General features: G+C 31.7%; 111 protein-coding genes, 26 tRNA genes and 3 pseudogenes (1 of these 140 running past the window's edge). 19 read left to right on the plus strand and 121 right to left on the minus strand.

Annotation, left to right across the window (positions count from 1 at the left end; genetic code table 11):
* Positions 1–292: 292 nt before the first annotated feature.
* The 5 genes from CRO04_RS15635 to CRO04_RS15660 form a co-directional block, all read right to left on the minus strand.
* A complete protein-coding gene (locus tag CRO04_RS15635) occupies positions 293–1,078 on the minus strand; it encodes a hypothetical protein (protein ID WP_097005204.1) in 786 nt (261 codons plus the stop codon).
* Positions 1,079–1,739: 661 nt separating this feature from the next.
* Positions 1,740–2,525: a DUF6710 family protein gene (locus CRO04_RS15640; RefSeq protein ID WP_097005205.1), complete on the minus strand. Its 786-nt coding sequence runs from the start codon at positions 2,523–2,525 to the stop codon at positions 1,740–1,742.
* 96 nt (positions 2,526–2,621) lie between these two features.
* Positions 2,622–3,638 (minus strand): hypothetical protein, encoded by a 1,017-nt coding sequence (locus tag CRO04_RS15645; protein ID WP_097005206.1) that lies wholly within the window; start codon positions 3,636–3,638, stop codon positions 2,622–2,624.
* Positions 3,639–3,802: 164 nt separating this feature from the next.
* On the minus strand, positions 3,803–4,672 hold the full coding sequence (locus CRO04_RS15655; RefSeq protein ID WP_097005208.1) for a hypothetical protein: 870 nt from the start codon (positions 4,670–4,672) through the stop codon (positions 3,803–3,805).
* A 334-nt stretch (positions 4,673–5,006) separates the two neighbouring features.
* Entirely contained in the window at positions 5,007–5,558 is a 552-nt protein-coding gene (locus CRO04_RS15660; RefSeq protein ID WP_097005209.1) for a hypothetical protein, read from the minus strand.
* Between the two features lie 192 nt (positions 5,559–5,750).
* On the opposite strand from CRO04_RS15660, the gene CRO04_RS15665 reads away from it, so the two are divergent.
* Entirely contained in the window at positions 5,751–6,944 is a 1,194-nt protein-coding gene (locus CRO04_RS15665; protein ID WP_097005210.1) for an AbiH family protein, read from the plus strand.
* A gap of 62 nt (positions 6,945–7,006) precedes the next feature.
* Here the strand turns inward: CRO04_RS15665 and CRO04_RS15670 are convergent, their stop codons facing one another.
* The 4 genes from CRO04_RS15670 to CRO04_RS15690 form a co-directional block, all read right to left on the minus strand.
* Entirely contained in the window at positions 7,007–7,795 is a 789-nt protein-coding gene (locus CRO04_RS15670) for a hypothetical protein (protein ID WP_097005211.1), read from the minus strand.
* Between the two features lie 593 nt (positions 7,796–8,388).
* On the minus strand, positions 8,389–9,279 hold the full coding sequence (locus CRO04_RS15680) for a hypothetical protein (protein ID WP_097005213.1): 891 nt from the start codon (positions 9,277–9,279) through the stop codon (positions 8,389–8,391).
* Between the two features lie 235 nt (positions 9,280–9,514).
* A complete protein-coding gene (locus tag CRO04_RS15685; protein WP_097005214.1) occupies positions 9,515–9,991 on the minus strand; it encodes a hypothetical protein in 477 nt (158 codons plus the stop codon).
* An 89-nt stretch (positions 9,992–10,080) separates the two neighbouring features.
* On the minus strand, positions 10,081–10,740 hold the full coding sequence (locus CRO04_RS15690; protein WP_097005215.1) for a single-stranded DNA-binding protein: 660 nt from the start codon (positions 10,738–10,740) through the stop codon (positions 10,081–10,083).
* Positions 10,741–10,952: 212 nt separating this feature from the next.
* Here CRO04_RS15690 and CRO04_RS15695 point away from each other — a divergent pair, with 212 nt between their 5' ends.
* Positions 10,953–11,219, plus strand: coding sequence for a hypothetical protein (locus CRO04_RS15695; protein ID WP_097005216.1), 267 nt, complete (start codon positions 10,953–10,955; stop codon positions 11,217–11,219).
* A gap of 356 nt (positions 11,220–11,575) precedes the next feature.
* On the opposite strand, the gene CRO04_RS15700 is transcribed toward CRO04_RS15695, so the two are convergent.
* The 4 genes from CRO04_RS15700 to CRO04_RS15715 form a co-directional block, all read right to left on the minus strand.
* The gene (locus CRO04_RS15700) at positions 11,576–12,688 is read right to left on the minus strand and encodes a sigma-70 family RNA polymerase sigma factor (RefSeq protein ID WP_097005217.1); all 1,113 of its coding nucleotides are present in this window, start codon (positions 12,686–12,688) and stop codon (positions 11,576–11,578) included.
* Positions 12,689–12,856: 168 nt separating this feature from the next.
* Positions 12,857–13,969: an IS200/IS605 family element RNA-guided endonuclease TnpB gene (gene tnpB / locus CRO04_RS15705; protein WP_330400865.1), complete on the minus strand. Its 1,113-nt coding sequence runs from the start codon at positions 13,967–13,969 to the stop codon at positions 12,857–12,859.
* Between the two features lie 150 nt (positions 13,970–14,119).
* Complete coding sequence (locus CRO04_RS15710; RefSeq protein ID WP_097005219.1) at positions 14,120–14,326, minus strand: hypothetical protein; 207 nt, start codon at positions 14,324–14,326, stop codon at positions 14,120–14,122.
* 163 nt (positions 14,327–14,489) lie between these two features.
* The gene (locus CRO04_RS15715; RefSeq protein WP_141400994.1) at positions 14,490–16,118 is read right to left on the minus strand and encodes a hypothetical protein; all 1,629 of its coding nucleotides are present in this window, start codon (positions 16,116–16,118) and stop codon (positions 14,490–14,492) included.
* 157 nt (positions 16,119–16,275) lie between these two features.
* Between CRO04_RS15715 and CRO04_RS15720 the strand changes: the two genes are divergently transcribed.
* On the plus strand, positions 16,276–16,656 hold the full coding sequence (locus CRO04_RS15720; protein ID WP_097005221.1) for an Hsp20/alpha crystallin family protein: 381 nt from the start codon (positions 16,276–16,278) through the stop codon (positions 16,654–16,656).
* A gap of 63 nt (positions 16,657–16,719) precedes the next feature.
* On the opposite strand, the gene CRO04_RS15725 is transcribed toward CRO04_RS15720, so the two are convergent.
* From CRO04_RS15725 to CRO04_RS15740, 3 genes are all read right to left on the minus strand, one after another.
* Positions 16,720–19,140, minus strand: coding sequence for a TerD family protein (locus tag CRO04_RS15725; protein ID WP_097005222.1), 2,421 nt, complete (start codon positions 19,138–19,140; stop codon positions 16,720–16,722).
* Positions 19,141–19,537: 397 nt separating this feature from the next.
* On the minus strand, positions 19,538–19,807 hold the full coding sequence (locus CRO04_RS15730; RefSeq protein WP_097005223.1) for a hypothetical protein: 270 nt from the start codon (positions 19,805–19,807) through the stop codon (positions 19,538–19,540).
* Positions 19,808–20,210: 403 nt separating this feature from the next.
* Positions 20,211–20,284, minus strand: a tRNA-Ile gene (locus tag CRO04_RS15740).
* Between the two features lie 197 nt (positions 20,285–20,481).
* Between CRO04_RS15740 and CRO04_RS15745 the strand changes: the two genes are divergently transcribed.
* A complete protein-coding gene (locus CRO04_RS15745; protein ID WP_097005225.1) occupies positions 20,482–20,802 on the plus strand; it encodes a hypothetical protein in 321 nt (106 codons plus the stop codon).
* A 139-nt stretch (positions 20,803–20,941) separates the two neighbouring features.
* Here CRO04_RS15745 and CRO04_RS15750 read toward each other — a convergent pair whose 3' ends face one another.
* Entirely contained in the window at positions 20,942–21,475 is a 534-nt protein-coding gene (locus tag CRO04_RS15750) for a hypothetical protein (protein ID WP_097005226.1), read from the minus strand.
* Between the two features lie 197 nt (positions 21,476–21,672).
* Positions 21,673–22,497 (minus strand): hypothetical protein, encoded by an 825-nt coding sequence (locus CRO04_RS15755; protein WP_097005227.1) that lies wholly within the window; start codon positions 22,495–22,497, stop codon positions 21,673–21,675.
* 261 nt (positions 22,498–22,758) lie between these two features.
* Between CRO04_RS15755 and mobV the strand changes: the two genes are divergently transcribed.
* A complete protein-coding gene (mobV, locus tag CRO04_RS15760; protein WP_097005228.1) occupies positions 22,759–23,802 on the plus strand; it encodes a MobV family relaxase in 1,044 nt (347 codons plus the stop codon).
* 487 nt (positions 23,803–24,289) lie between these two features.
* Here mobV and CRO04_RS15770 read toward each other — a convergent pair whose 3' ends face one another.
* Entirely contained in the window at positions 24,290–24,862 is a 573-nt protein-coding gene (locus CRO04_RS15770; protein WP_097005230.1) for a GNAT family N-acetyltransferase, read from the minus strand.
* Between the two features lie 374 nt (positions 24,863–25,236).
* On the opposite strand from CRO04_RS15770, the gene CRO04_RS15775 reads away from it, so the two are divergent.
* Positions 25,237–25,449, plus strand: a complete 213-nt coding sequence (locus CRO04_RS15775; protein WP_097005231.1) for a hypothetical protein — start codon at positions 25,237–25,239, stop codon at positions 25,447–25,449.
* Positions 25,450–25,558: 109 nt separating this feature from the next.
* Here CRO04_RS15775 and CRO04_RS15780 read toward each other — a convergent pair whose 3' ends face one another.
* Together CRO04_RS15780 and CRO04_RS15785 are read right to left on the minus strand one after the other, a co-directional pair.
* Entirely contained in the window at positions 25,559–26,458 is a 900-nt protein-coding gene (locus CRO04_RS15780) for a hypothetical protein (protein WP_097005232.1), read from the minus strand.
* A 148-nt stretch (positions 26,459–26,606) separates the two neighbouring features.
* Positions 26,607–30,860, minus strand: coding sequence for a phage tail tip lysozyme (locus CRO04_RS15785; RefSeq protein WP_097005233.1), 4,254 nt, complete (start codon positions 30,858–30,860; stop codon positions 26,607–26,609).
* A gap of 275 nt (positions 30,861–31,135) precedes the next feature.
* On the opposite strand from CRO04_RS15785, the gene CRO04_RS15790 reads away from it, so the two are divergent.
* A complete protein-coding gene (locus CRO04_RS15790; protein WP_097005234.1) occupies positions 31,136–31,969 on the plus strand; it encodes a J domain-containing protein in 834 nt (277 codons plus the stop codon).
* Positions 31,970–32,006: 37 nt separating this feature from the next.
* On the opposite strand, the gene CRO04_RS15795 is transcribed toward CRO04_RS15790, so the two are convergent.
* The 5 genes from CRO04_RS15795 to CRO04_RS15815 all read right to left on the minus strand — a co-directional run bounded on the left by CRO04_RS15795 (position 32,007) and on the right by CRO04_RS15815 (position 35,910).
* A complete protein-coding gene (locus CRO04_RS15795) occupies positions 32,007–32,981 on the minus strand; it encodes a hypothetical protein (protein WP_097005235.1) in 975 nt (324 codons plus the stop codon).
* Between the two features lie 391 nt (positions 32,982–33,372).
* On the minus strand, positions 33,373–33,918 hold the full coding sequence (locus CRO04_RS15800; RefSeq protein WP_097005236.1) for a hypothetical protein: 546 nt from the start codon (positions 33,916–33,918) through the stop codon (positions 33,373–33,375).
* Positions 33,919–34,367: 449 nt separating this feature from the next.
* Positions 34,368–34,547 (minus strand): hypothetical protein, encoded by a 180-nt coding sequence (locus CRO04_RS15805; RefSeq protein WP_097005237.1) that lies wholly within the window; start codon positions 34,545–34,547, stop codon positions 34,368–34,370.
* Between the two features lie 58 nt (positions 34,548–34,605).
* Complete coding sequence (locus tag CRO04_RS15810; RefSeq protein ID WP_097005238.1) at positions 34,606–34,959, minus strand: hypothetical protein; 354 nt, start codon at positions 34,957–34,959, stop codon at positions 34,606–34,608.
* Positions 34,960–35,076: 117 nt separating this feature from the next.
* Complete coding sequence (locus CRO04_RS15815; protein ID WP_097005239.1) at positions 35,077–35,910, minus strand: hypothetical protein; 834 nt, start codon at positions 35,908–35,910, stop codon at positions 35,077–35,079.
* 116 nt (positions 35,911–36,026) lie between these two features.
* Between CRO04_RS15815 and CRO04_RS15820 the strand changes: the two genes are divergently transcribed.
* A complete protein-coding gene (locus CRO04_RS15820; protein ID WP_097005240.1) occupies positions 36,027–37,235 on the plus strand; it encodes a hypothetical protein in 1,209 nt (402 codons plus the stop codon).
* Between the two features lie 15 nt (positions 37,236–37,250).
* Positions 37,251–38,390, plus strand: a complete 1,140-nt coding sequence (locus CRO04_RS15825) for a DNA-processing protein DprA (RefSeq protein WP_166432585.1) — start codon at positions 37,251–37,253, stop codon at positions 38,388–38,390.
* 89 nt (positions 38,391–38,479) lie between these two features.
* Here CRO04_RS15825 and CRO04_RS15830 read toward each other — a convergent pair whose 3' ends face one another.
* The 14 genes and pseudogenes from CRO04_RS15830 to CRO04_RS15885 form a co-directional block, all read right to left on the minus strand.
* Positions 38,480–41,017 (minus strand): VirB4-like conjugal transfer ATPase, CD1110 family, encoded by a 2,538-nt coding sequence (locus tag CRO04_RS15830; protein WP_097005242.1) that lies wholly within the window; start codon positions 41,015–41,017, stop codon positions 38,480–38,482.
* Between the two features lie 105 nt (positions 41,018–41,122).
* Positions 41,123–41,539 carry a PrgI family protein gene (locus CRO04_RS15835; protein WP_097005243.1) on the minus strand — a complete coding sequence of 139 codons (417 nt, stop codon included), beginning with the start codon at positions 41,537–41,539 and terminating at the stop codon, positions 41,123–41,125.
* Positions 41,540–41,551: 12 nt separating this feature from the next.
* A complete protein-coding gene (locus tag CRO04_RS15840) occupies positions 41,552–42,352 on the minus strand; it encodes a hypothetical protein (protein WP_097005244.1) in 801 nt (266 codons plus the stop codon).
* 18 nt (positions 42,353–42,370) lie between these two features.
* Entirely contained in the window at positions 42,371–42,757 is a 387-nt protein-coding gene (locus CRO04_RS15845) for a hypothetical protein (protein WP_097005245.1), read from the minus strand.
* A gap of 78 nt (positions 42,758–42,835) precedes the next feature.
* Entirely contained in the window at positions 42,836–43,252 is a 417-nt protein-coding gene (locus tag CRO04_RS15850) for a hypothetical protein (RefSeq protein WP_097005246.1), read from the minus strand.
* A gap of 26 nt (positions 43,253–43,278) precedes the next feature.
* Entirely contained in the window at positions 43,279–43,560 is a 282-nt protein-coding gene (locus CRO04_RS15855; protein ID WP_097005247.1) for a hypothetical protein, read from the minus strand.
* 117 nt (positions 43,561–43,677) lie between these two features.
* Positions 43,678–44,424: pseudogene (locus CRO04_RS27480) on the minus strand (type IV secretory system conjugative DNA transfer family protein); the annotation flags it as partial.
* A 269-nt stretch (positions 44,425–44,693) separates the two neighbouring features.
* A pseudogene (locus CRO04_RS27485) lies at positions 44,694–45,861 on the minus strand (VirD4-like conjugal transfer protein, CD1115 family); the annotation flags it as partial.
* A 152-nt stretch (positions 45,862–46,013) separates the two neighbouring features.
* The gene (locus tag CRO04_RS15865; RefSeq protein WP_097005249.1) at positions 46,014–47,762 is read right to left on the minus strand and encodes a hypothetical protein; all 1,749 of its coding nucleotides are present in this window, start codon (positions 47,760–47,762) and stop codon (positions 46,014–46,016) included.
* A gap of 14 nt (positions 47,763–47,776) precedes the next feature.
* A complete protein-coding gene (locus CRO04_RS15870; RefSeq protein WP_097005250.1) occupies positions 47,777–49,183 on the minus strand; it encodes a hypothetical protein in 1,407 nt (468 codons plus the stop codon).
* A 161-nt stretch (positions 49,184–49,344) separates the two neighbouring features.
* Positions 49,345–49,551, minus strand: a complete 207-nt coding sequence (locus CRO04_RS15875) for a hypothetical protein (RefSeq protein ID WP_097005251.1) — start codon at positions 49,549–49,551, stop codon at positions 49,345–49,347.
* Positions 49,552–49,575: 24 nt separating this feature from the next.
* Positions 49,576–49,749 (minus strand): hypothetical protein, encoded by a 174-nt coding sequence (locus CRO04_RS26310; protein WP_166432586.1) that lies wholly within the window; start codon positions 49,747–49,749, stop codon positions 49,576–49,578.
* A gap of 117 nt (positions 49,750–49,866) precedes the next feature.
* Positions 49,867–50,982 carry a 5' nucleotidase, NT5C type gene (locus CRO04_RS15880; protein ID WP_097005252.1) on the minus strand — a complete coding sequence of 372 codons (1,116 nt, stop codon included), beginning with the start codon at positions 50,980–50,982 and terminating at the stop codon, positions 49,867–49,869.
* A gap of 32 nt (positions 50,983–51,014) precedes the next feature.
* The gene (locus CRO04_RS15885; RefSeq protein ID WP_097005253.1) at positions 51,015–51,593 is read right to left on the minus strand and encodes a hypothetical protein; all 579 of its coding nucleotides are present in this window, start codon (positions 51,591–51,593) and stop codon (positions 51,015–51,017) included.
* A gap of 231 nt (positions 51,594–51,824) precedes the next feature.
* Between CRO04_RS15885 and CRO04_RS15890 the strand changes: the two genes are divergently transcribed.
* Positions 51,825–52,517 (plus strand): hypothetical protein, encoded by a 693-nt coding sequence (locus CRO04_RS15890; protein ID WP_097005254.1) that lies wholly within the window; start codon positions 51,825–51,827, stop codon positions 52,515–52,517.
* An 8-nt stretch (positions 52,518–52,525) separates the two neighbouring features.
* Here CRO04_RS15890 and CRO04_RS15895 read toward each other — a convergent pair whose 3' ends face one another.
* The 15 genes from CRO04_RS15895 to CRO04_RS15965 all read right to left on the minus strand — a co-directional run bounded on the left by CRO04_RS15895 (position 52,526) and on the right by CRO04_RS15965 (position 64,288).
* On the minus strand, positions 52,526–53,134 hold the full coding sequence (locus tag CRO04_RS15895; protein ID WP_097005255.1) for a hypothetical protein: 609 nt from the start codon (positions 53,132–53,134) through the stop codon (positions 52,526–52,528).
* Between the two features lie 10 nt (positions 53,135–53,144).
* Positions 53,145–55,163, minus strand: a complete 2,019-nt coding sequence (locus CRO04_RS15900) for a cobaltochelatase CobT-related protein (protein ID WP_097005256.1) — start codon at positions 55,161–55,163, stop codon at positions 53,145–53,147.
* An 88-nt stretch (positions 55,164–55,251) separates the two neighbouring features.
* The gene (locus tag CRO04_RS15905) at positions 55,252–56,841 is read right to left on the minus strand and encodes an AAA family ATPase (RefSeq protein WP_097005257.1); all 1,590 of its coding nucleotides are present in this window, start codon (positions 56,839–56,841) and stop codon (positions 55,252–55,254) included.
* 142 nt (positions 56,842–56,983) lie between these two features.
* A complete protein-coding gene (locus CRO04_RS15910) occupies positions 56,984–59,284 on the minus strand; it encodes an AAA family ATPase (RefSeq protein ID WP_097005258.1) in 2,301 nt (766 codons plus the stop codon).
* A 128-nt stretch (positions 59,285–59,412) separates the two neighbouring features.
* On the minus strand, positions 59,413–59,925 hold the full coding sequence (locus CRO04_RS15915) for a hypothetical protein (RefSeq protein ID WP_097005259.1): 513 nt from the start codon (positions 59,923–59,925) through the stop codon (positions 59,413–59,415).
* Between the two features lie 23 nt (positions 59,926–59,948).
* Positions 59,949–60,161 carry a hypothetical protein gene (locus CRO04_RS15920; protein WP_097005260.1) on the minus strand — a complete coding sequence of 71 codons (213 nt, stop codon included), beginning with the start codon at positions 60,159–60,161 and terminating at the stop codon, positions 59,949–59,951.
* 58 nt (positions 60,162–60,219) lie between these two features.
* Positions 60,220–60,498: a hypothetical protein gene (locus tag CRO04_RS15925; protein WP_097005261.1), complete on the minus strand. Its 279-nt coding sequence runs from the start codon at positions 60,496–60,498 to the stop codon at positions 60,220–60,222.
* Between the two features lie 45 nt (positions 60,499–60,543).
* A complete protein-coding gene (locus CRO04_RS15930; protein WP_097005262.1) occupies positions 60,544–61,302 on the minus strand; it encodes a hypothetical protein in 759 nt (252 codons plus the stop codon).
* A 214-nt stretch (positions 61,303–61,516) separates the two neighbouring features.
* Positions 61,517–61,738, minus strand: coding sequence for a hypothetical protein (locus CRO04_RS15935; protein WP_097005263.1), 222 nt, complete (start codon positions 61,736–61,738; stop codon positions 61,517–61,519).
* 41 nt (positions 61,739–61,779) lie between these two features.
* Positions 61,780–62,142, minus strand: coding sequence for a hypothetical protein (locus tag CRO04_RS15940; RefSeq protein WP_097005264.1), 363 nt, complete (start codon positions 62,140–62,142; stop codon positions 61,780–61,782).
* Positions 62,143–62,173: 31 nt separating this feature from the next.
* A complete protein-coding gene (locus CRO04_RS15945) occupies positions 62,174–62,599 on the minus strand; it encodes a YopX family protein (protein ID WP_097005355.1) in 426 nt (141 codons plus the stop codon).
* Positions 62,600–62,663: 64 nt separating this feature from the next.
* Positions 62,664–63,251, minus strand: a complete 588-nt coding sequence (locus tag CRO04_RS15950) for a hypothetical protein (protein ID WP_097005265.1) — start codon at positions 63,249–63,251, stop codon at positions 62,664–62,666.
* Between the two features lie 66 nt (positions 63,252–63,317).
* Entirely contained in the window at positions 63,318–63,596 is a 279-nt protein-coding gene (locus CRO04_RS15955) for a hypothetical protein (protein WP_097005266.1), read from the minus strand.
* A 23-nt stretch (positions 63,597–63,619) separates the two neighbouring features.
* On the minus strand, positions 63,620–63,937 hold the full coding sequence (locus tag CRO04_RS15960; RefSeq protein ID WP_097005267.1) for a hypothetical protein: 318 nt from the start codon (positions 63,935–63,937) through the stop codon (positions 63,620–63,622).
* 15 nt (positions 63,938–63,952) lie between these two features.
* Positions 63,953–64,288, minus strand: a complete 336-nt coding sequence (locus CRO04_RS15965) for a hypothetical protein (protein ID WP_097005268.1) — start codon at positions 64,286–64,288, stop codon at positions 63,953–63,955.
* Between the two features lie 301 nt (positions 64,289–64,589).
* On the opposite strand from CRO04_RS15965, the gene CRO04_RS15970 reads away from it, so the two are divergent.
* A complete protein-coding gene (locus tag CRO04_RS15970; RefSeq protein ID WP_242974520.1) occupies positions 64,590–65,387 on the plus strand; it encodes a DNA-methyltransferase in 798 nt (265 codons plus the stop codon).
* A 41-nt stretch (positions 65,388–65,428) separates the two neighbouring features.
* On the opposite strand, the gene CRO04_RS26010 is transcribed toward CRO04_RS15970, so the two are convergent.
* From CRO04_RS26010 to CRO04_RS15980, 3 genes are read right to left on the minus strand one after another with little or no spacing between them, the layout of a single operon-like run.
* Positions 65,429–66,286 (minus strand): SLOG family protein, encoded by an 858-nt coding sequence (locus CRO04_RS26010; protein ID WP_141400996.1) that lies wholly within the window; start codon positions 66,284–66,286, stop codon positions 65,429–65,431.
* Positions 66,287–66,340: 54 nt separating this feature from the next.
* Positions 66,341–66,478 (minus strand): hypothetical protein, encoded by a 138-nt coding sequence (locus CRO04_RS27490; protein ID WP_207654461.1) that lies wholly within the window; start codon positions 66,476–66,478, stop codon positions 66,341–66,343.
* A complete protein-coding gene (locus CRO04_RS15980) occupies positions 66,475–66,843 on the minus strand; it encodes a hypothetical protein (RefSeq protein WP_207654462.1) in 369 nt (122 codons plus the stop codon). The genes CRO04_RS27490 and CRO04_RS15980 overlap by 4 nt, the downstream gene beginning before the upstream one ends.
* 176 nt (positions 66,844–67,019) lie before the next feature.
* Between CRO04_RS15980 and CRO04_RS15985 the strand changes: the two genes are divergently transcribed.
* Positions 67,020–67,394, plus strand: coding sequence for a hypothetical protein (locus tag CRO04_RS15985; RefSeq protein WP_097005269.1), 375 nt, complete (start codon positions 67,020–67,022; stop codon positions 67,392–67,394).
* A 203-nt stretch (positions 67,395–67,597) separates the two neighbouring features.
* On the opposite strand, the gene CRO04_RS15990 is transcribed toward CRO04_RS15985, so the two are convergent.
* From CRO04_RS15990 to CRO04_RS16015, 6 genes are all read right to left on the minus strand, one after another.
* Positions 67,598–67,840, minus strand: coding sequence for a hypothetical protein (locus CRO04_RS15990; RefSeq protein ID WP_097005270.1), 243 nt, complete (start codon positions 67,838–67,840; stop codon positions 67,598–67,600).
* A 78-nt stretch (positions 67,841–67,918) separates the two neighbouring features.
* Positions 67,919–68,227, minus strand: a complete 309-nt coding sequence (locus CRO04_RS15995) for a hypothetical protein (RefSeq protein ID WP_097005271.1) — start codon at positions 68,225–68,227, stop codon at positions 67,919–67,921.
* 165 nt (positions 68,228–68,392) lie between these two features.
* Entirely contained in the window at positions 68,393–68,617 is a 225-nt protein-coding gene (locus CRO04_RS16000; RefSeq protein ID WP_097005272.1) for a hypothetical protein, read from the minus strand.
* A 16-nt stretch (positions 68,618–68,633) separates the two neighbouring features.
* Positions 68,634–68,795, minus strand: coding sequence for a hypothetical protein (locus CRO04_RS26315; protein ID WP_166432587.1), 162 nt, complete (start codon positions 68,793–68,795; stop codon positions 68,634–68,636).
* 781 nt (positions 68,796–69,576) lie between these two features.
* Positions 69,577–70,107 carry an O-acetyl-ADP-ribose deacetylase gene (locus CRO04_RS16005; RefSeq protein ID WP_097005273.1) on the minus strand — a complete coding sequence of 177 codons (531 nt, stop codon included), beginning with the start codon at positions 70,105–70,107 and terminating at the stop codon, positions 69,577–69,579.
* Between the two features lie 688 nt (positions 70,108–70,795).
* Positions 70,796–71,473, minus strand: a complete 678-nt coding sequence (locus tag CRO04_RS16015; RefSeq protein ID WP_097005275.1) for a hypothetical protein — start codon at positions 71,471–71,473, stop codon at positions 70,796–70,798.
* A 76-nt stretch (positions 71,474–71,549) separates the two neighbouring features.
* On the opposite strand from CRO04_RS16015, the gene CRO04_RS16020 reads away from it, so the two are divergent.
* Positions 71,550–72,323, plus strand: a complete 774-nt coding sequence (locus CRO04_RS16020) for a mechanosensitive ion channel family protein (RefSeq protein ID WP_097005276.1) — start codon at positions 71,550–71,552, stop codon at positions 72,321–72,323.
* A gap of 148 nt (positions 72,324–72,471) precedes the next feature.
* Here CRO04_RS16020 and CRO04_RS16025 read toward each other — a convergent pair whose 3' ends face one another.
* The 12 genes from CRO04_RS16025 to CRO04_RS16080 form a co-directional block, all read right to left on the minus strand.
* Entirely contained in the window at positions 72,472–73,758 is a 1,287-nt protein-coding gene (locus tag CRO04_RS16025; RefSeq protein WP_097005277.1) for an NAD-dependent protein deacylase, read from the minus strand.
* Positions 73,759–73,930: 172 nt separating this feature from the next.
* Positions 73,931–77,431 (minus strand): N-acetylmuramoyl-L-alanine amidase family protein, encoded by a 3,501-nt coding sequence (locus CRO04_RS16030; RefSeq protein WP_097005278.1) that lies wholly within the window; start codon positions 77,429–77,431, stop codon positions 73,931–73,933.
* 380 nt (positions 77,432–77,811) lie between these two features.
* On the minus strand, positions 77,812–78,402 hold the full coding sequence (locus CRO04_RS16035; RefSeq protein WP_097005279.1) for a hypothetical protein: 591 nt from the start codon (positions 78,400–78,402) through the stop codon (positions 77,812–77,814).
* 169 nt (positions 78,403–78,571) lie between these two features.
* Positions 78,572–80,944: a type IA DNA topoisomerase gene (locus CRO04_RS16040; RefSeq protein ID WP_097005280.1), complete on the minus strand. Its 2,373-nt coding sequence runs from the start codon at positions 80,942–80,944 to the stop codon at positions 78,572–78,574.
* A complete protein-coding gene (locus tag CRO04_RS16045; RefSeq protein ID WP_141400997.1) occupies positions 80,941–81,219 on the minus strand; it encodes a hypothetical protein in 279 nt (92 codons plus the stop codon). Before CRO04_RS16045 ends, CRO04_RS16040 begins: the two co-directional genes overlap by 4 nt.
* Before the next feature lie 3 nt (positions 81,220–81,222).
* On the minus strand, positions 81,223–81,957 hold the full coding sequence (locus CRO04_RS16050; protein WP_097005282.1) for a hypothetical protein: 735 nt from the start codon (positions 81,955–81,957) through the stop codon (positions 81,223–81,225).
* A 17-nt stretch (positions 81,958–81,974) separates the two neighbouring features.
* Positions 81,975–82,217 carry a hypothetical protein gene (locus CRO04_RS16055; protein WP_097005283.1) on the minus strand — a complete coding sequence of 81 codons (243 nt, stop codon included), beginning with the start codon at positions 82,215–82,217 and terminating at the stop codon, positions 81,975–81,977.
* Between the two features lie 37 nt (positions 82,218–82,254).
* Positions 82,255–82,641 carry a hypothetical protein gene (locus CRO04_RS16060; protein WP_097005284.1) on the minus strand — a complete coding sequence of 129 codons (387 nt, stop codon included), beginning with the start codon at positions 82,639–82,641 and terminating at the stop codon, positions 82,255–82,257.
* 25 nt (positions 82,642–82,666) lie between these two features.
* Positions 82,667–83,071 (minus strand): hypothetical protein, encoded by a 405-nt coding sequence (locus CRO04_RS16065; protein ID WP_097005285.1) that lies wholly within the window; start codon positions 83,069–83,071, stop codon positions 82,667–82,669.
* A 255-nt stretch (positions 83,072–83,326) separates the two neighbouring features.
* Positions 83,327–84,514, minus strand: coding sequence for a metallophosphoesterase (locus tag CRO04_RS16070; RefSeq protein ID WP_097005286.1), 1,188 nt, complete (start codon positions 84,512–84,514; stop codon positions 83,327–83,329).
* Between the two features lie 187 nt (positions 84,515–84,701).
* Positions 84,702–85,277, minus strand: coding sequence for a signal peptidase I (gene lepB / locus CRO04_RS16075; RefSeq protein WP_097005287.1), 576 nt, complete (start codon positions 85,275–85,277; stop codon positions 84,702–84,704).
* Positions 85,277–87,496 carry an AAA family ATPase gene (locus CRO04_RS16080; RefSeq protein WP_097005288.1) on the minus strand — a complete coding sequence of 740 codons (2,220 nt, stop codon included), beginning with the start codon at positions 87,494–87,496 and terminating at the stop codon, positions 85,277–85,279. The genes lepB and CRO04_RS16080 overlap by 1 nt, the downstream gene beginning before the upstream one ends.
* A 145-nt stretch (positions 87,497–87,641) precedes the next feature.
* Between CRO04_RS16080 and CRO04_RS16085 the strand changes: the two genes are divergently transcribed.
* Both CRO04_RS16085 and CRO04_RS16090 read left to right on the plus strand, forming a co-directional pair.
* Positions 87,642–88,457 (plus strand): sigma-70 family RNA polymerase sigma factor, encoded by an 816-nt coding sequence (locus CRO04_RS16085; protein WP_097005289.1) that lies wholly within the window; start codon positions 87,642–87,644, stop codon positions 88,455–88,457.
* 135 nt (positions 88,458–88,592) lie between these two features.
* Positions 88,593–89,474: a hypothetical protein gene (locus tag CRO04_RS16090; protein WP_097005290.1), complete on the plus strand. Its 882-nt coding sequence runs from the start codon at positions 88,593–88,595 to the stop codon at positions 89,472–89,474.
* Between the two features lie 32 nt (positions 89,475–89,506).
* Here the strand turns inward: CRO04_RS16090 and CRO04_RS16095 are convergent, their stop codons facing one another.
* From CRO04_RS16095 to CRO04_RS16125, 5 genes are all read right to left on the minus strand, one after another.
* Positions 89,507–90,385 (minus strand): hypothetical protein, encoded by an 879-nt coding sequence (locus CRO04_RS16095; RefSeq protein ID WP_097005291.1) that lies wholly within the window; start codon positions 90,383–90,385, stop codon positions 89,507–89,509.
* 508 nt (positions 90,386–90,893) lie between these two features.
* Positions 90,894–92,837, minus strand: coding sequence for a hypothetical protein (locus CRO04_RS16105; protein ID WP_097005293.1), 1,944 nt, complete (start codon positions 92,835–92,837; stop codon positions 90,894–90,896).
* Positions 92,827–94,314, minus strand: coding sequence for an AAA family ATPase (locus tag CRO04_RS16110; protein WP_097005294.1), 1,488 nt, complete (start codon positions 94,312–94,314; stop codon positions 92,827–92,829). The genes CRO04_RS16105 and CRO04_RS16110 overlap by 11 nt, the downstream gene beginning before the upstream one ends.
* Positions 94,315–94,775: 461 nt before the next feature.
* Positions 94,776–95,648: a transglycosylase SLT domain-containing protein gene (locus CRO04_RS16120; protein ID WP_097005296.1), complete on the minus strand. Its 873-nt coding sequence runs from the start codon at positions 95,646–95,648 to the stop codon at positions 94,776–94,778.
* Between the two features lie 322 nt (positions 95,649–95,970).
* A complete protein-coding gene (locus CRO04_RS16125) occupies positions 95,971–96,171 on the minus strand; it encodes a hypothetical protein (RefSeq protein WP_097005297.1) in 201 nt (66 codons plus the stop codon).
* Positions 96,172–96,332: 161 nt separating this feature from the next.
* Between CRO04_RS16125 and CRO04_RS16130 the strand changes: the two genes are divergently transcribed.
* Complete coding sequence (locus CRO04_RS16130) at positions 96,333–96,539, plus strand: hypothetical protein (protein WP_097005298.1); 207 nt, start codon at positions 96,333–96,335, stop codon at positions 96,537–96,539.
* Between the two features lie 93 nt (positions 96,540–96,632).
* Here CRO04_RS16130 and CRO04_RS16135 read toward each other — a convergent pair whose 3' ends face one another.
* The 4 genes and pseudogenes from CRO04_RS16135 to CRO04_RS16150 form a co-directional block, all read right to left on the minus strand.
* Positions 96,633–97,829, minus strand: a complete 1,197-nt coding sequence (locus tag CRO04_RS16135) for an MYG1 family protein (RefSeq protein WP_097005299.1) — start codon at positions 97,827–97,829, stop codon at positions 96,633–96,635.
* 448 nt (positions 97,830–98,277) lie between these two features.
* Positions 98,278–99,830 (minus strand): annotated as a pseudogene (locus CRO04_RS16140) (flotillin family protein).
* 952 nt (positions 99,831–100,782) lie between these two features.
* Positions 100,783–101,289, minus strand: coding sequence for a hypothetical protein (locus tag CRO04_RS16145; RefSeq protein WP_097005300.1), 507 nt, complete (start codon positions 101,287–101,289; stop codon positions 100,783–100,785).
* 49 nt (positions 101,290–101,338) lie between these two features.
* A complete protein-coding gene (locus CRO04_RS16150; RefSeq protein WP_097005301.1) occupies positions 101,339–101,761 on the minus strand; it encodes a hypothetical protein in 423 nt (140 codons plus the stop codon).
* Between the two features lie 144 nt (positions 101,762–101,905).
* Between CRO04_RS16150 and CRO04_RS16155 the strand changes: the two genes are divergently transcribed.
* Together CRO04_RS16155 and CRO04_RS16160 are read left to right on the plus strand one after the other, a co-directional pair.
* Positions 101,906–102,385: a hypothetical protein gene (locus tag CRO04_RS16155; RefSeq protein WP_097005302.1), complete on the plus strand. Its 480-nt coding sequence runs from the start codon at positions 101,906–101,908 to the stop codon at positions 102,383–102,385.
* Between the two features lie 255 nt (positions 102,386–102,640).
* Positions 102,641–103,690 carry a hypothetical protein gene (locus CRO04_RS16160; RefSeq protein WP_097005303.1) on the plus strand — a complete coding sequence of 350 codons (1,050 nt, stop codon included), beginning with the start codon at positions 102,641–102,643 and terminating at the stop codon, positions 103,688–103,690.
* 120 nt (positions 103,691–103,810) lie between these two features.
* On the opposite strand, the gene CRO04_RS16165 is transcribed toward CRO04_RS16160, so the two are convergent.
* From CRO04_RS16165 to hpf, 18 genes are all read right to left on the minus strand, one after another.
* Positions 103,811–104,752: a DNA-methyltransferase gene (locus tag CRO04_RS16165; RefSeq protein WP_097005304.1), complete on the minus strand. Its 942-nt coding sequence runs from the start codon at positions 104,750–104,752 to the stop codon at positions 103,811–103,813.
* A gap of 237 nt (positions 104,753–104,989) precedes the next feature.
* Positions 104,990–105,059: transfer RNA gene (locus tag CRO04_RS16170), tRNA-Leu, on the minus strand.
* A gap of 19 nt (positions 105,060–105,078) precedes the next feature.
* A tRNA-Arg gene (locus CRO04_RS16175) sits at positions 105,079–105,150 on the minus strand.
* A gap of 60 nt (positions 105,151–105,210) precedes the next feature.
* Positions 105,211–105,290, minus strand: a tRNA-Leu gene (locus CRO04_RS26320).
* A gap of 3 nt (positions 105,291–105,293) precedes the next feature.
* Positions 105,294–105,364, minus strand: a tRNA-Cys gene (locus CRO04_RS16180).
* Positions 105,365–105,373: 9 nt separating this feature from the next.
* Complete coding sequence (locus CRO04_RS16185; protein WP_097005305.1) at positions 105,374–105,940, minus strand: opioid growth factor receptor-related protein; 567 nt, start codon at positions 105,938–105,940, stop codon at positions 105,374–105,376.
* A 45-nt stretch (positions 105,941–105,985) separates the two neighbouring features.
* A tRNA-Thr gene (locus tag CRO04_RS16190) sits at positions 105,986–106,056 on the minus strand.
* Between the two features lie 5 nt (positions 106,057–106,061).
* Positions 106,062–106,134 (minus strand) — tRNA-Glu (locus CRO04_RS16195).
* A gap of 4 nt (positions 106,135–106,138) precedes the next feature.
* A tRNA-Lys gene (locus CRO04_RS16200) sits at positions 106,139–106,210 on the minus strand.
* 14 nt (positions 106,211–106,224) lie between these two features.
* Positions 106,225–106,303: transfer RNA gene (locus CRO04_RS16205), tRNA-Leu, on the minus strand.
* A 40-nt stretch (positions 106,304–106,343) separates the two neighbouring features.
* Positions 106,344–106,416, minus strand: a tRNA-Glu gene (locus CRO04_RS16210).
* A 28-nt stretch (positions 106,417–106,444) separates the two neighbouring features.
* A tRNA-Gln gene (locus CRO04_RS16215) sits at positions 106,445–106,517 on the minus strand.
* 6 nt (positions 106,518–106,523) lie between these two features.
* Positions 106,524–106,594 (minus strand) — tRNA-Trp (locus CRO04_RS16220).
* A gap of 6 nt (positions 106,595–106,600) precedes the next feature.
* Positions 106,601–106,684, minus strand: a tRNA-Gln gene (locus tag CRO04_RS16225).
* Positions 106,685–106,688: 4 nt separating this feature from the next.
* Positions 106,689–106,770 (minus strand) — tRNA-Leu (locus CRO04_RS16230).
* A 99-nt stretch (positions 106,771–106,869) separates the two neighbouring features.
* Positions 106,870–107,019 (minus strand): hypothetical protein, encoded by a 150-nt coding sequence (locus tag CRO04_RS26325; RefSeq protein ID WP_166432588.1) that lies wholly within the window; start codon positions 107,017–107,019, stop codon positions 106,870–106,872.
* Positions 107,020–107,319: 300 nt separating this feature from the next.
* Positions 107,320–107,802, minus strand: coding sequence for a hypothetical protein (locus CRO04_RS16235; RefSeq protein WP_097005306.1), 483 nt, complete (start codon positions 107,800–107,802; stop codon positions 107,320–107,322).
* 109 nt (positions 107,803–107,911) lie between these two features.
* Positions 107,912–108,433, minus strand: a complete 522-nt coding sequence (gene hpf / locus CRO04_RS16240; protein ID WP_097005307.1) for a ribosome hibernation-promoting factor, HPF/YfiA family — start codon at positions 108,431–108,433, stop codon at positions 107,912–107,914.
* A 238-nt stretch (positions 108,434–108,671) separates the two neighbouring features.
* Between hpf and clpP the strand changes: the two genes are divergently transcribed.
* The gene (clpP, locus tag CRO04_RS16245) at positions 108,672–109,253 is read left to right on the plus strand and encodes an ATP-dependent Clp endopeptidase proteolytic subunit ClpP (RefSeq protein WP_097005358.1); all 582 of its coding nucleotides are present in this window, start codon (positions 108,672–108,674) and stop codon (positions 109,251–109,253) included.
* A gap of 38 nt (positions 109,254–109,291) precedes the next feature.
* Here clpP and CRO04_RS16250 read toward each other — a convergent pair whose 3' ends face one another.
* The 18 genes from CRO04_RS16250 to CRO04_RS16330 all read right to left on the minus strand — a co-directional run.
* Positions 109,292–110,494 carry a hypothetical protein gene (locus CRO04_RS16250; RefSeq protein ID WP_097005308.1) on the minus strand — a complete coding sequence of 401 codons (1,203 nt, stop codon included), beginning with the start codon at positions 110,492–110,494 and terminating at the stop codon, positions 109,292–109,294.
* An 81-nt stretch (positions 110,495–110,575) separates the two neighbouring features.
* The gene (locus tag CRO04_RS16255; protein WP_097005309.1) at positions 110,576–111,223 is read right to left on the minus strand and encodes an EAL domain-containing protein; all 648 of its coding nucleotides are present in this window, start codon (positions 111,221–111,223) and stop codon (positions 110,576–110,578) included.
* Positions 111,216–112,517 carry an LCP family protein gene (locus CRO04_RS16260; RefSeq protein WP_097005310.1) on the minus strand — a complete coding sequence of 434 codons (1,302 nt, stop codon included), beginning with the start codon at positions 112,515–112,517 and terminating at the stop codon, positions 111,216–111,218. The genes CRO04_RS16255 and CRO04_RS16260 overlap by 8 nt, the downstream gene beginning before the upstream one ends.
* Before the next feature lie 124 nt (positions 112,518–112,641).
* Positions 112,642–112,714 (minus strand) — tRNA-His (locus tag CRO04_RS16265).
* Positions 112,715–112,716: 2 nt separating this feature from the next.
* Positions 112,717–112,788 (minus strand) — tRNA-Arg (locus CRO04_RS16270).
* 2 nt (positions 112,789–112,790) lie between these two features.
* Positions 112,791–112,864 (minus strand) — tRNA-Met (locus CRO04_RS16275).
* A gap of 83 nt (positions 112,865–112,947) precedes the next feature.
* A tRNA-Ile gene (locus CRO04_RS16280) sits at positions 112,948–113,020 on the minus strand.
* Between the two features lie 137 nt (positions 113,021–113,157).
* A tRNA-Val gene (locus CRO04_RS16285) sits at positions 113,158–113,229 on the minus strand.
* A 4-nt stretch (positions 113,230–113,233) separates the two neighbouring features.
* A tRNA-OTHER gene (locus CRO04_RS26330) sits at positions 113,234–113,348 on the minus strand.
* Positions 113,349–113,390: 42 nt separating this feature from the next.
* A tRNA-Pro gene (locus tag CRO04_RS16290) sits at positions 113,391–113,464 on the minus strand.
* 5 nt (positions 113,465–113,469) lie between these two features.
* Positions 113,470–113,541: transfer RNA gene (locus CRO04_RS16295), tRNA-Arg, on the minus strand.
* 4 nt (positions 113,542–113,545) lie between these two features.
* Positions 113,546–113,617 (minus strand) — tRNA-Ile (locus tag CRO04_RS16300).
* Between the two features lie 5 nt (positions 113,618–113,622).
* Positions 113,623–113,696, minus strand: a tRNA-Phe gene (locus tag CRO04_RS16305).
* A 75-nt stretch (positions 113,697–113,771) separates the two neighbouring features.
* A tRNA-Asn gene (locus CRO04_RS16310) sits at positions 113,772–113,845 on the minus strand.
* Positions 113,846–113,869: 24 nt separating this feature from the next.
* Positions 113,870–113,942: transfer RNA gene (locus CRO04_RS16315), tRNA-Asp, on the minus strand.
* 516 nt (positions 113,943–114,458) lie between these two features.
* On the minus strand, positions 114,459–114,797 hold the full coding sequence (locus tag CRO04_RS16320; protein ID WP_097005311.1) for a hypothetical protein: 339 nt from the start codon (positions 114,795–114,797) through the stop codon (positions 114,459–114,461).
* A gap of 28 nt (positions 114,798–114,825) precedes the next feature.
* Complete coding sequence (locus CRO04_RS16325; RefSeq protein ID WP_097005312.1) at positions 114,826–115,056, minus strand: hypothetical protein; 231 nt, start codon at positions 115,054–115,056, stop codon at positions 114,826–114,828.
* Between the two features lie 40 nt (positions 115,057–115,096).
* Positions 115,097–115,343, minus strand: the 3' portion of a protein-coding gene (locus CRO04_RS16330) for a hypothetical protein (protein ID WP_097005313.1). Its footprint extends 197 nt past the window's final position; the window shows 247 of its 444 coding nt (coding positions 198–444); its start codon lies beyond the right edge, outside the window — the gene reads right to left on this strand; it ends in the stop codon at positions 115,097–115,099.

Raw genomic sequence — 115,343 nt, forward strand, 5'->3', positions numbered from 1 at the left:
TACCACCAGCCAGTACTGTTCTGCTGCCACTGACCTGCATATGCAACTGTTGCTGCTCCTAAGGCAAGCGCAGCTGTAATTAACATTAATAATATTTTCTTTTTCATACTATCCACCTCGATAATTAAATTAGTCTGTATTAATCAATTATAACGAATAAATTAGGAAATAAGTATTTACACCATTCTACACGCTCATTTACCATATAGCCCTCTGGAATTATTGTATTTAGTATTTCTAATACATTTCCTCTCCTTTAAATCAAGAAATTAATTCACTCTTCAAAAAATTATTATTCTTTTTCATTAATCATTTTTGTATCTTTATTTAAAATACCGTTTAAATTTAATGGGAAACTATATTGGGACTCAAAAGAAATCGGCCACGCTTTTATATCTAAAATATTTTTCATTGTAAAATCCAACTTATATGCCACATCTTCAAATCCTGTTTTATCTAAGATAACTATTTCTTCAGAATCAACATATTCAAATTCAGCAGTTCTTCTCCTGAAGTCATGTAATTTAGATGCTTCATAAAATCTTTCATAGCAATCATAAGCCGATTCTCTGTCTCCTGCTCCCTCATAATATTTTCCCTCAAGATATGAATAGATCGGTGCTGCAGCACTCAATAATTCAGCCAAGAAACGTAATATTCCTAAAAATATGATTCCAAAAAGTTTCAAGAAGAACATTAGAAAACTGATAATAAATGGTGGATTTCTTTTGAATCTACGCTTGTTATCTTTCTTTAGTTCATCTTTCGTCATTACTGTACGTAATTTTTCATTCCATTCTTCATATTCTTTTCTACATCTTTTTTCGAATTCAGGATACCATATTTGTATTTCCTTCTTCGCTTCTTTCATCTTCTTTTTATATAATTTCTTGTATGCACGTTCCTCCTTTTTATCATATTGTTCAATCTTGTTTTCTGGAAAAGAAGGCATTTCTTCCGGCCCTGGATACCTACCTTCTTCAAATTCAAGTTCAGGAATAATAAAGAATTTACCAAGATCATCTATAGCCCAATAATCTGTTATCATTACAACTTCAACTTCTTTAACTTCGCTCATATTTCCTCCAATTTTGTTTTTATGCTTTGCTTTCAAATGAGCTTCAAATAATGCAATAATAGATTATCCAATATATTTATCTCATGAACACTTGTAATTTTACTGGATAAACTATCCTAGAGAAGTCTGAATCTATAGCTACCATTAATTCAGTTCCACCCGGCAGCAATAACATCCGTCATCATTCTTATACTACCAATCTACAGAATCTTGTTTCCATATTCCAGCGAATACTGGCAATGTCACACCCGTTGACAACAACAGAGCCAGTCCAATAGACTTTTTCTATACTTTTTCATACTCATATTCTCCTTATAGATTCTACCATTTTTTGGTAAATACAAGTTAAGTTTAATGTCTTATACAGGGATTGTCAATTCTTTTGATATTCCGGTCTATAACTAATGTTTAACTCCGGCTAACTCTACTCCCAAAATTTAATAAGTCTTAGACAGCATAAAGCTTCAAATTGGTTGTACGTTATGTGCCTGATACACAGTCTTTTAACTAGTTCCTATCACACTGATAACAGTCAATTTTAAAGAGAGAATTTATGAAAATAGTGCTTTAAATATGGCATAAAAAAAGACTCTCATAGGAGTCTTCTTTATATGCTATATTTAATATTTCTATGGCATTCATAAATTAAATTTGGTTTCTATTAATCCACTAAACTTATCTTATGACTGATATCTGTCAATATATGGTTTACATTTTGACCATGGAAGTTTATATTTCCTTCTCCACTAAATCTTTTTTTGTGAATCAATCCTCCTATAGCAAACACAACTGCAAGATTAAAGTTAGTTACCTCTGCACATATACTATCGTCTGACTTCCTAAAATAATAAATTCCATCAGTATATATATAGTCGTGAATATCACCTACATTATATATGTCATCCGTTGTTACTGACCCTGTATTTCGCAAGTGTCCTACTGTTATGGAATGATTTCCTGATGAAACAAATGTGACACCATATGGGAGCCATAACGTTACTTGATGATTATTATCTTGTATCCATTTATCTTGAATATTATCCATAGCTCTTGTTAATCTCCATATATTCCATGGCCTTGCTATGATTGGGTCTTTTCCTAGAAGAATCGACTCTTTTGTAGATACCCTGTTTTGATCAACTAATTTTCCAAATGTTATTTGTTCTCCATAAAAGTTTTCATATAAATAATTCCCGTACTTCTTTTCCTCATAAGGAAGTAGATTATTACTTGAAAACTGAGGAACTTTATGATCATCATGGGTAGATATTGTCTTATAAATAACTTTATTATATTCTAAATCAACCAATTCCTTGATCAGTAGATATATTGGATGTGTCTCTGCCTCTGTATTTATTTCTAGTAATTCCTCTGCCACAAGGCATATTTTTTTTAATTCCTGCCTCTTTTTATTTTCTTCGAATATTCTTTTTATCTTATTGTACATATACCATTCCTCTTACTTAAATACAGGAATACGCCATTTACCAGTCTTACCTAATTAACATCGCTATTAAAGTTATTTACTTTAGGCATAAGCTGATCACACAATATTACGCTTAGCAGCACCTGTTTGAAATATATCAAAATGCTGATTCTTTAAATCATATGTTATTTTTATAATTCCTATTCCATAAGAACCATTAAAGACATCTGCAGTACAAGCCAATTCATCAATATAATTTTTATAATTCTTCAAAACATCTTCATTAGGATTTGACATTACGCCACTTCGAATAGTTTTTTTAAAAACCGTTGAAACACCAAATTTAGATCTCATTTTTGGATCTAATAATTTTACTAAGTTTTCTCCACTATGTCCGCCATGATGCGGAAGTTTTATGTAATGATATACCGACGGGATATCTTCATTTATTCTTTCGTTTATAATTTCTCTTATCGTTTGATTTTCCAAATCTCCAGTAAATAATAAATTAATCTCTCCCTTTTTGTTTTTAATTTCAACAAGTATTCCAATGCTTAATTTATTAATCTCTTCATCATTTATTTCTTTGCATATTATGTCTGTACATGGAGCAATACATTTAATTTTCATCTGAGAGATTAAATCACCTGCATTTTCAAAAGAAATTTCATCAAGTATATTACCCATAGCTTCTGATTGGCTAATATTCCATCTTATCTTCCGTCTATAATTTATTTTACCGATTTGATTTTTGATATTATTACAACTTGGAGAATAAATATCTGGTGTATTTAAAATTTGGGAGGTGATTATTTTTGTGTTATTATTGCAATATCTTTCTAATATCTTATCAATTCCCAATGTATGATCATCATGAGGGTGCGTCCAGATTAACATATCTAATCTAAATTTGGGTGATATTTTTTTTAAATCTTCTAAAATTTGTAACGTATAATTATATTCTTCCTCTTCATAACAATCAATGACTATAGAATATAATATTCTTTTATCTGGTATATTACTATGCAAAACCAAAACACAGCTTTCACCTTCAGATGTATAACCTATTGTATAAATAGATATATATAAATCATCAATTTCTGTTAGAATAGTTCTTTTTCTATCTCTTACCATGATTAGAATTCCTGTCCGTAAATTCTATGATATGATTAACATCCAATCTATTTTTTTGACTCTTTTGAATTCTTTCAAATGTATTAATTTTCTCACTTTGAATAAAGTTATTTTTTGATTTTATTTCATGACTTTTTTTAGACTTTATCGAGAAATCCTTAAACTCATTCATTTTTATTAAAACCTCCCAACACTTTATCTGTTGTACCCACAACTAAATCCGCAGCAAATGAAAGAGTAATATGTTCAATGAAAATTTTATAACATATATCATTTAAATCAACAAAACTCTTTTTTATTCTTTGTATAGTTTCTTGTGTATCATCCTCTATTTCAAATCCTTCTAATCTTACATTCATCTTCAAACTTCCCTGAAAAGCCTGAGTATCCTCGTATTCTCCTCGTTTCACTTCTCTTGAAACATGAACGTCATATTCATCAAAATTAAATAAAGAATCACTTCTTAAATAAAATCCGTTTGTATTCTTATTTTTTCTAGATAATGCATAAGCAATATCACCGAAAATATTTTTATTAAAACATTGATATAACCGAAACAATGTTGCACATATTATTCTATCACGTTTATTTATTGTAATTCTATTTATTTCCGTATAAGCATTTTGAATTAAGCAATTCATAATTTCAGAAATCAGATTAATCTTTTCATTTAATTTATGAGTACATTTATAGTCAAGTTTTATAATCACGAACATAGTGCTGATTATGATTTGTTCCATTCCATCTTTGGCTGAATACCTAAGAACGGTTTCCGTTTCTAAAAGCCGCTTTTTTGAGGTAATACTCATTACATAAGAACTTCTATCTTCATAATCATCGATTTCGGACTCATATAATTCAGTCTTTGCTCTTTTATATATACCTGGTGGAAATAGTTGTGTGAATTCATTGTCAATGTATCTGTTTATTATATCTTCAGTCATCCCGCCTATATCGATTATTAGTTCTGTATAATCGTAAATATTGGCTTTTATCTGTTGCTGAGATATTTGATCCTTTCTTGTGTTATACATATTTACTACCTCATTTCTTAACAGTAATATTTCAGTTTTACGGTATGTCTCTCCGAATATCTATAATTATTAGTAGTAGAGATTTCGAACAATTACTATTTATTATATGTAAATGTTAACTTTTTTATTAAAATATCTGTACTCTTGTATTCTAGAAAGATTTTTAGTCTATGATATTATGTTTAAACTGGTCAATATACAACAGAATGTCTGCTATAACTAGATACATGTATTATAACAGATAAAGTAAGAACCATCAATTAAGAATATAATAGTTGTGCCTCTCGACAGGTTATGCAGCGTTTGCTTAATAGCATTATCCGATAACTCAGTCTTATTTTTTCTTTTCCATTTGTATTTTGGCATAATCCTGGACAGTTTTTATATCTACCTTTTCTCTCTCATTATCATACATTATAAAAATCTGGTGATAATCAGCTTTTGTTTCCTCCTGCTTTTTGCTGATTATTGTAAATGAGTTCTTTATCATATCCATATATGCTGAGAACTGTTTGTCACTAAGCCCGGCCGGTATAGGTGCGTAAATATCTGCATTGTCTATATTAAGCCTAAATGCTACACCACTTTCTTTTTCTTCAGTTATATTTTTCCTAACTGATATCTTTGCAACCATATAAAGCAGACATTTCTTTAATGCATCATAGACTGCCGGCATCATTAACCCGCTAATTAACAAGTTTGTTATATCTGGATTTAAAAAAATGGGTATGGAGTCAAGGACTGAGTTTATAATAGACCGATGTTCAAGAAATGCTATGCCTATATCATGTCTACTCAGCATCAATCTTATTTCCTGTTGCTCACTTGGCCTTAATGGCGCATTTTCTGTTGCAATTGATAATTTATATTTATCATCATATACCATATAAAAACCTCCACTTTTATATTATCCCTTCATTTTACCATATTTTATATAACAATTGATACTAGGAATCCAAGAAAAAGTTTGAAACTTAATAGAAAATTGACTATAATAATACAGTAAATATTTGACTTATATAGAAATCTTATTATTTTAAATTTAATAATGCTTATCATATAATGGAGGTAAAAATACTTGGGAAAGAATATTCTTATTATCGGGAACGGATTTGATTTATACCACAATCTTCCCACTCGTTATACAGACTTTTTAACATTTACTAATGAATGGGAAACTTTCAAATATAAATATGAATCCTATCTCAATCCTAAAACTGGCAAAATAGAACAGTCCGGATATGATCCAACTGCGCAGTTTCTTGTGCCTCTTGGTTCATATGGCGTACTTACAAATGAATCCATTATAGCGTTTGCTGAACATGCACTTTGCTTTGAAGAATCCCATATTCAATATTTAAATGAACATTTAAATTCTAATGTATTGTTACAATACTTCAAAACCACTAATTATCAAAAAGATGGCTGGATTGATTTTGAAAAAGAAATTGAATACGTCTTAGCGTTTATTGAAAAATATTATAACAGGATATTGCCAAATTCTGTGGGAAAAATATTATCCACAGTCCTACAACCTACTGAATGCACCATCTTGAATACTATTACTGCTTATGCACCAGCTCCCTACAAAAATTTAAACACCGGACTTATCACTCTTTTTGATATATATCCAGAAGATTTAAAAAAGCAAAAAACAGCTTTACTTGAATCACTAAAGCAAGAACTAGATATATTAAATAAATGTCTGGGCATTTATCTGGATGAATTTGTTGGGCGGCTAAAATGTTCAACATATTCAGAGCAAATAAAAGAGTTATCTGAAGTGTATCTACTCAATTTTAATTACACATATACTTACAAAACCGTTTATGGAGGAAGGAAACTGTCAGAAATACACTACATACATGGATGCCTTGGAGAGAAAAATTTAGTTTTGGGAATCTCTGATAACTTTACCGATAATTTGGACTATGTCTATTTTCAAAAGTACTTCCAGCGAATACAAAAAAGAACCGGAAATGCATACCGGCATTGGTTAAATGAGACAACTAACAGTATTGACGATACCTCTAGTACAGTCTATATTATGGGCCATTCTTTAGATATAACGGACAAAGGTATATTACAATTCTTCTTTTTAAGCCACTATGTAGAAAAAATAGTTATTTTCTACCACAATCAATCATCTTATGAAAACGAAATAATTAATCTTGTAAAAATGTTTGGTCAAGATTATATTATTGAGCAAACAGCATTTGAGAGAATAAAATTTAAGAAATTAGGACCTGCGGTTGAAGGATGTGTAAGATAGAAACAGTATATAAATAAGGCCCATGGATTAAGCTATTCCATGGGTCTTTATTCGTCATATAATTAGTATCCCTGTATCGACTCTAATGTATATCCAAAGAAACTATCCTTATTTGGGATAAACGTTGCAATGACGGATCCTCCTGTATTTAATTCTTCCACATTAAATTCTGTTTTGTAACTTCCACTGACAATTAATTTACCATCTTTCATTTTAAAATTTGTTAGAGATGGAGTTGAAACGCCTTCACCATCAGCTCCAGTAATAATGATTTTGTCTCCTTTGAAAGTAATAAAAGAATCCTGCACTAGTGCTGTTTCGCTAAGCTTCTTCCCATACATATCTGCAAGATGATCTAATGCCTCAGCTTTATCAAATGAACGTCCAAACTCATTTGCCTCTACATTTTGTATAATCGCATTTTTTTCATAGGTATTATTTAAATGCCAATCAAGTAAGTTTGATAAATCAGCATCTAAAAATGAGGAGGTATGTACCAAAAATTCTTTTTTGTCAAATGTGTCTAAATAAATAATTGGAGACAACAGAGTTTCCATCACTTGTTTTTGTTCGGTTGTAATCTTCAGACCCTGAACTACTCCATTTACTACCCACTGGCCCTCACTGTTTAAAGTATATCCTTCAACATTCGTGTTTGCAGCCATGTAACCATTATCAGAAAAATAATAACACTTACCATCAATCCAGGTCCAACCAGTAGCATAACTCCCATTATCATTTTGATACCACCAACCAGTACTATCCTGCTGCCACTGTGAACCGTATGCCGCCGTCGCTGCTCCAAAAGTCATCACTGCTGACACAGCTAACATCAATAATTTCTTTTTCATACTGACCTCCTCACTTATTAATTAATCCAATATATATTATAACTGTTTTCGATGAAACAGCAAGTATTTGTTAGTTAAATGGGTTAGAGGCCCTATATTTGCTTCTTTGGTTGTTCCTTCACTTAATATGGCTTCTTAAAAAGTCAGGGATCATAGCTTATCAATAAATATTTTAAATTTATTTATCCAAAGTCAAAATTCCTATCATACTGTTTACAAATCAAACATAGCAAAGGAGAATAATATGTTAAAAATTATGATTGGAATACTAATAATCTGCGCCACTGCCTTCTTCGTTAGTCTGTTCACACTTATCAAAGCATTTCAGAATGAGGATGCTGACAAAAAGCAAAAAGCTGTCTCTGGCTTTATAATCACTCTACCAGTAGCATTTTTAGATTTAATTTGTATAGTAATTAACATCATTTTTTATTAAATCAATTGTTCCAAAGTCAAAGTTTTTTATACTAATATGTTTATGTAATAAGTGCCAACCCTTATTGAAGTAACAATACAGAAGCTGCAGTAACCCAAATGGTTACTGTGGCTTTAACATTTTTAACCTACATTTCCTTTGCCATTTACTTTTCTAACTAAACCTTTTTCTCACTTCTCTTTAATTGTATTAAAAATCTGATAAAACTTCCGGTTAGATAAACTAAAAAGTCAATCTCTTGTTCATCAGCTGTATTATTATGTTTGGCTTCATTATTATTGTACGTTGTGTAGTGGGTAAAAAGAGTAGTATACATATTTGAAAAATGTTTTGAAACATTATGTGATGTTAAATAATCTCCTATTAAACTCTTCTGATTTTCTAATGATTTTTCATTACAAAAGAATTCTTTTATAAATAATTCAAGTGACAATCTTAAGTTATCAACCAAATCTCTCGGATCTGCTTGATGTAAAATCATTTTTAATGTTTTATTGTACTGTTCTTTTGTTCGAGGGTATTCACTTAGCCAATTTAGAACATCGTAAACCAATGCTTCATCAAATAAAGTTTCTGTTGCCGGATAAAATTCATAGCCTTCTGGCGACTTATATAATGCTGCATTAATGTTAGAAGTGAGAAGGTCCTCAGCTATTGCATTAGTTAACCAGACTAACTCTTCATTTTCTTCTTTAACAAGATAACTAATAACTATTTCACAAATCATTAATACAGGAACCAATTGTTGCTCCTCACTTAATTTTAGCATTAAATTATGTAAATCAGATCTACTATATATTGAATTGTCTCTATCAATATAATATTGCTTTCCTAAGATTTGGAAAATCTGGCATGTGACATATTTCTTAGCGTAATCATAATCATCATAATTTTTAAATAAGTAATCAAAACGATTATTGACTTTAGTTATAAAATCTTTAATATTATTTCTATCCTTTTTTAAATATCCAAATCGATTAGCATACTTTTGCAACATTTCAACGTTTATGTTCTGCGATGCATCAACCTTCTCATAATTATTGACCATTTGATTATCTCCTAATATTTTTATTTTTCACTTTAAACTATAATTATTATATCATAAAAAAAATTATATTACAGCAGGTTTAATAATTCAGAAGATCGAAATTATTGTTTCTAACGAGTTTAGAAATACATCCTAGTTTTAATTAGGCACAAAAATAGACACAGGCAATCTGTGTCTATAAAAACATATAATAACAATAAAAATGCATACTGTATTAAATGAATTTGTCATTACTTTATTTATTATCTTTAATAACTTTCATTTCTATAATTTTATTAACAAAAAAATCAAAATCGTAAGTCTTATTCCATTCTAATATGGAAAGAATCTGTTCTAGCTGCTCTGGACTTAACTTAAATTTTTCATAACTATTAAGCCTTGAAACAATTTCCTGATATTTGTTTTCTGATAATACATTTTCTTTCATTTCTTCCGTAATACTTTTAATCCAGCACACGGTACAATCATTGCTATATTTGGGCTTTCTAAGTTTCCCTTTATTTAATAGACAATACTTATCTGAAGCTTTAATCCATTCGTAAGGACAACCGCATTTATATAACATATTTGCTTCTATCTCATCTTTTTTAAGTATTTCAATTAATCGTTGTGCCTGCAATATCTTTTCTGGAAGAACCGTTAAGGGATCTAAATCTTCACATGCCTGAATAAAAGCATCTTTCTTTTTTTCTGACATTATGGTTCCAGCCATATGTTTCACCTATCCTATTCTTTACAAATTCGATCAATTCGAATTAAAACCTCGCTATTGACGAGTTTATAAATCCACATTTAGTGAATTCATGCTTCGATAAGGTTAAATTTGCAAATAGAATTAATAACAATATTACGGTAATATCTATCACCATCAGCAGATTCTTTTTTTAATGTCTGAATATTGCCAACAGCACAGACTTTGTCACCAACTCTAAACTCTTCCATATAATTGCCAACATTTCTTTCATACAAGAATGTCTGGATATTATTCACTCTTCCGTTATAGAAGGTTCTGATATTGATTGTTAATACACCTCTGGCCGGAGAGGCAATCTTAGAAACGGTCCCTTTCAAATACACTTTATTTTCTGCTTCAACATAAGCTCCACCCGTATACCCAAATACAGCTAGTTCCTTTTTGGATTCCTCAATTGATAGTCCAATGATTTTTTGATCATAAAATTCTCTGCCTGTATCTTTAGCTGTTTTTTTCTGTGTTTGAATCATTCCTTCAATTCTTACAACATCACCTTCTTTATAGTTACTGTTGATTACATCTTTTTCTGATCCATAAAAAGAAATTTCAGGATAATTGTAACAAACGTCACCCTCTTTTGCTACATTTGGCATACTTAACCTTGGTGTTTTAATTGTAAAATTAGTAGCAATACCATTTGCGAACTTTCTTACAATTGGTCCCTGAACAATAATTTTATTTAAATCTTGATTTTCTAATCTTTCCATATTTGATTCTCCTTAAAAATAATTTGTGTTACAATAAAAATATGTTAGAAGGTATTCCCAAAAATGGAAAATTTAGGTTACTTTTATTTTTTTAATTTTTTAATTATAATTGTTGTCAAAAGTAATACTTTGAATTATTATATATATATGTAATTATTCATAAAAACATGGAAATAATATTAACAAATATATTGTTATAAGGAGATCATAATATGAATGACATATTGTCAGTAGAAGAAACTGAAATCATATTACATGGTTTTGAAACTATCCATGATACAGCCTATTTCATATTAAGGAAAAATGGCGTTTTCATAGTTTCAGATGCTGAGGAAATTACAGCGAAAACCATCAAATGTCAAGTGATCAACAGAAAAGTGTTCGATGAAAATTTAATAAGTGAATTAAGAAAAAGAGGTTTTGATTCCAATCTTTTCGGAAAGATACATGAAGAATATTATTGCGAAAATCCAAATTAAGAGTTACGGGATATTTACATTAATAAAACTTTATTTCATCATTTCGAAAAGACAAAATCAGACACTCTATCCATCAAACTTAATCCCAAATTACAAACTCAGATTGTTTTCATTTTATTATCTTATATCTTCTCTTTATTCAGAGTATATCTATGCCACTAAAACATTAAATCAAATTGAGGGTAGTTGAAACAATCAGCTACCAAACGCTCAGTCAAATATCAAAGAGGAAATTAACGTTACAATAATTATCTTAAACCTTTCCACTCCAAGAGAACATTGCTCAATCTTCATTAAAACAGTCAAACTTAGTAACAGCAAAGGACCCACACCATTCACTTGGTGTGAGTCCTCTTTTATATATTAGCCTGCAAAAGACGTTCCATGATCTTATCTCCGATTTCAATTGGAACAACACCCAACGAATTGGCATTGATCGCACGGTCCTCCTTAACCAGATTAAAGTTTCCATGTATTGTTTTGCTCTTTTTTAATTTCCTTAATCCAGCATTGTTATATTTCTTTACTTTATCGATCTGAATTCCAAGTCTTTCTGCGATGTTCTTAAAAGACATATTTTCCTCTCCGCCTAGTCCAAATCTCAATGTAATGACTGCTGCTTCATTTTCAGGCAAACTGTTCACTGCTTCACGAATTATTAGTGCTGTTTCGTTTTTTATGTACTCTTCTTCCGGAGAATCACACCTTTTACTCATTTTTGAATCTAAATAATCAACGGTATCATAATGAACTTCATTTGAACTTTCCATAATTCTTATTGACTGCGAAATTGTTTCAGCTGAAATTCCTGTTTCCTGGGCGATATCTTTAATCGTCCACTCCCTTCCCTCATGTTCAAATTTGTTTATAATTTTCTTAACTCTTACAATATTAGCAGAATAATGAGATGTCGTTTTATTAATATTAGAATTAATATATTCGGTCATCTCATGTAAAATATATATATAGAAATAAGTAGTTGGTTTACTTTTTCTTGCATCATAAGAGTCAATTCCTTTAAGAATTCCCAAGATTCCTTCCTGATATAAATCTTTTGTGTACTTTTTAAATGTCGAAAAACGGCCCTCAATAACATAATATATAAACATATCAAGCTTTATGATCATCTCTTCCTTTGCCTGAAGAGTCAATTGCATTCCCTCATTATATTCTTTTACTGCTTGATCATATGCCTCAGCAAGATAATCTTCTACCTTCTCAGGCTTTAAAATTAAATTCGGAATCTTTTTTGACTCATCCAAATTTAAAATACTTCTTATAATAGCTTCTGCTCTTGTTGCCATGGACTTTCCTTTGTTGTATTTGTCCATAATCTCTTCCGGACTTTTGGTAGATGATTCTTCATTTGTTTCAGCTAAGTTAATTTTTTCGATTTCTCCATCGAATTCTTCGGCTTCTTCAATTACTTCATCTGTTCCAAAAAAACTTACATTTTCGTTTTTTTTCATACTCTCACCTCACTAATTGAACTACCACTACTTAAGAAGCAGTGGATTCTCGTTTCTATTGCAGCCGCAAATTCGTCTCCGACGAAGTTTGAACTCTATATAATTGAGCTTACTTTTCGTCTTATGCCGCATCCACGAGCTCTTCAGGCCGTTCCGGCCTTGTTATTATTAAGTAACTATTCTTAGTCCTTCATTTAAGATATTAATTGCACTATTCTTGTCTCGATCATGCATAGAACCACATTTCGGACAAATCCATGTGCGGATACTTAAATCTTTAACCTCCGAATTCTTATAACCGCATATGTTGCAGATCTGGCTGGATGGGAAGAAACGGTCTACTTTTGCTACCTCTTTTCCATACCAGCCTGCCTTATAGATAAGCTGTCTTATAAACTCAGACCATGATACATCAGCGATGTTTCTGGCCAGCCTATGGTTCTTAATCATCCCGGATACGTTTAAATCCTCAATGCAGACGACATCGTACTCTTTTATAATTCTGGTACTGAGCTTGTGAAGAAAATCATTCCGCTTGTTTTTGATTTTTTCCTGCAGTTTAGCAACCTTTATACGTGCTTTGTTCCACCTGCAACTACCGATTGTTTTTCTCGACAGTGACTTTTGGAACCTTACCAGTTGTTTCAAATCATTCTGTAGATATTTGGGATTTTCGATACTCGCAGAGGGATCTGAAAATATCAAAAAATCTTTAATACCTAAATCAAGTCCAACAGACTTACCTGTTTTAGGTAATGTAACAACTTTTACTTCTTTGCAGCATACGGATACATAATATTTCCCGGATGGTGTCTGACTGACTGTAGCGGATAGTATCCTACCGCTTGTAGGTCTGGACACTTTTGTTTTTACTAAACCTAACTTAGGAAGCTTAATGTGTTTGCCAAACAACTCAATATTTCTATTCGTATATTTTGTAGTATAGGAATAGGAGTGTGTTTTCTTTGACTTGAATTTAGGAAATCCTGTTTTGGGATTTTCAAAGAAGTTTTTAAAAGCAGTTTCAAGATTTTTTAAAGAGCTTTGTAGTGCAATTGAATCCGCGTTGTTTAGCCATTCAAAATCTGACTGCTTTTTAAGTCTAGTTAAATCACTGCTGCATTTTGTATAGCCGAATGTGGTTTTATCAGTTTCATATACTTTAATCCGTTTATCTAAGTAATGATTATATACGAAACGGACGCATCCGAATGTCTGATTTAATAATTGTCTTTGCTTTTTGTTTGGATAAATTCTGTACTTATAAGACTTCTCTATAATTCAGCTGCCTCCTTTTTATATTTATATATTATAATGTTTATTTGTCTTTTGTTAACCAAAAGTAAAATCCGTCTACGACGGAGTTTGATCTCTTTAACGTGAGTTTACAATTCACCTCTAACTTATAGAATTCAGAGTATTCTTGTATTCTTAGATAAAATAAGAAAGCAAATCTTTATTACTTGACAGGGCATCTTTAATAAAATCTAATAGCCAAGATGCCACTGCAAGATCTTCAATTTTTACACCGCTAACTTGAACCCAATGGTTATAAAATTCCATGGGAGAAGTATCTTCATTCAATGATTCTTGAATAATTAACTCTGAAATCATCTGTATTAATTTTTCTCTGTTCATAATCGCTCCCAATTCAATACATATATATATTATAATTGTTTTTTGCTATTTGTTAACTAAGTTCCTAAGTGGGATAAATTTATTATATACAGAACGTATGTTCGTGTCAATACCAAACATACCAAAAAAATAAATTAGAATTCAGCTTGGCTTAATATACTTGTTATGATTTTAATATAGATGAAATGAGTTTTCCATCTTCCCATTTTGCTGATATCTCATATGATTCTATTACTATTTTATTATTATGTGATGAAATATCTATTTTGTATAAATTATTTTTTTTATTTTCTAAGCCTACCATTATATTTACATATCCTTTATCATTATTCTTAGAAGATAACGGAAATATATGAATTATATTATCATCTATATATGATATATTATGTCCAGCATTGCAGGCGATTTCTGGTCTTATTGAATTTAATGACTTGATTATTTCATATTCACTGTTATTTTGTGGATATAATAATGACTGAAATTCTCCGTTTACCCAACTGCCTCTTACGATAAATGATTCATCATTTATTTTCACTTGCACTGACGGCCGATTATAATCTTCTGAAACAAAGGTTCTGATTTCGCTTCCGCTTTTAGCCAAAACCATTATTTGAGTCGTAAAACAGTCTTCATATTCCAAATGCAGTGGAGTGACTAAAACAGAGATTGTCTTATTAGACAAATTCGATTTTATTGTATTTAAGTCTCCGTGAAAAGGAGTAGGTAATTCAGATTTATTAATATATTTGATTATATAATTATCAACAATTAAATCTTTTGGAGATATAAAATTTGATAGATTTTCAGTCTTTTTATTTAACTCAATTTCTTTGTTTTCTGATGACTTTGACTCTTTAAAATCATTACTTTGCAAACTCGATTTCACTGGCTTCATAATGTTTCTTTCACTAATAGTTTTTAAATCCGGCTTTACTAGCTTCAAATTTTTATTAATCGAAGTTTGTTCACAAGTATTGTTTATTGATTCTTCAGCTACTTTCAAAGTAGTTGATATCTTATCAGGAATAATAGAATTGACACCTATTTGCTTCGATATATTTTTCTTAACTTGATCATTTTCTTCAATCTCAATAAATTTTTCATCTAGCAATAAATCATTAAATTCATCTTCGATATCATTTAATGAGAACTTCGGCTCGTAATAAGTATCTTCGTTTTTTTTCACTTTATCATGTTCCTTAAACAGCAGATTATTTATCATTCCTTCTTCATTTTTACTTTTTACCTTTGTTTCAACTTTTATAGTCCCATTTGCAATTTTTTTATTTTTATCATCATTCAAAGGCACTTTTATTTTCTTAAAAGATTTTACTTTTATAGATTCATCTTTAATATCAGTCTTTTCTGCATTTTCACTTTGTTTAATCTTGGAATATGATCCAGATGATTCTTTTAAGCCAATATTATAATTTTCTTCTAATATGTTTTTCAATTCGATATTATTGATTTCATACTTCTTTTCTTTTATTTGAATCATATACACACAATCAATACCAGTATTGCTGAGGTTTGAATTCAATATAGACTCTGAAGAATTTTTATTTCTAATTTTGGGAACAACTCCATTGTATATTAATATGGCCAAACTATTTTTATGTATTTCATCACACGCAGACAAAACAGCCGTATAGAAGCGCTTATAGTACTCTTCTTCTTCATCAAATCTTGAATTTTCAATATTTAACTTCATCTCCTCTGAAAGAATAGAAAAGAGATCTGAAGAAAGTTCTGCAACGTTTTGATAATAATCATTATATTTATTTTTTTCCACCACTAACATCCTCCTTTTATTTACTTTTAAATATAATGTAATCTCACAGATATATTAAAACTAATTTATTAATTTATTTTAGCGAATTCAATGCTTATTATTTAAAACAAGTTTGCATACTATTTTTGACTATTTTATTTCTAGAAAGGAGATTTTTATGACACTGTTTTCACCAAAAAAAGGTTCACTCGGTTTCGATGAGAATATTAATTCTACAATTACACTTGATATGTTAGAGGATGATTACTATTACTATATCTTTGCTGAATTCCCAGGTAGAGAAAAAAAAGATATTAAAATAAAATTTAAAGGAGATAAACTATCGTTAAAAATTTCTGAAGATATTGAAGAAGATCTGAATCAGAATTATATCATATCAGAGCGCTGCCATACTGAAAGAGAACGTTTAATAGAACTTGAAGATCCTGTAAACAAAAAAGAAGTACAAGCAAATTTTCAAAATGGACTTTTAGAAATCTCTATTAAAAAAATGGATCCCGATGAAAACGATGAAGAAGATTTAATTCAAATATCTTAATTGAAAGACACTTGGTATACATAATCTATTTGCTATATAAAAAAAGAGGCTTATGCCTCTTTTTTAAATTATTACCTCATCTTTACTTTCAATCATCTCTTCGCTTTCTAAAGCTGCCTTTTCAAGTTCTTCAAGTTCCTTGAAGTATTCAATATCTTTCACCGATAAAGCAGTTGGAAGCAGATCTCCTAATATTACATCATTATCATAAGCACATATATTGTCTTTCATATTCGGGTATTCTTTTTCGTCGTTTATCCGATTAAGACTAAATATCGTTTCAGCTTCTTCCGGCTTATCTACCATTTCTCCTCTGGCAGCCATATGAAGCTGCATAAGATGATATAATGATGGTGCTGGCAGATTTACAGCCTTATATGCTTCAACCATAATTGGAGTTGCATAAGTATCCACATTATTCCCACCCTTTTTGATTGATTCGGCTTTAATTCTGAAATCGCAAAAGGCTCTTGGATTTCTATCCATCCAAATCATTTTCTGATTTTCCACATCAAAGGTTACCGGAATAGATCTTGTACTATCCGTATTTAGCTGAATAGATGACTTAACCTTTCTTGGATCATACAAGGTCTTACTCTTATCATTCAATTCCATCCAACCAAATTTGCATGGTGTCTTAGAAAATTCATAATTACTAAAGTTATTGACTGAGAATACGACGTACCCAACATTCAACTTCTTTAATTTTTCTAAATCCATGTCAACAAATTCAGATGCACCATTCCCGTATGGTGATCCGCCGTCTCTAATATCTCCAGAATGAACTCCGTACCCTGAGCCTCTTAGGTCATAATAAGATACATCTGCTAATTTCGTCCAATTTTTATCGAAAAATGTTGCAGAAAGATCAATATCCACATGATTTCGATCAATATTTGTCCACCAAATAAAACCTCTGATATTTTTTGTCTCTTTTTCAATATCAATTTGTGAACCATATGGCAGAGTCTGTGCTCCTTTAGAGTCAGTCCTTTGTGCTGAAGGGATTTTAATTTCTTTTAATGAATCTTCGATATATACTTTTCCCAGAGGACGCTTGTCTGCATACTTGGTCTTTAATGCTTCGTCTACAATTCCATTGATTTTTGACACAACATCAGTGGAAATTGGTCCTCTCGTCTCTCTTTTCATATAAGGATTTCCCAATCCTTTTTTGGACGCATAGATACAAAAATCTTTTTCTGCTGTTCTTAAATTAATTAATGCCTGCATTTTAAGCAGATTATTGGGATCAATCTTATCAATAACCTTTTTTAATACTGAGCATAGGTGATCAATATTTTCCTCCCGTACTCTACTATAGGATTCAGTCTCTTTTCCGCCAGAGTATTTATCTACTAACGAAATTAACCAATCCATATCTTTCGCTAATTTTCCCGGAGCTTGTCTGTAAAGATTAACTAATTCTTTAAAGTTTCCATCTTTCGCCAATTTATTTCTCATAGATTCAAAGGTCGGCACCAAGTCATCTTTGTACAACTTTTCAGAAATAGATATCATCTTAGCTTTCTCTTTTTCAGAAAGATAATGATTTACTAATTTATCCTTATAAAATGTAGGGAAGTGATACTGTTTAAAGATTCGTTTGAAAACCTCTGGTCTCTGTGAGATATCACTTTCTGTATTATTTGTTTTTGCCAATTGATATGCATACATCCTAGATTCATGCTGGCCTAACGTTTTAAACCTCACATTTTCTGTTAAAGAGGTACTTCCTTCATTTCTCGCAACAATCAACCGTAATACATCGGTTGCACTATTCATTTTGTTAAGAAACGGGTTTCTACCTTTGACAATAAATTGCATATAGGAACATGCAAGCCATGTCAGATTTTCTTTATTAGGTACTTTTTCAGGAATAAAATCCTTAAATTCCTTCATTTCTTTCGCAACTGTTACTATATCGTCTTTATCGTTCTGAGAAAATGCAACCGAAGATGCCATTAAATTGGACACAATATTTTTTATATCTTTTTCATCTCCAACATTTATGGTTTTTAATTTCGCTACTTCTTTTGAAGTATTGATAAGGATCTCTTCCTGATCTTTTTTAAACAGCGTATATTCTAATGGCATTTCTTTAAATCCTGACTCTGCATAAATCATTGCATCAAGATAAAGCTCCATATCCGATTTTGACATCACTGTTTCTGGAAAACCAGGATACATTGGTTTGTATTCTACATCTGCTCCAAGACGTTTTTCAATATTATCGAGAATCTGGGATTCCACATTCAAAATTTCTTCAACTGAAGATTCTTTCAATTTACTAATCAAATTATGAGAATAACGAAATCCAAGACTCTCAAGGTTCTTTGAAGCTGTAGCTGCTAATAAATATTTTTCTATTGTACTTGTCTTATCATGTGTTGGGTGAATAGCTCCAGAAACAGAGTCCATCGTTAAATTAACGGATACCAAATTTTTCCTATTTAACAAAATTTCGTTTAATTTTGAATTCATAATTACCTCCATGCAATCATTTTTTATATTTTACTATTTTAGTATGCAAGTTTTTTCTTCTTACAGTAAATTTTTAGCATAAAAAAAAGATAGTTTGCACTATCTTTTTTACACGGTAAGCTCAAAGACTATTTTTTATAAGATTTTAAGTATTCTTCATTTTTAGAAGGAAGCCTTTAAATGGACCGCTTTGGTCAAAGCATGTTAAGCTCAAAAACTATTTTTCACCAGTTGTTAGAAGGAAGTTTTTGAATGGAACATTTTGATTTCTCTTTTTTTCGACCTATATAATTATTATGTAATATTATTTTTAAAATAACTGCTGATTTTAATATTTAAAGTTATTTTTTATTTTTCTCCCATATAAATATCAACTCAAAAATGTGGCTAATCATTATTAATAACCTTCCCTTATACATTTTTCAATGTTCTCTATTCTTTTCCAATAATCCAATGTTTCTTTTTTAGCTTCTTCTGAAACTTTTCTTATTTGCATTAATGGCCTTTGATACATTACAAGAAGCTTCTTAATTTCCTCAATCATCTCGTCTGCTACTTCCTCTCTGACAAAAAAGTCAAATCCAAGGATTGATGGACCTCCACACTTAACATCAATAGGATCATTTGTTTCACAATCCACAATGATTTTTACAATTTCATTTTCCATCTTTATTCTCCTTTTAATTAGTAAATATCTGTTCTATTTTAAATTATAAAATACATCTGACTTTTCAAAATTTTCTAACAATTCGTTTATTTCTTCCTTACGGCAATGTAAATACCATTCTTTCATTTCAGCATAAGTAAACATTAGCACAAAAATAATTGGGCTCAATAGCAATGTGTGTATAACAAATGATATTAATGCCAACAAAAAAGATATTAACAACAGTATAATGGTAAATGTTCCGATAATATTTGATTTAGTTTTTTTACTCATACTTATTTCTTGTCCTTTCTCCTATTATCTATTTACAATTCTATTATGTGTTTTTTAACAAACGAAAAACGGTTCATGCGACTCCAAAAGATTTGCATAAACCGCCTCTCCTCAAACTTACTATATTAAGTGGATCAGGTGGGACTCGAACCCACGACCGCCCGGTTATGAGCCGGATGCTCTAACCAACTGAGCTACTGATCCATTCCTAAAGCATGAATTAACTCCTGCTCTCTTTAATACACTAATATTATGTAGAAAGGAAAAAACAGATAATTAAAAAAAGAGTTGAGATTCAATATCTCATTTTATTGTATTGGATTAAAATTGATTTTATAATACATATATGGTATGTTATTATTATCTGGAAGTAAAATATTTTTTTAATAAGGAGAATACTAATGTCAGAAAAAAGTTACTATAGTGATGAAAGAGAAGTAATAAGTGCACTAATGAAATATCAAAAAGGAGGTTTTATACTAGATCAGGTATCGGAGAAAGGAGATGGCGTTAACTTCTATTCGTTCAGTTTTAGCTATAACGGCAGAGACGGTGGAATAACTATATATTATGATTCTGCTAAAAAAGCTTTTGCTCGTAATGCCAATCATGTTGTTGGAATAACGTTGAATTGTAAATTTGGGAAAGCTGCCAGCCCAAACAATAATGATGGTCTTGAGGACTTAGCATTACACGTTCTTGATTTGTTCTCTAAATTATAATAACAATAAATGAGGGTCTTATCTGACCCTCATGATTTTTAGTTAATCCAACAAAATTCATCAATATTTGAAAATTCTGGTCCAGGCTTATGCGGAATGCTTGCTCTAATATTTACTGAAACGTTTACTTTCTTCTTTTTTATTGTTTAATGTAATATCCAAAATAAGCCGGTTTTGTCTTACTTTTATTACTTAAGCAAGAAATTATTAACGAGGCTTCTCTGCCTGATAGTTCGTTGGCATGATCGAGAACTACATTATAACCAATTATATATTTTATTTGCTTATCAGTGGCCGGATAATCGTTATTTTTTTTCTTATAAAAGGTATTTTTTAAACCGTGTAGTTCCGGAAAGAATTCTATTCCCTTATCTGTCAACAAACTTTTTGCTTCATAATAGCCTATTTTTCTTTTTAAAGCCAAAAAATTTATAGGAAGCTTTTCATAAAGAAATGAAATAAGATAATCATAAAATCCCGGATCATCTATTGATTTTAATTCACTTTCTCCTAATTGCTGTTTCTTCTTCAGTGCTTGAATAATAGCTTCTGCTGCTGACTTTGTGTTAAACAAATTTATTGTCTCAATTGGGTCTTCGCTTTCATTTACACGATTTGCATATTCTTTTACATATACGATGATTTGATTCTTAAGATTTCTCGATATTTTCATATAAATTTCTCCTTTCTCATTAAAGTTATTATGGAATCTATACTGTTTAAAAAACAAGCGTTTATAAAATCCAAAAAACAACAAAATCAAATTATTCAATCATTGTAAACAAAGCAATAAAAAATCAGCTATAAATAGATCAGGGTTAGAGCCTTATATCCATTAATAACTGATTAAAGTAAAAAATATAAATAACATTATATATTTGTAAATAAGGATCGATTCTCTTTTTTTACCCATTTATTTTGTAAACTATCATAGACAATGTTTTCATTTTTTACAGAAATTTTAATAATCCTATTTTTATTGTATAATTTTCTTTTACTGTTTTTACTCAAGATCAATATATTATCATCATCGCAAATATATAAATTAGAAATCAATAAATTAATATTTTCAATATAACCATTTTTAAAGTGTATTTTTATATCTTTAGCCAAATCAACCGCTATGCCAATATTACCTTCACTTTCACATCGAAAAGAATATATTGTTTTTGATTTCATTTTATCATAAATATAACAACAATAAATAAATATAATTAAAATTGTTATTGCTTGAGCATATGCCACCAAATTAATAATATCAAATAATAAATCGAGACTATTTATGGCAAACACCATTGTATGGATAAGTGTTAATTGTTGTGATACTTCTCGCATTCGTTTAAAATCATTGTTATCAAATCCTACTAAATTCCGTTTGAACATCACTTCATGATAATTTAATAGAACAAACCACTCCATTACTAATACTCCTATAATAACATAAGGTTCTACAAAAATTTTACTCATAATATAAACATTAAAATAGTAGCATGCAAAAGCGAAAATACAAATTCTAATACAAAATTCTATCTTCCTTTTAGCAAGATGCGTGTCTTTACTAATTCTAATTTTTCTTCCTATATTGCTATACATTTGCTTTTTACTTGTCTTGTCACTACCCATGATAATGAACAAAAAAATTTCTAGGAATAATTCTTTGAATTCCTTGAATATTTCTGTTAATGCGCCTGGCATTTTTACTTTTCTCCTTAATTACATTTTTAAGAAGTATATCATTATATTACGAAACATACAATCCTTTCAATTTAACCTTTAACCAAATAGAAATTTGTAAATACTATTTCATTGAAGTCACAACAAAGATACTTTTGCTTATACGCATTTATTCACTCATTTTATTATCCATTATTAATTAGTATCTTTATATCTTCGATTAGGTGAATCACTCGTGACTATCAACTTAATCGATTGTCAGATAATCATAGGAGGTCAAATATGGGATATTGTTTTATGACATTAGAAAAAATCAAAAATTTTAATCAGCTAAATGGAAAATATAATCACAATTACAGAAAAATTGATGTAATAAACGCTGATGCAGAAAAATCTGGTTTAAATGAAGAGCTTGTAAAGCTTGATGTATATCAAGACTCCGATGGAGTAATCGTTGGGAAAACCTATAAAGAAGCATTTGAAGAAAGAATGAAGGCCCTTGGGTATGGTGATGATAAAAAAATTCGCTCTAATGCTGTCTATGCCTTTGAAGTTGTAACGACTTTTTCTCGAGAAGATCAGGAAAATGTTGATCTTGAAAAATGGAAAAAAGACAATGTAGAATGGCTACGGAAAGAATTTAATGCGGATCCGGAGAAATACGGAGATAATGTTCTGTCAGTCATGTATCATGCAGATGAGCCTGGCAACGTCCACTGTCATGCAATTATAGTCCCAATTGATGATAAAGGACGCTTAAATTCCAGATACTACGTGAGAAGTCGGCAAAAAATGGTAGAACTTCAGGATTCATATGGAAAAATTATGAAAAGTGAACATAACTTAGATCGTGGAATTAAAAATTCTAAAGCTCGGCATCAGGATATCAAAAGATATTATACAGCGCTTAATACAACTCTTGAAAAAGAGCTCCCGCCGATAATAGAAAAAGAGACTGCAGATGATTATCGTGACCGTGTTAACGAGCTATACAAAGAGGCAAACTTAAAGGCCTTAGCCTTAGAAGATAAAAACAAAAGACTTAAGATGGAAACAGAGCAAATAACAAAAAATGCTGTAAGCGAAACAAAAAAGGAATTTTATAAAAAATATCAGGAAAAAGCAGACATGTTTGATGAATTAGAACGCGAAATAGGTCCGATAGCAGAAGTTAAAGAGAAAAGCAGATCTTATGATTACCTAGTTGAGGGAATTGCCACTCAGTCCAATGAAGATAAAGAATCCATCATTAATCTAGTTGATAACTTGATATTAACAGGAAAGAATTTAAAAGAAAAGTCTAAATACCAAGACAAATCCAAGTAAATAGTTGACAATTCTTTTTCCTTGCTAAACAACGGCAAAATGCCCTCGGATTGGGTTGGCACTGGTCAAATCCACAGGGAGCCGTTGTTTTTTGTCTGCATCTGTGATCTCACATAACTAAAACTATAGCTGTTACCAGTGTATTCATGTGACCATCTAAATAATTAGTTCATTGGAACATTAAAGATTTTCTTACATAATAAAAATAAAAAGGTGTGATAAATATGAATCTCCTCAAAATATTACCTGAGAACGGAAAACTTTTTGGTCTTAAATACAAAGACTTAAATACACCTGGGAAATCCGAGTTTTTTATAAATCCAGCTGACTATAACGACGGATTTTCCCTTGTCGATTTCGAAAATGCTTGGAACATTTTGTTCACGGATCCTGGGTTATATAATTTTAACGGCTTATTTAAGCAATTAAAAGCTCCTATGGTCTACTATGTAAAAGGTATTTTGAACAATTCGAAAGCTTATTTTATTTAAGATTCTACTTTCTCAAAAATAAAATAGCCGCTATCTACCTGTTCTTCAAATAATTCATTTTCAAAAATATTACCGAATTCGTCTTTGAAGAGTATTTGAAATTGGTTATCCAGGCATTCCTCTAATTTTTTATAAAATGGTATTGATTTTTTCCAATTTCCCAAGTACTTATCTTTAGTTGATAACTCTCCTCGTATACTCTTCAGGACTGCATTTTCTCCAATTGAAGCAATTACTCGCTGATTTATATATCTTAACATGGCATTAAAAAGCATTGTACCATATCCCTGCCTCTGAGTATGTGTTTCTAGTAATGCAATGTAAACATCTAAACTTATCTTGTTCTCAGTATTTTTAAAGTCAACACAAAAAGCTAAGATAGACTTCGAATCCTCTTCTTTTATTTCCACATAAGATAATCTACAAAATCCATCTATTGGTTCAGAAATTTTTGATGAAATCATAGCCTCTATATAGTCATTGTATTTCGCTTCATCAATTCTACAAATAACCTCCTGTTTCAAATATGAATTATAGAATTTCATATTAAAGCTTTCATTTGATCGCATTATAAGCACCTCTTGTTTAGATATAATAGAAATTACTTACTTATTATAACACACAATAAATTTATTGAAATCTACTTTTTTCAATTATTAATAGGCTCGTAGCCATTTTTCCTGTCGCTATATAATATTTTTCCACTGAAACAGCTTTGGTCTTGCTCTTGCTTCCTCTACTCCTTCTGCAGCCAGTTTTGTTTTTAACCCAGTTTTAGAGACAGAGGTATAAATTTTACCATGTCAAGGTTTGAAAAGTTTTTTGAGCTCAAGGCATTGTGGAATCATATTGATTTCATGATGCCATTTTTTATAATTCTTTTTTTTAATATCATCCGTTTCTACATACTACTTGTATAAAATAAAAAATGGAGGATCATTATATGAAAGTGTATAAAACCAAAAAATTTATAACAGCTCTATTAGCCAACGCCGCTGTTGTAGTAGCTTTTGAAAGTATCTTATCTTCATTTGGTATTAATATTTCAGTCAGCGAAATAGGTATTATTCAAAATCTCATTATTAATGTTCTATTTTTGACTCTGGTTCAATGTGTAAGTAATCGTTTTGGCATTCATATTTTTGACGGTTTCTAATCAAACATATACATATAAAGCAGCATCTAAGGATTAATCCTGGTGCTGCTTTTTCTTTATGCCTAATTAACAATAAAGAGACCTCACAGTCTCCTTATAAATATCAAAATTAATCTTCCTTGTTTGCTCTCTTATACAGTAAGTATGAACCAAGCCCACCAAAGCTAAGTAAAGCTAAAATAACAGTACTCAAAAGGATTGGCACATGATTCTTATTTTCTATTTGTTTCTCTCCCTCTTTAATGGTTTCTGTTTCCTCATCTAGCTCTAATTCCTCTGCTCTTGACTCTGAATATTTTCCACTAAATAAGTGCTCCCAATTATCAGCAATTGTTGGAGCCTTGTTAGCATCCGTAATCGTATGATCTGGCTTATATAAATGCACTACAACGTCATAAGAAGAAACATCCGAAGATAAGTTATAACAGTCTTCGTCATTGTATTTTATACTAACCGTATAAGCATTTGAATAGTCATTCGGAATATACGGAAATAGTGAAAACGTTCTGTCAGTACATTCAAAGGATTCGGTACTTGTAAAATTATTATCTCTCGATAAATTTATTTTAGTAAATTCCGGAGTAACCTCCTCCTCATTATCATATTTTAATTCACCGGTTACTGTCAATAAAATATTATGTATATCACTTGATTCAACATCAAAATTGTCAAATACCGTTGATATATTTAACTTGATTTCCCTTTTACTTGCTAAAGATTCCGGCTCTGTCTCTTTTTCTGGTATAATTCCTAATGATACAAGTTCTGATTTACTAACTGTACCATTGGAATCTTCATATGTGTCATTTTGAGGATCATAATATATACTTCTTTCTCCATTTGACCAGACGAGGTCTCCATCATGAGCTTCATTTGTATTATTATTGTTGTAAACAGTACCGGCATTTTCCGTACCCTCTGCACTTATATCCGCCGAAGCAGCCAATACTTGAAACGAACTGAACATTGCTACCGCAATGGATAAATATAGTATCTTTTTAATTTTCATCTATGTTACAGCCTCCTAATTAGGTTTGTTACTATTATGAAAGAAGAAAGTAGTAAAAAAAGTAATGAAAAAGGCTCATCAGAAAGCAGCATCTGACAAGCCGGATGATGATTGCTTAAGCAACCTCTAATCTGAAACTTATTATAAGTTAATTACTTCCTGTTAGGTCAGACATATCGATTGTATGCTTCGTTTCATCAATTGTCGTTAACCTGAGTGCTTCATATTGACCGCTTGCTACCAATTCATTCTTTCTTGAATAGTTAAAAGTTGTACTAAGTGGATACTTCTTTCCTCTTGCTTCTGAAACATTATTTCCACCCATATATAATACAACGTGATTTCCATTTCCATTTGCGCCAGAAGAACCATTATATTTTATCAGGATATCTCCTGCCGTCAACACTTCTCCAGGTTTCAGCTTTCTAAAGTACGGACTGTTATAAAGGCCTACTGTAGATGTTTGAGCTGGGCTAAAGAGTCCTGCATTATACATAATGCTACTGATGTATCCGGAACAGTCAAACGTATCTCCTCGTTTTATATCAGAAATTCTTGCGCTATGGCTTCCTCCTAATACATACCGAAGATCGTAAGCTTGCGCTTTTTGTTGGAACAATATTGCCTGAGCCATTATATTTTTTCGATCATCACACAGTTCTTCCCAACTTGTATTATTGGATATTAGCTGAGCAATTTGCGCCTCAGTCATTGGTGCACCTTGTATGTATCCGAAATCCTTTATTCCATACAATTCAGTCCAATCATTGGCCATTAACAATCTAACCAGTATTATACTGTCATTATCCCAGCCATGTTTTTCAAAATCAGTATTTCTTCCACTTTCGCTTGTAAACGCATTAAACCAATAAGGTGTCGAATTACCCTTTTTTACTACATTATAGTCACCATTTTCGTCTGGTTCTGGAGTTGGTAATGTATCAATACTGTCTTCGAAATTAGGCAATCTAAAATAAGTTTTAGTTGTAGAAAGGTTAGTAAACCAATTGTCATTTTTCCACCAGTCTACTACTTTCATCGGAAGGCCCGTTATATCTTCCATAATAAATTGCTCTGCAGCTTTATTGCCTTTTCCATTCGCAGAGTTTACAGATTCCTGATCACCTGCTCTTCCGCTAATATTATCAGGGCTATCAAATGCTGTTGCATACTTGTCAAGAGCGTACATGCTGTATTTATATTCTTTATCTGTCTTATCTACATAATTAAAAGATTTGCCATTACCATTTGACGATGTTTTTTTAGAAGAATTATTTTCTGATTCAGTTTCTTCTCCCTCTTCCTTGTCTTCCGTATTTTCTGAAACGACCTCACTTGTAGGATCATAGATATTTGCCACAAAAACATAAGCATCCGCATCAATATGTCCACGACATTCATCATCATGACAAACATAAGCATATCTTCCTCCGCCATCCCATCGGTCCAAACATACCTTTGTGTAATTCTTACATCCTCTGGCTAAAAGTTCTGCTTTTGCTTCTTTATCCGCATTCCGGTTATCTGAATCATAATCGAACTCCACCTTTCCATGTGGTCCGGTTTCAAGTATCTCGTATCTGTCATAATAAACGGTTTCTGTATCTGAATCTCCGTTGTCATCCGTTGACTCATGTTCATAAGAATCTCTCGTCTTTGTTAAAGACAAAGAAAATTTCCTGTTTATCCCGGTACCTGAATTAAGCCAATCATCTTCTGAATTTCCACCAGGGATTTTATTATCACAAGTAGATGAGGCTACATGGTATTCGGGTTCAGGCTGCATTGCTGAAAGTGCAGGGCAATAATAGACAACCGGAGGCGTCTCGTCAATACCAATTATATGAGAGGAATCGTATAACTTTGCAGCATAATCCTTGTATAGGCTGTCAGCAAAAACTCCATCTGCAAATGCTCCATATTTTTTAAAATCCTGTTCTATGTAAACAGCTGCCATAGCTAAGATTCCTTTAATAGTCGTTGTATTCGATGTTGAGTATGCTGATGCAATGATTTCTGCATCTCCAGACGTATCTTCATCATTTGAACCATCTGCTATTATATTTGCAAAATTAGGGTCATTGGCATAAAGTTCATAGAACTTTTGTGCCGCTGGAATTCTTACACTTGCAAGACCAGATGTGGCATCATTTGGTCGTTCCCATTCTCTGCAGAAATATTCAGTTGCTGCAGCGACCGAAGAAAAATCTTTCTTTCCATAATTCCGGGCCGTAACCGAATCGCTTCCTTCTCCATATAAAAGATATCCTAACTGCATGTCCACATCACTTGGAAGTCCTCCATGAGCAGCAGCATATTGAAATAATCCATATCTTCTACCATGTGTATTTCCTTGTGTATTTGTCCACTGACATAATCCAAAACCACTGTTTAACATCGTTGCGGTACCGTCATCAGACCCATGTTCCATAGCTGCAACCCTAAAATTACTTTCTCTTTGCATATTACCTAAAAGACCAGCAATTGCAATATCTGACCAGCCTTTCTTCTTGAGATAAGACCAAACCTGATTGGTGACTTCGGATTGCGCTACCTCAACATCACCAATTGCACCACTCCATGATATTTCCTTTCCATCAGCTCCTAAGTAATGAATATTAACGTTGCTGTATTTCTTTATACCATACTGAGTATATCCAGCCGGAACAGTTAATGTCGAAGCCAGGGTCGTAACAGCATTATTAAATTCCTGTTCTTTCTGCAACAATTTTTCATATGTTGCTCCCATAGTCGTATTGGACATAAAATCATCTAGAGTTTTACTTACGGCATCACCTACGGCACTCATCGCTGCAATGATGAGAACAACAACAGCAGAAAACAATGCGATACTACCACATACGGCTGCAACGCCAACAAGCAATTTCTTAATTAATAAGTTAAATGTATTTAATACTCTTAAAATTCCTTTTTCGATAATAGTAATCGGTTTAAAGATAACATTTCCTACTTTTTTCGTCACACGATATGTATTTTTTAGGGACCTCGCTCCAGCCTTTACTAATTTGCCGGTAGCTCTTCCCGCTACTGAATTAGAGACAGAAGCATACATCCGGGTGTTCCCAATTATTTTTCCCGCAGCTGAAACACCTCTGCCAGTAGCTCTCCCTACAACTCTAACACCATGAACTGCATTTCCTGGAAGTTTCTCAAATGTATTTTTTATACCGTATTCAATAGACTTTGTCTCTTTAATTGGATTCAATACAAAGTCTTTTGCAAATTTTCCTCTTTTAGCAATCAGATTTCTGGTACCAGAGACAACTTTGGAACTCCTTTCAAAGCCAGATCTATATAATGCATTAGAAGCTCCAGTTAATCCCTTATCTCCAGCTTTTACAATTCCCTCTACAACATTTTTATAATATGTACCATTTCCTACATTCGCTAATGTATTTCGAGTATTCATGACTGAAGCAGAAGCCTTCTGAAATCCCGTTTTATTTAACACATGTGAAGTTCCTTTAAGTCCAAAATCTCCGGTTTTTATTATTGATTTTGCAATTCCCTTATAATAAATCTGTGTAGTCTTTACCAACATTTGGGTTACAGATTTATAGTGCAGTATCTGATTCATTCCCTGTAATGATTCGTCATTGAAATTCATATTGACCAGACGCCGAACAGAACCTTTTATTTTGACTGGCTTTTTAACTACATTATTTACGGTTGTCATTTCTTTTATAGCTATATGCATTTCAAGGACATTTGCCAGATCTGCATTTCCTTTTTTTCTGGCATCTTTGAGCATATTAATTGCCGTTCTCTGACTAACATTTGTTATCTCTGTTTTAAGAGTTTGTCTTGAGTATATGTCCAGTTTCTGATTAATTTTTTTAAAGCTTCCATAAATATCGTTATTATTTATTTTTAGCTTGTTATCATCCGTGATAACTTTACTTTTGATAAGAGAATTATTTAATTCGGTCATATTTTTTGGCGAAAAAACACTTCCTCCACCAGGATCCTTACCAAGTAGTTCTGAAACTTTATTAGACAGATTTATATCTTCTGATTTTTTTTCAAAATCTTTCGCATTCTGTATTTTTTGCCCACTATTTATAAGCAGCGTATAACCTATTTTTGAAACGCCAACAAAATTGGTTAAAGAGTTTGACTGTTCTCCATTCGCCGAACTCCTCATCACCGCATTATTAATTTCTCGGACTTGTCCATCGACAAATTTTCGTGATACATTTGATGTTGACTTTGCCACTGCCGTTATATCACTAGATGTACCGTGACTTATTGTAATTCCAGTCATCTTTTTTAGAGAATCCGCAAAGTCATCCGCTGCCCTTTTTTCAGCGCCTTTTTTTATATTATTCAGATTGAAATGCCTATCATCTTTCAGTCTTACTCTACCTAACATTGTTTTCATCACCACTCTTTTTTAATAATTTATCATTTGCCATACCTTAACCCTCCCTGTTATTTAGTCTCTAAGTTATTATGTGAAAATATAAGACAAAAAAAGGATCTGAATCAATCTTCTGAAATATTTATTAGGATTGATATCTAATATAGATACAGTCAAAAAATAGTAGTGGAATATTTAAAATAGTTGACAATTCTAGGATTTTCTTTACAATATATACATATAGGATTAATAAATCATACAAATCAAATTTTATTTTAGAAAAAGGGAAATTTACTATGAACAAGCAAAAACTATATGATCCATTATTGGATTCTACATTAGCAGACAAAATCTTAAAAAAGAAAGAATCATATCATATATTTGACTTTATATATATGTTTATTAAATTAATTCTTTTAACTTTTTTTTGGTTGACTTCCAGGTTAATTGGTTTTGCTTTACCTATTTCTATATATTTATGGGTTTTTTTAAGTCAGAATTTATGTATTCGTATGTTTTCCTTTTTTAATGAAAAAGATAGTATTATTCCATTATATGTTTCAAACGAAATCGTCCAGGTAATTTGTTATATTATATATTGGGTAATATGTCTTCTCATTCTTATTTGGGTTTGTATTATTCTTCCTGTGGTTCCTGTTCTTGCTACCGAGAAATTTTTCAAATTTTGCCGGGAAAGAAAAATAGATTGTATAAATAACATTTTTTATGCCTTTGAGACTGTTATGGAAAAGCCTCATAAGAGACGAATGCCTGGAGCTCATTTGGTTTATTATAGACATTTGAAAAAATCAGAAAAAGAAACTCCATTTTTATTATCTGGTGCTACTGAAAACTATTTGAGGTTCCATAGATATGGTCTTTATTCTAATTTTGTACCAGATGCAGAAGCCGAAGATACTATTGTTGAAAAGACTGAACAGCTTAAATTTTATGAAGCTATAAATTTCTACGGGTTCAAAGATTTTAATTTCACCGCTGAACAATTAGATAAGCAGTACAAAAAGCTAGTGTTAAAATATCACCCGGATAATAACCCAGATACTGATACTACGGAGCAGAGTCAGCTGGTTAGTGAGTATTATAATATTTTAAAAGAAATGAAAAAATAATTTACATAAAAAAAGAGAGCCACAAGCTCTCTTTTTATTATTCTTTCTCTGCAATCCACTCCTCAATTTGTTTAACATCAATATCTGTCAACTCGGAAATCTGTCTTATCGGAGTGCCTTTTTTATACATTTTAAGTGCAAGTTCACGCTTAGCTAGCTCAGCTCCACGTTCTATTCCACGTTCTATGCCCTGCTCTATACCACGTTCCATAATTCGTTCGCTTAAATTACACATATGATCCATCTCCTTTCTAACTAAATCAACATCTAAGCCTAACTTGTCTAATCGTTCCAGTTTCTCTTCATACTCCAGGTCACCAAAAAGACCATGAAGCAAATCAATAAGATCATTCCCAATCTGTGTATCATCTTTTGATAGTCTTATTATGACGGTTTCCATCAGTCCATAATCAGACTCTTTGATTTTGTTGAATTTTCCTAACAAGTCCTCTTTTGTATAGTAATACCTGGATACTGTATTTGCTGCATATTTCGGGACATCAAAGCAAACCCATATGGAATATACCTTATTTAGAACATTATAATTCATATTTTCTTTAATATTCCCAATCTGAGAGCTCAACATCCTGGCACAATAGTACGCAGCTCTCTTTTCTATTGGGTAGCTAACACTATATTTTTTCTGGGCCTCCACATCTATGAAGAGATTTATTAAAGATTTTCCATCAGTCGAAGGGCTTTTCGCCAAAAACTTTACATCAAATTTTACAACTCCCTCATTAGTCGTTGAGTCCTCTTCAGACAAGCCATTAATATTTGTAAGGTTCCGGGCCACAGGAGTTTCAGAGCTAATACTCTCCGGCTCAATGTACTTATCTGCTATGTCTTCAATGCTACAATTCGCATATTCTGATACTGTTTCTTTTAAAATACGAGCTAGTATAGCTCGTTCTTTTAGAATACACTTGCATACCGCATCATACTTTGCCCTATCATCAGCACTTAACAGTGTATTCTCCAAGTTGCTTCTGTCTCCGTTTCTTTCGTCCACTCAATTACCCGCCAATCGTTTTTATATAAACAAGAAGCAATCACTATACTCCGCAACTTCAACCTGTTGTATACATCTCCGCCTTACTGTTATCAAATAAAGTATGCTTCTCTCTATATTATAAGTAAATGTAAGTGGTTTTGCAATACCTCGTATGTCCCTTTTCACTTAGTAACGATAAGCAACTCCAAAAGGCAGAAAATAGCAACAGTTTTTATGAGCCTTGATATGATTTGTTGACTTGCCACAATTCGAACCATTAACCCTTTCATAGAGGCCTCTTGTTATAGATATGTGAATTTGTTTTCATCGAATTCAGATCTCGCCGAAGACGAGACTTCATATATTAGTAATTTCAAACCTTTAGTAAGATAATCTTATTGGGCAAATATTATTCTTCAGGCTGACTCCTATCAGTATCATCTTTCTCTACTTTTTTTCTTTTTTTCAAGTATATTAAGATAGAATACAGTATGATCAGTACTACTATTGAACCTCTTAATTTCATGATTTGATTGCAAAACCATAATAAACTAATTTTAATATAATTTATAATCTTATCCTTTATCGGTTCCTTTACTACTTTTTCCTTTTCTCTTTTAATTTTAATATTATCTAATTCGTTCCACATGTCTCTCATATCATTTTTGTCAAGGTTTTTAATTTCATCAACTATTTCGCCTATGTTTTCTTCATCAATATCTTCTTCCGCTACTACTGTCTCATTTTTGCGTTTTGTATGTTGTTCCGTGAGTTCAGCTCCATCAGATTTTGTATATCCAGCTATATTGGGCTCAGACTCATACGAGTTATTGATGAACTCAGACGTCCGCAAAGAAGAGCTTGCAAAAGATGTAGAAGAAAATGAAGAGAAAATTATAAGTAGAGTTAATACATTTTTTAATAGAATTTTTTTAATATTTTTTTCTTTTAACATATCCGATTTTACCTCTTTTTTATCTTTATATTTATTATGCGGTACTTCTAAAATTAAGATGATTAAAAATACTCTTTTCTAAACTATTTTGTTATCAAAGAACACGTGTGGGCTGTCTTTGTTTCCATAGTTAGATGCAATTTTGATAACTATATCCCTTGCTCGCTATCTTGATCGGTACTTGTACCTTGTCTTGACTTAAAAATATAGACAGTGTATATTAGCTCGTTCTTTGTCTTTTTCATAGCCAAAATCTTATTATCCACTTTTCATTAAAGTTAATCCAAATTTATTACTAAATGAACTTGCTATATGATAATGACCTATTGAATCACTTTCAAATAAAAAAGGACCGGCGAAGGTCCTTTTTAGAAAAGTATACATTTAGATCATCATAATACTGTCTTTATATGATTACATTCAATAAGACTCATGCTACTTATTCCTTTTTACAGCTTTGGTATTTTTACAGAAATAATCCCAATATCAGTAGTAAACTCTTCCTCTCCAGACCAGCCATTTGCAATATCTTTAAATAATATCAATTGCTGTTGTTTACTTAGATATTTTTCAGCTTCTTCTTGTGTCATTTCATGACCATTATTATAATATTTCTCATACACGGACAATTTGATTTTCTCCTACTCTTTCATAATATTAGCCATTTTACATAGCTATTGACATTTGCTAAAATTCAATCTGGCAATCTCCTGCTTTTATTACCTCTTTCAAAATATAATTTCGCACAAAGTTACTTTCTTTATCTGCAAGCTTTCCATATATCTCCAGAGGTAATAAATATTTAAATGCAATTGCCTTTGTATGACCATCTTCATCATCATAATCCATAACATCTTGGATTTTTATCTCATCTCTGTCAATAACATTTGGATCAGCCTTTAACTTTATAAGCAATTTATCTAAATCATACCAACTGTTATTAATATATCCGGTTACCTCATCAAATTCGATAGTAATTGCCGGGATCCAACCATTCTTTTTTACATTTGCCGCTTCGGTGTTTATACATTTTTCATTCATGTTTCATTCCTCCAATTATCTTTTTCAATAAAAGTATGGTGGATATTTAAATAGAATAATAACACCTCATATAAAAAAGGACCTAATTGGTCCTTTATCTTCCTCTTTGCTAGTGGTTTAGTGATTTGCCCTGCCTCCAACTCTAATAGTACCAGATTCTTCTGCCTTTAGCATAGACTGACTTCGTAATTTTGCCTGGCTTCTTATATATTCTTCTTCCTTCAAAATTCTCTCTTCTTCAATTTCTTGTTCCTGCCTTATTTCATCCTCTAATTTCTTTAAATATTCATTTGTTTCCCTATTCATTTGTTCCATATCAACGTAGTTGTTTTCATGAAATCTGCAGCTATTTGTATTAAACACAAAATCCAACGTATCTGCAGCCTTCCCTGGTTCACTGGAGCATAGGTTGAAATTAATAGGAAATGCCAACTCCAAAAATACCGGTTCTGGATCTGATAATTCTTTATAATCAATTATTCCTGGTAACTCTGTAGAAGGAGGATTCACTTCTGATAAACCAACCTTAGAATCATTCGCTCCTTTTAGCTCAGTCGTTGAATCATTCACTCCTGTCAGGCCAGTCGTTGGCATAATAATTAGTTCTAACATTGTATCGGTATCAATTGTTATATCGGTATCAATATCGACATTTGCTGTAGACATCAATTTTCTATATTCTTCCAACATACTCCAGGCAGCATTTAATTCACTGCTATACGGATTGTTGAATTTTAATCTTGCCTCAATGTAGCCATTTTCATCACAACCATCTACAAAGCAATCCAAATATATTTCAGTCGTGATTAAAGTCAGTATTTGTTTTATGTTACTAACGATTTCATTATCATCTGTTTCTGTTAGTTCTACCAGGCACAAAGACGCCGTGCTTTTAGGTAAATTTTTCTTATCAACTCCACTTGCTATTTTTATAAAATCAATTAATTCCATACGTACCTCCTAAATATTTGTTTCTGTAATTATTATGTGGAAATGCGATATGAAAAAGTAGGACATATATTAATTTTGTGATATAATATGGGTAATAATGTATGGGAGGGCTGTTTATGAAAAAAATATTGTTTTTCAATCTTGACTTATTAAAGCGAACATTTGAAGGAAATGAAAATACACAGAATAGAGATACCTTTTTAGACTATGCTAACCAATTATGTCTTTCAGATAATAATTCCGTATTATTTATTAGTCATGACCAGAACCTTTTGAATACAGCCAAGGAACACTTTTCTTCTAACGGCTATCTCCATTTTGTATATAGAACCAGAACTGCAGCAAAAGAATTTATTCAAAAGAACAAAGAACGAAACAACTATTTTGTCTTTATTAGCGGAAAAGATGTTGATTTTTGGACCGCAGTCAATACGAGATCGTTATTTATTGTTCCAACATGGATTCCGAACGAAGAAAAAGCAGCTTATTATGGAGTAAAAGTAGATACACCCAGACAGCTATTTAAATTTATAAAAACGTTAAATAATCAAAACAATTGGTTTGCAAAATTAGAGATAGAGCCTAATATAACCTGTATATCATTAATGGACGCACGACATGGTTACTATGCGAAAAATCCGGAAGAAAAAGAAATGCTTTTGCATTTCGAGAATTTATTAAAGAAAAAACAAAGCAGAAATTATTATGAAATTTTATTGTACCATTTCTTAGCAGGTATGACGAACACAACATTATTTGATGATATTGAATTATTTGGGATGATTCCTTCTTCTGATTGTTCTCTAAATCAAGATATTTTTCGTTTTATGACTCAGGTTCGATACATAAAAAAGAAATCGCTTCCAAAAAAGGGTACTATGAAATCTGAAAACATGTTCCTTCGTCATACTCCCAAAGTAAAAGCACATGAAAAATACCAAGGCTATCAGCGAATAAATATGGGATCCGTTGATGAATTTTCAACTATATGCATCAATCCGGAATTTAAGGATAAAATAAATCAGCTAAGAAGGATCAACAAATTTAATGTTTGTGTTTTCGATGATTATATGACTCATGGAAACTCATTTAATGCGGTAAGAAATTTACTAGAATCTATTGGTGTAAATAAAATTATCTTCGTATCGCTTGGTTCTTTTGCAAAACCATTTCAAAAGAGAGATTATGCGTTTATAGGAGACATATACGAACCCGGTTATACCTACATCCTAGAAAATTCTAAAGTGCTAGATAACATAGCTTATAACGATACCGCTAAAGATGAGGTTGCAGAGTTATACGAAATCTTCAATTCACCAAACTAGTAAAGGATGTATCAAGTGGAGAGATATATAATTGCCTTAATAGAATTAGGAATAAAGAATGAAACCATTATAAATATAATAAAAAATTGCTCTTCTGATGATATTGCAGGCCTATTTGAAGGCAAAACGCCTAGTGTCTTTTTAAATATTATGGACCTATTGGTTTGTATAGAATATTTCAAAAAGAAAGAGGAAGTCTCAGAGGCGTTAAAAAATGCTGACGATATTCTTGCTAAAAACAAGGAACATAATATTAAGATAGCTATTTTTTCGCAAATCAACTATCCTGCAAACCTGTACAAAACAATAAATCCACCTGCCGTTTTATATTATAAAGGCGCTGACCCTAGCAATGACTTTGATAAGGCTTTTGCCTGCGTTGGAACAAGAAAACCTACATCATTCGCCTTCAATGCAATCAATTATTTAGTTCCGCAATGGGTCAACGAAGGCATTACCATTATTTCCGGTCTTGCCTCTGGTGTGGACCGTCTATCACATATTGCCTGTTTAGAAGCTGGAGGAAAAACAATAGCTGTTTTAGCCCAGGGTCTTGATAAGCCGGTTTATCCAAAGGAAAATAGAAATCTAGCTGAAAGAATACTAAATGAAGGCGGAATACTAATATCCCAATACCCGGTTGGAACGCGCGCAGAAAAATACAGGTTCATTGACAGAAACCGTATTCTGGTAGGATTAGCAAAAGCAACCATTGTGTTTGAATGCGAAGTCAAAAGCGGTTCTATGCACTCGGCTGATTTCTCCAAAGAATTAGGAATACCTATATTTACACCTGATCCCGGTATTTCAACTGCCACAGATCAAAGCGGAAACCGATATTTACTAGAAAATAACTTGGCGTCTTCTATTCCGGATGGTACTCGTTATGAAGTACCAATTATTAAAACTGGATACGAAATTGTAAGTTCTAAAATGAATAATAACTCAATAAAAAACATGTATTTGAAATCTTTATTATATAACTCAGAAGATTTAAATATATTAAAAAAGACGCTCAGTGCTTTAAATCAAGATTTAACGCAAACTACTCTGTCATATACCTTCCTGGGAGAATATATATCAGATGGTATACTCAAAATTAATGATGTTATTAAGATTCTTGTTGATGCACTTTCACAACGTGATCTTGAATAAGTAGTAATAATATTAAGAAAATGAGCAGCTGTTTTTCCCACAACTGCTCATTAATCTTATATAGCCTTTTTTAATACTGGATAAGAATTTTAATACTCTCTTACTTGATCCTTTAAATCATCAGGCTTTGTCGTCATTACCTTATAGAGTTTATTGTTTGTTGGGAATTTGTCAACAAATGGAACGATTGATTTACCCGTATATATTAACCCTTGACCAGGATCTGAATTTGTTATGTAACTTAACTGTGTTGGACTTATATTCAGCATCTGAGCAAGCTGCATTTTATCAATAGGAGACTGATTAAGCATTAGAATAAAGTCACAGTTGTTTAGAATTGCACAAGCCTGCGGCGATGCTAATAAATCTCCCACATTTTGTGTGATACCCGTCGGAATTCCTTGCCATTTTCTTGCTCTTTTGTATACCTGCTGTAAAAAGGCTGCTGAAGATGCAGTTTGTGTTAATAAATAAAATTCATCTAAATAAAACCAGGTCCAACGTCCAATCTTTTTATTTTCTATGATCTGGTTCCATACAGAGTTAAGACAAACCTGTAATCCCATCTCCTTCATTCCTTCGCCAATATCTTTAATGTCATACACTACAAAGCGGTTGTTCCTCTGTACATTTGTTCTATGTGCAAAAGTATCCAGAGAACCAATACAGAAACGTTCCAATGATAAAGCCAAAGACTGAGCTTCATATTCCGGTTGGCTAAGTAACATTTCATAGAAATCTTTTAATGTGGGTGAAGCTGTAATATCACAAGTAATGTCTGGATTCTGTTTTTGAATTTCCTGCATATGCTTTAGATATGGCTGATATAGAATTCTGACGCAACGGTCAACAATAGATTTCTGATTTGCGTTTAATGCCCTCTTGTCTCCAGACATTGTTTCACATAAACCACCAATGAAATCACATTTCATAGCAATAGGATCTGACTTTCCATCATCACTACCATAATTAACATCCATATCCATTGGATTTAAATATGTACTTCCACCAGCAGCAATTCGAATAACAGAACCGCCAAGTAATTCGGCTAATGGCAGATATTCACGCTCAGGATCAATGATATAGATATCATCATCTGTATTTAAAATAACATTAACCATTTCTCTTTTAGCTGTAAATGACTTACCAGAACCCGGTGTTCCAAGAATGACTCCATTTGCATTTTTAGAATTCTTCCGGTTAAACAGAATTAAATTTTTTGATACTGCATTCAGTCCATAATACATTCCGTTGTTCTGAGATAGTTCTTGAGAAGAAAATGGAATAAATATAGCAGCGGATTCGGTTGTTAATAATCTATCCGTGAAGACATCACATCTGCCTAATGGTAAAGAAGTAGATAGTCCTTTTTCCTGTTGGAAATTCAGGCATTTAATTTGACACATATATTTGCCCATAATTGTTTTTAATTGCTCAAGATTTTTATCGATCTCATCCTTTGTATCCGCTAAAAGGGTGATTACAAAGGTTGCAAGAATTAAGCTTTGGTTTCTTGATGTTATATCATCCATTAATTCCTGGGCTTCTCTTTGTGCTTTTAACAATTCTGGAGAAATCAGGCTTGGATCGTAACCAGATTTCACGGCTCTTTTTTGAGCATCTATCACATTAGAATTAATGTTGATAAGCTGGTTCTTCAAAAGAGTCATTGCCTTATCTGGCCTTAGTTTCTTAAAGATGATGCTCATTAACATATTGGCATTTAATTCTGTAATTTCTGTTAAAATGTTTGCATTAATCCATGTTGGAAGATTATCAATAAACAATGTTTTTGCATATTTATCTCCAATCATGCAATAATCTCGTTCAAATGAGAACGAGGATGGTCCAATCAGATCTTTCGTCGTTACTCCCTGTTTAATCATCCAAGAGAAATTAAAACTCTCCACTGTCTTATCTGCAACTTTCATCTTTCTGTAAAATTCGTTACCAGCATTTCCATCACCATAAATATCTGCTAAAACTTCTAATCGTTCAGTTGCTGTCATCGGGAGCGTTTCCACATTATTAATTCTCTTTATTGCCGCATTTACTTCCGTATCTAATTTTGAAAACCTAGTAAATGCATCCTCTACTTCTTTTGCTTGAATGGTTATTGTTATATACTTTTCTTTTACAATGTTATTGCGGCCTTCTTTCATTTTATCCCTCAACATTGTATTGTACTCTTCACGGTACTCATTCAAATTATCTCTTTTAAACGGAATTAATATTTTTTCTTTTACATGATCTTCATCAATATTTCTATTAAAGATGGTTAATTGAATTCTAATATCTGAATCAAATGTATTAAGAAAGTCGACATATCGTTCAAACATATTTCTTTGTTCTTCGTCTGTCGCAACTTTAAAATTAACATCTTCAATTTTATAAGACTTTGTGAAAATCCCAGGATCTATCTCAATAATTCCATTCTGATATACTGCAATATAAGGAATTGTGTCCTGTACTGTTTTGGGAATATTAATCTTATTAAAATTTTTCCCAACCTTACTATTCTTACTTTTGTTATTACTTTTTGATTGTTTTTTTTCTAACTCATCTGTTTCCTGAAATCCATCAAAACCTAAATCTCTCTGAATTTTAGTTTTTTTATTTTTAAGCATATATACCTCCCAAAGTTTTAATCAACATTATTATGAAATTTGATTATCTAAAATCAGGAGTATTCAGACAAAAAAAGAACCGGTTATTGAAAACCAGTCCTATCGCTATTTATAACTTAAAAATTTATTATTTTCCTTTACAAGTTTTGCTTCCATTTTTAATCTCTTTTTATATTCCGATTGATTCATCGGTTTTAAATCATTTGCAATCTCAGCAAATCTATTTCTTGTTTTATACTTTCGATTACGCGGAGATAGAATCGTGCTGACAAATGCACTTTTAAAAAATTTTTCAAATGGCATACCATACGGTTTATACCAACCCATAACAATAAAAGGAGATGCAAAAACAGAACAAATCATTAATACAGTTTCTGATCCCATAGAATGTCCTATCATTTTATAAATGCCATATGATAAAGCAGATCCTCCAAGAAAACAAATTAATTGTCTTGTTGTAAACGGACCAACAAGTTTTGCGTCATATTTTCTAACATCTTTTGGTATAGGTGCTTCTAACATAATCTCCCTCCTTTACGCTCCAACAACTTCATAAGCAATTGATTTTGATGTACCCATCAATCCTACCATAGCAGCCATAACTCCAAGATATTTTCCCAAAAACATAATATCAGTTACACTGAATTCTTTTGAAAACATACTATCACCGGCTAAAAGAGCTGATGCGACTGATATAACAGCCAACATTAAAGCTCCTTGGAGTGATATCCCAAGCATCCTTTTTAAATACCTGATTCCTGAAGAGTGTACTCCACCAGATACAACATCTGCACAACCGAGTGGTGCCATCACAGCTCTTAATGTCATTTCTATCAAACGACTATAAGACATAAAGTAAACGGCAATCCGCAAAAGGAAAGAAACAAGTAATGGTAATAATAAAATTGCCATGGCTGAAATCTGTTGGCCAAAACTCATTTTTTCTACAGCCTCTTTCATTCCGTTTGCACCAATGGTGGTAGTAATTAGACCAGATTGGATATCTACCATAAATTTACTACCAATACTCATAAAAACAAGGGACCAATCTGTTGCATTACTAATAATGATCTGTCCAAAAACAAATTTCATCAATAATTTAACAAACTGCTCTGCATTAAACGAGTCAGCTGTCATTTTATCCATCATCTCCAATAAAAGATGCATACAAAGCATCACAGCTGCTATAGGAAGAACGATATTTGCAACACTTTCTATCAGCTTCCTTACTCCATTAATATCCAATGGGTTTTGGTTAATTGAGGAAACACAATCAGATATAAACTCATTTCCAAAAATCATTTCAAGCATTTTTATTAAGCCATCATCAAACATATATTTTGTTCCCTCCTTTTATATGTGAACTCCTAAGCTCGTTAATATAGTGCTAATAGTTACACAAAAAACTCCTCCAAGAAGAATCATTACACCTCTTGATTTCGCTTCTGGATTATCATCTTTGAATGCTAAAATTAATTGGCCAATGCCGAAAGCAATTAAAACCAGTCCAGCATGTGAGACCAGATTCATAAGTCCATTCTCTCCAGCTAGAAAATCTTTAAATTCATCTGCAGCACCGCCTTCTCCATTTCCGGCGTTCATTGATTGTGTTTCTGCAACCATACCTAAATTTCCTTCAGTTGCCTCGGTTGCATATGTTTTTATTATGAATAAATAATTTGTACATATTGTGATTAAAAGGGCGTAATAAAAAGAAACGGATCTCTTAATTTTATTCATTTTATTGTGCCTCCTCTTTGAAACAAAAGCCTTTGGTTACCCAAAGGCATTCTCTTCTTGTTGTCTTCATTATTTTAATTAAAAACTAAAATCAACAACACTCTCTCCAGTAATTGCTGCATAGATTAATTTTACTGAGCATAATAACACAGATACTACCAATACCTGCATGGCTCTTGATTTTGAGTCAGCATCCTCATTTTTGAAAGCTAATACTAATTGGCCAATGGCCCAAACTAATAATATTGCTCCAATTAAACTAAAAATTGTACACACCATACTTACCAGTTTATTAACCATCTCAACTGGATTAACATTTTCTGGTACAGCAAATACGCTCAACGGAGTTAATGCAAAAAATCCGGCTCCAATCAATGCTTTTTGTCCAGCTAATACAAACTTATTTGTTACGGTTAAGTCTTTAAGTTTTGACAGCGCATGTCGACTCATTCCGGAACCAGCCAAACATAATTTATTCTTTACTTCTCTTACCATGGTTTAAGTCTCCTTTTCTTTATTTATCAGCAAAGTCCAGAAGCTTTTGCTATGAAAATTAATGATTGTAAAAATAATGCAGTTCCAAACACTTTTAAAGAATTTAATTTCATTGCTCCATCTTCACTTTTAAAGGCATAAATAAACATACCTATTGCTATTGCAAATATTGGCCAAGAAACATAGCCTAAAAAAATCAATATTGCTTCTAACATGATCTGATCAAACCTCTTGTTCTGTGCCGCATATGCTCTTATTGGAGTCAAAAACGCAAAAACAAACATAATTTTACTCATAACTTTTTTCATAACTTTTGCCTCCTCAATTTAAATATGTAATATTGATTTTGCAAATCAAGGTGTTTTTAATGTTTTAAACGTTAATAAAAAAATAGATAGTGAGTAATCACTATCTAGCTGCCATCATTAATCAACATTATAATTAAAATCTATATCACCAGTTTCACTATCAATAGTTTCATTAACAATAACTTCTCCTTTTTTTAAGACAATCCGACTAACAGCATCTTTAACTGAATGAATTTCATTTTCGTTAAATACTTCTTTTAATGTTTTCTGCGGTCCAATATATTCTAATGCTCCAGGGACATCTCCATTTATATTTTTTTTCTCGCTACCAAGTTTTGCACCATAATTTAATATCTCACTCTTACAAAAATATTTTTCACCCTTTGGAGAATCACCGCTTTCATTAAAATTAGGATGCTTTGTTAAATCATACTTTTTACCATAAAATGGATTCATACCATTTATAATTAAAATACATTCATCCTTTGGCATTTTTGACATTTCATTTGGATCTAAAAGATTTCGTCCTGTTGGATTCCAACTTTGTCCAGAACCTCCACCTTTAGCGCTCCGGTTTCGGCTTCGTCCTCTGTTCGTAATTGTTGCTTTTCCTAACAATTTTGATATGTATTCTAGTGTCGAATATTCCTGGCCTCCAAGAAATAAGAAACTATCACAGTTACCAACAATTGACTCCCAGTCATCCTTATACATGGTTTTAATTTGGGCCAGATTCTGTAGAATAATAGTACAACTTATTTCATACTTCCTCATGGTCGCCAGTTTTTTTGTAAATTCCGGAATCTGACCGATATTAGCAAACTCGTCTAACAAAAATCGAACTGGATAAGGTAATCTAATTGAACCTTTAATTATTTTAGATTTTTCTAATCGTTCTTTAAATAGATTTGCTTCTTGCTCTGAATTAAATAATCTTTCAAAGTTTTTGGACTTTAATAAATATTTTCCTTTAGCAGTTTTTCTTATATACGAACGCTTTAGCGATTCAAGTAATCTTCTAGCATCTCTTTGTGTATATTTGTCACCCTTTTCATTCTTTCTAGCAATTGCTAGAATGTCATTTCCTTCTTTTATGTAATATTCATATGGGCACTCGTTTTCTGCGTGGTAATATAAAGTTTCAAATAGCTGTGAATACATCATAGATACTAAAAAATTGTAAGTATCATCAGCTGCAGGGATAACAACGAATAATGCTGTCTTTTCATCTCCTATTGATTTTAAATCTAAATCATCATTCATTGTTAAATTTTCAATTTCTTTTAAATTAAATACAGTCAAACGGACAGCACAGGAAATTAAGATAGATTTAAGTGTCTTACCGGCACCCATCTTAAATGTCTTATACTGTTTTACTGCAATACTATTCGGATCTGTAGCCTCAAGTTTGGCAAATAACCTATCAAGCGCGGACTGGGCATTTGGATCATTTTCGTTTACCTCAGCTGCTTGTAATAATTTCATAACGTTAGTAAAGTTCTTATCATTATCCGGAATGTTTTTATTATCTTTTAAGTAGAATACCAGTGCCTGTAAAAGAGCTGTTTCTGATTTTTCCCAGAATGGATCTCCGCCTTTTTGTCCATTATTTGTATTTTTTATGAGACAGTTGATCATCATTAAAACACCAAGGTCATCCCTTATATATTTAAATGGATTATAAGAATTTGAATGCAACATATCTACTAAATTGAAAACCTTAATTCGGTATCCATGTTTCTCCAGCATTTTACCTTCATTTTCCAAAATTTCGCCTGCCGGGTCTGTAATAACGAAACTACAATTTGCCTGTAAAACATTCGGCTTAATCATGAAACGTGTTTTTCCAGAACCTGATCCACCAACAACAAGCACATTATTATTTCGCATGGTTTTATGGGAATTCATATTAAGAGCTATGTCCTGAGTCAAAAGAATATTATTGAATGGATTTTTCAAGTCTGTATATTTCTTTTTAAACTTCTTTACATTTTCATACCAAGCAGCAGAGCCTGCAGGATCCTTAATTGTTTTTGCATTTACTTCACTTTGCACTTTTATCCATAAAATAACAAATGCAAATATTGCCAAATAATACATCAAACAAATAATTGTGCTGCTGTTAATCGTAAAATTCATAGGATTTGATATAAGTGATATGATTCCGTTTATAGCCGCAGAAATGATGTTAGGGTTTTCTGAATAAGATGCACCTGAATGTAGAGCTAAAAAAATTGTAAATAGTACACCAATAACTAATGAAAATATAATCGTGAATAAATCTTGTTTTTTTGGTTTCATACTAATCTCCTTTCTATTTTTCTGAAATTAGTATGATTTTTACCTAGAAGAAAACTATGAACTACTGAGTATCGATGATATACCGTACTAAGATTATTAAGATTGACTAAACCAATTTTTTTCGAAAAATAAAAAGGGCCTTATGCCCTCTCTTATTGATTTCTATCATCTATTCCATCTTTGTTTCTATCCCAATAATCGTCCGGCAACTCTTCATAATGATTTGCCTCAAATCCAAATCTATTATTATGTTGATTTTGTTTGTCTCTACCTTTATCCTCCATTACTTCATATCTTGCTTCATCAATGGCTTTATTTAAATAACTTGGATCTTTCACATTTTCAAATTCATAATCCTGTTTTACATTTTCTAATGCATCGCTAATTATTTTCTTTTCAATAATTCCATTTAAATTGTCATATATTAGATCATCAACTATTTCAGGGAAAACTGCATCATCAGCTAAGTCTAGTTCATCATATCTGGTTGGATTAAGCAAAAAACTATCTTTATTTGAACTAATTACGTTTATTATTTGTTCACTATCATGCTGAATGCTAATTAACTCTTTATATAAAGAAGACATTTTTTCCTCTCCTATATTTGTAAATTCTAAATCTGTATTTCTGTACTGTTTATTTTTTCCATTACGTTTTTTCTGTTCAAATTCATTTTGATTTAAAATAAGTAATGTTTTATTATCAGAACTCATATTTAATTTAGCAAAATAATCTATTTCCTGTTCTGAACATTTCAAATCAATGATTCTATTACATCGATTTGTATGGATATTGACTGAGGCTCCAACTTTTATATAATTATTGAAATCCAATTCGTAAGAATAATCCATTCCATCTTGAACAATTTTTGCTGGAATAAGATAATTAATATCTTTCAAATCATTTATTTTATTTAGAATTTTTTCTTTCATTAATTCATCAGTACTTAATTTGGAAATTTCATCAATTAGCCGAAATCTTGATTCTTTTGATACAGCACTATCCTTTAATAATTTAATAAGCATATTTTTATTATCTGAGTCTGGATCAAATCTTTCAATAAAAGAATATATATTTGAGATACTTCTTCTTTCTCTTTTAATATCTTCAAGATTTAATACTTTATGAATAACTGATTTTCTATATTCCAACCTTCGATTGTAAAATTCTCCGTGCTCATTTAAGTTTTTTGCATTATCAAGAATTTGCTGTTTGACTAATAATCCTTTTATAATATTTGGAATTGAATACGGACCAGATTCAGTTACTTTTCCATCAGGTGTTCTGATTTTTCGCTCTGTCGTTGATTCTAAAAAGCCTACATCTACTAAAGAAATTCCATTCCAATCATAGTGCCTTGGAAATAATGTTATCATATTTAACGGATACTTTAACTTTGATACATCTGATAAAAATTCATCATATTTTTCCTGAGTTAATCCTTTTACTTCTCTCATCGGATTATCAAATAACTTTCCAACAAATTCATCTGATCTGCTGCGATCCATTTCTTTTAATAAACCAGTTCTAGCAAATGCCTCTGAAACAATTAAATCAATTTTTTCCTTCTGGCACTCAAAATAAAGAAGTATATTTTTACTTGGTTCATCATCAGGATTCATATGTACAATTTTGGCTGCAATTTCATTTTCCCTATCTAATATTTTTGTTACTATGGGAATTAGTTCAGGTGAAATATCCCTTCCCACCATTTTATCTTCTTTTGTGTGATTAGGATCTTTGTTTATAGTCATAAACATTCTTGCGAATTCTTGTGTATCTTTGTTATTTAAAAGGCCATCTAACAGCCTTGTAGCTGCATTTAATGCCAGGCCTAAGCTATTTGCAATTACCTGATAAGCTTCTGCCATGGCTGCTGTATCTTTTGATATATCTGCCAATTGTTTTCCCTCCTTTACCTTGTCAGTTCTTCATGGTCAGCAATTGACCTATGAGCTTCAAGTTCTGTTCGTACATTGTTTATTAGTTCACTCACTTTATCGTGCGAATCATATACTGCGGCCATTGAATATGCTTGCTCTATATCACTCAATAGTTCCATCTCTCTTGTTTCTAATTTTTCATCCGCTTCCAACCAATCTGTAAAATCCTCATCTTCCCGCATTATTATTTCATGTACCGAAGCCACGATATAATTTTCTAAGTTTGTAAGATTTTGACCATTAAAATCATCCGACACTAAAAGAACTTGTTCTCGTTTTCTGTTTAGCATCTCAATTAAGGATTCTGAAAGTTGTTTATCTCTCATTTCTTCTGGCTCTGCATAAATCGGAATTGAATGCTCTTTATAAAATTGGAAATCTTTAGGTTCTATTATAATATCATTTTTGTATTGCTCAAATTCAGAAACAGTCATTGGAACTAATGTATGATTAAGTCCTATAAATTTGTTATGAATATAATCATTCAATTCATGAATATTTACTTCTGATCCATAATAATCCACTTCGTATGACGAGTCCATAAAAACGTTATATCCATCTTTCCCGATAATTGCCGGAACAAGATAATATGGTTCATCATTTTCGTAGTACATATCTATTATGTCTTGCATTAATTCTTGATTTCTTCTTTTGATTGATTCATACTGTTTTTCTTTTTCTGGTCTTTCAAGTATTGAACTAGCTAAAATAATGGAAGCTATTTTGGGTATTGAAAAAGGACCTGCAACTGATTTCATTGAGCCTTTTTTCATAATAATCGGTTCTGTTTTTGTGAAAAAACCTACATTTAGTTTTCCATTTTCTTCTTTTTTAGGGAATAGCGTAAATCTCATTTCATATGGCAACTTTTTAATATTTCTCTTCATTGCATCATATGTACTCTTTTTAACGCCTCTGACTTCAATCATTGGGTTTGTCTCTTTTAACGCCCTAGCAAAAATATCCGCATCATAACGGTCAATTTCATCTATAGAACCAGAGACAGCACAGGCCTCTAATAGAATCTGGTTAAATTCATTTATTTGACCAGATAGAATCAAAATATTTATTTTGTCATTTTTTCTATAGGTGTATCCATGATCTCCGCTAAAATCAATTGTAATAATACCAAGTTTTTCTCTTTTACAAATATTTATTAGACTTGGTAATGCTCTAATATCAATTGATTTAGATATTAATGTTGATGTTCTAAACTCTGGCTTTAGATATGCTTCGCATAATAAAGAAACTTGACTTTTAAAGTCGTTTTCTTCCAGCGCTTGATCTACAATTTCTCTAGCCGGCTCTGGATTTGATAATGACCGAATTATTAGTTTTGACAAGATGCTTTTTAAATCAGTATCATTTAATTTTGCCATTAATAATACCTCCTTTGATTATTTATAACTTTATTATGCTTTTTTATTGTATGGAAAAAATAAAAAAGAGGCTTAGCCTCTTTTTAAATGTTAATTAAAGATTCGTTAGTTACCAATTCCTTATTAATATAAATACTAATTTACATAATAAATAAGTGTTTTCAACTGTTTTCTTTCTCTAATTCTTCAAACCTTTTAACTATAATATTCCACTTACACTTCTTTTTACATTTTCGGCATTTATAAACAGATTTATCGTAGCAGTCGTATTTATGATAAGAAACACTATCACTAGGAATAAAAATTGCACCAATAATTAAAACAACCAAAACGAAAATCCATTGCCAACTCGTTAGCACTTTATTCATTCCTCCTCACATAAATCACATATTCTATTCGCTAATTACAATAGCCTCTTCTCCCTGATAACAGAAGTAAAAGTTAGTTATTACATTATTCCCTTGCTTAACGGTACCATTGTAGTCATTATAATTTTCCAAAACCTCAAATTCTTCTCCACACCAACTAATTCTACAACCGACTGGATATTTTAAATTATGTCCCATAGTGTATCTTCCCTTCCTTTAGAATCCAGATTTCATTTATATTCAACAAGCTCTTCAGCTAATGTTATATTTAATTAAACATGTAAAATTAAATAAATATTCTGCATCCCTTTTTTATTATTTTAATTTCAAAATAGAGAAAATTTCTGAAACCGCATCTGAAACATTTCCATTATTGTCAATAATGTAATCACAAAGCTCCACATTCTTCTTTTCGTCATCCAGGGAAACAATCCGATTAACAATATCCTCCTTTGTTGTTTCTCCATCAAGAACCCTCTGGATCATTGTATCAATTAATTTATTCCTGTCTCTTTTTATGTACATGATAACTGTCCGGTACTGCATTTTTAATGCCATTGCTCCAGATATATCAATTGCCATAATACAATGTTTTCCTTCTTTTAAGACCTGATTGATTCCAGATAACTCTGTTCCATATTTATTTCCAGCATATACTGTTGTTTCAGCAAATCTCATATCTTTTCTCATAGATTCAAACTCAGCATTTGAAATAAAGTGATAAGCTTTTTCTGATTCACCTTCTCTTCTTTTTCTTGTTGTTGCAGAAACAGGTTTCCTTATTTTATCATATCTAAGTAAAGAATTAACCAAGGTTGTCTTGCCAGAGCCACTCGGACCTACTATAGCAACAACTACTGGCTTAGTAAAACTTATCGCATTATCGACATAAGATTCTTTAATACAATCAATGATATTCAGAAATTCATCGTAATTGTTAATCGCTAATACTCCTGTGATATGCTCATTCCATGGTCTTCTAAAAAGTACTGGATACTTCGCATTTGATGCCAAGACATTATGCGCTCCATCATCTAAAGTAAAATCGACATTAATTACATCTTTCCGATAGGCTGGAATAATATTTTTGGGATTAATCTGTGGAAAATATTCTTTGATTTGTTTCATCCGGACTCCAATTGATTCTTCTTCAATGGCTGTTACAATAAAGATCTCTGCTTTTTTGCTTAGCTTTTTTACAAATTCCTGAGCTCCGGGATATGGTCGCTGTCTCTTATAAAATTCAGGATCTTTAAAATATGACAACAAACTCTCTGCCCTTGTCCCAGCTAAATTCCATGCCTTAATCTCATTAATATCTAATGGAGGATTGAATAGTCCTTCCTTATTTGCGAGATCACAAGCTAGTGATGCACACGGCATCAACACATCATCCACATCAAGTGCTACTGAATATCTATAATTTTTCATTTATTCTTCTCGCTTTCTTATTATCTTATCGTTTATCTAGAATATATTTTATAATATAATTCCTCTGCAATTTCTTCCATCGGTACATTAAACCCATTGCACACAATAACTTTTGATAGAATATTTTTAATTATTTCATTATTTTCGGAGAAATCTTCTGCATCAGATTTAATTCTTCGGCAAACTTCTTTATAATCTGGCTTTTCCTTTTTTTCTTCTCTTAATATCATATTTAAAATCCGCTGTTCTTCATTAGTTACTATCCAGATTGGAATGATGCTAGCCTGATCATTGAAATTTTCAACTACTTCCTGGTATTGAAAGGGATTAATAACAAGACAATAATTTTTTCCCTCTTCAATTTCTTCTTTCATTATTCCAAAACACCAGGTCCCATGATCTGTCTTGTAACAGGTTTTACTAATTATATTGGACTTGCGGAACTCATCTTCCGTAAAAAAATAATAGTCTTCTCCATTTTTTTCTCCAGGCCGTTTTGGCCTAGTAGTACATTCATGTAATGGAATAATTCCATATTTTTGAAGTTCTTTTTTTAGTGTACTTTTTCCAGCACCAGATTTTCCTAAAATACAATAGATATTTGACTTCACTTTTCTTAACCTCTCTTAATCATATTTTTAATATTATGGGAGGAAATGCAAATGAATAATTATAACTTATATTAATTAAAGAAACCAATTACATAATTTTAACACATACTAACAATAAGCCTAATGCAAGGACTTAATATAGTGCAAATCCTGTTTTACAGGAATCTTAAACTTGATATAGTCGAGTTTACAACGAAGCACTCATATACAAACAAAAAGGAGGCTCTCCAAATGGATAAGCAAGTATTATTGTACGAGTATGAACAAGTATTACTCGGAAACAAATCAGGGTTTGCACCCTATTATTTTAAGTACGAAGATGATACATCCCAAAACTATGCCTTATATATTATCAAATTTGCTGTGGAAACGTATCTAGGTTGGGATCCATGGGACTTTAAAAATCATTACACACAAGAAATATCAAAACAATTAAAGTTGGAACCACTCATGAAATATATAGAGTATCCTCCGGAATTAGATAAAACAAAGGACTATTATTACTTATCTGCATTGATTTATCCTAATATAATAAACATTGACATTAAAGAATTGGTTCTAAAAACTTATAAAGATGTGCTAGATGGAAAACTTTGTAAATTTCCAAAAGAATATCTTTCAGGGACTAAAGGTATGATGAGAGCCAGTATTTGCTTACAATACATGCTTTCTCAAAATTATACTTTTTCCAGTATTAAAGCAATGTATAAGTTCTTCTCAGAACCTGCCGGGTCAAGAGCTTTGAAGAAATTTCGTCTTAGTAATATATGCAATGAAATTTACGACCATCCCATAGACTATCTTCATGAATCTATTCCCAGGAATCAGCAAGATGAATATTGGTATCATTATTTTAGATTTAAAATTTACAACAACGCACAATTGAAACAATTAAAAAAATCGACAATAAAAAAAGACCTATAATGGTCTTTTTATTTTATATTTAGCCCTCTACATACAGATAATTTGCAGGCCTCATACATCGCTTTTATTTCAGTTTCTTCTGCCCTTGATAAAAATCCTTTCAGATTTGAATATCCATTATTTTTCAAGAACTGAGTAATTGTATTTTCCAACACCGGACTAAAATCATTAATAAAATTCCTTATAACATCACTGTTATCTGAATCCAGTGTTGCTAAATATCTTTTCATATATCGGGAACAATTAATAATTACCCACTTTTGAGACTTCTCATCTAAAGTGTTATAGGACAAATATTCTTTGACAAACATCTCTGGTGAAGTAATTGGCGGAACCCACCTAGAAGCCGCTTTTCCTTTGTTTGTATCCTCCTTGTCTTTTAAAGGTTCCGTAACTCCTATTCTATTGGATTCACCTTTCAACATTATTGAATTTTCTTCATCCGGAATTTTTGTGTCTTCAACCCTTGCCGGAATGACACCTTCCGGTTTTTCCTCTTTTTTCTTTATCCCAAAAATACTGGATACCAAATCAATTGCTTTTAGTTTTTCTTCATCTGAAGGGTTTTCCAAAACAATATAAAATCGAGTCTCATCATTAAGCAATTTAATATCCATACAATCTCCTTTACCACTTCTTTACCATTAGAGTAAACTTATTAATGATTCCTGTAAACAAGTCTTCCGAAGACTTTATAAAAACAAAATCATTACCATACATTTTTTGCAGAGTCTCAATGTCAGCTCCGATTGCAACACCTAATACATTCTGGTTCTTTCCTCTTGCCTCACGGATTGCATCCTTCGTATCACTATAGCCATCCATAGCATAGCTGTATGCATTACACGCTGGCTGACCATCTGAAATCACGATCATAACCTTATGGGTTTCAGGGCGTTTTTCTAAAATCTTAGATGCGTATCGAACGGAATAACCATCGAAGTTGTTTGCCTGTGCATGAATTGATGTAAGCTTTAACAGGTCATCTGTTGCGCTGGACCACATCGCATAATGATGATGTATTACATCGGCACCTTCCGTGTCTGAAGTAAAACCCATCACATATAATGGTATATTTAATTTTTTAAATATTTCTGCAAGATTGATTGCAGCTGTCTTTGCTCTTTGAATCCTTGTTCCACTCATAGATCCAGATTCGTCAATTACAAGCATTACTGCCATATTGGATTTATCTTTCGGATCCACTTTCTTTGTAAAGACTTTTGAACTTACAGTACTGCTCATGCTTTTTTTAAGGCTTAGCTTTCCAGATGATTTATAAACTGTTTCCTCTGCTTCCTCCGCAAAAAGAGATTTTAATCTCTTGTAACTATTGTGAATTAAGTCTGCGAATTCAGTAGCTACCTTGTTGTAACCCAAAACAGCATTTTCTCTATTTGATAAAGTTGTAGTGATATTTTTACACTTATAGCTTCTTTCTTTATATTTTTTATCAATTTCCGGAAAATCAAAGGGTTTTTCAATAGAAGTCTCCGTTGCCGCTTTTTCTTCTACCTCAGCAAGCTCAAGCTCTGTCCGAACCAATTTGTCAAAAAAGTCACAGCCTTTAACATCTATCTCATCTTCAATCGGATCGTAGTCTTTAATTGTAGAAAGATCTCCTTTATGGGTCTCGTCATAAATTATGAAATCTTCATCATTTCCGTCTGCAGAAAGTGAACCAGAGCCACCTGATAATTCGTCCTCTTCTTCCTCTTCTTTAAGAGAAATTGTTTCGTCTTCCTCATCTTCTTTTGTTATTTCATCATATCTCTCTTTTTCTTCTTCAGATAAATCATTTACTTCCTTGAAGGTAGTTTTTCTACTGGCTCCCTTTGAAAAATCAGCTTCTTCTTCTAATTCCTCAGGATCAATTGTTGATCCAAAACCGGCACTTGCCATTGAGCTTTTTCCAGTTATCATAGATAAAGCGGACAATAACTTTTCAAACTCACTTAAGGTTTTTTCATCGATATAAGTCGATTTTGCTTCCGTCTCCCATAAAGGTTTGGAAATCTGATGAATTTTCAAAGATAAATCTGCACGCTTAATTGCATCAGTCTCTTCTACCGCGTCAGATGCACAAGGTGAACACCTATAAAAAATCGTCCTTGCAGCGGGTGTTTTAAAGCTACCTTTTAACGGGCCCATATCACCAAACTGCTGTAAAGCTAAAATAAATTCCTCAAATGGAGTCTTTCCAGAATCAATCGGTACCGCACAATCATAAACCCTTTTTGTTGCATACCTTAAGCTCTGTAACAGATATCCACCGATAAAGGTAGGTGCAAGAGATTCAATCGCGGGTTCTTCAATAATACTACAAATTAATCTAAAAACGTTTCTTTCATAAGGTTCCAGAGTTTCTGCAAGTTTATTCTGATAGTTGAAATTTGTAAATTCAAGTCTTGCCATTTCTTTTGTAAACAGACCAAATCGGAAAGCTCTGGCCTTATGATCGTCAAGGCCTTTGGTAAATAAGCTATCCTTTTTTATGTAGATAGCTGGCTCAGAACTAGTATAAGCCACCTGGTTGATTTCTTCTGGAACGTCTCTAATTGGAATCCTTTTCTTTTTAACGCCAAGATATTTTTTAGCCATTGCCTGTTTTTCATATAACCATTCACTATCTTTTTTCTTTTTCATTTTTTATCTCCTTCTATAATAGATGGTTCATTCCTTTAGAATAATTATAGAAACAACCCGCTTTTACCGGGTTTGTCTCTATAATATTTTATCTACGACGGCGTCTTGTCCCGCCTAATTCTTTTAATGAATCAATAACATTATCTTTTACGCTTCTTGCAGCTTCTAAGTCTACTTCGCCAATCTTTCCAACTAAAGTATTATTTAATGCTGTTTTAGGATCGTCACCTTCCTGCATGCACTCCAGCGCACCAAAACAACCTCTTAATGTAATGTTATCGCATAATTCTTCCTGTGACTGTTTCGGATCTTTCAAATATTCTATAATAGAAGTATATGCATCATAGACATAACGACACTTATCCTTCTCATAACCCTTTGAAGCAAGAATATCAATGAAGGTTCTCTTATCCGGATCATCAAGAATGTAAGTACATTTAAAGCGAGAAGACAATGCCTGATTAAGCTGCTTTGATCCTGCAGTACCTGTGTTCATTGTTCCAATAATTACACACAAAGGGTGTCTCCGTACAGGTTTGTATCCATCCTTCATTACTACAAATGGATATTCAATTGCCTGACCCAATGATCCCATTACTACAGCCGGATCCGCCAAGTTAATCTCCTCACATACAATAATGCCTCCATTTTCAAATGCCTTTAAAAACTCCGTCTCTACAAAGTCTATTTGACCATTTACAACCTTATTTTTTCCTTCAATTGTATCTTCCTCAGTATTTTTACTAAATGGAATTTCATAAACTGGAAGTCCTGTTAGTGCTCCTACAGCATTAGCTAAGGTAGTCTTTCCTGTTGCTGGTCTGCCTACTAAAAGAATATTGATGTAGTCATTGTCAATCGCATCGATTCCTTCCATTCCAGAATTCAATCGACTAATTACACGATTTAATCTAAAATTAACTTTTCTGGCAATAGACATAGTTGTTTCTGTCTGAACATAAGTGTCTAACATCTTATGAGAAGGAATTTTTGCTTTTTCCTCTTCTCTCCAAAAATCCCAGGAAATTGAATAATCTCCATCACCAGAATGTGGAACAGGAAGCGATTCATCCATTTCTTTGAATTCCAATTTGGGAGATATATCTGAAAACATACTCATCGGAGAAAAAACACCAGTTGAAATAGCACTTTCGATTGATTTTGACGGCAGAGCATTTGCGCTATTTTTTGCTTCTGTGTGGTTTTCTGTTGATACAAAGCCATAATAAAAAGAATCACAGAATAACAATATTTCTTCTTTTAAATTTGATTTGTCCTTGATATTCTGGAAATTACTCTTTAGCTCAGTTGAACTTTCTTCTCTGCTATTAGCTTCAGATAAAGCATAGATCACCAAAGGAATTAAAAGTGTATAATCATTTGGTGCTTCTCCAACCCACGAAGTTTCAACACCATCATAACAGGCTTCATATGTAAAACCTTTATGATTAAATTTTGTGTAGACTGTTTCATCATTTTCGTAGGCTATTACTTCTTTATCCAAGAAAATCTTATCAAGAATTAATGCTACTGAGTTGTATTGAGCCGCTCTTTTTGCTTCCGCAGGTCTAAGATTACTCCAAACTCCTGCGGCTCCTGTTGTTCCAGTCTTTATATCAATAAGTCTTATTACCTGTGGCGTAAGTCTAAATAATAAATCATTCGTTCTTCTAACCATTTTTCAATGTACTCCTTTTATCTAATCTTTTTTACATATGAATAATGGTAAATTTATCTTTAGAATAACTGCAAAAAGAAAAAAGACAGGATTCTGTCTTTTAGGTAATGCATTTTTTCATTATGTAACATGTTAAATCTTATTAAAGTGAGATTGATGACATAAGTAAATTTATCCTTTCTCTTAAGTGAGTATTCCTCTTGGATTCTGAATTGTCTTTTGCCGCCATCGCTACAGCCTTTTTGCTACCTATAATTTCTTCTTCTACTCTGGCCCTGGAAGCTGCTGTGTAAAACATTTTTCGTTTCATAAAAAAAATGTATTCTGGACTTGCAATGAGTATTAATGCTTTATACTCGCTTCCCTGACTTTTATGAATGCTTATGGCATATGCCAAAGTTATAAACTCATTTATTTCAGAAAACTTATACGTTGCAAACCGACCATCATCAAATAAGATTTTAACGATCTCTCCATATGAGTCTATACTGTCGACCGTTCCTGTATCTCCATTAAACACTCCCTCCTCTGTATTACCCAACGGATCTTCCATAATTCGCTTATAATCATTTTTTACGTTCATAACTCTGTCATAAATTCTTAAACCGCTTGGGTTATCCGGATTCCACTTTGAAACGGGATTATATTTTTCTCGAATTGATTTATTAATTAAATCAACACTGCCAAAACCTTTTGATTTTATTGGTGAAATGATTCCTATTTCACTCGGAACGTATTTTTTTAGATAATTTTGATAAGAAGTAATAACACTATCAATAATTTCTTCTTTTTCTACAGATATAAAACGAAATGTATCATCATATTTATAGCTACTTGGGCCTTTTCCTTCATTGATTAATTCTGAATTTATAGCAATTGCTCCGTCACTTCGAAAACCCACGGATAAAAACGTGATCGGAATACATCTACTTTCAATTAAGTCTTTTAAGAAATTTCCTGGTTCAATTGACGGCAGCTGGTTTGCATCTCCTACTAAAATAAGATTACAATCCTCTGCAATCCAAAATAATAATTCCGCAAGATTAATTCCAATCATTGAAGTTTCATCCATTATAATTAGCTTATTTTTGGGCCGTCCTCCTTTCTTTACTATTTCATTCTTATATCTCTGCAGAGTTTTTGCTTTATATCCAGTAGCTTCTGTCATACGTTTTGCTGCTCTCCCGGTTGGTGCAAGCAAAATAATTTCATCATCATTATCCCAACAAGCAATAATTGCTTTTATAATCGTAGTCTTACCTCGACCAGGGCCACCAACAATAAGGCTGAGTCTGTTCTGTAAGCTCGTTTTCACTGCCTTTTTTTGTTCTTCTGCATACTCAATTTCATCGGTACTTTCAATCAAGTGTATGAAATAATCGATATCATAATCTGCTATTTCTTTCACAGTTTTTTTACCCAACATATTTTGGATATGTGAAGCTAACTTTGTTTCCGCTAAATATAATTCTTTTGTATAAATTCGATTTTCATCAATTATGATGTTGACTTCGCTTTTAGCATCAGATTCAGCTGCAGTTAAAACATCACTTAATAGATCAATGATTAAAATAGCTTTTTGGGAATAGTCTTCAAGAATTTCAGAATAGACGTGATCTTTTACATATCTTTCTATATGTTCATCAGCAGAGATTAAATCACCTTGGATTTTGTCTAGCTCTTTTTGGGATATCATATCTGGTTTTGATAAAATCAAATCAAATGTTGCTTTAGCTAATTGATCTAGCTCTAAATAGCAGTGTGCCTCTTTTATTGATACATATTTTAATGTATAAATAACCGCAGCTTCAATTCTTTCATATGAGAACTCTTTAATTCCAGATGCAATTGCTAATTTATCTACCTTTTTAAAGCCAAAGCCATCTACGTTTGCAATTAGCCAATATGGATTTTTTTTGATTTCTTCAAACTTACTCTTTTTTTCCTGACAGGCATCCATTATTTTAACAACCTGGTCATATGTGACATCATTATTAAAATATTTAAAAATATCAATATATAATTGGATATGTTCGGTATCAGCCAATGATTCTGTGATCATTTTAAGCTTCTTTTTTTTGATTCCTTTTACTCTATAAAGAATAGAAGGATCTTTCTTTATTTTATCAATACAGTCTTCACCGAATTCATTTACAATCATAGTTGCCAGCGAATGGCCAATTCCTTTCACACATTTATAAAGAAAAGCGATGGTAGGTGACTCTTTTATTATTACGTTACTAATTTCAATTTGCCTTCCATATGTTGGATCAACAACAAATCTTCCTTCCAGTTCAATCTCCATACCATCATAAATCATCCCAGTTATTTTTCCTTTGGCTATATATTTCTTTTCACTTACATCATCTTCAAAAAGAATACAAGACCAATCACCTTTTTGCGAAAAGATTTTATCTATCTTTCCTTGAAATTTTTCACTCATTTGCTTTTATAGACTCCTTTCTTTCTTTTGTCTGCATATTTAATATGTCATTTTTAAATGCAAACTAAAAAAAGCCATACACTTGGCTTTTTCTATTTCAACAATTTATTTTCTATTTAAGTCCATAACTATACTGCTTTTATATATATGTAATTCTTTTTAATATATTTTGCCAATACCTTTGATTGAATTTTTAATTCTTTCCTCCATTCATCAGCCTCACAGTATGGAATAATTTCTTCTAACGTCATTTTGTTTGCGCCCTTATCCTCCTGCAATGAGTGCACAATTCTTTTTCCAACAACATCATATATGTTTTCTTCTGCACATTTAATTAAGTTTTTTGCCAATCCTAAGCTTTTCATATGATATTTTAAATGGAATAGGGAATCCTTGTTCTCCCTCACTGCATTCAGATCAATCATCGAATTACAATGTGCGAGCAATAACTGAGGAGTATCTGCATGTTCAGATTGATGTACCACCATTGGATTACAATGGTTGCCTACTGGGTAAGATTTTACCGTTTTCCCTCTGTAATATTCCATGCCCTTCTCAATATTATCAATGAATTCTTCCGGATGTTGCTTAATTGTTTCCCAAGCATCATTTAAAATACTTATAATTGTCATATATCCCATAATAATTCTCGCCTCTCAATTCTTTAATTAAGCTTTTCAGCTATCGATTTCTTGTAACATTCCAATGCTTGAACAATCGTTTCTCTGCATTCGTCATCCCAACCTATACAGCGAAGCTGTTTCATAGTCTCTTCATAGTTATCAGTTTTTTGCGCTGCATGTTCTAAGTTACTGATAAAACAATAAGCTTTATTGACCTTAGGAAAAAACTGTTTGTTATATTCTCTTATTGTCATGACTTTTTTCTCCTTAAAATATCTGTTTATGTTTACGAAAATTCATAGTCGTACTTCATTATATTTCTTCAGCTTCAAATTCCCATTTTTGAATGTGGAACCAAAATCTTTCTCCATTCTTTTCAAACATTACAGCATAGCTGTTATTTTTGGGTCTTACACTTACTCTGCCACTGTCGCAATATCCAACTGCATATTTCTTCACACACCTCATAATATTAGAAACCTCCAAGGCATCAGAGTAATCTAAATCTAAAAGAACCCACCAACCACTTTCATAATTTTCATACGTAAAACACTCAGAGTTTAATTTTGGTAATCTATTAATATCAAACATGCTTCTCCTTTCAATTTTGCAGAGGAAACTCGTATTTCAAAGCTATTAATAATCGCTCATTTCACGATCTTCTTTGTATCCCAGTCCTCTCAGATACTCTTCAATTTCTGCCGCCTTTTTAACAATCTTAGATATATGAGCTGATGCGTTCTCTTTATAAAATTTCTGCTTATTAAGCCTCTCGCTATAATCGTCTAAATTATCTTTATTCCTGTCATTTAATCGAATATTTTCTTCTTTGAGTGCTTCGGTTATTCTATTCCTCGTCTTAAAAAACAACGGGTATGCAATCCAAAACCAAAAATCTAATAGCTTAACTAATGGTTTCTTATGAGAAGAAAATACTTCGATAGCATATCTGATTCGATTCTTAAATGTCGGATTAACAAATCTAATCCAATAATTGGATAATTTTTCTTCTTGCAACTTATATTCGGTATGCATTACGTCCTCATATTTTGCATAGCATTCGTCAATTGATTTGAATGTCTTGGATTCAATATCCACTTTTACAATCAGATCGTCACTTTCAAATCTTCCGTATCCTCCATACTTTAAAGATTCCATGTAAATTTTCAAATCCCATGAGCTCTGCTTAATGATACAACCTTCAAATACCGAAAGCTTCTGTAAATGTTCTATTAAATAGTCAATTATGTATTTACCTTTAATATTTACTTGATACAAAAAATTACTTCCACTTACTCCTTCTGAAAATAAATCTGTAAGTATAAGACTTGGATCATTTGATAATTTCTCTAATGTGTCTAACTTTTTTCTCGCCTCTTCAATTGATATACTCAATTCTTACCTCCTCTAATCACACAACTCGATTGTTTTACCAATCTCTGTCTTTGGAAACGTTGACCACCAATCTTTTCCTTTTGGACTATTAGGTTGACGAATCAAAATCATGTCATTCATTTCTTGAATATTTTTGACTTCTTATCTACTTTACCAATTAAGCACTTGTAGGCTTGTCCAGAATCAGAGGTCTGTGCAATATCTGTTCATTTAGTTAATTACTCTGTTCATTCTGCTTTTCAGTTATTGAAAACCTAACAAAGCTTCGCACAATCTGAAGAATAACCAATAGAATCGCAGTAATAGTGCAAACATCATCAATCAATGTATTTCCCGTTCCAACAAAAAGTAAAATATAATAGATTACAACTAAGTTAATAGAGATTAGTAAATCTAATCCCATTTTTAATTTTGGGCTCGTTATTATTTTTTTCATATGCTTCTCCACTTTCTGCACTTGGTGTGCTCTAAACTAATTTATTTAATAGATAAAACAGTATAAATACCAAATTCCGCAAACACATCATTATAAAAATCCATGTTATTTTCTAATTCTTTCACTAATAATTTATATGAGTGTTCAATAAAGTGAGAATCTATTTTATTAATTAAGGTATGTAATACTTCATGCCTTGAAGTAAAATTCAACCCGTCACAGCTTCTAATAAAGATTCTAAGTGCTTCCTTATAATCTAAACTATTTATTGACCAAAATTCATCCGTTAATAAAGAAGAATGCTTCCTTGCGTTTTTTAAGCCTTCTAATATATTTGTCTTTCCTTGTTTTCTTAATAGATCTTCTAAATCATCTATTGAAGCCATTTTATTTTCTAAATTCATAACAATTCTCCTTCTGTTAGTTACGCAAATTTCAGTTTTGCTTAATAAATATGTTCCCAATCACCTCGTAGTCTCTACCGTGTATCGATATGTCATCACTACACTCGTCAAGAGTGATTGGGAAAGGACAATCCATAGCAATTACATCATATCTAGCGTTGATATCATTCCACCATACTCGCCCACGATGAAATGCTAAACCTCTCTTGTCACATTTGACAATATCTCCCTCATAAATATCGGTGCCGTTTTTATCTTTTAGTCCGGTGCATTGACCAATTGTTTCGGGAATGACGGGTGGAGCATAAAATTGGTCTCCTTCTCTTGGTTGAATTCTATACCTATATTTATCTTCACGTGATTCATCAATTACCAGGCAACCATATACCCATTCTTTTATTGGTCTGCCACCGCCTACCGTGTTAATGCTCTGGCCTCTGAATTTAATATCTCTCATACTGTTCCTTTCTTCTGAAAATCCTAATTTAAGCAACTCTACTCATTAATAATCCTCCCAAATATCAGTTCAGCGAACCAATGAAATCATTCCCTATTAATTTGAGATTGTCCTTATTTGCTTCAATCTCTTCTCCAGTAAAATCATTTTCACCAAATATAGAAAAACGTGTATTATTAATACTTGCAAACGCCCTATCATACCCACTCCCATTATCATCCATTCGTACTTTTACGCATGATTCGTTGTAAATATATTTCGAATCCTCTCTATAATCATAACTGGTATCCGCATTTTTTAACGGTGAGGACCAAAAAATACTATTTTTATATTCTACTACCTCCATCTCAAGATTCATCGTGTAAACCTCTGTCTCAAATGCATCATTTTCTAACCCACCGAAATATTTTTCATATTCCCTTTCGGATACTGTAATAGGTTTGTTAGATAAACTAATATTCAAAACGTAATACTTTTCACCTTTCAAAGTGTATGAGTCCTTTACTTCAATTCTTCCTAATTCGGTTTTGTTTGTATGTTCAACTTTGATTTCAGTTGATTCATCCATTGTATAATTTCTATTACTGCATCCTGTCACCGCCAATAATATAAGCACTAAAGGGATTATGACCCTTTTTCTATAAGTTCCCATGTTAATTCCTTTCCATTAATCCTAATTCCCTGGCAGAGATCAGATGCCCGGACAATTTCAGTTTTATTAAGTAAATTTTTTACCACAGTTTGGACAACACTTAACTTTATATCGCATTGTTTCACCTTTGACTGTGACAAGAATCTCTTCTTTACTGTGTACAAAAGCATTATTTTTATTATCTTCCCAATATAAGGCTTCATCACTATTGCAACATTCACAATCATCTTCCTCGACGGAAAAAAGTCCAGTAAGGCCTCCTAAAAAAATTATTAATCCAACTGTGCTTAATATAATTGCCATTATTGGAATAATATAATTAATTGTTGTATCAATCGCTCCCATCCTCTGTTTCTCCTTTCCTAATTTCAGTTTACGTGATATTTTTCCTTAAATCGTTCATAAACGTCAGTAGTATATAAATCGTCAGACATAGCCGCTTTGTCAGTAAAGAGTTTGTCAATTTCTTCATCTATGTCAGCTACTAACCAAAACTCCGGCACACAACAATCTTTCACTGATTCATAATCAAAATCATTTATGTATTCTTCTGTTTCTATATCTATATCTTTATCCTTTGAACAGGTACATTCTTTTGCATATACTGCACCAAAGTCGCTATCTCCTATTTCTTCTCTTTTATAATAAGAGCATATTTTACAGTTAAAAGGTAAACACTTACTCATACTCGTTTCTCCTTCCTATTGTTCTCTTAAATCATATTTTTCATGGACTTTAATATCGACTTTGCCACTGCCATTGAAGTCAATGCTCATATCACCTTCTTCGCTTTTTTCTAACCATTTCTGAATAAACTTTGGCAGTTTATTGCCAAATGAATTGATTTTATTTATTACTTTCATGATTTTAATAAAGCTTTTGAAATCAGCTTCGGTTAGAAGATTACTTCCACAAATCGGGCAGGGTTTATTAAGATAGCTTGGATACTCTGAAGCTTGAACCGTATCGTCTTTGTAATTGCAGTTAGGATTGTCACACTTGATTCCACCCATTTTTTTAATTTTAATAATTTCCATTTTTTATTCCTCCATAGCTTCTTTTTTATATAAGTAATATGTTAGTTTTTTATTCTTTTAAGTTCTTTATAAAATGTTTATAACATAAAAGAGAACGAGTTAGGACTTAAAGACCTTCAGGATTTGAAAGAATCAAGCTATCAAGAGCGCGTATTAACTTTATTCTATTATTGATTCAAAAGAGCTTTTAAAGCTCTTTTTTTATTGGAATTCTAACACACTATGATTAGCACGTTAAAAAGATTTGATTATTAAAAAAAATCTTGTAGTTAAAAAGAAATGAAAAAGGATGTTATTAAAAATGGAAGAAAAGTATCAGTTATACAATGGAGATTGTCTAAATATTATGAATGATATACCAGATCAATCAATTGATATGATTTTCGCTGACCTACCCTATAATACGACTAATTGTGATTGGGACTGCGAAATAGATTTGAATCTATTATGGAATCAATATAAAAGAATTATTAAAGACCATGGAGTTATTGCTTTATGGGCACAAGCACCATTCTCCCACGTATTAGCACTAAGTAACCTAAAACAATATAGATATGAATGGGTAATAGAAAAAACAAAAGCCACTGGACATCTCAATGCAAACAAAGCGCCAATGAAGGCTCATGAAAATGTATTAATGTTTGGATCCATAGATGAAGCAATAGAAAGCGTTCAAATATTTTATAAGAAACTTTCGATGTTCAATCCGCAAATGACTGAGGGTCACGCTCCGGTTCATTCATATACAAAGCATACTGATGATGGAAATTGTTATGGCAAAACAAAAACCGGAATTTCTGGAGGCGGAAGCACAAGCAGATATCCAAGAGACGTCTTAAAATTCGCATGGGATACTCAAAAAAGCAAGATACATAACTGTCAGAAACCCTTGGAAGCGTGTGAATATTTTATTGAAACATATACCATACCCGGAATGACTGTTCTAGATAATTGTTTTGGAAGCTGCAGTACGGGAGTGGCAGCACTGAAACTACATAGAAAATTTATTGGAATTGAAAAGGATGTAAAAATCTTTAATGATGGCAGGCGACGATTAGAAGATTTTATAAATAAAGAATTTGAAACGGATGCTGAATAATGGAAAATAAAAAAGAAGGAACATTCCTTCCTTTTTTAAAATTATTTAGGATTTATTACAATAACAGGCCTATTTACTTTTTTTGCATATTCAACACAGTTCCCTGTTCCGCCTCTGCTTCCATCCCATACTGCAATTACTACGTTTGAAATATTTACCATGTACTCGTTTCGGATCTGCATCAAGGAAGGTTCATAGGCTGAGTCAGATACAAGGACCATATGATCAGCCTCTTTTAAAATATCCTGATAATGTTCCTGGGATAATTTCGGCCATTTACATGGATGATTTTTACATGGGATTGCCGTCAGTAATTTAATTGGATTTCCTTCTTCTTTTAATTCTAACACCGCTTCTGCAAATAATTGATCGATACCAAGGGCCATCCCAGTAACTGCCGTCGTACAGTGTTTTTCAATTAATAACTTTTTCAAGTTATTTTTTATAATTATGTATCTTTCATCAGTCATATCATATCCAAATAGTTTATTTGGCCGGTGTCCAGTAACTGAAACGACGATTTCTTCTCTTTTCAAATCCGAATTCCATTCTTCTACTTCATATCCTGCTTTCTTTAACCAATCTGAAACAAAATGCCTGTGACAAAAATCTTCAGGTTTTTCATAGCAGCACAGAACAATATCTTTCCCTTTTGAGAGCCGGTACAATTCAGAGACAAGCTTGTGCGGATTTAACTGAGATAATACTTCATCCTGAAAATGTTTAATATAATAGTCATTATCCTTTATTCTCTTCCACTCTGTAAAAAAACCGATTTTAGGTGCCAATATTTTGTATTGGATTCCTTTATATCCATTTGGAGCCTTTCCTGCAATAGAAATCGGAATCATTGTGGGTGGTAATTTTCGAATATTTGCAAAATAACTTGTATAAATCATTTTATCTCCTTCTTATAAATTAGAGTCTTAAAAATTTCTATTATATTTATTTGTTTATGTATTTTTCTTATTAATTAGCTCTTCTCGTATTTTCATTAACCTTGAACAAAATTCACTCCTGGTTAAGACCGTTTCAGAAGATTTTCGTTTACCTATTGAATGAGTCAAAGTTGAATGACCGGTAGCTATCAATGCTTTCTTAAAAGATGCGTTTTTTGCAAATCCGCCTTTGACGGAGTTTGAGCTCGTTTTAGCGAGTTTACAAGTTCATTAAATGCTCTATCCAATAATTCCTGATATTCGTTACTATTTCGTTTATATTCTAATCCTCTCCAATATAAAGTTTGCTTTTGTCTCCACCTCTTATTTGCACCCGCTTTTTTTGCGCCTTTTCCCGCAAGTCTGCATATTTCTACTTGCATTGCCGGATTGCAAAATTTTAATGATTGAAGAAATCCTTCCATACTGGCACACTCTACACCATCTAATACAAATGCATTTAGTGTAAAATTGCTTAATTTATTGGCTGGATAACTACCTTGTGATGTAATATCCATATAAATTCTCCTTTTTTATTTGATTAAATTATTATGCAAATAAAAAAAGAGGGCTAAGCCTCTTTTTATCAATTATATTTTCTCATTTATAACAATTCCTCTGAGAAAGGTAAATTATTATTATCTAAGCTAATAATATAACATAATTATCTCATCAAAGACAAATGGAGGATTATATGAACAAGATGTTTAGAGGTTGGGATATTATTGATATTTTCAAAGTTGGTGTTGGTGTTATTTTTACAGTATTCTTCATCTGCTTTATCTGTGGTCCAGTAATAAACAAAAATTTAAGTCCAAGAACTGAAACTGCAACAATTACTGATAAAGGAATAAAAAATAGTAAAAGTGAGAGCCGCTATCTCATTTATGCAAAGAATCCTAACAATGAAACTCGCGTTTACGAAATCAGCGACAGTTTATTTAAAGGTAGATTTAATTCATCTGATATCTATGCTGAGATAGAAGTTGGAAAAACATATGAATTGACTGTTCGTGGCAAAAGAGTTCCTTTCTTATCCTGGTATCCAAATATATATGTTTACAAATAAAAAGAAGGCTTAGGCCTTCTTTTTTACATATCGTTCTTAAGTTCTGCTAAATCTTCTTAAACCTCGGAAGAATAATATTTCTTTCTTAAATATTCCTCTGATTTTGACGATGCTCCAGTAAGTTCATCCATCGCTTCCTATGCCGCAACATTCGTATCAATTAATCTCATTTATTTTCCTTTCTCCCGGTACTCCGTAAAATCCTAATCTACACGATGTAATTCCCACTCATAAAACCCGGAAAGTTTTTCTCCTTCGTTATTCAGGAGATTATAGACCTTTACATCTTTTTGCATTTCAATTTCCGATATTACACATACTTCTTTATCTTCATATGCCTGCACAACCTTGTTTTGTATAGTAGCTGTCAGGTAATAAGGTTTTTCATTTATTGCCCAATCTTTATCCGCACCACCAGTAATAATAACTTTATCTCCAAATTGCATTTTACTTTTCCTCCATTCGGACACTTTTTTGTCTTCTGACACTCCAGATAATTTTAATTTCTTCTAAATACTAAAATATTAGTTTCCATCACTTATCATATTTATAGATTCCTTAGCCTTATCATCATTAATTGCCTTCAGTCGATATGCCCTTGCAATCATATGTAATATTAGAGCCATAAACGGTATAGTTGTATTTAAGAAACCTCGTGATAACGTGAGCGTTTCTATGTAATTTTTAAATCCTAAAACTCCACCTGCAAGTGCTAAAAAAAGAATCCTAGAGCTTATCAATAATAATGCAATAGTACATAATTCAAGAATCCAATAGATAAGTAATTGTTTGTGCGTTGCAAACTCTTTATTAATCAGCTTCTTTAAGTTCATAAAATATCCATTACCTCCTAATTGTTTACTCGTGATAATAACATTCTTCTAAATTCAAGTCTTCCTTATCTGGGTCTTCCCTCTGGCAGCCGCTTCAATCCTATTCTGTCTCAGATAAATACTCGTCTTCTGTAACCATTGTCAAAAGAGAACTTAAATCCTAGTTCAATTTTCTTCTTTCTCATTTCTATAAGAGACAATAGTTTCTATAATCCATCTTGAAATTCCTAACCAAACGATAGAAAAAACGGAAATAAAATCAATCAGCAAAACAAAAGCTATTGTCTTAGTACTAATAACTATGTTGTTTAAAATTTCAATAAACAGATAGCCCAAAAAACCAATTCCCATACACCATAATATAAATATCCAAAATGTTGAATGTTTCATCTATCTCCAATCCGTCCTAATTTTCTGTATTATCATTATTTAACTTCTTTTTACATGTATCATTCATTTTTTGTAGCTGTGCAGCTACTGCAAATATTGCACTGGCTATAAAAAGTAGAGGTTCCCATTTTACAAACCCAATTACTAAAAATAACCAACTTAGTATAGCTTCAATCATATTATTTCCTATTCCGTCCAATCTCAGTTTAGTAATGTTTGCTTAAAAAATTATTACGTATAAAATTATTAAGAATGGAATTGAACAATAAAAGAGATACAGTAATTTATAACTAAATAATTCAAATGTTTCAAATTCAAAAAATAGAATATTATATAATTCATATGCAAAAGTAATATGAATGTATAAAATCATAATTAAAACGATGATTAAAATTTTATTAATATCACCATGCATAACATTATTTATTTCATCTACTTTCTTTATTATTAATTCTATACACGACTCCTTCTCTTTTAAATCATAATTTTACTCATGAATATGGTTCCAAGCAAATTTGTACAGGTATTCTCCATTTTTAATATCTGACACATTAAAGTATTCTTTATAATTTTCATTGTCACAATATATGTAATTTGCATATCCATCTTCATATGAGTCACCTTCGATATATAAACTACGAGAACCACACTCCGGGCATTTTCATGCATTGTATATAATCTTAGCTATATTACTCTGTTGTTTCTGGACATTTCTAGCATATTCAATCGGAACATTGCAGATATAAGCATATTTATATGGATTTGCATATATACTTCTTTTATTTAAATACATTTGATCTCCTTTCTCTCATTTATATCAAGTATGTGGGAATTTTCTTTCTTATAGAATTGAAGATTTCTGCGCTCAATACATTTCTTCTTTACTCTTAATTTAAAAATAAAAAAAGAGCTATCAGCTCCTTTTCCATGATTTATATTCAATTTTGCTATACAATAATCTAATCAAACACTTTTTTAACGGCTGTATCATACACCAATTTTGTTCTTTCATCAAAAAGCACCCATAAAATAAGCTCTAGCTTTCCATCATTTTCATCTAAAAATTTTCTTATTTCCAGAGAAGCATTCTCTGCAGCAAGTCCAACAGGGAAATGAAAAATTCCTGTTGAAATCGATGGAAACGCAAGTTTTGAAATTCCATGTTCAACAGCAATATTTAATGAATTTTTATAACAAGAGGCCAATAACTCTTCTTCACTATAGATGCCACCGTTCCATACAGGACCAACTGTATGGATAATATATTTACATGGTAGATTATATGCCTTTGTTATCTTTGCCTGCCCAGTCTTACAGCCACCAAGGATACGACACTCAGCCAGTAGTTCCTTCCCAGCTGCTCGATGAATCGCTCCATCAACACCTCCACCTCCAAGAAGAGATGAGTTTGCGGCATTTACAATCGCATCCATTCCCTCAACTTTAGTTATATCTCCAAGTATTGTCTTCACTACTGTCTTATATTTCATAATATCACTCCATTTTTAATGTCAATTATCTCTGAGATACAATAGTCGTATCCGCCTTCCTTGTTTCCTGCTCTATATGCACCAACACGACCATAAATCCAAACACGGTCGCCCATAGGAATCTTATAAGTTTTGTTAATATTACACTGCAAAATCATATGATTAAGGATTATATTGGTATTACATATATTTACTTTTTTAATGACACTTCCTTTGTCTATAAATTGTATAGGCACGATTAGTTCTGGGCAATTATCGGGATTCACAAAGTATATTACTGGGATAAGACCTGTTTCCGGGTTATATTGAACGGATTTCTTTGGAACCAGATTTTGTTGTTTTCATCATAAATATACTCAATACCGTAATAATAATTATTGAATATACCGGTTAGTTCAATACATTTTCCGTGGAATGAGGCTAACTCCGACCTGGGCTTTAACATGATACACCTCTATTTTCAATTAATACATTTATCTGTATCACTTTAATTCTATCATATACTTAATAGATTCGCAAACTCAACTTCTCTAGAGTCTGAACTCGTCTGATCTAAGTTTAAAGCTCGATTTCAATGAAATATATTCACAAAAGAAATTTAAATATGTATGTATAGAACTTAGTCATTACTTTGTGATATTTAAAAAATCACGATATCATCATGATTTACAATAAAAGATTATCCACTTTAGGATTTGATGTTTTTTTCACATTTAGCACATATATTTCTACACTTAGAGATATCAAAATTGTCATTTTTTCTAATTGATGATTCCATATCAATCCAAAAATCATTTTTATTTACTTTATCTATAGCTTCAATGACATCAAGCACATTATCCTCGTTAATTCCACCTGCATAGCCAAAATAGAGGTCCATTGTAGATACCCAGTCAGTACCTGGGATTCCTCTGCCTCCTGAAGCATCTTGAAAACCACATATCTTAGGTGGATTTTTATATTTTTCATAAATGTGCGTTTTATCTGTAGTAAACTGAATGAGTATCTGTTTATCAACTGGAAATAAAATTTCATCCGAAAATTTTATTACGCCAGCAATGTTTAATTGAATTCGATTAAACAAAGCAATATATGGTCCTATTAGCTTATAAACTAGATTCCATTCATTATTCTTAATAATATCTCTTGCCCACTTTCCACATATATGTAAGCTCAAATCTAATCCAGCTCCATCTAATCTTTCTAGTATGTTTAAGGATGGATATCTATTTACAATATCTTTGTTTGTATTTGACTCCGAAATGAGAAGTCCAAATTCTGCAAATGGATAATTTTTCTTTAGATTAATTAACTCTTCCACTTTTGTTTCATTATCAATTCCTGTAAAAGTAATTTTATTTAACATATCAATTCTCCCTTTTTTAATTTATAATTAATATGTTTAAACCATATTTAAAACAATAAATAAAAAGGAGTCCTATATGGAAATTGCTCAGAAAATCATTATACTATTCATTACATGTCTAATTCTTATAAAGATTAATCAAAAGATATTTCATTCTATTTTGAAGAAGCAGAATAAAATACATTTTAATTTTCTATCAGGTATCATTACGGCTATTATTGTTTTTATTACAATCAGCTTAATTGGTATGCAGTTTGAAAGTACAAAAGAAATTTTTAAATCAATCCTAAAAAGTTCCGGATTATTTGTCGCTGTAGCTGGTTTCGCTGCTCAACAAACTCTAAACAACATAATTAGTGGATTAATGATATCAATTGCAAAACCTTTCGATATCGGCGAGCGGGTATATCTTGTTAATTCCGGGATAACAGGAATAATTGAGACGATCACCTTACGCCATACAATCATTAAGGGTTATGATAATCAAAGAATCATTATCCCAAATAGCATAATTAATAACGAAATACTTAGAAATTCAAATTATGACGATTCAGTTATTGGGAATTTTTTAGAGGTGACCATTTCTTACGAAAGCAATCTAAGAAATGCGGTCTCTGCCTTTGAATCTATTATAATTAATCATCCATTAGTAATTACTAATGAAAATTATAATCCTGGTGTGATAGTAAAAGAACTCACAGAAAGAGGAGTTATATTAAAAGCAACTGTATGGACCAAAAATGTATCCGATAACTTTAAAGCTTCAAGCGATATTCGAATTCAATTAACTGAATGTTTCAAAGAAAAAGGAATAGAAATCCCATATAAGAAAATTCAAATTATTGAATAGTATAAAAAGAAGGCTAAATTCCGTTAGATTAGGATTCGCCTTCTTTTCTTTTTTTCATAATTATGAATTAGCTAGAGTTAATGCCAATGTAACATTAAAGTTATTTATAAATTCATTGATAACAATGGTTGTTCCTAACAGCAATAATTTAAACAATACGGTTTAAAACATTCCCAACAGACTCGTTAAATATTAATTCAGCCTTTTCATCTGCGGTTGTCTCTCCCTGGTTAATCACAACAAGCGGTCCATTATATTTTGAAATCATTGTCTTGGTTGGATTTACAAGTAATGTGGTTCCACCAACAATTATAAGATCCGCTTCTTTTATTGCTTTTTTAGCTTTTAGTAAAGGTGTAATTGGTATCATCTCATCATAAAGCACTACATTAGGTCTTACGGTCCCTATTTTGCATATAGGGCACTTGGGTATTCCATTACTTGTATTATTTAGAAAAAGTTCCATCTCTTCCTGACCATATTCTCTTCTACAAAACATGCAATGATTCTTAACCGCAGTTCCATGCAGGTTTATTACATTGTTACTTCCTGCTTTTTCGTGTAGACCATCAATATTTTGTGTGATAATAGTTAGCCCTTTTGATTTTTCAAGTTCTACCAAAGCATAATGTGCTAGGTTCGGTTTAATTTCGAAAGCCGGATATAGATTTTTATAAAATTCATAAAAGTCCTTACAATGCGTATAGAAAAAACCTTTTGATAACATTGTTCTTGGCTTATATCTATAATTGTTTTCTTTCACATATAATCCTGCTGCTCCACGGAAATCCGGAATGCCACTTTCAGTAGATAAACCTGCACCACCAATAAAAACGATATTATTCGCTTTTAATATCATCTGTTTAAGCCTTGTGATTTTTTCATCAAAATCATACAAAGCCGGGAGCTCTGTTATATTTCTCGTTTTAAAAAACCAATCCTCATAAAACGACATTGTATACTCGTCATAACAGACTAATATGATTGTTTCAATGTTCTTATTGATTTTTTGATAATCATGAATGGCTTTTCCAACGATGCTTGGAGCTAATTTTAATGGGAACGAATAACAACCGGTCGATATCGAAGGAAATGCAATCGTCTTAATCTTATTTTCATCAGCTAATTTCAAAGAATTATACCATGCATTATATAGTTCTTTTAAGTCAGAATCAGAGGGCCCATTAATTCCTAATATTTGAGGACCTACCGTATGAATGATATATTTTGTTGGTAATTTATACCCAGGTGTGATTTTAGATTGTCCAGGCATACAACCATTTAATTTTTTACATTCTTTTAATAACTCTGGGCCTGCTTTTTTATGGATTGCTCCATCTACACCACCTCCACCTAACAAACTTGTATTTGCTGCATTTACAATAGCATCAACATTATAAGTTGTAAGATCACCTTTTTCAATTTTAAAGTTCATTTTTACATCCTCCTTTTTATAATATGATAGAATAGGTAATTATTCTATTTGATTGAACAAAAAAACAGGAACAACATGTTCCTGTTTCAGCAAACTAAATCTTAGAGTTTCATGAAATATATTTTAGTTCTCGATCATAACGTTTAACAAAGTCATTCAGGATCTAAAATTATCACTCGTTTTTATAACGACCTGTCCATGCTCCATTAGTATCTACAGTATAACCATCTGGAGTCTTTTCATCCTGATACATAGATCCTAATGGTTTCCACGGTTTTGTGTTATCATATTTCCAACCAATAATATTATCTCCGAAATAAGTCGGCCCTCCATTTTCAGGTGTAAGATAATACCATTTACTATCAATTAGTTGCCAACCGGTTAACATAGAAGTACTTCTAGTGCTAAGATAATACCATTTTTGATCTTTTGTCTCATAATGCCAGCCACATTTTGCAGACCCAAAATTATCTCCTAGCTCTCTTTCCAACATATACCAAGTTGAGTTATTTTTATCAAAGAACCAATCAAAGTCTAATTTGCTCTTTTCATTAACGTGATACCAATTTTTTCCATTCCCAACCCACTTATCCTTTACTGGATTGCCATCTTTATCTCTGTAATCCACATCATAAGGATTATCTGGATTAATTATAAAAGAGCCACCATCGTCTGGTGCAATAGGTTTACTTTGACTATTATTATTCTCTGGTTCTGTTGGCTTTTCAACTGTTGGAGACTTTCCTGAACCTCCACTTGACGAACCGCTATCGGATGATCCTCCATTGTCTCCTCCTGGATTGCTTGGCGTTTCCGGCATGCTGGGAGTATCCGGTTTGTTTGGTACTTCTGGTTCACTCGGTTTTTCTGGCTCAGTTTTACTATCCATAACAGTAAGAATAACTTTCTTTACATCAGTCGTTCTTTCGGAATTTTCAAAAATTGCTCCAAGTAAATAATTACCTGGTTCCAATCCTAATGAACTGATATAAGAACCATTTACATTAATCTCATTATTATTTACATTAAATGCTAGCTCGTTTTCCATAGGTACTCTAAGCTCATTAATTTCTACGAAAGATCCCATAATGCTTAAAGCTTGACTTGGCGTAGATACAACAGGCTCATCGGCCTTGTTCTTATCTGTAATTCTTGCGGCTTCACTTGGTGTACTGGTATCAATTTCGCTTCTCATTAATTTAGCTTCGAGTTTTAAATTGTTAATATTGGAATTGCTGAATGGTTTAATTTCACCATTTTGAAGAATCAACTTGTCATCTAATACTAATGCTAAAACTCCAGATGTCTCTAAATCTCCGTATCCAGGATCATATTTCATTGTAAATGAATCGCCTTTAAATACAATACGTGATTGTAACAAGTAAGGTGCAGCTCTATCCGCAGCTTCGTTATAAACTAATAATTGTAAATTATTAATAGTAGTAATTGCAGGATCATCAAATGTAGGGAGTATTCTATACTTACCAGGATCCAATTTCTGTAGATAATCATTGCTAATTACTAATGCTGCATCTTCTAACTCATAATATTCTTCAGGTACAATTTCACTTCCTATTTTTAACTTTGTTACTTTTGATGCACCATTTAAAGATACTGGGATTATAACATAGTCAGGATAATCTTTGTAGAATTCATATTTTATAGTATCTAATGCTTCTGGTGGTTTTGTAGGATCTACAACCGGAACCGTAGAACTCATAACAAAAATGCTTGCTCCTGATTTAAAGGTACCGTTATTGAATAAAACACTTACGGAATGTGTACCATTGTACAAGGACTTAAGATAATCGGCTTTTAAAGTTAATGAATCTATTTCGTCAAAGTTATAATTGCTTGTGGATATGGCGTTGTTGTCAACTAATACTTTTGATATTCCTGTAGCACCCGCTGGTGACTTTCCTAAGTCGACCATAAAGGATATATCTTTAGGATCATCCGCATCATATAGTTTAGAATCTGCCTCTAATGTAGGAAGTTTTCCTTTAGTAAGTTCCTCTATCTCTTCATCGGTTAAAGTCTTATAAGCTACAGAATTATTTTTACACCATGTCTCAACAGAAGAATCTGCTTCACAATAAATCATTGCTGTTGATGGTAAATCTGCTTTCAAAGATGTAGAGTCCATACCTGATAATATGTATAGCCTGCTTAGAGAATTTGCTCCTGATATCATAGTAGTATTAAATTTAGTTTTTGCTGAATATACTAATGAATTCAAATTACTTCCCGAAAATGCAGAAGACCCAACTGTTGTTTCTCCTTCTATCATTACATTTGGATCCACAAATGTAACATTTGATAATCCATTAGAGCTTATAGATTTTATATCAGAGAATTTTAAGTTAACAGAGCCAGTTCCATAAAAAGAGTTTGATCCAATATTCGATATCGTATATCCAGTTAAATCTAAAATCAAATTAGGACATGAATAAAAATTTTTATTTTTTATTGAACTAATATCTAATTCAGACGGAAAAACTATAGAATTAAGATTTATTGCATTTTCTATAGTAGGTACGGATTCGGCCGAACTTAAATTTAGACTTTCTACGGCTATGTTCTTCATTGATACTATGTTGGAAATCAACTCTATACCATTTAACTCTACAGCAGGAGCTGCTATCGAATTTATAGTAGTTTTTCCATGTAAATTTATTATAAATCCCGGCTTAGTACTAGAAATACTACCATTTATGACATCGTTAAAAGTAATATTTTTTAAAGTTGAAAGTATAGTACTAATAGAAATATCTTCACCTTTGTTTATTGTTAAACTCTCAACCGATTCTTGTTGTGGTTCTAAAAATATATTCGGATCTGCTGATACTTTATTAGATTCATAGGTAACACTCCAATTCTTTTCAGTCATTTTATAAATAGAATTTTCAACAAGTCTTGGTGTTGTCGTTCCTGATTTAGACCAACCTAACATCGCAGCTATTTTAGTTGAATTAGCAGAAGTGACATTTTTACCTATATAAATATTACATAGTTTTTCATTTCCTTCAAACGTATAAGAGTTAGTTGTAGGCGAATAGGCCCGACCATCAGATACATAGCTTAAATCATCCAAGATATATAGATTAGAGAGATTTTTAGAATTATAAAATACTCCACCTCCTACAGTATGATTATTAACACTAGATACAGTATTTTCTATATTAAATTTACCTTTAAATATTAATTTGTTCATATTCACTAAATTGGCAAATCTTGGACCCTCTATACTTTTCGAGGCTGTGGAACTATTGTACATTATGAGAGTTTTAATTCTTTCTTTATCAGTTATCCAACTTGAATATGATTCTGCAAATGTATTTACTTTAGAATAGTCGCTAGGAACATTGACATCATACATATTGGTGGTCATATTCATAACTGCAGTTCCATCACTAAAGTATAATAATTCATTCGTATTATACTTATCAATTTTTAATATTGTACTTCCAGTCTCTGGGAAGTCAATTTCTCCTATAGATACCTGCATTTCTGAAGTTACCATATCGCCAATTTCTGCTGCATATACAGTAATCGGCCCATAGTCTAATTGATTTGTTATACTCTTTATAGCATCAGGATAATTTATACAGTTAAAACCAATTAAGCAAAAAGTAGCAAACAAAGTGTTAAACAAATACTTTTTTCTTTTCATTTATTCCTCCTAAAAAAGATATTTTAAACATCTTCTCTAGTATGAAAGAAGCTATTTTTAAATAAATCAAAATGTATAGTATAAGTACATTAAAAAAAGAGGATTTTTCCTCTTTTTGATGCTTTTCCTTGTTACTGCTTCTAATGCTGATTCATGAGCCGGTATGGCACTTCCGATAATATGTATAATTTAAATATCAGAAAATAAGTCACTTAAACTGTCCATATGTTTTTGTATTGAATCTATGGATTTTTTTAAATCAGTATGCCACCGCATTTTTTCATATGATTTAAATCCATTCTTGTTGCACCAATGCTTTTTATATTGTCTTTTATATTGCTCCTCCTTATTTATTTTGCGCCACCTACATCCTAAACACTTCATGCAATCAAATGATAGGACTCACGACAGCATGAAATCAACCTGCAAAGGTCTCCAACATAAAAATCCTCATTTGAATATAGCTCATACTCTTTATCTTTAGATGGTATAAGTTTTAATTTGTATCCATCCTGCGGCATACGTAAATAATCTTCAACAAATTTATATTCAACCCAGGTATAGTCTTCGTCTGTTTCCATATTACTGGTCGTCTTAAATCTAAGAGAAAAACTACCAAAAGAATTTCTCTCTACTTTAATAAGCATCCTAAGACTATCAATCCCATATTTTTCTAATGTATGGCAAAGATCCTCAGAGTTTATATGTTCATCTTTATTTTTAAATTTTTCAACAAGTTCTTGTGGAGTAAATGCCAGGAAATCGTCCATAAAAATTTTCTCTCTATTCCAGGTAAAAAACTTTTTATTATCATCTTCGTACCGTACAGTTCTTAAATATTCTTTGTTTTTATTGTTATTATTTAACCAGAAACTTACCAAACCATTTGTCTTCTTTATTTCGTCCTTAAAAAGATCATTGTAAAAAACTCTTAATATCTCTCCATTTGACAACTTAAATTCATAATTCATTCTAATTCCTCCATTTTAATTAAAAACTCCACTTATCATATCTTTGTTAGTATGATAGTATTTTTATATTTATAAATTATTTTAGTTGGTCTTTGTAATACTAAATAATAAAAAAAGCCCATGATAGGCTTTTTAACTTGCAGATAAAAATCTTATGAGTTCAATGGCTTTATTTAAAATCGAAACCTGTTGAGCCATCCTTATTCAGAACAATACTTGCAGAAAATCTTTTTCCTGCTTTTGATACAAATCCTGCTATCTTCTTTGTTTTTTTATCACGAATCAACTCTTTTAAGTCAGATTCTTTCATCTCCTTTCCTGCAATTTTATAGCTGAAGCTAAATCCACAATTGTTTTCGCATTTCCAAGCCCATTTATCGGCCATAATGTTCTTTCCACAACAGGGACACTTATAGCTAGCTTTTGTCTCTTTTGGCTCTGCTTTTTCAAAATCAAATTCCACTTTTCCTTCATTTAATTTTAACTTTGCACTAAACTTCTTACCTGTTTTAGACTTAAATCCTGAGATTTCTTTTGTCACACCTTTTGTCATCAATTCTCTAACAACAGAATCGGTTATCTTTTTGGAGGCAAATTCAGCAGCAATTGTAAAAGAACAATCTCCTTCTTTTTTATTAGAACAATACCACCCATATTTGCCTTTATTTAATTGATGTCCACAAATCGGACAGTTAAATTCCGTAGCTTGAGAGCCGGCCCAGCCTGACTTCTTAATCTTGGTAGATTCAATTTCTCTTGTCATTTCCTTTACATATTGAATCATGTCTTTTTCTACCGCTTCAAATGATTCACTTCCCTCTTTAATCTGCTGCATCCTGGTCTCCCACTCTGCGGTTAACTCTGGTTTACAGATAGAAAAGTCATCGATGTTCTCTATATACTTTTTCCCAGTATCCGTAATATAGAGACCCTTTACTTTTCCTCTTCTCTCTTCCATGTATCCGCTGCTAATGAGATCTGAGATGATTTTGGCTCTGGATGACGGCATTCCAATTCCTTTTACATCTTTCATTACATTTTTGAGCTTTTTATCCTCAATATATTTTGCGATATTTTCCATAGCCGCAATTAAAGTAGCCTGTGTTAACCTTGCTGGAGGAGTGGTCGTTTTTTCTGCCGCCATAAAATTCTTAACGGTTAGAATATCTTTCTCTTTTAATTTTGGAAGTTCTGTATCCGTTGATTTTTTGTCATAAATCGAGGTCCAGCCTCTACTTAGCACTACTTTTCCATTTGTTTTAAATTCATTTCCATCAATATCAACAAGCAGAACAGTTTTCTCCTCTTCTAGCTGCGGTAGGAATAATGCCAATAACCGCTTATAAATCAGAGTTAATATGTTTTGCTCATCCTTTGACAGTTTTGAAACATCCGGAAGCTTGCCTGTAGGAAGCAACGCATCATGGGAAGCTTTTTTTACTTCTGCATCATTTACTACACGTTTATCTTTTTTCACCTTATCAATATCTATTTTCTTTATTCCATCTGCAATTACAGTTAATTCCGGAATAGCAGCTACTGCTTTTAAGAGTGAAGGAAATTCTTTTGCTTTTTCTTCTGAAATATAGCGTCCATCAGTACGAGGATAGGAAACCAACTTATGCGTTTCATATAGAGACTGAACCAGATTTAGAGTTTTCGTTGGGTCATATCCATATTGTTTTCCTGCTTCTACTTGGATATCGGAGAGTTTATATAATTGAGGAGCATTTGTTTTAACTATCTTTTTTTCGATAAATTTAACTGTTCCATTCTTAGATAGGGTTTTACTAAAGTTTAAAGCGTCTTCTTCTGTCTTAAATCTTATATTTCCCTCTGCATTTATATAAGTTCCGTTAAAACCTTCAACATAAGAAGCCTGTAGTTCATAGTCTGTATGAGGAACAAATTCATCAATTTCTTTAGAATTATCGTAGACCAGTTTTAGAGTTGGTACTTTTACTCTTCCTACACGCATTGTAAATCCTGCTTTTACCGAGAAGCCAACAGAAAAATTCATTCCGATTAACCAATCCATATGGGATCTGATTTTAAATGCCTCTGTCATGTGAACGTCCCTGGGATTGGTATGATAATCAGTTAAACTTCGCAAAGAATCCAACAATGCTTTTTCTGTCAAATCATTCTCATAAAACCGTAAAGCCTCCATTTTAGTAAGAGATAAGTAATTCTCTAACAGATAATAGATTCCATTTCCTTCAACGTCAGAGTCAGTACCTACAATAATTCCATCATATTCTGTCTCTTTTAGTTTGTTCTTAATATCTCTAACAATGTTCTTTTTGTCAGTAATAACATCTATTTTAAATGGACTTGGGATCATTGGTAAATTTATATCATCCCATTTAATATCCCATATATCATATTCATTTGGTAATAACAATCGACATACATGACCCGATAAGGCTATAAAATCAATAGTTCCAACTTTTCCCTCTATTTCTGACTTGTGTTTTTTATATGCTTTTTCAACCTCTCTCATTAGAGACGGTTTCTCAGCTATAAATAAATATTTTTTCATTTACCTGTCCTTTCATTTTCTTCATTCGGATCATATAGTTTTAAATTATCCCTAAGTAATTTATTAATGTATCGTTGTGATTCTTTTTCTGCCGTTGTCTCTGGAGGATTATTTGTTTCTAATATCCAAACCAAAAAAGGAATATTTGCATTAATCTCATTTCCCATCTTCTCATTTAATTCTTCTGGACTAGGCCACCAATCATCACACTCATATGTATTTTTTTTCAGACGATCTACCAGTTCATCAAATTCATCAAATGTCATTCGTTTCATATCTCATTCCCTTTCTTTTTCATCGATCTCTGATATTTTCTTATCAAAAATTAGTAATAATTCTTTAGTAATGTATGGCTTTAATAATTGATAGTCTTGTTTATCGATTATTTTAATATATTGATCCTTTGTATAATGTGACCAATAACTTTCACTATTAATATCAATATCATCATAATCGATATCATCCATTCTCGATCTTTTGAATATTATTCTTTGAATATCATGTGACAATTCTATATTATTTGATAATGTCAATGCAGAAGGAAATGATTTTATAATTTCTATCATATCTCTTTTCACATAATTAGGATAAGTAACCATTATATTTAGCATTTTTTTGTTTATCAATTTTATGTTTATATATTTATATAACATAACAAATACCATAACATCAACTTGCGTTTTGCAACCAACAGATTCAAATTCTTGTTTAGTTATTGGCATAGTCTGAAGCAAATTAGTTTTACGTATAAGAATATAGCATTGATAAGCTATAAATACTAATAACCAAACCATTGCATTATAGCAACCCAAATTAAACGACATCACACTTTCTTTATATAAATTGCTAAGACAATCCATTAAAAAAATAAAGAAAGATATAACACTAAAACCTATATCTATTATAATTAGAGTAGCAAATAAAAATAAACAAAAGCTCTCTATAGCTTCTCTGTGTGATTTCCATAATGTTTGTAAAAATCCGTTTTTTTTACTAAAAATAAAATCATTCATTTCCGTCTCCTTATTCATTAATAATCATTTAAATGTTTTATAAGTGTAATCACAAATGATACATAAATCATCTCTGTCATTAAGCCTCCAAATAAAACGATAAATAATTTTCCTATTTCTTGAGTTAATATAAATTTATTAGCAAAATGTAATGTGATATAAAATATGCCAAATCCAAAACAGAAATATATAACATATAAAAACATTGCAGATAAAAAACACAGAAATATCTCTATAAAGTCATTAATAAAATCAACCATTCAGCCTCTCCTCCTATCTCCCATCTCTCATCCGTCATTATATTATATTCGAATATCCTATAACTTTATAATCTGGATTCCGATCAGGTTGTTTCGGATAGTCTTTATATTCAACGATAACCTTAATTGAATCACCGATATTAAGTTTGTTATAAAGAATCGATGGAATTTGGATTCTATGTAATTCATTGCTTATATCTAATGAAACTTTCATATAATAAGTCACAATACATTTGAAACACGAATATTTTAAATCTATTACAGTCCCAAATACATCAATCTCTTTTGTTTCATAATCATCACATCCATTAGGGCATGGTTTTGTCTGACTTATATAATGTTCATATGTCTTACCACAAATTGGACATTTAGTTTCTATAGTTTCACTCTCCAGACCTATCTTTTGTAAAAAATGTTTTCTCATATATATATCCTTTCTACTCTTAATCCTATCTTCCATCCGTCATTTTCAGTTCTTCATTAATTTGTTGTTTCACTGTTATCAGTCGGCTGATTGCGCTATATTGCATTTTCACAGCTTCGGCAATATTACTAATTGCGTCTTTTCTATCAATCGCATCTTCAATATCTTCTTTTTTCATCTCTTTTGACCGCTTTGCCTGCCTTACTTTTATTTTAGCTATTGAGTTTAAATAAGCCAAATAAGAGAAAGCGTTTCCGGTCTTTGTTATTAGTTCCTGGACCACGATCATATCATTGATTGAAATTGTTTCTTCGTTAAATGGAATTATAAAATTATATTCCGACCATAAAATCTCTGTTAAATCCATTGGGCTTAGCATAAACAATGTCTCAGTATTGTAATCGGATAATTTCTTTTTAATAACCGCCATAATTTTTCCTTTCTTATAAGTTCTTCATTAAATCATAATGTCAGACCCTACCCACTTTATTAGGTATTAATGGTTGATAACCTTATTGCTATGTTCTTTAAAATGTTTGTTTTCCTATACTAATATTATGATGAAAAATCAGCATTTTGTTAACCTGAAATAAAAAAGAGTGCTCCAGCACCCTTCATAATAACCAATATTTTTTCATGAGCAAATTAAATACATATCTTCTCTTTAAATAACTTAATTGGGTTGTTATCCACAAACTTCTGTATTATTATATTCCTTTTCATGAAACCCTTTTTCATCCAAAATCAGCCACCGTAGACTACCTCCAGAGTCAACACTATTTTCCAAAAAGAAAACTCTTTTTTCAGAATTCATTGGAAGCCTTCCCGGATTTCTATGACCAAATACTTCATAATAATTATCTGGTGTTGTATCCGCAAAAGTCCTGGCAATACACGGCAAATCTATATATAACCCAACGCCATGAATCATCTGATATCCTGAGATATAATCTAGATACTCCGGAATTGTTGCTAGGCCACCGTGGGTATTTAATACCATTTTTTCGTGATACTGATACAAATAACACTCTCTTAATGTTTGATAAAGTTTTCTGACTTTCTTTTTATTAAATCCTTTGATTTGAGGTAGTGTAGATTTTTCAAACTCATCCGAATAGTCTTCAGTTCCGCTACTCCAATTCCATATCCACCTCTCATGGTTTCCTTCACATAAAACAACATTAGGATTATTTTTTATTGATAGCAGAAATTCCATGACTTTATCATTTCTGGGTCCTTTATCCGTATAGTCACCTAAGAATATATAAAATTCGTCTTCTCTAAGATTTCCGTTTTCAACCAATGCTTTTTTCAATACATTATAACAGCCATGTATATCTCCAATATGATGAATCTTTTTATAATTTGATAGATCAACAGACTTTTCATATATCTTATCTAATTCATCTGGCCTAATAGTAACAATCTTTTCCGGAAGTTTCTCTGACTTGAATTCAAGATATGCATTTTCTACAACACTATCTGGAACACGCTTTCTGGATGTTCTATGTATATTTCGGGTTTTTGCAACTGCAACTGGTACAGTAGTGAAGTCAATTATATACATTTTATAACGATATTTTATTGCTAATTCTTGATATGTCGAAATATGCTCTCTTTTACTATTAACACAATCAATAACCGTAAATTCTCCATTTTTCATTCTTTCTTCCAAAATCTTAAATAATGTCTCATAAGCTTGAGTGTTTGCTCTTTGTCCAATTGATTCTTTCCCATATATTGTTTGTATTGGACTTTGGTATAACATTCTAATATTGTCAAAAGACAGTGTATATGGTACCAATTTTTTTTCTTTAATCCATGTTGTCTTACCAGCACCAGGAGCTCCACGCAATACTAATAATTTTCTCATACGCCTTCCTCCATTCTGAAACCTTCAAGTATTAACTTAAACGAATAATTCATTTTAACTAGCAACAGATTCTTTATATTAAACTTATTAGTTTTCATTTCTTTCCTCCATATTTCATTTTCTGTTTTTAATATGGAGCTAAAAATACCAAAACAAAAAAAGAGATGACTATCATCTCCTTTTAACTTTAATTAAACACTTTGAATCCTTTCCAATACTGGAACAGAACTTTAGCTATAATTTTATCTTCATTAACAAAATGATTTTTCCAATACCTAGAATCAAAAGAATTATTTCGATTGTCTCCCATACAGAAATATGATTTTTCCGGTACCTCAAATTTCATATACTCAGTCACAACCATATCCTCATTTAGATAATCTTCATAAATTGGATGCCCATTAACATAAATATGTCCAATATTTGAATCAGAAGAATCTTTTCCTAAATTCAGTTCTGATTCTGAATCTGGGATAATTTCAATGATATCTCCGGGAACACCAATAATTCGTTTTACATAGTAAACAGATTCATCATCAGGATATTTAAAAATCACAATATCCTTTCGCGCCGGTAAGGTACCAAACTTATATGCTAACCGATTCCCAATCAACCGGCTTCCTGTCATTATGGTTGTTTCCATAGATCCAGTTGGAACCACAGCATTTGCTATGAAAAAATAATTAATTATAAATGCAAGGAGAAGCGCTGGAATAATTGATACTAGAAAATCTATAAATTCTTGAGTCATTGACTTCTTCATTAGTCTACCATTACCTTTCTTATCTTATCGACTAAACCTGTATATCGTTTATTAACTATAATAGTATGTATGGAATCACTCAGAGCAGAGTTCGTGTAAACAATTAATACTCTGTTTTTAGCTCTAGTAACAGCAGTAAATAATAAATTCCGGTTCAACATATTTTTATTAGTATCAGGAAGCATAATAATAATATCTTCAAACTCGCTTCCTTGACTTTTATGCATAGTAATCGCATAGGCCAACGTTATATCCTTTAAAGCATCTCCTGTAATTTTCTTTATATCTGTTCCAACTTCAACCTCAATTCCATTCTTTAAAATATCTGTTACATACCCGATATCTCCATTATAGTAATCTTTTTTATAATTATTTTCATGAAAAATCACTTTATCGCCTATCCTATAAGATGTTTTTCCAAAGTAAAATACTGATGATGATTCTGATAACTCATTTCTGATTTCTTTAGCTATAATAGTATTGATCTGTGAGATTCCACACTCTCCACTTTTCACTGGAGATAAAATTTGGATCTTTTTCAAATCTTCTTTTTTAAACCATTCAATAAATTTATTGACGATAGTGTTTACCGCCTCTTTTTCACTTTCCGCTTCTACAATTTCAAATTTTTTATTTTTAGTAAAGTCCATTCTGCCCGATAAAATCTTATATGCATTATCAATAATTGTATTATCGCCTTTCTGGCGATATACTTTTGTTAACTGATATAGCTCGAACCTTCCACTTTTTATTAAATCATGTAAAACATTACCTGGAGATACACTTTGCAACTGATCCTTATCTCCAATAAGCAACACGATTGTATCCGTCTTAATCGCTTGGAGGAGTAAATAGAATAACTCAGTATCAACCATAGACATCTCATCAATAACTATCATATCTGCATCAATTGGATTGTCTTTGTTTCTATATGTTCCCGACTCCTCATTATCTATTTCAAATGGTTTAAAATCAAGTAACTTATGAATAGTTTTTGCCTCAATCATGGTGATGTCCCACATTCGTTGCGCTGCTCTTCCTGTCGGTGCAGCGAGGGCAATTTTTTTATCTGGGAAAAGTTCCATATAAGACGTTATTAAGCCATTTATCGTCGTAGTTTTTCCAACACCGGGTCCACCAGTAATGATCTTGATACCTGTTGTTTTAATGGCTTGAAAGGAAGCCTTTTGCTCAGCAGAATATGACATTTTAAATTCTAATTCTCTTTTAACAATCATTTCCGTTAACTGAATATCTGATATAAAAGCTTTTTTATTTTTATTTAGTCGGCTTAAGTCCTTTGCGATTGACCATTCTGCTTCATAAAAATCCGTCCTGTAAATCCTTACTCCATTGGTCGCTATTTCAGTTTTTATTCCATTTATTTTACCAAGGATTGTTCCAATATAGGCAAATGGAATCATCGTCTCAGGATAAGAAGACTTTTTTATTACCTTGTCAATCTGTTTTTTTAACATAGATTGAATAATATATGTTGAACCTTGCTGCTTTAATAAAGAGTTCAGTGCTTCGTAAATGATTGCTGTTACTCTTTCTTTACTTAATGGATCAAACTTACGATACTTACCGATCTTGTCCATTGAGCAAAAATCCATGCCTATTGAATAGCCAATTCTATAAGGATGTGCTTTTAACCTACGTAATGCTGTCGTTCCATACTTTTTTACAAGCTTATCACATAAACTAATACTACAGCCAAAATGAGAGACAAAGTCAACGACAGAGTAAGATTCAGTGATACTTGCAAGCGATTCATGAATCCTTATTATCTTCCATTCATCGACTTTTATATAATCTATTAAGTTATCAAGGCTTTTTGAATTGCTTATAAACTTTAAGATGTCTGGTCCAGAAACCTCAATAATTTTTTTTGTAAGGTTGCTACCCACCTTGAATTCTTCATTTTCCTCTTTTAATTCTTTGATTACTCTCTTTATTAGTTTTTTACTTAGTTCTTCAGTGGCTGTATAAGGCTTTGCTGTTTCTATGTAAAAGCAAGTTCCGTCTTCATTCCATTCTCCATCAATAATCAATTGAAGATCAATTGGCCAATTGGGAACAATTCCTTCACATACCACCTCACCATTACGATTTCTCCTTACGTCTATTTCATCTGTTTCTACTCCAAATATGGTGTTACCTGTATAATTATCTCTTCTGTAGATATTCTTTAATACACACTCAAAATGATTCACCATAACTTCACCTCCAAGTATAGTATCTGTTTTTTGAGAACTTTAGACGAAAAAATTATAAATTTGTTTTCATAAAATAAATGACATATTAAAAATAAATCATGAAAGAAGGAGGACATTAAAGTCAATCTGGTTTTATGGATATGACTTGACAAAGAAAATGAACGAAGAAATTTACAATGATATGATTAAAAATAACATTTTAGGTTATGAGGAAAACAGTCGATTAGCAATAATGGCAAAAGGCGGTAGTAAAGAAGCCTTGGATAAATTAATTTCACACAATTATAAACTTATCCTTAAATTGGCGAAAAAATATAAATCAGACATATACTCCGAGGAAGATCTGTTTCAAGATGGTATTATCGGAATGATCAGAGCTCTTGAAAACTATGATGAAACTAAATCATCATTCACAACACATGCTTTTAACTGGATCCGGGCTGAAATGCTCGCAAATATAACAAAAAATACTACTGATTTTCATTATGATTTTTCATTTTATTATAAATTAAAGAAATATAAAAAATTAGCCTCAGATAATGAAAAGGATGAGCTATCTGATGATGAATTGGCCGAAAATAATTTAACTCGAAAGGATGTTGACATCATTAATAAGTATGGGCACAAAGAGTGCTATTCACTCGAATCCTTGTCTGAATGTATAGAAGCATCTATCGATAATAATGATAGAACTCTTAGATCTGATGTATCAGTAGAAAATATAGTAATAAATAACGAATTAAAAAAACATTTAAATGAAGAAATTGAAAATCGATTAAAGCCATTGGAGAAATACATTATACTGAATAATTTTGGAATTAATTGTCATAAAAAGAAGCTTTCCGAGTTAGCAAATGAGCTTAAAGTATCTCGACAATATGTTTCTAAAATCAAGTTAAATGCAATGGGAAAATTAAGAAAAAGCCGTTATTTGCGAGATTTTTTCTCATACATTGAATAACTATCGGTTAAAACGTTACTTACAAGTCTAACCGCTTAGCCTGTTCGGTTCAGCCATTGAAAATGAAATATTAATTTATGATTGGTTGTATCGTAACATTATACTTAGAAATATGACATAAAGGAGTGAATCTATATGTATGATATTGATAAAATCATAGATGAAGCTTCTCCGCTGAGTATTGCTAAATATCTTGGTATCCCAATGAAGAAATCAGGAAATACGATTTTTATAAAATGTCCCGTTCATGAACGGGAAACCGGTTCCATTGATCGACATATCAATAACTGTGTACTTCGCAAAACATTTAAAAAAGCATTTTTCTGCCATAGCTGTCACGGGTCTGGGTCTGGCTTTGATCTAATAGCTGGCTATTTAAATCTCGATATTAAAAAAGATTTTGTTCAAATCTTAAAAATTGCTGCTGAATCTTGTGGTGGAGAGGAATTTTTTATTATTTCAGATTCAAAATATAACTTAATAAAGAGCAAAAAGGAAAACCAGGAAATATTCGGTGTATTAGCAGAGGATCTAAAAAAGTTAGGTCTATTATCTAATATCTTTTCAAAGAATTACAAAGCAAGCTACGATGAATCACAACTTTCTGATTTTTATGATGTTATTAAAGAAAGCAATTTTGATGTATATAACGAAAATCAATTACCAAAGGTTACAGCTCTTGAAATTGAAACATCTAACAAATTATTCAGCTCTTTAAACCGGGAAGTCTATTATGATATAATTAAGGAAAAAGCAAAAGAAAAAATGGAACTATATAGAGCGCTTTCTGTTAACCAAAGCCTATATAAAAATCAATTACTTTCTATTATTGATGTTAATCAAAGACAAAGTTTGACTGAAGAATTAAAAAATGAATTTCGTAAACGTTATCTTCGCATAGAGAATATATATTGTAAAGTGGCTTCTAAAGAAGAAATCAAAAGTATTGATAATAGTTGGTTGTATGATATACACATTGAAGAATTAGAAAACAAAAAGCCTGGTAGTTTATTTTAAACACCGGCTTTTTTTATTTTGGTTTTTGTTTGTTAATTATCTTCATTCGGTTTATTATTTAAATATGTAGGTAAGCTCAATATTTTCTGTACAAGCCCATATTCTTCATTATCTTCAAGAGTTGTTTCTTCATCTACATCTATAATAATTAACTTGCCATCTGGATTTTGTTTTGTTGATAGTATATATTCTAATGCTGCTCCATTCTTAAAAATTATAAAAACCGCACTCTTGCCAGATACATTAATTAATTTTGCCTCAATATTCTTTGTTTTATTTAAACGATCTACTAAAGATTCATTGTTAAGATAGGTATTCACAATGTCTGTAAATGGTGTATCTTTAGGAACTTTAAATTCACCAGAGTCAAAATATAAGGGTATTTGAGATTTTATATCCTGTATGAGCCGAATAACAAGATCATATTTCTTTAATATTTTATTCTCTTTATCATATATTATTTTTTTACTATCCTTTTCTATATGGATTGCAGTAAACGGACCTGTCTCTGGATTGGAAAAATTTAACACTAATTCCTTATTTTCATTTACTAACAAATCTAAAACAATTAACTCACTTATAAATGCTGTTTTAAAAAAATCATATATCTGAATTAATTTATCATTACATGGTTCATACAACAGTTTCTCTAATTCATTGTCTATTTTGCTTTGTTTTTCTAAAATATTTAAGATTTCATTCTCTGATATACTTTTATTATTTAATTTATATTTCTCACCATCATTTAAAACAACATATTTTTCCTTATCAAAACAATCGAGATAAATTAATTTATATCCATTGTCTGACTCTTCATAAGAATAAATAATATTTTTATCATTTAATTGATCTAATAAAGTCTTTTTCTTTTCTTCTCCCTTTTTGTTAAATAGTTTCTCTAAAATAGTCATAGCCTTCTCCTCTCCTTGACACTATTATGCAAGAACTACATTTATTGCATTCACTTTTATTTATCATATAAATCACCTTTATCTTGTGATTTTATTTTACATTATTATTAATGACAACGAAATATGGAGAAGTAAAAGAAAGGAGTCATAGGCTAATAAATGTTAATCGATATTGAGAAAATTGAACAGATAACCCAAAATAGAACAATCAATGATATGCAGTTAAGATTGTTCAACAAAAAATTTAATATTGTAAAAGAAAATGATTTAACTGAAATTAGAACTATGTTTAAAGAAATTGATACCTTACTTTGGAAAACTAATTCATGGGATTCCAATTTTATTACTGAAAATCACAAAAAGTTAGCTATGGTAATCGATAAGCTATATGCTCTAATTTCGATCTTGTTAAGATATGATTTTCACGCCAAATATCTTACAGAAAAGTTTTCAGTTTGCGTGTCTTTCTATTCTTTCATTCAAAAAAAAGCGGTCTCGTAGCCGCTTTTTATTTTGTCGTTATTCTTATTTTAAATCTATCGTTTTCCCATTTTCCTATTATATTGTAATTAAAGCGTTCTCCTTTGATTTTCATTTCAACATTTTTGTTCGTAAATGCCGTCTCACAGTCTTTATCTATACCATAATCTCTAATTATAACGGCAACAAAGTCAACGTATTCTCCATTGTGTATATTATTAATTTCTTTTTTGGGAAGAATATGAACTGTTGTTGTATGGTCAATATAAAGCATATTATGACCAATACCCACTTTTTTAATATTCTCTGGTCGGATTTGCTCTCTCTTTATATCAGATTTTATTTTCCTGCCAACTCCAATAATCGATAACGCTGTAACAAAGTTTCCATTTTCCCATGATCCTCTAATAAAAATCGCATATTCCTCTGATTTAATAGAAACCGTAGTTTTACCTCCTGGAGAGACAGCAGCTATATGTGATTCACCATTTGATTCAAAACAAGCACAAATATCTGTAACCAAAGAGTTTCCGGATTCAGGAATATCTAATGGGAATACTATTAGTTCTGCCTCCTCAGCCCTCAGAAATTCTTCATTATCATTAAATATATTAATATTAATCATATATTTATCAAAAAGGAATTCTTTTCTGTCGCGTTCAAAATCAGAATCTGTTTGTATCTGATATGCTTCGTTACTAACATTTCGATCTAAGTTGAGTTCAATCTTCTTATTCGTTATTGTATCTCTTTTAGACGTATTAACTACTCCCTCAGCAACTGATACGATTTTATTTGCTTCTCTGTGCACATCAATTCTTCCAGACTGCGTCTTTCCAGTAGAAATATCGAAAATTTTTCCATTACATGGATTATCCTTGGATTCCTTCATTATTATTTGCTCTAACTCTGCTTCCTCTCGTCTAGATTTTGCCTCTTTTAATTTTTTAATAATATCTTCCGGATCCAGATCAATTGTTTCAGAACTAAAAATTGGTTCTTTAGCTGTGTCTTCTGGCTCAACTAACTCAGTTCTTTTTGAATCAGATGAAATCGCACCGGCTTTAACACTGTCTTCATGCTCCGGAATAACCGAATTTGCTAATTTATTAAATTTAAACTTTTCTGAGCTATTAAGGGTCTCCTCTTTTGATAATATCTCTTTATTATTGATGTCTTTGTTTAAGAGAGAATTTATCTCTTCTTTCTCTATATCTTGATCCAGTATATCTGTCGCATCAAACTTAAAATCTTCATCTGGCTCATCATCCCAAAACAATGCATCTGTTTCATCTTTACTTAAGTCGAATTCTTTTTCTAAATTAGGTAATTCCACCTCCAACGGAACTCTAATCTCTGGTTTCGCAGTAACTTTTAAAAGATGTGAATTCGTAATCAACTTTTCTGGAATATCACATCTCAAGTTTTTTCGATCAACAAAGATATCTTTAACTGGTTTTTCGATATTTTCTTGTAAATTTTCTTTTACTTCCGATATAGAAGATGATATCTCCGTTTTATTCTTGATATCTAGAGTGGGCTCTTTCTCCTGGAATTCCTTTTCGTGTTTTAAAGAACTCGAATTACCTTGTATAGTTTTTATAGGAATAATATCTGAAACTTCAACTCTATTTTTTTCTAAAATTCTGTCAAAATCACTCTGAAGAATATTCTTGATTGTAGGGATAGAAAACTCACAGATTAAGTCATCTATATATAATTTTAGCGTAACATTATCTTCAGAAACCGTACAATAACAATTATTTCTAAGAAGCAAGGTTGCAGCATTGTTTCTTATCCTGTAAACGGACGTTAAGTTTTTTTTATAATATTGTATTAATAGTTCTTCTTCTCCATCAAATCGAAGGTTATTTAATGATTCATCACGTTCACCTTCTAATTCGTTTTTAACAATTTCCGAATGCTTCAAAATTAATGCTAATTTCTGAACTTTTTCATTTTTACTCACCATTTTTATTTGACCTCCCTTTAGTACTTTTAAATTTTTCTTTCTTCTTCGGCTTCAATAATCCAAGTAGCCAATTTTTGCGTTTTACTGAAACTGTAGACATCTCCTTTTTTATTATCCAAATAATATTCGCCAGGTCCAATAATGCCTTTTTCGCAGTTAAGGTATAAGAGATGGCATCATCATCTAAAACAAGTGGTGTTCCAGAATATATCCTATTTAAAAAAACAGTTTTAGAAATAGCAGGGATTTTCGCAATAACGTTCATTCTATACTTTTTTTCTAATTCATCAGAAGTGAAATACAACTCTTCCATATCCGTACCCTGGTCTTTAAAACTTTTATTATTTTCAATATTTTCATTTAAAATCCAATTAATCTTACTCGTTAAATTTAATTTATTTAAAACACCTAAGTAACGCAGATTATTTCTAACGTTGTTTATGTCCAGATTCAAAATGTAAAAACACTTCGCGGCTTTTTGAAGCAATGGATATGTCGTTATATGAAACATAGATGAGTTCGTATCAATAATAACAACATCATATTCTTTTTTCAAAAGTTCAAGGAGATAAACATAATATTCAGGAGTGATTTTCAAAGAATCGATTTCTTCCGGAGTCAGAGTTGATCCAGCAAGAACGAAAAGATTATCCAACCCTTGGTAGGTCACCATACAGTCCTTGATCAGTTTATTTACTAAAAAAATCGAATTATCATCTCCAACTAAATTTCCCTTGTCAAATATGGCACTAATAGCTTCCATAGCAACTCTCATATTCTTTTTCTTATCTTCTTTTATATTAAGTATTGTCCCAATAGAAAGTGTCTGTAAATCAGCTTCAATAAGTGCCACTTTAGGCCTCTCTCCTTTATCATTCTCAATTCCATATTTTGCAATTGCACAAGCCGTGTTAACTGAAAGAAATGATTTTCCTGTACCTGGTTTTACAGAAGTAAAGACATATACATTATCAATTGTCCCTTGACCAATATTTTTTGCTTGTACTAATCCAGAAATAGGCATATCAATATTATCTACAACTTCAGTATTATTCAATATATTCTTAGCAAGATAAGAAACAGCGTTTTCTGTTTTGGGATTTTTAATTAAATTATCCAATAATTCAAGGTTCAATCCTTTTGTAATACAAATATCATAGATTCCATTTAAAACTAACTTACCAAGTTCATCTATTCTTTCTTGATCTCTCGGGTTTAACTGACCTGCAAGATAGATAAATCGCGTATAGTGAAATTCTCGCTTAAGTACCTGAAGCATTCCAGTTAGACTCTCATCTCCTTTTAAGAGATCTGATACTAATACAATTTGTGGTTTGTATTTCCCAATATCAATATATAAATCTGGTCTTGATTCAGTTATACCAACAACTTCACAGTTATCTATTTGGGAAACACTCTCATCAAGTTCTTTGATTCCAGTCGCCATTAAAATTTTATATACTCTATCATTATTCATAAGTAAAATCCTTCCCTTTATTTTTTTCTTTTACTTTCTAATATTATTATGTTGACTTTTATTAGAATTCCTTATTTTTTATCAGCGATAACCTTATTTCAATAAAACAAAAAAAGATGTCTATCGGACATCTTTTAAATAATTCTATATTTGGGTTCTTCAATACATCTTACGCCTTTACTTGTTTCTAAATATCTATAAGTTTTAAATGTTTTGTTCTTATTTTTTGCTTTTTTCACCCATATGTGAGGTATATTAATCATAAAATTCTTCTTTCTGAATCTCCATCCCATCATACTCCATAACACAATAACAATTATACCTAATAAAAAGTTAATCACGTTCGACCTCCATGCATTCGTTTAATGTATGATGGCATAATTCTTTATCAAATAAATTATCATCTATTTTATGGATTCAGGCTTAACTTCCATATCCTGAAAGGCTAATAAGTTCTCGCTTTAATATTCTGTTGCAGCCTCCTTGATTTTTAAAACTTTTTTTGAATAATTAGTTGATTGGATTCCATTTTTTCCAGTATTATATGCTACCAGCGCCATACTTTCATTATATCCATTCTTTTTAAGATTTTCAGACATCATATATACTCCACAACGTATCGATTGATATGGATCCATAAAGTCTGTGATACCGAGAATATTTCTCAGCCACGAATGATTGCTTGAGTTGATTTGTGCGATTCCATAATCTACCGTTCCATTTTTATTTAAATGCTTTGTATTTGCATTAAAACCAGATTCACAATATAATTTAGAAATAATCAGTTTTTCGTATCCTGAAATCCCATATTCAGCGCACATCTGATATACCCAATTTTGTAAATCCACCGATAAATGAATTTCTTCGCCATTGTCATTTATCGCGTAGTGTGTAACTCCAGTAGATGAGACTTCTTTATTTATTTTCTCCGGATCATTAACAGCAGGTTCCTCTTCAATTTCTTTAAGCTCTTCTTGGGTTAAATCATCTACATAAATGAATCCATCTGAGTCTGCTTCAAAAGTTTTTTCTAAATCATGTACCGTAGCTGAATTTTTACATTGGATTACATCATTGTTCTTCGCTAGAGGTTGATATGTAAACTGGGTTTTACTTGGTTCAAGCTCCGATAAAGTCAGAGTTGTATATCCGATTCTATCGGATTCAGACTCCGTCGGAGACGGATTTGTAAACACTGATTCACCGTGTTCATACTCCGGTAGAACCGGATATGCTAATGCTGGAACTATATTCATTGAGGTAATTATAGTGATTGTTAATCCGTATTTAAGGATTCTTTTATTGAATAAATCTAGATTAATATTTTTCTTCATTCTGTTTTTCTTGATATCAATTAAAATTTATCTTTAAATATTATAATGATATCTTTATCTCCTTTTATTTTTTGCATTAAATAACATCATCATTAAATAGTATGATAGATTTAATCTAAGATGTTACAAAAGGTTACAAATGTGTTTCAAATTTTATATCTAATAAGTCATATTCAATCTAGACTTAAATTTTTTAATATGGTTCTGTTGAATCCAATATTGTGTCATCCCAAAACCAGTTATCACAATAGGTATTATAAATTAAATCCTGAACCCATATATAAAAGCTATTTTCACTTATTGATGGAAGTCGACCAGCAAATCATTTTTCTACTACTTCTTTATTTGTATTATTCGATTGGTCTTTCAGATATGATATTGCTGCTGTTAGTACTTCATTGGTCTCAAGTTCGCATCTTCCATTTTCCCTATAAGGACAATTAACCCAACAACTTCCTCCAATTTTTAAATTTGAGCAATATTTAGGCAGTTCTAAAATTTGTTGCTTTGATAATTTAGTCATTATACTCATCCTCTCTTTGTCTTTGGTAAGTCTATTATGTTATTTTTTATTTGAGCTTGGTTTTGCTATTTTATAATCATATCCCGGATTTTTAATTTATTTTCAAATTTTCTATCATACTATTTCTGTAATTAATTATTAAAGTTTACAGGAGTGTATTTATGAATATTAAAAAAGAATTGAACAAGCAAAGAGCTAGAGCTATGAAACAGAGGCAAAGACAATATTTATATGCAAATATACATAAAGCTGAAAATATGATTAAAAAGATGGATCAGCAAATTCCTTTGATTAGAGAATATAATCAAAAAAATCCTAAAGATCTGCAGCTGGTCCCATGTAGTAAGATTCATAAAATTGTAGTATAAATACTAAAAGCCATCGATATGGCTTTTTTATTTTATAAAAAAACAAGTACTCTAAGGTACTTGTCTTTTATTAACTATATTATATATAACCCTTTAAATAATTTTATTAAAAAAATTTATTGCATCTTGAAGCTCGTTACATGATGCAATATATCCAGACGGATGTACAAAAATTAAGCCATTAGAAAATTTATTTAAGAGTGCTTTATCTCTTCCTCTTATCTCCTCTGGAAAATACATTCTTTTATATCCAGCTTTTAAATCCAGGCCAATTCTTTGTTTTTCTTCCTCATTCATGTCTATAGATAAAACGCTATAACCGCCTCTCTCTGATGGATAAATAACACCCTTTACATCTTCATGATCAGTAGAGAGAGATGTATAAGGTAAATATCGATCAAATATAAGAAGATCTTTTCTATTAGAACTTTTATAAATTCTCTCACACTCTTCTCTTGCCGGTAATAGTGAATTGATACTCTGAATTCTCTCCAGAATAATTTCTTCTAAGATATCAATCCTCTTTCTTCTCGGAATTAATGATATACCAAGTATAAAAGGTGAAGTTTTGTATTTGCCATATGTCTTATTAACTTGAGAAATAAATGTATTCTCAAACATTCTATTATCATCATTCATAAAAATATTTTTATAATATAAATTCCAAGCATTACTTACTTTATCATAATGAATTCTGTTCTTATTATAATATTGCTTTTCATTGATATTTTCCAATGCTATCATAATATCGGGATTAATTGTTTTACAAAATCTCGGGATAAATGTTGAATTTTTAAAATGTTCGATTAATCCTTTTAAAATTGGTAAAAAAGTTTGAACTGCATGATCAAATGCTACATCTGACTTAATTTTTGAATTCCACTTTGGATTAAAATACTCAATTGATGAGGATAATAAGTTTGTGTTGGATGATGTATCGCATTTATCAATTTCAGATACAAAAACATCATCAAATAGTTCAGCATTCTCTTGTTCCATAAAACAGGAGCCATAATCTTTCCATATAAGACCAAAAGCTGCATACAATTTTCCATTGTTTCGTTTCTTTACCTCCATATGGTGATCATACTTTCCTCCTCCAATATCATAAACAATACCGGAGAATGAGGCAGGAACTTCATTTAAACGCTTGTATGAGAATTTGGGATTAATTAGAATTAGTAAGCAAGTAGAAAGGACATCATCTGCATGAAATGTTCCATTATGTGTGATTCCTTCATTATATATTTTTAAATGGCCGGTGGAGCGGGCCAGGCTCTCAGAAAACATAGTAATATCTATATCCTTTCGTTTTACAAATCCAGCTTTGTTGACTCAAGCACTCCTGTCGGGTTAGTCATCGGCATACATTGGTATTCTGGATTCAAACTTTAATAAAACTAAGTTTGATATAGATATAATGATAGATTTGTTAGCAGAAACAGAATCAGAAGCGAAATTCTTTAAAACAAAAAAGAACCAGTTCATCTGGCCTTTCAAATTTTCATATTGTAAACTTACCTTAGCTTCTCTTCAATTCACCGTTCCAGAAAATAATGGACATAATCATGTCTGCCTAATGGGTTTGATAACTGAATACGTTTTATGTAATAATCAACGATTTCTCTAATTATTCTTATTAATAATAGAATGCGAGAATTTTATTATAACAAATTAAAACTCATTTATATAAAAAAAAGAAGAAGAGTTTTCACTCAGTCTTCTTCTTTAATTATTGTTACTTTTCATAAAGCGGTTTGTCTAATTCATCCGTTTCATCTTTTGCCTCTGTACCAACTTCTGCTGCTAATACTGCCCTTGCCGCATCCGTAGAGGACACATTTTCCGGGATACCAGTAATATTGAGATTTTTCGTTACTTTCGCATCATATGTATCGGCTTTCATGATTTCAGAAAGGTCAACGCCAGTTGCTTCCTTCATTGATTCAAACAATTTAGCCATTACAATCGGCACATTTCCAGCAACAGCGCCAATTCCATTACCAGCATCACCATTACCTCAATCTGAGAAAGTGGCTCTGCAATCTTACCGGCAATCTCTGGAAGGACCTTGATCATCATCTCAGCTGTAGCTACTTTGTTATACTTCTGGTAAGCTTCTGCTTTCTTTTCCATTGCTTCTGCTTCTGCTAACCCTTTTGCCTGAATAGCTATAGCTTCTGCCTCTCCCTTTGCCTTGATACCTTCTGCTTCCTGAAGCATTGCAAACTTTTCAGCCTCTGCCTGCGCTTTTTTCGCTTCCGCTTCTTTTTCCTGCTCATACTTTTTAGCTTCTGCTTCTTTTTGCCTTCTTGCCAAATCTGCTGCCGCTTTCTGCTCTACAGCATAACGGTCAGCATCAGCTTTTTTATTGATTTCTGCTTCCAGAGTTTGCTGCATAACTGCAACTTCTTTTCCTTTCAGTTCCGCTTCTCTTTCTGTCTTAGCAATCTCTGCATTTACAGTAGCAGTTTGAATGGTTTTTTGCTGTTCCTGCTTCTGGATTTCATATGCTGCATCCGCCTGAGCTCTCTTGGCATCTGAAATCTGTTTTAATTCTGCCTTCTTAATTTCCAGTTCATTGTTTCTGGTGGCAATTTCAGACTCAGCACTTACTCTGGCATCATTCGCTTCTCTGTCAGCTGCCGACTGAGCAATGGCAACTTCTTTATTTGCGTTTGCTTTTGCAATGGCTGCATCTTTTTTAATCTGTGAAATATTGTCAATACCCAAATTGTTGATGACATCATTTTCATCACGGAAATTTTGAACATTAAAGCTTACAAGCTCAATACCCATCTTTTCTAAGTCTGGAATTACATTTTCAGAAACCTTGTTTACAAATGTTTTTCTGTCTCCAATCAATTCCCGTAATTTCATGGTACAGATAATTTCACGGACATTACCCTCTAAAACCTCTGATACGATTGAACCAATTTCTTCAGCACTTTTATTTAGGAAATTCTGTGCAGCCAAATCAATCAATTCATCTTCTGCTTTAATTTTTACATTTACTGCTGCATCTACATAAATGTTGATGCAGTCCTGGGTGGGCACCGGATCCTTTGTCTGGATATCAAGCGGGATCAATTTTAAATTCAGCTTATCCAGTCTCTCCAAGAACGGAATCTTAATTCCAGCCCGGCCAATCAAAATCTTCTTTTTCTTTTTCAGTCCAGAAATGATGTATGCGGTATCCGGTGGTGCCTTTACATAACCTGAGGCAAGAATACCTAAAACTGCAATGGCTACAACAATAACTGGAACAATACTTAATAATTTTTCTAACACACGATTCTTCTATTATTTTACCAATAAATCTCGATTTGTTAATTAGAATAAGGTAACGTTATTTCTCCTATTGCGATCACAAATCATATTGGCCTTATTTATCTAAAATCAATATTTGTGATACTATAATTTTAGGCTTCAATTAAGAACATTTTTCAACTCACGGATTCTAATATTGTCGATGTGGTAATAACACGATTGTTATATCGATCATTTTTATTTATATAAATGTTAAAACAAATAAATAGTTTTTCATCTATTTGTTTAATTAAAAATATCAGAGATATAGGTATTAATTAACTTGTATTCAATAGGCTATAAATTAATATACGCTCTAATTTTGGTATAATAACGCAGTCCAGAATTATCCCAACTATAATTTATATGTTTCTCATTTTCATGTACTTCAGATCTTGACTCTACATTTGACTTTATTACTACGCCCAAATATCACTAATAATGGTATACCATGAAGTATTAGGCACGATAGAGACGAACTAAGGCATGTCAAATACTAAATCAAACGATCCACGGTATAAATTTTCTAGTATCATATATGAGGAATAGTATAGAAAATGGAGAGTTAATAAAAGCACTCATGCAAGTTTCTTAACAAATAAGCTAAAAAACACAAGTAAGCAAAATGTTTGATTTAGAGACAAAGACAAATGCAGGAACTATGATTTGTCAAAGTCAATGCCAAGAGTATTCTTTTTTGTTTTCTTTTATTGTTCTTAAAAAGTGAAATCAAAAGAAAATCAAATTGCCGGGCAATTCAAAAGAAGGAAAGAAAAAAAAGCAAGGAATACCCATATCTTTTTTGAAATTATAAAAGTAGTTTTTTATATTATTTTTTTCTTTTCGTTATTACTTATTACGCAAATCCGTCTTTGACGGAGTTTATACTCGTTAAAACGAGTTTATATTTCTTTTGAATAACTAAAAAGAGCCCTTAAGGCTCTCTGAAATCTTTTATATTATCTATTTTTTTAGTTATTATAAGTTCATCATTATTTATAATATTTCCTTTTAGAAACAAATCGATTTTTTTATTATTTGTTTTATTACCAATCACCAGTTTATATGTGTAAAAAACTTTTTTTGTTACTTGTGTTGTATTTGCATATGTCTCTATAAACAATCCATTTTCATTAATAATTTCAATTGAATTGATAAGGTATTCTTGATTTCTAACATGAACCTTTTTGTTATTAAAATTATCAATTTCGCAAGAAAAATCAGAATCTAAAAGATCTATATCTCCGATATATTGTGTTTTAACATTACAATCCAGCACACTTCCGTATGTATAGCCACATGTACTCCCAATTACTGCAAAAAACACCGCCAACACTATAACGCTAGGTAGTTCGAACATGAAATCAACTCCCACTGCCATAGCCATTATCACCGCAATTACCGCACCAATTAATGCACCAATCATTATATATAATGCCATATTTTCCTCCCTTTCTTCCTTACAAAATATACAACACCTAATTTATTTTTTATCTTTGAAAATAATTATGATACCCAGTATTCATGATATTTGTACTTTCTTTTACTTCAATTTCAGTATTACTTTCTGCAGAATTCACCTCAATATCTTTTACTTCCACATCCTTTTTTGCTCTAATTCCAAGAATCTCTTCCTCGTTTTCTTCTAATTTAATGCTATAAGTTTTCGATTTATCTAAAGTTTCTTTCACTATTTTTTTCCTGTAATCCTTTAATGGTGATGCAATCATTGTATACGGGATAGGAATTTGTTCATTAATTGATCCGCATTTTGTCGTACCCATAACCTTTATTTTGCATTCAGATACATCCTCATCTTTTAGTAATTCATTCAGTGAAGATACGATTTTTAATGAATCTACGATATCCTTAAGCGCTTGTTCCTGTGAATTTGTTTTAAAAATTTTCGCCATTTTTTAATGACCTCCCTGTTTTTTATTGCCTTATATATTATGTAAGAACACAATTTAGTTAAAATGATGTTGAAATTATAATTGTCATTATTAACAATATTGCATAATTAAACTATAAAGATAAACAAAAAGGAGCATAACTAAATGACAAACAGGACAAGAGATTATTATAGAAAGATGAGAAAAAAAGCAATTAATAGAAAGGAACGAATTATTAATTCATATAGATCTGATAACCTTCCCTCATACTTCAATGGTGTTGAAGACTGTTATGATTCTGATTATTATTCATGTGGTAATATTCGCCCTTATTGGTATGTAAAACATAAAGGAATGCTTTCAAAAGGGAAAATTTATTGCTCTTGTGATTTTTGTGCGTTTCATGAAATAACGGAACAAGACAAGCGTCAGTTGATGTCTATGGAGTCGAAACTGACTGATTATTATGAGGACACTAGTTCTAAATATGCTACAAATATTTTAACACTTAGAAGTAATATTCGAAAAAAAGCTCATGGAGTGTATTATCCAAACTCATCCAATTATCCAGGCACTACTCTCTATAAACACGGAGATTCTAAGGCTTTCGATTATGAGGAGTTTATCACACTCAATCAGAAATAGCCTATTGTAATAACTCATTTTTAAAGATAATTACTGGGCTTAAATATCTGCAATATATATTGTATTTATTGAAATAGTACATCAAAAGGCCTTTGGGCCTTTTTTTCTATACCTAAATTTGATTTTATGATTAGGAAAAATTTTGAGAGAAATTTCTACGGATGAGGTATATATAGATAATAGCAATAAAATTGCAAAAATCATTTTCTATTATATTTTCTTACATACTATAGAAAACAAGAAAGAAGAAAAATCATGAATGTAAAACTAACAAATCGCATTGCTTCAAAATTAATAAAATTAAAGCAAAACAGATCTGCCTTTACGACTGTTGCTTCTCTGGAAGAAATTGTAAATGGAGCTACAGTACAAAATGGAGAATTCATTGATACAAATCAATCCAGAGAACTATTCAAACAATATGCTGTGAATAAAAGAAATATCGATCAAGAAGCCTTTGACAAAGCATTTCCAAAGTTAGAGATAATTCATTCAGTTGACTTAATGAAAAACCCGTATCTAGAAAACATTTCACTGCCGTTATTTGAGAACGAAAGATTAAAACTCGAAACAAAATTTCACATGAAAAATGAGTATTGTATCATAGATCAACCTAATCAAACCTCTGAATTGATGAAAACTTTTAAATTAGGAATCTTCGATGGACCAGCGTATACTTACACGTTAAAAGAGAACGGCTCTATATTAGATAGTGTTGGTCCATATGAGATTAATACGATGAAAAAGCATATTAACTCTGCAACTGGAAATGTACTTGTATTTGGATCCGGTTTAGCCTATTACCCGTATATGCTTTCGTTAAAAAATAATGTTTTTAAAGTTGTAATTGTAGAATCCGATGAGCCTATATATAATTTTATCAGAAGAAATATTTTACCCTTATTCTCTAATAACAAGGTGGAAATCATATTAAGTGATTATGAAAACTATATGGAAAGCCACGTCAATTTAAACTATGATACAGTTTTCTTAAACTGTTGGCGTGACACATGCTCAGGTGCTGAATGCATACAGAAGTTTGCTAAATATGAGCTGCTTTATCCGAATTCGAAATTTCAATATTGGTTGGAAGATTCCATTCTTGATACGTATGTAATAAACATAGAGGAATATTTCAATGCAAAGGTTGGGACAGATGAGTACCAGGATTTTTTCAAACAAGTGAATCCCGATTTGTGGCGATATATGGAATCGATTGAGGATACAATTTCAAGACCAGACCAAATTAATTACTACTTGACGAGAAAATTCGCTAAGAAATATCTTACAAGTATAACGAAATAATAATTTTTCATATTAAAAAAAGAGAATTGGTTTTTCCATTCTCTTTTTAAATTTATTTACTTATCTTATCTGCTATTGTACTTGCTATATATGAGTCTGGCTTTACTAGGCTCCTTTTCTTTAATCACAATTAGTAAATGTTATTGGAATGACTTTTATTTCTTTACATCCTTCTTCTGTATCTGTCATACCTGCACAAGATAACATCTCTCCGGATTCAACGATAAACGCTTCTACTCCTCCATGCTTGCTAAAATATTCTGTTTTCAAGCAGATTTGTTTTACACTATCTACTACTATGTAAAATAATCCCGTCGGACATTCTAAAAGATTTGTGATTGCACTTTCAACCAGATTCAAATTTGGTCTTAAGTTTTTTAATCGGCTTTCTGTTAATTCAATGGATCTTGGATTAATATCACAACCCAAGTAACTTCTTCCCAATCGGTTCGCTGCAACACATGTTGTCCCACTTCCAAGAAAAAAGTCAGCCACCAAATCACCAGGCTTACTGCTGATTTTAATTACTCGTTCCACATACTCAATTGGTTTTTGTCCTTCATATCCAACTTTTTCGCTAAATTTATCATTTTGATTTAGGGCTTCAATTGTCCATACATCGGTATACCCTTTTACAATATTGTCATTAATTCTATGAATCGGTTTTGCGTAAAACAGCATACTCTCGTGTGCAGATTCCAATTTTTCATAACTATAATTCTTCCAGCTTCCTTGATTCCAAATAATTTCATTTCGGAAAGAGTCAAAGCCAAAAACCTTGTCCAGTTCGACTCTTAAATAATGAATTAATCTGTAATTACAATGCAGATATACCGCACCCGTATCTTTTATTACACGCCACATTTCTCTTAAACGTGGTTCATACCATTCCATTGCCTCAATAGCATTACCTAATTTATCTTCATAATCATCGAAAGTTTTCCCTGTATTATAGAGAATATCGCAAAAAATCAAATCTACTGAATTGTCCGGTAAGTTCTTTAATAATTCTAAGTTGTCTCTTAAAAATAGCTGATTATTAAATTCTTCTTTTTTTAACATTTTTTCTCCTTTAATAATTTTATATAATATATAATGTATTTTTTAATAATTAGTAAATAACAGCAAAATTAAAAAGAGCTTTCATGCTCTTACTTTTTTGTATACATGTAAAATTTTCAAAAAACTTCCCATATCCGGAATCGTACCGACATGGATACTTAAGAGAATTCTAGATCCTCAGCGCTTGCCACTTACGCCATGTGGGCATGAATAAATTTATAGGTATTAAATCAATAATGTCCATAGTGGGAATCGAACCCACACATGGTTCTTAGCCATGCACGTCTTCCTGTTCCGCCATACGGACATTTCTTAAGAGAACTTAATGTTCCTGAAGGGAGTCGAACCCTTATTTCCTAGTTCGTAGCCAGGTGGTCTATCCATTAGCCTACAGAAACGTAATAAAATTTTTCATGATGGGATTTAAATCCATAAGGCGTATTCCATTTAAAGAAAAATGCTCACAAAGGGATTCGAACCCTTACGCCTTTGGCAGCTGATTTTGAGTCAGCCATGTATTCTATTCCATCATACGAGCAAAAGCACAGTATGGGAGTCGAACCCATCTTTTCAGTTTTGCAGACTGACGCCCTACCGCAAGGCTAACCGTACATAAAAACTTTAACTATCAATTTTACCAATTGCTTCTGTCCAAAATTCAACTGAAACATCGTCAATTTCTTCTTGATATTCTTCTTTTAATTTCAATAATATTCTATAAAACGCCATTGCTTCATCCATCATTTCAAATATCATTAAACATTTTAGAATTCTTGTAATTCTTAGATAATTATGGTTTCCTGAATTTATCCAAATTTCTTTTCTCTTCTCAAAATCATTACCTTTTTCAATTTCTACTTTTTCTAATTTTAGGCCGTAAAATCTTAACATCATTTTAAATGACTTTTTAATATTTTCTTGAATTAGAGAGTACTGCATTGAATCTCTTTTTATTTGATTCATTTCATACTCTGTTAAAATTGGAATAAAAGGTTCTACTTTAGAGTACTCATACAAAGGAAACATATATTGAATATAATCATGTTTAATTTCCAACTCATCATTACTCATATCCCAGTAATCTTTTAAATAATTACTGTTAATATTCCGAGCTTTATTTTGAAAGAAATCCTCATAAGTAAATCTTTTTTGTTTTCTCAAATTTATAATAAAATTTAAAATCCTCATGTTATTTCACCTATTATTTTATTGACTATATAACAACTATTCGAAAGCTCCCTGACAGAATCGAACTGTCATTAACTGCTTACGAGGCAGCCGTTCTACCATTAAACTAAAAGAGCATAAATGACTCTGGTGGGAATTGGACCCTACATCTCCAGCTTGAAAGGCTGGTGTCGTAACCACTTGACTACAGAGCCAGAGTGCATGTGACAGGATTCGAACCTGTGGTATACGGGTTAAAGGCCCGTTGCCATTCCGCTTGGCTACACATGCAAAATTTGAAACAATGTCGGTAAAGGGATTTGAACCCTTATGCTTTTGCGCTTGATTCTAAGTCAAGTGTGTATTCCATTCCACCATACCGACTTATTATCCATAATAAAAGTTGAAAATTATACAGATAAAATGACGTCTACTGGATTTGAACCAGCGATACCGCCGTGAGAAGACGGTGACTTAAACCACTTGTCTAAGACGCCAAACTTTATCATTAATTACAATGATAAGCAGCCCATTCATGATTTGAACCTGATACTTTCCGAATCAAAATCGGATGTTCTTTCAATTGGACTAATGGGCTATTAAACAGATCCTTAGGGACTTGAACCCTAACTTTAGTTTTGGAGACTAATGCGTTACCACTTACGCCAAGGACCTATGTAACACGGATAGCAGGGCTCGAACCTGCATGGGATAAACCACTTGCCGGAGTCAAATTCCGGTGCCTTACCATTTGGCGATATCCGTATAGTACTCACAGAGGGAATCGAACCCTCACGAATTTCTTCCTGGGATTTTAAGTCCCATGCGTCTTCCAATTCCGCCATGTGAGCATAAGTATAAATAAAAAATGGGACTACCGAAGTAATCCCATTGATACACACAAATTACATGTATAAACAAACTTATGGATTAATAAAACTTCGATATTATCATTCAATTTTCACATCAGAAACTAACCACTCTTTGTTTTTAAGAGTAGTTTTTTGTTCTAAACAATCCTGCAATAATTGACGAAGGTATCTCATTTTTTTAATCTCCTTTTTTAATCTTTTGCTGTAAGCATGTGTACTATCATTCACCTAAACCATCCTGTTTTAATAATTTGACTATTATCGAAGGAAGTAACATATTTTTCTAATGGCGGCTTAAGGTGTAAAACCAGCAAATATTCCTATATCGAGTAAACTCAAAAACCAGACCGGCTTTCAATTCATTTAACTCTTATTTGCCCAAGGCCATTATCCAAATATTCACATATGGACAGCTTTGTTTTATATCTTGATTTATGTTACATATATATTATGATAGAAATTCAAAAAATGTTAACCACTTTTTTAAATTTTCTAAAAAAAAAGGCAGATGCTGCCTTTTAAACTTCGCTAATCATTTAATTCGCCGGTTAAAAAATCATATAAATCTTCTGAAGTTTTTAATTTTACATCCTTCCCATCTATCATAAACATTCCTGGCAACCATTTTTCACCAAAATCTAGACTACAAATAAAAAAACAAATAGCCTCATGTTTATCATCAAATACAGTCATTAATAGTTCGATTAGTGTATCCTCTAAAGATAGCGGACAATAGACGCTATCCTCACAGTTCTCTTCGAATACCTTATTAATATTATCTATCTTTTTATTATATTTTTTTATTTCATCTATACACCATATAAATTTTGTTTTATTTATTACTGACTCAGAGGCAACTGCAGGATAGGTTTGGTGAACATAGTTTCCGCATGAGTCAATTATAATTATCTGATTATCCTCTGTTACTGCAAATTCTCTGTTTCCACGTGTTGGTAAGTCAGCTGTAGATAAAGCTTTTTCTTTATCACCTTTAAATCTTATAAGATTCATAGATTCTCCTTTTTATTAAATATTACATCTACTGCTTCCATATTTTCTGTTTTACTATGACTCATTATACTCTACGCTTAGATAAAAAAAGAGAGTATTTCTCTCTCTTTTACATATTAGCCGAAAGTAGTCCATATCCATATTCTTTTCTTTTATATACAACACCAATTCTGCCATCAAGGATATTCATAAAGATATGGAAGTCATGATCTAGACACTCCATCTCTTCTATAGCTTCTTCTGGTTTCATCATCTCAAGATCAAACTGTTTTTCTTTTCCAACTAAATAATGCTCTTCCAATTCTTTTTCTGTTTCTAAAACAGAGTTTATTGGAATGCGCTTCTTTTCTAACATCTTCTCTTTCTGTTTTCTTAACTGTCTAGCGAGAACTTCCTCAACCATATCAATTGCTTCATAAAGATCTTTGCTTCTTCTTTCTGCTCGAATCACTTTATTCTTTTCAATTGGAATGGATACTTCAATGATCTGGTCATCTTTTACAGTTCGTATCAACACCTTCACTGGAGTACTCTCCTTCAGATATTTTTCGCATTTTGATAGCTTTTCAGTAATAGCCTCTCTCATTCCTTCAGTGATTGTGACTGTTTTACCAATAATAGAAATTTTCATATTGAAATTCTCCTTTGTTTTTAATACAGAAATATCAAAACATTATATATGCTCCGTTGACTTCTGTTGACACATATATAATGTCATTTGGCATTTATAAACAATATGCTTTATTAGAATATCATTTTATAAGCGCTAAATAATTTATATTGATATTATTTAGATTCTTTTTTACACATTATAAGAATGAACATTTTATTGAATAAAAGGAGAATATAGTATGGACCATTTTACAAACATGGTGACAATGCCACACGTCATTGAAAAAACTATTGCAGGAGAAAGATTTTATGACATTTTTTCAAGATTATTAAATGATCGAATCATTATGCTTACCGGAGAAGTTTGTGATGAGATGGCGGCTTCTATCACCGCTCAGCTCCTATTCCTTGAGTCTGTTGATCCTGAAAAAGATATTTACTTATATATCAATAGCCCAGGAGGCTCTGTTACAGCTGGTATGGCAATCTACGATACAATGAACTACATTAAATGTGATGTATCAACAATTTGCATGGGAATGGCTGCAAGTATGGGAGCTTTTCTTCTTTCTGGAGGAACTAAGGGTAAGCGTCTCATTATGCCAAATGCCGAAGTTATGATTCATCAGCCATCCGGTGGCGCAAAGGGACAGGCTACAGAGATTAAAATTGTGGCAGAGAATATTTTAAAAACAAGGAACAAACTGAATGAAATTTTATCAGCGAGTACCGGAAAGCCATTAGATGTCATTGAGCGTGATACTGAACGGGATAATTACATGTCTGCAAAAGAAGCTCTTTCATATGGGCTTGTAGATAGCATTGTATCCACAAAATAAAAGAAGGCACAAGCCTTCTTTTTTTATGTTCAAGATATTTATATATTTGCCAACTTCCTCATCCTAAAAAACAAATCTTGATTTTTAAAGCAAATCTTTTGAAAAGCTTCATTATTCAGTAAATCTTTCAACCCGTCTATTCCTGCCCAAAGTCTCAAATGCTGAATTGGAAACTTTTCATTTGAATATTCAAAAAGTTTATCATATTTTTCTTTTTCGTATTGCAATATATCTCCACTTAAATATTCTGAAATCCAATTAAATGCTTTTTTCTCAAGATCATTCATCACAATAAATTTATTATCTTCTTCTGTGATGATTTTTTCAATCATGAATTTAAAATCACCTGGATAATTACTAATTCTTAAAAGATATAAAAATCTTATCAATTGAATTAAATCAGGATTGTTGATATCCCATTTTATGTAACCAGAATCTGTTGAAATGACTTCTAAATCTTTTTTATAAGAAGCAAATCTCTTTAATTTACTACCATTAGGATCAGCGCTATTAAGATAATTGTCAAATTTTTCTCTATACAAACAAGAAGTATCTATTGTAAACCCAATCATCTCTATATCTACGCTATAAATGCTCATTAAATAGTCTCTACAAACACTTCCATCTTCAAGTGTGTCTTTAACATAAGAAACTTCTAAATTCCCATCTAGAAAGTCCCACATATAAGAGTGCATACGTTTAGCTGAAGTAATTTCCTTTATAGGAACGCATACCTCAAAAATTTCTGCATGATATCTGTCATGTTCGTTTCCATTATTGTCCCAACTTGTATCTCCTTCTCCATTCCAATCGAAACAATTAACCATCATTTGAAATTCTATTGTATTTATTTTAAGTTCCGAAATCACTAATCGATTACTATTATAATACTTAAATAATGGAGCAGCTAACATTTTACTGAAACTTTTAAAGTATTCCGAATCTTTTTTATTATTAATAGCATCTCTTGTCCCAAACATCATTTCATCCATACACATTTTCAAATTGTTTGCTTTTCTTAACTTATTGTATGAATCATTTCTATCATCTCTTTCCGCTCGGAAACAAAATGTTTCTGAATTTTTATCTACATCTAAACCATGAACCGATTTCAAAATAGACAAATAACCTTCTTCGCAAAAGTCTCTGATAGATACCTCCGCTCCTTGAAAAAGCCACTTTTTTTCTATTATACAGTTGTATTCGTTCAGAAAATCTTCTATACTTTTTTTCAACTCCATAAGTTATTCCTCCAGTTACAATAAATTAATTATATATTTTTATTATAGCATACATTATTCATTAATATATAGAAATCATTTCTAATCTGGTTTCCCTAATAAAAATCCCTGGAAATAATCGATTCTCTGTTTTCTCAAATAATCCAAATCAGCAACCGTTTCAATACCTTCAGCTATTGTTAGGCATGCATATTTTTTTGCAATCTTAATAATTTCCTGTAATTGTTCTTGCTTTTTTAAATCTTGATTAATTCCAGAAATAATACTTCTGTCTATTTTAAGATACTTTGGCGCTATGATTTGTAAGTTTTCAAACGTATTTATGCCATAATCATCAATTGCAAAATCAATACTATAATTTTTTAATCCTGCTTTTTTCTTATTAATTACCTCTGAGTCTAACTTTGGATATTCAAGTATCTCAATTACTGTTTTCCTTAATAGCTCACTATATTGATTCATTAAACTTAATAAATCAGTTTGATTAAGAAAAATATTTGGGAAGGAATTAATGAATAACTTTTCTTGAAGGTTTCTTTTTTGATATTCTTTAAAAGTTTCAAAGAAAGTTAGCTTTTCTATTTCATAGAAATCAAAATATGTATTACATCTTTTAATTACTTCGATAATGCTTGTATCTGAAAATCTCATCAATCCCTCATAAGCAAAAATCTGCATTGTTTTCGCATCAAATATTGGTTGAAAAATAATATGTACTCGACTATTCATTCGCAGATCTCCTAACCACTGGCTTATTTTCTGTTTTCGTTTCCTCTTGTTCTGAATTTACAAATCCAGGGCCATAATTATCATCTTTTTTATCTTCTGGTATTATTTCATCCATTTTGGTCTCTGGTACTGTCTCGATATAATTTTCTGATTCAGAGATGGTTTCTGCTTGAGTTATAGCCTCCTCTTGCACGACTGATTCTTTAGTCGGTTCAGTAGGTAATGTCTCTTGTGTCGTGGGTGGTTTTACTTTGTTATTTATCCCACCAGAGCGTTTATTGTCAATTTTTTTACTAATTTCTTTAACCTTTTCCGATGGTAAATACGATTGAGTTCCAAATAAAAATTCATGGGCTTTCACAACATTTGTCTCTAAAGTATCCGGGAAAACAAAATCTTGTCGGTCAACGTTCTTTTCTATTATCTCAAATGGAAATCCACCATTCTTTACAAGCTTATATTTTGTGACATTCATAGCTACATCTATGACATCCTTTGTATTAATTGAAGATGAAGTCATAGGAAATACAGTAGTTATAATATTACTTAATGTCGCCCAGTCCGAATTCTTAGCCTTTTCCAAGACAGCATTCAACACAGTCCTCTGACGTTCCGTTCTCTTATAATCATTTCCTGCTGTATACCTTATTCTGGAATATGCAACCGCTTGCACACCATCTAAATGATGCATTCCTTCGCCATGAATCTGCACAGAACCTATTCCTGTATTTTTTACAGTTTCTGTTATATAACCATTAATATATTTTAATTCGTCTTTTGTTAACTCGATATCAACACCACCTAAAAGATTTACTGCAGTAGCCACAGCCTTCCAATTTACCGCTATATAATCATCCAGCTGCAGATCAAGATTCTCATTTAATACTTCTACTGCTTTTTTAGGTCCTCCCATAGCATAAGCCTCATTCACTTTTTTATACCGATCATCTCCAGTTTTCAAGCATGTATCTCTATAAACAGACATTAATCCTATATCACCAGTCTTATTATTAATTGATGCTATAATGATCACATCTGAATTTGTTCCTGATAAGTTTTCCATATTTCTAGAGTCAAGGCCAAATAAAGCAACGGTCCAGTTTTCTTTTAATGTTGAAATAACCTCGTTTGATATATTTGGATTAGTCATCTCCTTTACTTCCTGCTTATCTATTTTCTGTATTGTATCAATCGTATTGTCCACTTTCTTATAACCAATAAATATAAATATTGCAATAACAGTTAAAAAAGCTAATATTACGGCTGCGCCAATTTCTATTATCTTTGATTTCATTTTATCTCCTTATCTCTCAAACTTTTGTCATTTATAGTATGATAAGATTCCATAAATAAAATAAAATTAGTAATAAAAAAAGGCCTTTTGGCCTATGAAATTGTTTTCTACTATTCATATTCTAGGTGACCGACGGGAGTCGAACCCGCAAAAAGCGGAACCACAATCCGCTGTTGTACCATTTGAACCACGGTCACAGTTACGACTATGGGAATCGAACCCATATTTAAGATTTAGGAAATCCTTGTTCTGTCCATTGAACTAAATCGTAAATATCAGTAACTGGAATCGAACCAGCGGCCTTCAGGGTATGAATCTGATACTCTGACCTACTGAGCTATACTGATAAAAATAAGTAGCTAAGGAAATTGTTTTTTTATTTTTAGTGTTCTGTACAGTATCTGTATGATTATTTTTTCAACAATCAGAATAGTGGATGGTAGATTCGAACTACCGACTTCCTCCTTATCAGAGAGGCGCTCTAACCACTGAACTAATCCACTTTGTTTGTAACCAGCAGCTCCTGCATGAACTGGCTTTGTGCTGCATTATATCCACTCTACGTGCACACAGCTGCTTCGTTAGAATAAACGCTCTACAGACTTATGTTTTTATACTGTGTTTTAGGGCAGGAGCTTAATACCCGATGCTGGATTTGAACCAGCGACTTCTGATTTGTAGGAACGGCACTCTCCCGCTGAGTTAATCGGGCAAAATGGAATCAGAGAGATTTGAACTCTCGACATTCTGCGTGCAAATTCATTCTATGAATTGAAACTTGATAAAATCAAGTTTTCAAGACAGATACTCTCCCATCTGAGTTATGATCCCATAGCAACCTAGCCAGAATTGATCCGGCACTATAAGGTCAAATCGGAGCAGTGGGACTCGAACCCACACTTTTTTCCTTCCAAGGGAAGGCGCCTGCCAATTAGCTACACACTCCGTTAAATATCCTTAAAGAGAATCGAACTCTTATCCTGAGTTTAGAAGACCCATGTTCTTTCCATTGAACTATAAGGATAAAATACTGGATGTCGGAATTGAACCAACGACTTCTTGCGTATCAGACAAGGTTTCTACCTCTGAATTAATCCAGTATAAGTGGGACGAGAAGGTGTCGAACCTTCATCCTGTAGATTTTCAGTCTACCGCTCAGACCGTTTAAGCTATCGTCCCTTATTTTCTGCCTTTGACTTTGATTAAATATTCCACTCACACTAATGCAATATCTAATCAAAATCTCCGGCATAACTGGATGAGCGGGACTTGAACCCACGACCATCTGCTTAACAGGCAACCGCTCTAACCAACTGAGCTACCATCCAAAAATATGATTTTAAAATATCAAACGACTCTGATGGGACTCGAACCCACAATTTTCCGATAGACAGTCGGACGGATTAACCTTTCTCCTACAGAGCCATATACAAAAAATAGAGCCGCCGAAGCGACTCAGATATGTACAGTTCTATAATCATTCCTGATTATAACATGTTTTTATCTTGCTTCGTTTATCAAAAGGTTTAAAAATACCCATGTCAAAAAATCTATCCATAATATCGTTATGCACAGGAATTGCCGGTACATTAATATGATTCATAACAGTAATATTCTTTAACATGATTCTTTACCCTCTCTTTAATTTGATATAATTTGCTGTAAGCACATGAGCTAATCACCTATAGATAATTGTATTTACTTATTAAAATGTATTAGGAAGGAAGCTTTACCCGGCCTTTAATGATTGTAGGCACAATCACGAGTCAAATACATTAGATGACATAGCAAGATAATACATGTATGGACAGCTTTGTTTTTATAACTTAATTTATGTTACATATATATTATGATAGAAATTTTAAAAATGTTAACTACTTTTTATAAAATTTTTTTATTATATTTAAAAAAGGTAGAAATGCTCTACCTTTTAATATTATATTACATATTTCTTTCTTTTTCCTTTGCCTTAACATCTACCCAGTTTAATTGTGCTGTTTTTTTAACTGTGTTATTTTTATCATTTATTAAGACATCTAAGCAATATCCCTTTTTAGCAACCTCATTGCGTACCCTCCAATTATCATCATATAATAATTTTTCTAGTTCATAACCCATAAATGCACAATACATACGTGTATATACTTTTTTGCTTTTTGCCATTAGTTGAGGATTTTTTATGATTTTATTTCTCAATATTAAATCTCTTATCAATGAAATGACATCAAAAATAACCACTCCTGTCATAAACAAAATTGCTAAAAGTAAAATATCTTTCATTTTAAATTTCACCCTTCTAAATCTCAGTTTAGCTAATTTGATATCTTAACAATTCTTTTCTTTGACGAGTCTCGATAATCACATACAAAGGAGTTTCCACCATATCTAACTCAAGTGCAGTCAAAGCACCGTTCAACCGACCTTTTGTATAAGAATATGATTCTGCATTGTCTCGATTATATACAACATTATTTTGTTTTTCGATTACATAATTTTGCACTAATCCATACAAAAAATCGTTTCTTTCATTTGCAGTCATATAAACTCCTTTTAATCAATCAAATTGTGGTTTTAACTACCTACTTTAATGGCAATTCATCTGTTTTACCAGTCAGATAATCCAGCAAATCCATTCTTCCACCGTACACACAATGTACTCTATCCATTTTTCCTTTATCATTTAACCACATAGCGGCCATAAACCTGTGATTACCATCTTCAATGAAAGGGATTGGACATATTGTCATACCATTACAAATATTGTCAATCTGAATATTATAAATCTCATCAGGGTGATTTATAAAATATATCACTCTACCAATATGC

This window comes from Lacrimispora amygdalina, from assembly GCF_900205965.1.
GTDB classification, from domain to species: Bacteria; Bacillota; Clostridia; order Lachnospirales; family Lachnospiraceae; genus Lacrimispora; species Lacrimispora amygdalina_A.

Bases quoted from the DNA above. Each gene is read 5' to 3' on its own strand.
- CRO04_RS15990 (WP_097005270.1), bottom strand. From the start codon at position 67,840: ATGCAATTTGGAGATAAAGTTATTATTACTGGTGGTGCGGATAAAGAT.
- CRO04_RS15955 (WP_097005266.1), bottom strand. From the start codon at position 63,596: ATGGGAGCGATTGATACAACAATTAATTATATTATTCCAATAATGGCA.
- mobV (WP_097005228.1), top strand. From the start codon at position 22,759: ATGGGATATTGTTTTATGACATTAGAAAAAATCAAAAATTTTAATCAG.
- CRO04_RS15645 (WP_097005206.1), bottom strand. From the start codon at position 3,638: ATGGTAAGAGATAGAAAAAGAACTATTCTAACAGAAATTGATGATTTA.
- CRO04_RS16135 (WP_097005299.1), bottom strand. From the start codon at position 97,829: ATGTTTTCTGAGAGCCTGGCCCGCTCCACCGGCCATTTAAAAATATAT.
- CRO04_RS15720 (WP_097005221.1), top strand. From the start codon at position 16,276: ATGACACTGTTTTCACCAAAAAAAGGTTCACTCGGTTTCGATGAGAAT.
- CRO04_RS15870 (WP_097005250.1), bottom strand. From the start codon at position 49,183: ATGGCAAAATTAAATGATACTGATTTAAAAAGCATCTTGTCAAAACTA.
- CRO04_RS15690 (WP_097005215.1), bottom strand. From the start codon at position 10,740: ATGGAAAGATTAGAAAATCAAGATTTAAATAAAATTATTGTTCAGGGA.
- CRO04_RS16020 (WP_097005276.1), top strand. From the start codon at position 71,550: ATGGAAATTGCTCAGAAAATCATTATACTATTCATTACATGTCTAATT.
- CRO04_RS15840 (WP_097005244.1), bottom strand. From the start codon at position 42,352: ATGTTTGATGATGGCTTAATAAAAATGCTTGAAATGATTTTTGGAAAT.
- CRO04_RS15660 (WP_097005209.1), bottom strand. From the start codon at position 5,558: ATGGTATATGATGATAAATATAAATTATCAATTGCAACAGAAAATGCG.
- CRO04_RS16055 (WP_097005283.1), bottom strand. From the start codon at position 82,217: ATGGTTGATTTTATTAATGACTTTATAGAGATATTTCTGTGTTTTTTA.
- CRO04_RS16080 (WP_097005288.1), bottom strand. From the start codon at position 87,496: ATGGTGAATCATTTTGAGTGTGTATTAAAGAATATCTACAGAAGAGAT.
- CRO04_RS16050 (WP_097005282.1), bottom strand. From the start codon at position 81,957: ATGAATGATTTTATTTTTAGTAAAAAAAACGGATTTTTACAAACATTA.
- CRO04_RS15670 (WP_097005211.1), bottom strand. From the start codon at position 7,795: ATGAAAAAGAAATTATTGATGTTAGCTGTGTCAGCAGTGATGACTTTT.
- CRO04_RS15640 (WP_097005205.1), bottom strand. From the start codon at position 2,525: ATGTACAATAAGATAAAAAGAATATTCGAAGAAAATAAAAAGAGGCAG.
- CRO04_RS15915 (WP_097005259.1), bottom strand. From the start codon at position 59,925: ATGGGATATATGACAATTATAAGTATTTTAAATGATGCTTGGGAAACA.
- CRO04_RS15750 (WP_097005226.1), bottom strand. From the start codon at position 21,475: ATGAAAATATCGAGAAATCTTAAGAATCAAATCATCGTATATGTAAAA.
- CRO04_RS26315 (WP_166432587.1), bottom strand. From the start codon at position 68,795: ATGATTGAAGCTATACTAAGTTGGTTATTTTTAGTAATTGGGTTTGTA.
- CRO04_RS15710 (WP_097005219.1), bottom strand. From the start codon at position 14,326: ATGAACAGAGAAAAATTAATACAGATGATTTCAGAGTTAATTATTCAA.
- CRO04_RS16070 (WP_097005286.1), bottom strand. From the start codon at position 84,514: ATGAGAAAATTATTAGTATTGCGTGGAGCTCCTGGTGCTGGTAAGACA.
- CRO04_RS15970 (WP_242974520.1), top strand. From the start codon at position 64,590: ATGGAAGAAAAGTATCAGTTATACAATGGAGATTGTCTAAATATTATG.
- CRO04_RS15850 (WP_097005246.1), bottom strand. From the start codon at position 43,252: ATGGTAAGAGAAGTAAAGAATAAATTATGTTTGGCTGGTTCCGGAATG.
- CRO04_RS15895 (WP_097005255.1), bottom strand. From the start codon at position 53,134: ATGGATATTAAATTGCTTAATGATGAGACTCGATTTTATATTGTTTTG.
- CRO04_RS15925 (WP_097005261.1), bottom strand. From the start codon at position 60,498: ATGTTTGATATTAATAGATTACCAAAATTAAACTCTGAGTGTTTTACG.
- CRO04_RS15965 (WP_097005268.1), bottom strand. From the start codon at position 64,288: ATGGAAATTATTAAAATTAAAAAAATGGGTGGAATCAAGTGTGACAAT.
- CRO04_RS16045 (WP_141400997.1), bottom strand. From the start codon at position 81,219: ATGAAACGAATGACATTTGATGAATTTGATGAACTGGTAGATCGTCTG.
- CRO04_RS16060 (WP_097005284.1), bottom strand. From the start codon at position 82,641: ATGAGAAAACATTTTTTACAAAAGATAGGTCTGGAGAGTGAAACTATA.
- CRO04_RS15700 (WP_097005217.1), bottom strand. From the start codon at position 12,688: ATGAAAAAAAACGAAAATGTAAGTTTTTTTGGAACAGATGAAGTAATT.
- CRO04_RS15985 (WP_097005269.1), top strand. From the start codon at position 67,020: ATGAACAAGATGTTTAGAGGTTGGGATATTATTGATATTTTCAAAGTT.
- CRO04_RS15905 (WP_097005257.1), bottom strand. From the start codon at position 56,841: ATGGTTAGAAGAACGAATGATTTATTATTTAGACTTACGCCACAGGTA.
- CRO04_RS15855 (WP_097005247.1), bottom strand. From the start codon at position 43,560: ATGAAAAAAGTTATGAGTAAAATTATGTTTGTTTTTGCGTTTTTGACT.
- CRO04_RS26010 (WP_141400996.1), bottom strand. From the start codon at position 66,286: ATGATTTATACAAGTTATTTTGCAAATATTCGAAAATTACCACCCACA.
- CRO04_RS16150 (WP_097005301.1), bottom strand. From the start codon at position 101,761: ATGGCGAAAATTTTTAAAACAAATTCACAGGAACAAGCGCTTAAGGAT.
- CRO04_RS15995 (WP_097005271.1), bottom strand. From the start codon at position 68,227: ATGAACTTAAAGAAGCTGATTAATAAAGAGTTTGCAACGCACAAACAA.
- CRO04_RS15680 (WP_097005213.1), bottom strand. From the start codon at position 9,279: ATGGTCAATAATTATGAGAAGGTTGATGCATCGCAGAACATAAACGTT.
- CRO04_RS15775 (WP_097005231.1), top strand. From the start codon at position 25,237: ATGAAAGTGTATAAAACCAAAAAATTTATAACAGCTCTATTAGCCAAC.
- CRO04_RS15845 (WP_097005245.1), bottom strand. From the start codon at position 42,757: ATGAATAAAATTAAGAGATCCGTTTCTTTTTATTACGCCCTTTTAATC.
- CRO04_RS15940 (WP_097005264.1), bottom strand. From the start codon at position 62,142: ATGAATTTAGAAAATAAAATGGCTTCAATAGATGATTTAGAAGATCTA.
- CRO04_RS16255 (WP_097005309.1), bottom strand. From the start codon at position 111,223: ATGAATAGTCGAGTACATATTATTTTTCAACCAATATTTGATGCGAAA.
- CRO04_RS15890 (WP_097005254.1), top strand. From the start codon at position 51,825: ATGGATAAGCAAGTATTATTGTACGAGTATGAACAAGTATTACTCGGA.
- CRO04_RS15730 (WP_097005223.1), bottom strand. From the start codon at position 19,807: ATGGAAAATGAAATTGTAAAAATCATTGTGGATTGTGAAACAAATGAT.
- lepB (WP_097005287.1), bottom strand. From the start codon at position 85,277: ATGAAGAAGTCAATGACTCAAGAATTTATAGATTTTCTAGTATCAATT.
- CRO04_RS16025 (WP_097005277.1), bottom strand. From the start codon at position 73,758: ATGAACTTTAAAATTGAAAAAGGTGATCTTACAACTTATAATGTTGAT.
- CRO04_RS15835 (WP_097005243.1), bottom strand. From the start codon at position 41,539: ATGTTAGAAGCACCTATACCAAAAGATGTTAGAAAATATGACGCAAAA.
- CRO04_RS16155 (WP_097005302.1), top strand. From the start codon at position 101,906: ATGACAAACAGGACAAGAGATTATTATAGAAAGATGAGAAAAAAAGCA.
- CRO04_RS15785 (WP_097005233.1), bottom strand. From the start codon at position 30,860: ATGAAAACAATGTTAGGTAGAGTAAGACTGAAAGATGATAGGCATTTC.
- CRO04_RS16105 (WP_097005293.1), bottom strand. From the start codon at position 92,837: ATGGTGAGTAAAAATGAAAAAGTTCAGAAATTAGCATTAATTTTGAAG.
- CRO04_RS15920 (WP_097005260.1), bottom strand. From the start codon at position 60,161: ATGACAATAAGAGAATATAACAAACAGTTTTTTCCTAAGGTCAATAAA.
- CRO04_RS15875 (WP_097005251.1), bottom strand. From the start codon at position 49,551: ATGAATAAAGTGCTAACGAGTTGGCAATGGATTTTCGTTTTGGTTGTT.
- CRO04_RS15880 (WP_097005252.1), bottom strand. From the start codon at position 50,982: ATGAAAAATTATAGATATTCAGTAGCACTTGATGTGGATGATGTGTTG.
- CRO04_RS15695 (WP_097005216.1), top strand. From the start codon at position 10,953: ATGAATGACATATTGTCAGTAGAAGAAACTGAAATCATATTACATGGT.
- CRO04_RS15950 (WP_097005265.1), bottom strand. From the start codon at position 63,251: ATGGGAACTTATAGAAAAAGGGTCATAATCCCTTTAGTGCTTATATTA.
- CRO04_RS16000 (WP_097005272.1), bottom strand. From the start codon at position 68,617: ATGAAACATTCAACATTTTGGATATTTATATTATGGTGTATGGGAATT.
- CRO04_RS16040 (WP_097005280.1), bottom strand. From the start codon at position 80,944: ATGAAAAAATATTTATTTATAGCTGAGAAACCGTCTCTAATGAGAGAG.
- CRO04_RS15960 (WP_097005267.1), bottom strand. From the start codon at position 63,937: ATGAGTAAGTGTTTACCTTTTAACTGTAAAATATGCTCTTATTATAAA.
- CRO04_RS16120 (WP_097005296.1), bottom strand. From the start codon at position 95,648: ATGAAGAAAAATATTAATCTAGATTTATTCAATAAAAGAATCCTTAAA.
- CRO04_RS16165 (WP_097005304.1), bottom strand. From the start codon at position 104,752: ATGTTAAAAAAAGAAGAATTTAATAATCAGCTATTTTTAAGAGACAAC.
- CRO04_RS15935 (WP_097005263.1), bottom strand. From the start codon at position 61,738: ATGAAAAAAATAATAACGAGCCCAAAATTAAAAATGGGATTAGATTTA.
- CRO04_RS15790 (WP_097005234.1), top strand. From the start codon at position 31,136: ATGAACAAGCAAAAACTATATGATCCATTATTGGATTCTACATTAGCA.
- CRO04_RS15745 (WP_097005225.1), top strand. From the start codon at position 20,482: ATGTCAGAAAAAAGTTACTATAGTGATGAAAGAGAAGTAATAAGTGCA.
- CRO04_RS16015 (WP_097005275.1), bottom strand. From the start codon at position 71,473: ATGTTAAATAAAATTACTTTTACAGGAATTGATAATGAAACAAAAGTG.
- CRO04_RS15685 (WP_097005214.1), bottom strand. From the start codon at position 9,991: ATGGCTGGAACCATAATGTCAGAAAAAAAGAAAGATGCTTTTATTCAG.
- CRO04_RS15815 (WP_097005239.1), bottom strand. From the start codon at position 35,910: ATGGAATTAATTGATTTTATAAAAATAGCAAGTGGAGTTGATAAGAAA.
- CRO04_RS15770 (WP_097005230.1), bottom strand. From the start codon at position 24,862: ATGCGATCAAATGAAAGCTTTAATATGAAATTCTATAATTCATATTTG.
- CRO04_RS16095 (WP_097005291.1), bottom strand. From the start codon at position 90,385: ATGACTATTTTAGAGAAACTATTTAACAAAAAGGGAGAAGAAAAGAAA.
- CRO04_RS15800 (WP_097005236.1), bottom strand. From the start codon at position 33,918: ATGTTAAAAGAAAAAAATATTAAAAAAATTCTATTAAAAAATGTATTA.
- CRO04_RS15900 (WP_097005256.1), bottom strand. From the start codon at position 55,163: ATGAAAAAGAAAAAAGATAGTGAATGGTTATATGAAAAACAGGCAATG.
- CRO04_RS16030 (WP_097005278.1), bottom strand. From the start codon at position 77,431: ATGAAAAGAAAAAAGTATTTGTTTAACACTTTGTTTGCTACTTTTTGC.
- CRO04_RS15755 (WP_097005227.1), bottom strand. From the start codon at position 22,497: ATGCCAGGCGCATTAACAGAAATATTCAAGGAATTCAAAGAATTATTC.
- hpf (WP_097005307.1), bottom strand. From the start codon at position 108,433: ATGAAAATTTCTATTATTGGTAAAACAGTCACAATCACTGAAGGAATG.
- CRO04_RS15830 (WP_097005242.1), bottom strand. From the start codon at position 41,017: ATGCTTAAAAATAAAAAAACTAAAATTCAGAGAGATTTAGGTTTTGAT.
- CRO04_RS16065 (WP_097005285.1), bottom strand. From the start codon at position 83,071: ATGGCGGTTATTAAAAAGAAATTATCCGATTACAATACTGAGACATTG.
- CRO04_RS15820 (WP_097005240.1), top strand. From the start codon at position 36,027: ATGAAAAAAATATTGTTTTTCAATCTTGACTTATTAAAGCGAACATTT.
- CRO04_RS15655 (WP_097005208.1), bottom strand. From the start codon at position 4,672: ATGTATAACACAAGAAAGGATCAAATATCTCAGCAACAGATAAAAGCC.
- CRO04_RS15780 (WP_097005232.1), bottom strand. From the start codon at position 26,458: ATGAAAATTAAAAAGATACTATATTTATCCATTGCGGTAGCAATGTTC.
- CRO04_RS26310 (WP_166432586.1), bottom strand. From the start codon at position 49,749: ATGGGACATAATTTAAAATATCCAGTCGGTTGTAGAATTAGTTGGTGT.
- CRO04_RS16160 (WP_097005303.1), top strand. From the start codon at position 102,641: ATGAATGTAAAACTAACAAATCGCATTGCTTCAAAATTAATAAAATTA.
- CRO04_RS15725 (WP_097005222.1), bottom strand. From the start codon at position 19,140: ATGAATTCAAAATTAAACGAAATTTTGTTAAATAGGAAAAATTTGGTA.
- CRO04_RS16250 (WP_097005308.1), bottom strand. From the start codon at position 110,494: ATGGAGTTGAAAAAAAGTATAGAAGATTTTCTGAACGAATACAACTGT.
- CRO04_RS15980 (WP_207654462.1), bottom strand. From the start codon at position 66,843: ATGGATATTACATCACAAGGTAGTTATCCAGCCAATAAATTAAGCAAT.
- CRO04_RS16130 (WP_097005298.1), top strand. From the start codon at position 96,333: ATGAATATTAAAAAAGAATTGAACAAGCAAAGAGCTAGAGCTATGAAA.
- CRO04_RS15945 (WP_097005355.1), bottom strand. From the start codon at position 62,599: ATGAGAGATATTAAATTCAGAGGCCAGAGCATTAACACGGTAGGCGGT.
- CRO04_RS15635 (WP_097005204.1), bottom strand. From the start codon at position 1,078: ATGAGCGAAGTTAAAGAAGTTGAAGTTGTAATGATAACAGATTATTGG.
- CRO04_RS16185 (WP_097005305.1), bottom strand. From the start codon at position 105,940: ATGAGGATTTTAAATTTTATTATAAATTTGAGAAAACAAAAAAGATTT.
- CRO04_RS16090 (WP_097005290.1), top strand. From the start codon at position 88,593: ATGTATGATATTGATAAAATCATAGATGAAGCTTCTCCGCTGAGTATT.
- CRO04_RS16005 (WP_097005273.1), bottom strand. From the start codon at position 70,107: ATGAAATATAAGACAGTAGTGAAGACAATACTTGGAGATATAACTAAA.
- CRO04_RS16035 (WP_097005279.1), bottom strand. From the start codon at position 78,402: ATGAATTATGAATTTAAGTTGTCAAATGGAGAGATATTAAGAGTTTTT.
- CRO04_RS16320 (WP_097005311.1), bottom strand. From the start codon at position 114,797: ATGAAAGATATTTTACTTTTAGCAATTTTGTTTATGACAGGAGTGGTT.
- CRO04_RS16235 (WP_097005306.1), bottom strand. From the start codon at position 107,802: ATGAATCTTATAAGATTTAAAGGTGATAAAGAAAAAGCTTTATCTACA.
- CRO04_RS16110 (WP_097005294.1), bottom strand. From the start codon at position 94,314: ATGAATAATGATAGAGTATATAAAATTTTAATGGCGACTGGAATCAAA.
- clpP (WP_097005358.1), top strand. From the start codon at position 108,672: ATGGTGACAATGCCACACGTCATTGAAAAAACTATTGCAGGAGAAAGA.
- CRO04_RS16260 (WP_097005310.1), bottom strand. From the start codon at position 112,517: ATGAAATCAAAGATAATAGAAATTGGCGCAGCCGTAATATTAGCTTTT.
- CRO04_RS16145 (WP_097005300.1), bottom strand. From the start codon at position 101,289: ATGGCATTATATATAATGATTGGTGCATTAATTGGTGCGGTAATTGCG.
- CRO04_RS16125 (WP_097005297.1), bottom strand. From the start codon at position 96,171: ATGACTAAATTATCAAAGCAACAAATTTTAGAACTGCCTAAATATTGC.
- CRO04_RS15810 (WP_097005238.1), bottom strand. From the start codon at position 34,959: ATGAATGAAAAATGTATAAACACCGAAGCGGCAAATGTAAAAAAGAAT.
- CRO04_RS16325 (WP_097005312.1), bottom strand. From the start codon at position 115,056: ATGACTGCAAATGAAAGAAACGATTTTTTGTATGGATTAGTGCAAAAT.
- CRO04_RS15910 (WP_097005258.1), bottom strand. From the start codon at position 59,284: ATGAGTGAAAAATTTCAAGGAAAGATAGATAAAATCTTTTCGCAAAAA.